This is a genomic window from Hydrogenophaga sp., assembly GCF_041913525.1.
GTDB lineage: Bacteria > Pseudomonadota > Gammaproteobacteria > Burkholderiales > Burkholderiaceae_C > Hydrogenophaga.
Genome location: NZ_JAYSFD010000008.1, coordinates 1 through 110,790 on the forward strand (window position 1 = coordinate 1; position 110,790 = coordinate 110,790).

Consider the following 110,790-nt stretch of genomic DNA (forward strand, 5'->3'; position numbering starts at 1 on the left):
ACTACTCGCGCAACGCCATCCGCATGGCCGCGCTGATGAAGCAGCGCGTGATCCATGTGTTCACGCACGACTCCATCGGCCTGGGCGAAGACGGCCCGACCCACCAGTCCATCGAGCACGGGGCCAGCCTGCGCCTGATCCCGGGTCTGGACGTGTGGCGCCCCGCCGACACGGCCGAGACCGCCGTGGCCTGGGCCGTGGCCCTGCAAAACGCCAACAAGCCCACGGCGCTGCTGCTGTCGCGCCAGAACCTGCCCTACGCGCCGAAGAAAGACCTCAGCGACATCAACAAGGGCGCCTATGTGCTGGCCGAGCCCGCCGAAGTGGGCCTGAAGAAGAAGGCGCAAGCCGTGATCATTGCCACCGGCTCCGAGGTGCAGCTGGCCATGAAGGCGCAAGAAATCCTGGCGCGTGAACACAAGATCGCGGTGCGCGTGGTCTCCATGCCCAGCACCACCACCTTTGACCGCCAGACCGTGGCCTACAAGAAAGCCGTGCTGCCCGCCGGCCTGCCGCGCATCGCCGTGGAAATGGGCTCCACCGATGGCTGGTGGAAGTACGGCGTGTCGGCCGTGGTCGGCATTGACACCTACGGCGAGTCCGCCCCCGCGCCGGTGCTGTTCAAGCACTTCGGCTTCACGCCCGAGAACGTGGTCGACACGGTGCGCGCCGTGCTGGCCAAGTAAGCCTTTCCCGATTCAACCAACCTTTGGAGTAGAGACATGACCATCAAGATCGGCATCAACGGCTTCGGTCGCATCGGCCGCAACGTGCTGCGCAGCGCCATCCAGAACTTCTCGGACATCGAAGTCGTTGCCATCAACGACCTGCTCGAGCCCGACTACCTGGCCTACATGCTGCAGTACGACAGCGTGCACGGCCGCTTCAAGGGCACTGTCAAGGTCGAGGGCAGCAACATCGTGGTGAACGGCAAGACCATTCGCCTGACCCAGGAGCGCGACCCCGCCAACCTGAAGTGGAACGAAGTGGGCGCCGACGTGGTCATCGAGTCCACCGGCCTGTTCCTGGACAAGGTCACCGCCGAGAAGCACCTGGCCGCTGGCGCCAAGAAGGTCATCATGTCCGCGCCCTCCAAGGACGACACCCCCATGTTCGTGTATGGCGTCAACCACGACACCTACGCCGGCCAGGCCATCATCTCCAACGCCTCGTGCACCACCAACTGCCTGGCCCCGGTGGCCAAGGTGCTGAACGACAAGTGGGGCATCAAGCGCGGCCTGATGACCACCGTGCACGCCGCCACCGCCACGCAAAAGACCGTGGACGGCCCGTCCAACAAAGACTGGCGCGGTGGCCGCGGCATTCTGGAAAACATCATCCCCAGCAGCACCGGTGCCGCCAAGGCCGTGGGCGTAGTGATTCCTGAGCTGAACAAGAAGCTCACCGGCATGTCCTTCCGCGTGCCCACCTCCGACGTGTCGGTGGTGGACCTGACGGTGGAACTGAACAAGGAAGCCAGCTACGACGAGATCTGCGCCGAAATGAAGGCCCAGAGCGAAGGCGCTCTCAAGGGCGTGCTGGGCTACACCACCGACAAGGTCGTGGCCACCGACTTCCGTGGCGAGACCTGCACCAGCGTGTTCGACGCCGATGCCGGCATCGCCCTGGACAAGACCTTCGTCAAGGTCGTGGCCTGGTACGACAACGAGTGGGGCTACTCCAACAAGTGCCTGGAAATGGTGCGCGTGGTGGCCAAGTAAGCGCATCGGCCTACCGTTTCGCCAAGAGCGCCTTCGGGCGCTCTTTTTTTGCCTGCCGCCGATGCATTGGCCGCGACCTTCCGCCGAAATGTCGCCAAAAGCCTCGTTTCTGTTGCCCTTGCGAGCGGACGCTGCGTGCTACAACATTGGCATGTTTGCGCGACCTGTCTCTCGTCTTCTGGCCGGCTTGCTGGCCGTGATTGCCCTGTCCGCCCAGGCCGGCCAGCCGGTAGGGCCGCCCGCTTATGGCCTCATCGTCGGCTATCGGGCAGAGGTGGACACCCTGCAGGCCGCCACCCGCGACAGAGGCCCCTGGAAAGCCAACTCAGCCCATGTACGAGATCGATGGCAGGAAGCCGTTGCCCAGGGGCGAGACCGCAGCCAGCGGGTGGCGAAAGAGGCTGGGGTTCGCGTCAAAGAGGTGGGCGAGGCAGGCAGTGCGGCTTTGCTGCGCTTTGAGGCACCGATGCGCGGGCAGGCCCTGGCCGACGCCATGCGCCGCCTTCGGCTACACCCCGACGTGGCCTGGGTGCAGCCCAACGTGATCGAGCGCCGTGCCCAGGCGCTGCCCACCACGCCCAACGACCCGCTCTTTGCCCAGCAGTGGCACCTGCAGGCCCCATCCTTCGGGTACGAGTCAGGCATCAACCTGCCGTCCGCCTGGGCCATCACGGCGGGGGCTGCGTCGGTGATAGCGGTGGTGGACACCGGCGTGCGCTTTGATCACCCCGACCTCGCCGGGCGATTGCTGGTCGGGTACGACTTCGTGAGTGAGATCCACATTGCCAACGATGGCAGCGGCCGAGACCCCGATCCCAGCGATCCGGGCGATTGGGTCACCCAGGCGGACCTGAGCGATCCGCTGTTCCAAGAGTGTGAGGTGGCCGACAGCTCCTGGCACGGCACCTTCATTGCCGGGCAGCTGGCGGCGCTTACCAACAACGGCCTGGGCGTGGCGGGTGTGAACCGCACCCCGGCCACGCGCGTGTTGCCGGTTCGCGTGGCGGGCAAGTGCGGTGCCTTAGTGTCCGACCTGCTGGACGGCGCCCGTTGGGCTGCTGGGCTGCCCGTTGCGGGTGTTCCGGCCAACCCCAACCCGGCGCGCGTGATCAACCTCAGTTTTGGCGGGGGCGCTGCCTGCTCGCCCGACTACCAGCGCATGGTGGACGACGTGACCAATGCAGGTGCCTTGTTGGTGGTGGCCGCCGGCAATAATGCTGGCCCGCTCACCCGCCCGGCCGATTGCCGTGGTGTCATGCCCGTGGCGGCGGTGGCGCCGAACGGCGCCAAGGCGTGGTATTCGAGCTTTGGTCCCCAGGTGGCGCTGTCGGCTCCGGGAGGGTCGGACGTCTTTGGCCAAACGGCCATGCTGCTGTCCACTGACAACAGCGGCCTTCAGGGCCCTGCTCCCTACGACGCCAACGGCTATTACGGCCGAAAGCAGGGCACCAGTTTCTCTGCTCCCTTGGCCGCCGGTGTGGCGACCTTGATGCTGGGCATCAACGCCAGCCTCACGCCCGCCGATCTCATTGACCGCATGAAACGGGCGTCGCGACCGCATGAGGTCACGCCCAATGCCGTTTGTAGCGTGTCCAACCCCGCCACCTGCACTTGCACCGCCGACACCTGTGGCACGGGGCTACTGGACGCCGCTGCCTCGGTCCAACTGGCCAGCGGTCCGGCGGCCATCATCCAGCGCATCGGCAGCGTCACGCCTGGCGCCACCGTCGCCTTGGACGGCAGTGCCAGCGTGGCGCTCTCTGGCGGCATCGCCAGTTACCAATGGACGCAGCTCAGCGGCCCGGCCGTGACCATCGTCAACGCCAACCAGGCGGTGGCCGGCGTGACGCTGCCCCAGGTCGAGGCCCGGTACGAGTTCCAGTTGCAGGTGACCGACAACACCACGCCCACCGCCCTGACGGGTGCGGACATTGTTTCCGTGACAGCGGCCTATCCGCCGGCAGCGCCCAGCGGTGGTGGCGGTGGCGGCATGGGCTGGGCCTGGGGCCTGGCCCTGTGGGCGTGGGTGTTGGCGCTGGGGTGGGCTCGGCGAGCGAGGAGCTGAACCGGTTCAGGTGTCAAGGGCAGCGCTGCAGCGCCTTGCCCGCCATGGCCTCACGCAGCCCCGTCAACTGCTCGCGTTGCGCCTCGGTGATGGCTGGCAGGCGCAGCTGATGGCTCAAGCTGTCGGGGCGCTCCTGCACCACGCGGGCGGTGCGAACACCCGCGCCTTCGACCTGACGCAAGGCGGTGCGTGCCGCCTCCTCGCTGGAGTAAGTGCCCAAGGCCAGGCCCGGTGTCAGGCCGGGGGTGTTCACGTCGCGGTACTCCACGCCCAGAGCCCTGAGCTCGGCCTTCTTGCGGGTGGCTTGTTCGGCGCTCTCGTATCGGCCCATGTAGACGATCCAGCGGCCCGCGCTGCGCTGCTCGGTCAGTTGCCAGGCCTCGGCACCCCAATTGAGCAGGCGCAGCTCGGCGCGCAGCAGCTCGGCCTGTGCTGGCGTGAAGCCGGTGGCCTCGTAGCAGGCAGTGGGTTCGGCGGCAGGGCTGAGGGCGGCAGCGGCCTGAGTATCAGCCGCGACAGGGGTCTGTTCCGGCGCAGGCGCCTCGGCCTTGGGCCCGTTGAGCAGGCGGATGGCCTCAGGCTTGACCTGCTGCGCCAGCCGCTGAGGCTCCCCAGTTTGTTGCGGTTGCAGGCCGAGGTTCCCAAGGTGGCCTTGCGTCCAGGCGAAATAGGCCAGGTTGGCCACCAGCAGCAGGGCGACCAGTGCCCTCAGCATGGGCGCACGCTCACTTCAGCACTGGTGACGGCGCGCAGGCCGCTGTCGGTCAGCACCTGCAGACCGCCATCGGCAGCGACGCCTTGCGCGGTGCCGCGCGTGCCGTCGGACAAGACCACGGGCAGGCCGCGCAGCGCGTCGCGCTGCGCGAAGCGCTGGGCGAAGGCGCGAAAACCCTGTGTCTCGAAGGCGAGCAGATCGCGCACCAGGGCGGGCACGACCCGCTCCAGGGTCTCGCCCGCCGTGATGCCCATGATGGCCTCCGCCAGGCCGGCCGGCGGCACCGGCGGCAGGGCCGTGCCGGCGGGGGCCACGGCCACCTGATCGGCCGGGCGAGCAATGTTGATGCCCACGCCCACCACCACCTGGCGTCGCGCCTGGCTGCCGTCGCCTGGGCTGGCGGTTTCCACCAGGATGCCGCCGAGCTTGCGGCCGTGCAGCCACAGGTCGTTGGGCCATTTCAGGCGAACGTCGGGGTGCAGGCTCTCGGCCAGGCTCACCCCCACCGCCAGCGACAGGCCCGACCAGTCCACTGGGGCCATGGGCAGGCCGATCGAGAAGGTGAGCGACTGGCCGGGCTGGCTGTGCCAACCCTTGCCCAGCCGGCCTCGGCCGGCCGTCTGTTCATCGGCCGCCAGCAGCACGGGCTCCAGTTGGCCAGCGCGGGCGCGGCGCATGAGTTCGGTGTTGGTGGAGTCGATGGTGGGCAGCACCTCGACACTGAAGCCCGGCAGGTGCGGCACCACGGCCTGCCAGACGTTTTCGGCGTGGGGCAGCAGCAGGCTCATGGCGCGGCTCAACCGAGGTGGGTGGCGCGGCCGCCGCGCTTGGGGGCCAGCAGCGTGCCGCGGCACTTGGGCGCGCCGCACCAGCAGGGGTATTGCTTCTTCAGGGCCGGGGTGAGCGGTTCGTCGATGACCAGGCCGTAGTCGTAGAACAGCTCTTCGCCCGCGGGGATGTTGCGCTTGGCGCGGATGAACACGCGCCCGTCTTCCACCTCGGCTTCGCAGTTCGGGTTGCAACTGTGGTTGATCCAGCGCGAGGAATTGCCACCGAACTTCGCGTCAATGACGTGCTCTTCGTCAATGTGGAAGTAGAAGGTGTGGTTGGGGTCGTTCGGGTCGTGCGGGTGGCGGCGCAGCGCTTCGTCCCAGGTGATGACCTCGCCCACGTACTCGATGAGCGTTTCGCCTTCGGCCAGATCGACCAGGGCGTAAACGCCACGGCCGTGAACGCCAGAGCGCCGCACCTGGATGCGCCGCACGGGAGCGGGGGCGCGGGTTTTGGCGGGCGCGGCAGGCTTTCCGGGGCTTTTCGTCACGGCCGAATTCTTTTGGTAAGGTTTGTTCATGCAGGTGCGCGCGTGTGTGCGCACCCACGGGAGCGCGCGTGCCTGCGCGCGAGGAAAAGCGATTGTAGAGATGAAAACCGAAGGTTCCGCCAAAACGCTGGTCATTGCCGAGAAGCCGTCCGTGGCCCAGGACATCGTGCGCGCGCTCACGCCAGTGGCGGGCAAGTTCGACAAGCACGACGACCACTTCGAGAACGAGCAGTACGTCGTCACCTCGGCCGTGGGTCACCTGGTCGAGATTGCCGCACCCGAGCAGTTCGATGTGAAGCGCGGCAAGTGGAGCTTCGCCCACCTGCCGGTGCTGCCGCCCTACTTCGAGCTCAAGCCCATCGACAAGACGAAATCGCGGCTCAACGCGGTGGTCAAGCTGGCCAAGCGCAAAGACGTGGCGCGGCTCGTCAACGCCTGTGACGCGGGCCGCGAGGGTGAGCTGATCTTTCGCTTGATCGAGCAGTACGCCGGCGGCCTCAAGGGCGGCCAGTACCAGGGCCTGGGCAAGCCGGTGCGGCGCCTGTGGCTGCAGTCCATGACGCCGGCGGCCATTCGCGAAGGTTTCGAGCGCCTGCGCAGCGACGAGCAGATGCGCGGCCTGGCCGACGCGGCGCGCAGCCGTTCCGAGGCCGACTGGCTGGTGGGCATCAACGGCACCCGCGCCATGACGGCGTTCAACTCTCGCGACGGCGGCTTCTTCCTCACCACCGTGGGCCGGGTGCAGACGCCCACGCTGTCCATTGTGGTGGAGCGCGAAGAAAAGATCCGCGCCCACAAGAGCCGCGACTATTGGGAAATCCACGCCAGCTTCCTGGCCGAGGCCGGCGAGTACCCGGGCAAGTGGTTCGATCCCAATTTCAAGAAGCCCACCGGCGACGACGCCGACGCCGACCAGCGCGCCGACCGGCTCTGGGACCACCGCCAGGCCTTGGCCATCGTGGAGGCGGTGCGCGGCAAGACCGGCAGCGTCAAGGAAGAGAGCAAGCCCACCACCCAGGCCAGCGGCTTGCTGTACGACCTCACCAGCCTACAGCGAGAGGCCAACGGCCGCTTCGGTTTTTCGGCCAAGACCACGCTTCAACTGGCGCAAAGCCTGTACGAGCGCCACAAGGCCCTCACCTACCCGCGTACCGATTCGCGCGCCCTGCCTGAAGACTATCTGGGCACGGTCAAGCAAACCTTCGAGATGCTGGCCGACAGCGGCATGAAGCACCTGGCACCGCACGCCCTGACGGCGCTGAACAACGGCTACATCCGGCCCACCAAGCGCGTCTTCGACAACAGCAAGGTGTCGGACCACTTCGCCATCATCCCCACGCTGCAGGCGCCCAGCGGCCTGAGCGACGCCGAGCAGAAGCTCTACGACCTGGTGGTGCGCCGCTTCCTGGCGGTGTTCTTCCCCAGCGCCGAGTTCATGGTGACCACGCGCATCACGTCGGTGCTGAACCACCACTTCAAGACCGAAGGCAAGGTGCTGGTCAAGCCGGGCTGGATGGCCGTGTACGGCAAAGAAGCCGCCGAAGACGTGGAAGGCGCGCAGGCCGGTGACAAGGGCCAGAACCTGGTGCCGGTGCGCGAAGGCGAGACGGTGCGCACCGAGGCGGTGGAGGCCAAGGGCCTGAAGACCAAGCCGCCGGCGCGCTACTCCGAAGCCACGCTGCTGGGCGCCATGGAAGGCGCGGGCAAGCTGGTGGATGACGAAGAGCTGCGCTCCGCCATGCAGGAAAAAGGCCTGGGCACCCCAGCCACGCGCGCGGCCATCATCGAAGGCCTGTTGACGGAAAAGTACATGCTGCGCGAGGGCCGCGAGCTCATCCCCACGGCCAAGGCCTTCCAGCTCATGACGCTGCTGCGCGGCCTGGAGGTGGAGGAACTCTCCAAGCCCGAGCTCACTGGCGAGTGGGAATACAAGCTCTCGCAGATGGAGCACGGCAAGCTCTCGCGCGATGCTTTCATGGCCGAGATCGCGGCCATGACCGAGCGCCTGGTGAAGAAGGCCAAGGAATACGACCGCGACACCGTGCCTGGCAACTACGCCACCCTGGGCACGCCCTGCCCCAACTGCGGCGGCGTGGTGAAGGAAAACTACCGTCGCTACGCCTGCACCGGTGCCGATGGCCACAGCGAAGGCTGCGGCTTCTCGTTCACCAAGTCGCCGGCGGGCCGCACCTTCGAGGTGGACGAGGCCGAGGCATTCCTGCGCGACCGCCACATCGGTCCGCTGGAGGGCTTCCGCTCCAAGGCTGGCTGGCCCTTTGTGGCAGAGATGGCGCTCAAGTACAGCGAAGACGACAAGAACTGGAAGCTCGAATTCGACTTCGGCGACGACAAAAACGCCGAGGAAACCGGCGAGCTGGTCGAGTTCGCCGCCGGTGAAACGCTGGGGGCTTGCCCCAAGTGCGGCAGCCCGGTGCACGAGCACGGTGCCAACTACGTGTGCGAGAAGTCGGTGCCCACCGCCGCCCAGCCCACGCCGAGTTGCGACTTCAAGAGCGGCAAGGTCATCTTGCAGCAGCCGGTGTCGCCCGAGCAGATGCGCAAGCTGCTGAGCACCGGCAAGACCGATCTGCTCGACAAGTTCGTGTCCATGCGCACGCGCCGCTCGTTCAAGGCCTTTCTCGCCTGGGACAAAGAGGCCGGCAAGGTGAACTTCGAGTTCGAGCCGCGCGAGAGCAAGTTCCCGCCGCGCAAGACGGCGGCGCGCGCCGCCGCCCCGGCCAAGAAGGCCGCACCCGCCAAGAAGGCGGCTGCCACCAAGGCCCCGCGCAAGACCACGGCCGCTTCCGGCAAGGCGCCCAGCGCCGCACTGGCCGCGGTGATTGGTGACGCGCCGGTCTCGCGCCCCGAGGCCACCAAGAAGCTGTGGGACTACATCAAGGCCAACGGCCTTCAAGACGCGGCCGACAAGCGCAAGATCAACGCCGACGCCAAGCTTGCGGCGGTGTTTGGCAAGCCGCAGGTCACCATGTTCGAGATCGCCGGTTTGCTGGGCCCGCACCTGGCCTGATGCTCGCGCGCGGCCGGGGCGCTACTCGGGCTGCGTTTCCGGTGTGGGCGGGAATTTGATCGACACGCGCAGCCCGCGCTGCGCGCGCTCGGGGTGGGCGTCTTCCATGTGGACCGTGGCCCCGTGTTGCTGGGCGATCTCCTGCACGATGGCCAGGCCAAGGCCCGAGCCGTCCACGTTGGTGCCCAGCGCGCGGTAGAAGGGCTGCATCACCAGTTCGCGTTCGTTTTCGGGCACGCCGGGGCCGTTGTCTTCCACCTGAATCACCTGCACGCCGCTGAAGCGGTCGAACAGCACGCGCGCCGTCACCACGCCGCCACGCCCGCTGTAGGCGATGGCGTTGTCCAGCAGGTTGCGCACCATCTCTTGCAACAAGATGGGATTGCCCACGTGGTGGGCCGCCTCGGGCAGCGCCTCGGGGCCCTCGTAGCCCAGGTCAACGCCGGCCTCCAGCGCACGTGGCACCGAGTCTTGCACCACGCCGGGCACCAGCCGCGCCAGGTCCACGCGCGCGCTGGGCAGTGCACGCCCGGTGGACTCGGCCCGGGCCAGCGCCAGCAACTGGTTCACTGTGTGCGTGGCGCGCGCGCTGGCGCGGGCGATCTGCTGCAGCGACTTGCGGGTTTCGTTGGGGTCGGTCTCGCGCTGCGCCAGCTCGGCCTGCATGCGCAGCCCGGCCAGCGGTGTCTTGAGCTGGTGCGCGGCGTCGGCCAGAAAGCGGCGCTGGGTGGAGAGCGAGGCCTTCAGCCGCGTGAGCAAGTCGTTGATGGACGACACCAGCGGCGCCACCTCCTGCGGAATGAACGATTCCTCAATCGGGCTCAGGTCGTCCGGGCGGCGCGCCCGGATGCGCTGCTCCAGATCAGACAGCGGCCGAATGCCCCGCACCAGCGCCAGCCACACCAGCAGCACCGCCACCGGCAGGATCACGAACTGCGGCACCATCACGCCCTTGATGATTTCGTTGGCCAAGGTGGAGCGTTTGCCCTTGGTTTCAGCCAGTTGCAGCAGCACTGGGGCCGAATCGCCCTTGGCCATGAGCCAGGTGTAGGCCACGCGCACTTCGTCACCGCGCACCACGTCATCGCGCAGGCGGATGCGGCCGGTCTCCACCAGCTCTTGCGCGCCCGGTGGCGGCAGGTCACTGTCGCCGCTGACCAGCTGGCCCCGGCTGTCGAGCACCTGGTGGTACACGATATCGCTGTCGTCGGCGCGCAGCAGGTCTCGGGCCTGCTTGCCCAGCTCGAAGCGCACCCGGCCGTTGTCTTGCTGCACGATCTGGGTGAGCGCCTGCAGGTTGAACTCCAGGGCGCGATCGAAGGGCTTGCTGGCAATGCCCTGGGCCACGTACCACGTGAGCGCCAGCGAGAGCGGCCACAGCAGCAGCAGTGGCGTGAGCATCCAGTCCAGGATCTCGCCGAACAGGCTTCGCTGTTCGCGCTGGAACAGGCCGAAGGCGGTGGCGCTGGCGCGTGCGTCGGCCGGCTTGGCCGAGGGCGGCGCGGGCTTGTCGTCAGCCGGGGATTTTTTCAAGGCAGTAGCCCAGGCCGCGCACGGTGGCGATGCGGATCGGTCCCTTCTCGATCTTCTTGCGCAGGCGGTGGATGTAGACCTCGATGGCGTTGTTGCTGACCTCTTCGCCCCATTCGCACAGGTGCTCCACCAACTGGTCTTTGCTCACCAGACGACCCGCGCGCTGCAGCAGCACCTCCAGCAGGCCCAGCTCGCGCGCTGAGAGTTCCACCATCTTGCCGTCGATGGTGGCCACGCGCCCAGCCTGGTCGTACACCAATGGCCCGTGCTTGATGGTGGCGCTGGTGCCGCCCATGCCCCGGCGCGTGAGTGCCCGCACGCGGGCTTCCAGCTCTTGCAGCGAAAAGGGCTTGGCCATGTAGTCGTCCGCGCCATAGTCCAAGCCCTTGACGCGCTCTTCCACGCTGTCGGCGGCGGTGAGGATGAGCACCGGCAGATTGGAGCCGCGCGAGCGCATGCGCTTGAGCACTTCCAGCCCGTGCAGCTTGGGCAGGCCCAGGTCAAGAATCAGCAGGTCGAACTCGTTGTTCGTCATGAGCGCGGCGTCGGCTTCGGTGCCGTTGCTCACGTGGTCCACCGCCGCACCGGCTGCCCGCAAACTGCGCAGCAAGCCGTCGGCGAGGACCTGGTCGTCTTCCGCTATCAGGATGCGCATGGCGGTGTCTCCTCGTTGTACGCAATTGATTTTAGGGGCTCAGTTTTGGACGTAGGCCTCCAGGCCCAGCGTCACCACGGTGGCCACGTCATGTCCCACCTGTGCGTGGAACTCGGCCTCGGCGGTGGCCACGGCTTGGCGGAAGGCCTCCAGCCAGAGCAGCCCGTCCGCTGTGAACACGATGCGCCTGGCGCGGGCGTCCAGTGGGTCGGCCTCGCGGCGCACCAGGCCCCAGGCCTCGCACTGCGTGACCAAGTCGCCCATGGCCTGCTTGCTCATCCCGGCGCTGGCCGCCAGCTCGGTCAGGCGTGCGCCTCGCAATGACAGGTGCCGCGTGATGTGCACGTGCGCTGCCCCAATTTGCGCGCGCGAGGCCAGGTTGGACAGCGCCAGTGGCACCTCGGGGTTGCTGGCCATGAGTTCCAGCACGCGCGCGTCGAAGCGTCGCATGGCCTCGCCGAGTAGGCGCCCCAAGTGGCCACCGCGCCAGCGGTCATCTGGTGAATGCATGCACCAGATGGTAAGGCAAACTGACCAAATTATCGAATTTTTGCAATGTATTGGCTGTTAAAGTGCTGGCCATGCATCCAGTGCTGGATGCAATTCCACCCTCAAACCGGAGCACCGCATGAACACCGCCGTCCAGACCTCTTCCGTCAACAGCGAAAAAGCCAAGGCCCTGCAAGCGGCGCTGGCCCAAATCGAAAAGCAATTCGGCAAGGGCACCATCATGCGGCTGGGCGAGGGCGAGCAGATCGAGGACATCCAGGTGGTGTCCACCGGCTCGCTGGGCCTGGACATCGCCCTGGGCGTTGGTGGCCTGCCGCGTGGCCGCGTCATCGAGATCTACGGCCCGGAATCCTCGGGCAAGACCACGCTCACCCTGCAGGTCATCGCCGAGATGCAGCGCCTGAACGGCACTTGCGCTTTCGTGGACGCCGAGCACGCGCTGGACGTGCAGTACGCCCAGAAGCTCGGCGTGAACCTGTCCGACCTGCTCATCAGCCAGCCCGACACCGGTGAGCAGGCACTGGAGATCGTGGACTCGCTGGTGCGCTCGGGTGCCGTGGACCTGGTGGTGGTGGACTCGGTGGCCGCGCTCACGCCCAAGGCCGAAATCGAAGGCGAGATGGGCGACCAGCTGCCCGGTCTGCAGGCCCGCCTGATGAGCCAGGCGCTGCGCAAGCTCACCGCCACCATCAAGAAGACCAACTGCACCGTCATCTTCATCAACCAGATCCGCATGAAGATCGGCGTGATGTTCGGCAGCCCCGAAACCACCACCGGCGGCAACGCGCTGAAGTTCTACGCCTCGGTGCGCCTGGACATTCGCCGTACCGGCACCATCAAGAAGGGCGAAGAAGCCATTGGCAACGAGACCAAGGTCAAGGTGGTGAAGAACAAGGTCTCGCCCCCGTTCAAGACGGCCGAGTTCGACATTTTGTTTGGCGAGGGCATCAGCCGCGAAGGCGAAATTCTCGACCTGGGCGTCGTGCACCGCATCATCGAAAAATCGGGTGCCTGGTACGCCTATGGCGGCGAGAAGATCGGCCAGGGCCGCGACAACGCCCGCGAGTTCCTGAAAGAGAACCCCGACCTGCGCGTGGAAATCGAGAACAAGGTGCGTGAGGCCCTGGGCGTGCCGCTGCTGCCGGTGGACGGTGCCGACGAAGCGGCGCCGGCGGCCAAGGGCAAAAAGGCCAAGGCCGACGTGGCCAGCGCCGAATAAGCGCAGTGGGTTTCCAGGCGCTTTCCCTCAAGGGCCGGGCCCTGCGCCTGCTGGCCGGTCGTGAACATTCACGGGCCGAACTGGAGCGCAAACTGGTCGCTCACGAGACCGAGCCCGGCGAGTTGGCCCGCGCGCTGGATGAGTTGCAGGCCAAGGGCTTCATCAACGAGCAGCGCGTGGTGGAGTCGGTGCTTTACCGGCGCGCCTCGCGCCTGGGCGCATCCCGGGTGAAGCAAGAGTTGCAGGCCAAGGGCCTGCCGGCCGAGGCCGTGGCCCAAGCGGTGGCCGGCTTGCAGGCCACCGAACTGGAGCGCGCGCGCGAGGTCTGGCGCAAGAAGTTTGCGGAACCCGCCAGCGACGCGGCTGGTCGGGCCAAGCAGATGCGGTTTCTGGCCTCCCGGGGCTTCAGCCCCGAGGCCATTCGCCGCGTGGTGCGCGGCGAAGACGACTGATCACAGCCCCAGCATCAGGCGCAGGTTCTGCACCGCAGCCCCGCTGGCGCCTTTGCCCAGGTTGTCCAGGCGGGCGATCAGCACCGCGTGGCGGTGCGCCTCGTTGGCGAACACACGCAGCTCCAGCTTGTTGGTGTCGTTCAGCGCGGTGGCGTCGAGCTTGCCGCTCTCGGTGGCCGGCTCCACGCTCACCCAGCCACCTGCGGCAGCGCTGCCGGCGTAGTGCCGCGCCAGCACGTCGTGCAGATCGGCCGCCTTCGGCTTCCCCGGCAGTTCGTCCAGGTGCAAGGGCAGTTGCACCAGCATGCCCTGGCGGAAGTTGCCCACCGCGGGAACGAAGATGGGGCGACGGGTCATGCCGGTGTAGCGCTGGATCTCCGGCAAGTGCTTGTGCGAGAGGCCAAGCGCATAGGCCTCGAACAGCGGCGCCGTGCCGGCCTCATAGGCCTCGATCATGGTGCGACCGCCGCCCGAGTAGCCGCTGACCGAAGGCAGGGCCACGGGGAATTCCGCCGGCAGCACACCGGCCTGCACCAAGGGGCGCAACAGCGCGATGGCGCCCGTGGCGTAGCAACCGGGGTTGGCCACCCGATCGGCCGCCATCACCGCCTCGCGCTGGCCGTCGCACAGCTCGGGGAAGCCGTACACCCAACCCGGTGCGCAGCGATGGGCGGTGGACGCATCGATGATGCGCGGCTTGCGCCCTTCCAGGCTGTCGACCAAGGCCACCGACTCAATGGCCGCGTCGTCGTGCAGGCACAAGATGACAAGGTCCACGCTGCCCACGATCTCGCGTTTGGCCTGCGGGTCTTTGCGGCGCTGTGGGTCGATGCTGACCAGCTCGATCTCGGGCATCAGCTGCAGGCGCTCGCGAATCTGCAGGCCGGTGGTGCCCGCTTCGCCGTCGATGAATACCTTGAATTGCTTGGCCATGGCGTGGTGGTTTCCTCAGGATCAGGGGAGAAGCACGAGGCGGCCGGTCATCGGCAGGCCTCTCGGGCGACAAAGGCGTCGCTTTTTGGTGCGTCGCACCATGATACATTCCCGCAGTTCTGCCCAAAGTGTGTTCAGGACGCCCGACCGTGGGCGTCGTGCGCGTCCGAAGCGAGCTCTCCCCCCGTTCCATTCCTGAGAGAACCCTCATGAAGATTCACGAATACCAAGGCAAGGAAATCTTGCGCCAGTTTGGTGTGCCGGTGCCCCGTGGCATCCCGGCGTTTACGGTGCAAGAAGCGGTTGAGGCCGCACAGAAGCTCGGCGGCCCGGTTTGGGTGGTCAAGGCCCAGATTCACGCGGGTGGCCGCGGCAAGGGCGGCGGCGTCAAGGTCGCCAAGAGCATTGACGAGCTCAAGGAGCTCGCCGGCAAGATCCTGGGCATGCAGCTCGTCACGCACCAGACCGGCCCGGAAGGCCAGAAGGTTCGCCGCCTCTACATCGAAGACGGCGCCGACATCAAGAACGAGCTGTACGTCTCGCTGGTCACTGACCGTGCAACGCAGAAGGTCGCCCTCATTGCCTCCAGCGAAGGCGGCATGGACATCGAGGAAGTGGCCCACTCCACGCCCGAGAAGATCATCACCGAGATGATCGACCCGCTGACCGGCATCACCGCCGACCAGTCCAAGAAAATCGCTGCGGCCATCGGCCTGACCGGCGGCTCGGTGGACCAGGCCGTGGATCTGTTCGCCAAGCTCTACAAGTGCTACATGGACACCGACGCGTCGCTGGTGGAAATCAACCCCCTGAACTGCGACAGCAAGGGCAACATCATCGCCCTGGACTCCAAGTTCAACTTTGACGCCAACGCCCTGTTCCGCCACCCCGAAATCGTGGCCCTGCGCGACCTGGACGAAGAAGACCCGGCCGAAGTCGAGGCTTCCAAGTTCGATCTGGCCTACATCTCCCTGGACGGCAACATCGGCTGTCTGGTCAACGGTGCCGGCCTGGCCATGGCCACCATGGACACCATCAAGCTGTTCGGCGGCGAGCCGGCCAACTTCCTGGACGTGGGCGGCGGCGCCACCCCCGAGAAGGTCACCGAAGCCTTCAAGATCATGCTCAAGAACCCCAAGGTCAAGGGCATCCTGGTCAACATCTTCGGCGGCATCATGAAGTGCGACACCATCGCCACCGGCGTGATCACCGCCTGCAAGGCCGTGAACCTGTCCGTGCCGCTGGTGGTGCGCATGAAGGGCACCAACGAAGAGCTGGGCAAGAAGATGCTGGCCGAATCCGGTCTGCCCATCATCTCCGCCGACACCATGGCCGAGGCCGCCACGAAGATCGTGGCCGCCGTCAAGTAATCGCCCAGCCAAGGAATCCGATCATGAGCATTTACATCAACAAGGACACCAAGGTCATTACCCAGGGCATCACGGGCAAGACCGGTCAATTCCACACCCTGGGCTGCCAGGCCTACGCGAACGGCAAGAATGCCTTCGTCGCCGGCGTGAACCCCAAGAAGGCAGGCGAGAAGTTCTCGGACATCCCCATTTACGCCTCCGTCAAGGAAGCCGCCGGCCAGACCGGCGCCACCGTGTCCGTGATCTACGTGCCGCCCGCCGGCGCCGCCGACGCCATCTGGGAAGCCGTTGAGGCCGATCTGGAACTGGTGATCTGCATCACCGAAGGCATCCCCGTGCGCGACATGCTGATGGTGCGCAACAAGATGAAGGCCAAGGAAGCCGCTGGCGGCAAGAAGACCCTGCTGCTGGGCCCCAACTGCCCCGGTCTGATCACCCCCGAGGAAATCAAGATCGGCATCATGCCCGGCCACATCCACAAGAAGGGTCGCGTTGGCGTGGTGTCCCGTTCTGGCACCCTGACCTACGAAGCCGTGGCGCAGTTGTCCGAACTGGGCATTGGCCAATCGTCGGCCGTGGGCATTGGTGGTGACCCCATCAACGGTCTGAAGCACATCGATGTGATGAAGGCCTTCAACGATGATCCCGACACCGACGCCGTGATCATGATCGGCGAGATCGGTGGCCCGGACGAAGCCGAAGCCGCTCGTTGGTGCAAGGACAACATGAAGAAGCCGGTGGTCGGCTTCATCGCTGGTGTCACCGCCCCTCCCGGCAAGCGCATGGGCCACGCCGGCGCGCTGATCTCGGGTGGTGCCGACACGGCCGACGCCAAGCTCGCCATCATGGAAGAGTGCGGCTTCACGGTGACCCGCAACCCCTCCGAAATGGGCCGCCTGCTCAAGGGCCTGCTCAAGGGCTGACGCTCACACGGGTTGACCCCAACCATGAAAAAGGCAACGCTTGCGTTGCCTTTTTTGTGCTCAATCACGCTTTGCGGCCGTTTGGCTTGCGCGGTCTGAGGCGGCTGAAACAAAATGCAGCCCTTCACATCGCGCCATTTGGCGACGCGCCAAGTCCCGTCCGGAGGCCGGAGTGTCGACGGTGCTCGGGCCGGTGGCGACGAGTGCTTCGCAAGGGAAATGGTCCAGATTCGTTCGGGCAACCTTCGATCTCCGTCGAGCAACCGGACAGGCAGCCTCCTCATTTGGTCGAGCGATTTGGTGGCACATTCTGGCGATACCTCAGCTGCTAAGAGCAGGGCAGGGTCACCTGTTTCCCTGCCTTGTGCCGCAGCCATGGCTTAGATGCGCCCAACATGAACTTTGAGTTTTTCAGCCTGTCGGACACGGGACTGGTCAGGGATAACAATGAAGATTCCGTGTCCATCGATGCCGACAACCGCCTCGTGGTGCTGGCCGATGGCATGGGTGGCTACAACGCAGGCGAAGTTGCCGCCGCTATGGCAACCACCTTTATCAAAGCTGAGCTCGGTCGGTGGATTGCCGATGGCGGACACGAGTCAAGTTCGCGAGAACTGAAGCGGGCCATGGAGGTGTGTATCGACAACGCCAACCGCTCCATCTTCAATGCGGCCAATTCCAATCCGCAGTATGCCGGTATGGGCACAACTCTGGTGATGGGGGTGTTTCTCGACGGCAAGGCCATGATTGGGCACGTGGGTGATTCCCGTTGCTATCGCCTTCGCCGTGGAGAGCTAGCCCAGATCACGCGTGACCATTCATTGCTTCAGGAGCAAATTGACGCAGGGCTCATCTCGCTGGAGCAAGCTCAGTTCGCCACGCACAAGAACCTAGTCACTCGCGCCCTGGGCGTAGAAGACACCGTACTTCTTGAGGTGTCCGAGTACCGGGCGGAAGATGGTGATCTCTACCTGTTCTGCTCGGATGGCCTTAGCGACATGGTGCCCGACAATCGCTTACGTGCTCTGTTGCAGGTCGAGACCAGTTTGAGGGAAAAAGCCCGGTCCTTGGTGGATGCCGCCAATGATGGCGGCGGACGCGACAATATTTCGGTAATACTGGCGCATGCACGTGCTAGGCCGATGCGCAAAGGCTTGCTGTCGCGAATGCTCGGAAAATAGTCCCAATCACTTAAGAACAGATCACCGGATCCAGAGGAGTCGGCCATGCCGAAAATGATCGTTTCCATTGATGGCGTCGTCATCAAAGAAGTGCAGCTCACCAAAGACCGCACCACACTCGGACGGCGGCCCTATAACGACATCGTCATCGACAACCTGGCGGTCAGCGGTGAGCACGCGGTGCTGCAGATGGAGGGCGATCGCTTCGTCATCGAAGACCTCAACAGCACCAACGGCACCTACGTCAACGGTCAGACCGTCAAGAAGCAGGCGCTGAGCAATGGCGACACCATCGAGATCGGCAAGTACAAGATCAAGTTCGTGCTGGACGGCGCCGCAGGCCAGCGCGAGAAGACCACGGTCATCAATGCCGGGACGGTGGTGGCGAGTGAAGATGGTTCCGCCAATGCGCTGGGGTCGGCCGTGATCAAGGTCTTGTCCGGCAACGCCACCGGGCGCGAGGTGCCCCTGGTCAAGGTGGTCACCACCATCGGCAAGCCAGGTGTCGCCGTGGCAGCCATCACCAAGCAGCCCAACGCTTACGTGGTGGCCGTCGTCGATGGCACGCATGCGCCCACCCTCAATGGGCAGCCGATCGGCAGCGAACCCATCGAGCTGCGCAATGGCGACATCTTGGAATTGGCTGGAACTCGCATGCAGTTCCTGTTCAAACCCTAACTCCTGCCTCGGGGGTATACAAGTGCCCCCAAAGTGCCAAAAAAGTCCTATACCACCTCATTGCTGCAGGGTAGGCTTCGCGAGTTCTGACTTGCTCGGTTAGCCCACATGAGGATTCGCGTCCTGGGGTGTTCTGGCGCCATCGCCCAAGGATGCCGCACCACCTCTTTCCTGATTGACGACGACGTCTTGATAGACGCTGGTACTGGCGTGGGCGATCTCACGCTGGATGAGATGGCGCGCGTGGGCGATGTGCTGCTCACCCATTCCCATCTTGACCACGTGGCGGCCCTGCCCCTCATGCTGGATGCAGTGGCCGCCCGCCGCATGGCACAGGGCCTGGGTCCGATTCGGGTACACGCCCTGCCGGAAACCATTGCTGCCTTGAAGGCTCACGTTTTCAATGGTGTTATCTGGCCCGACTTCTCTGCCATTCCCCGGGCAGATGCCCCCCTCATCGTCTTCGTGGCCTTGCAAGTTGGTCAGCGCCTGTTTTTGGCGGGCAAACAGATTGAGGCGCTGCCTGCGGTTCATACTGTGCCGGCAGTGGGCTATGCCGTGAGCGCGGGGGCCGGCCATTGGGTCTTCAGTGGGGATACCGAGCGCAACCCTGCGTTTTGGGCGCGCATCAACGAACTGGCGGTCAGCCACCTGGTGATCGAAACTGCCTTCAGCGATCGCGAACAGGCCATCGCTCAACGCAGCCTGCACCTCGCACCCGCCACCTTGGCCCAAGAACTGGCCCAGATCGCCATTGGCTGCCAATACCCCATCTACATCACCCATACCAAACCCGCCGAGACGGGTCTCATCGTCGATGAAATTCGACGCTTCGACGGCGAGCCACGCCATGACATCCGGTGGCTGACCACCGGTGATGTCTTTGAGGTGTGACGATTTTTGTCACCTTGGTTAGGGCTGACAAAAATCGTCTGCCCTTATGGGGCGAACTCCGCTACTTTTTGCCGAAAATAAATCCAAAAGTATGTGTTCCGGCCAGATTTCAGGAGGCGATAGCCCTGGCATGGTCCATGCTGACAAGCCTACGTCCCTGTCACAACCCTTTGAGGAGTTTTCATGAAGCGTACCCTGCAAAAAGGTTTCACCCTGATCGAACTGATGATCGTGGTGGCCATCATTGGTATTCTGGCCGCTGTGGCCCTGCCGGCCTATCAGGACTACACCACCCGCGCCAAGGTGTCGGAAGTGATCCTGGCCGCTTCGTCGGCTCGTACGGCTGTTGCGGAAGCTGCGCAGACCATTGGTGAGATGCCAGAACTCGCTAGCATTGCTTTCGATTCGCAGGCATCCAAGTTTGTCAGCAGCGTTAGCTATGCTCGCTCTTCTGCCTCCGTTGGGGTTGTCACTGCGCTGGCAACTGGTGACACTCGAATTTCCGGCGGGAGTATTGTTTTGTCCGGTACGGTTTCGAGCAACGGCCAGGTTGATTGGGTTTGCGGTGGTTCGATCCAAGCTAAATACCGTCCTGCTTCTTGCCGTTAAACCAAACGAAGCAAGCAAGGCCCTGAGGGGCCTTTTTTTATGCACATTGTCAACAAGCCTCTCTGGACCCCCCTGGCATCCATTGCCCTCGCGTTATCTTGGCTTCTGCCAAATGCGCAGCCGCCATGGGCAGCCTTTCATAAGGACGCCTTTTTGGCGTTGGTGTTGACCTTGGCATGCTTTCCAATGGTCCTGCGAGCCTGGAAGCTCCGTGCCGAATCTCATTTGGATTGGCTGTCCTGTTATCTGATGGGACTCGCCCTGCTGGCGTTGTCTCATTGGTGGATGGGGAAGGTGGACTTTCTTGGGCAAGCGTTTGTCGGCTGGCTGTACTTCTTTGCAGCAGGCTTTGCCATGTACGCAGGGCGCCTGTGGACGGCTAGCAGCCTTGGCCATGTGGAGCGTTTTCTGTTTTCGGCTTTCGTCGCTGCGGGAATCGCAACGGCTGGGATGATGTATGGCCAGTGGGCACAGATTGACATGCATCCGGTCTGGTTCAACTATCTGCCACCTGGCGAGCGGCCGTACGGCAATCTGAACCAAGCCAACAATGCGGGCTCCTTGTTGTTGTTGAGCTTGATTTCCCTTGCCTGGTTAATGCTGACGTCGAAGCTGCGCGCACGCGTGTTCCTGATGGCCGGGGTCTTCGTGATTGGCGCTCTTGTGTTGACCGCATCCCGAATCAGCTTCCTGTCCTTTGTGGGCTTACTGGTGGTGGCGCAGATGTTGACTTGGCGTCTGCCCAGGTTCAGAGGCTACCGTTGGTTTCCTCTCATTTTGTTTCTGGTGTTTGCTTCGATTTTCCTTGCACAGCAGTATGGCTGGGGAGAGGCGGCGGAGAACTCGAATCCATTGCGGCGAGACCTTGCAGGCATCCGCATGGCAGCGTACTCAGCATTCGGTGAGGCTATCGTTAGTGGACCTCTGACGGGCTTTGGATTTGATCAAGCTGTCAAAGCTCAGCTGTTCGCTGGCCAGCTTGGACACAAGCTACCAGGTCTCTTTGGGTGGACGCACAATTTCGTACTCGACATCGCTGTGTGGTTTGGCTGGCCGATTGCCTTGCTAGGAATTGCCGTGGGCGGCTGGTCCGTTTATCAATTGCGCCATCTCTCTGTCGATTCAACAGCCGCAGCCAGTATCGCGTGTGTGATCGTTCTTCTGATGCACGGCATGGTTGAGTTGCCACTTACATATGCCTACTATTTGTTGCCCCTTTGTTTGCTGATCGGGGCGTTGCTTGGTCGAGCGGCTATTCCCTCGATTCGTTTGCCTATTCCCTTGTCTGGTGCATTTTTGATTGGACTGTCAATCGCCTTGGCAACTATCTTTGTTGACTACATGCGCGTGGAGACGGCTTTCAACGCCTGGCGATTCAAGGTGGCTCGAATTGGTGCGATTCCCGACAAAATCGAAGCCAAGTTTATGGTCTTGGATCATTTTTCCGTGCTAATTGAAGGACTGGATGCAGATCCCTCACAAGCGCAGAGTTTTGACATGGCGCGTTTTCGCTCAGCCGTCTTGTCGTTTCCCTCGCCATATGCGCTTCAGCGTCTTGTGCTTCTGCAGGCGAAGAGTGGTGACGCTAGTGGCGCTAAAGAAAGTGTGGAAGTGGCGCGCCTGCTCACCTCCAAAGAAACCAACCGTGACATGGCTGCGCAATGGGCAGTGTGGCAGAGGATGGATCACGAGGTGGCCGCGGTCGATTGGCCGTCAGAGTAAGGTTGCGACCCCCATTGCATCTTCACTGGAAGATTGCTTGCATCACCCCGCCACAAACACCCCACTCTTCCCCCCTCGCTTCTCCATCAGCCTTACCCCCTCCACCACCATCCCCCTGTCCACGGCCTTGCACATGTCGTAGATGGTGAGCAGGGCCACGCTGCAGGCCGTCAGGGCTTCCATCTCGACGCCGGTCTGGCCGGTGCATTCGGCCCGAGTGGTGCAGCGGACGCTGTTGCTGTCGGGCTCGATGTCGAAATCGACGGTCACGCGGGTGAGCGCGATGGGGTGGCAGAGGGGGATGAGGTCGCTGGTTTTTTTGGAGGCCTGGATGCCGGCGATTCGGGCAATGCCGAGCACATCGCCCTTTTTGGCGGTGCCTGACTGGATGAGGGTCAGGGTGTCGGGCTGCATGGTGATGCGGCCTTCGGCCACGGCGATGCGCTGGGTGTGGGCCTTGTCGCCCACGTCGACCATGTGGGCCTGGCCTTGGGCGTCGAAATGGGTGAGGTGGGAGGTGGGGGTGCTGGTGTTTGCCATGGTGCGTTTACATCGGGTTCACTGAACCGTCGGGTGCTTGCGGGCATCATACGGGGATGCTGGAACACCAATTGGTCTCCCTGGCCTTGATGGCCGCGCTGGGTTTGTCTGCGGTGGCGGCGCCGGTTGGTGCCGCCGACACAAGCGCCCTCCCTGCTCACGCACTGCCGAGCTTGGGCGATGGCGATGGCATGTCCGTTTCGGCCGAGCGCCGACTGGGCGACCGCTTGGCGCGGGACATTTACCGAGACCCGATGTACCTGGACGACCCGGTCATTGGTGACTACTTGCAACAGCTTTGGCAACCGCTTTTGGCTGCCGCGCGGGAACGTGGCGAAGTGCCCCCCGATTTGGCCGAGCGCTTGGCTTGGGAGTTGATGGTCTCGCGTGACCGTGCCGTCAACGCCTTTGCCATGCCGGGGGGCTATCTGGGTGTGAACCTGGGCTTGCTGGCGGTGACAGAGCGCCCCGAAGAGGTGGCGTCGGTGCTGGCACACGAGCTCAGCCACGTGTCGCAGCGGCACATTGCCCGCTTGATCAGCCGCGAAGAAAAAATGGCGCCCTGGGTGATGGGGGCCATGGTGCTGGGGGCGCTGGCGGCAGGCTCCAACGCCAATGCGGCGGGCGCGGCCATCGTGGGCAGCTCGGCCGTGGCGGCGCAGCAGTCTTTGAATTTCTCGCGCGACATGGAGCGCGAAGCCGATCGCGTGGGCTTTGGGGTGCTCACGGGGGCCGGCTTTGATGGTCTGGGTTTCGTCACCATGTTCGATAAGCTGCAACAGGCTTCCAAGCTCAATGACGACGGGGCCTTTCCTTACCTGCGCAGCCACCCGCTGACCGGTGATCGCATCGCCGACATGAAGGCGCGTTTGCCGGTGGGGCCGCTGGCGGCGAGCAGCCCTCGCCCAGGTCTGCCCACCGCGGAGCAGCATGTCCTGATCTCGGCGCGCGCCCGGGTGATGGCGGAAAAAAGCCCGGACCGCTGGCGCACCTGGCTGTCGACGGGTTCCGCTGACAAGGCCACGGCGGGTGACCGGTATGCGGCGGCCTTGTCGGCGCAGCGCCTGGGTCAACGCGCGCAGGCCATTGCCTTGGCGCAAACCCTTCGAGGACAAGTGGGGTCTGCTTCGCGGCCCACGGTGGACGCCCTGCTGATGGAACTGCTGTTGTCGCCCGGTGCCTTGGCGACTGGGCAAGATGTTTTGCTGGCCTCGCTTCGCGACTCGGCTCTCGCGTCCTCATCGCGTGCGATGGTGTTGCTGGGGGCTCAGGCGGCCTTGGCCACCGGCCAGCCCGGGCGGGCGGTCAGCCGTTTGCAGGAGTGGGCAGTGCAACACCCGCGGGATGCTCAGGCGTGGCAACTGCTGTCACGTGCGCGTTCCCAGCAAGGGCAGACCTTGCACGCGGTGCGGGCCGATGCCGAGGCCCATGTGGCGCAGCGGGACTACGCAGGCGCTCTGGAGCGCCTGAAGGCCGCGCAGGCTTTGCCACCAGCCGTGCGCAACGCTGACCCGATCGAACTCGCGATCGTGGACAGCCGACGGCGCGACGTGGAACTGCTGCTGAAAGAGCAAATGCGCGAGGCGCGCGAGGAGTGAGCGGCGCGCTCAGCGCCTGAACACCGCCTGCATGGCGCTGTCCACCACCAGCAACAGCAGCGAGTACAGCACCGAGCCCAGCATGGCGGCCCAGAAGCCGGTGACCACAAAGCCGTCCAGCACGCTGGCGGCGGCCCAGAAGAGCAAGGCGTTGATCACGAAGAGGAACAAGCCCAGGGTGACCACCGTGACCGGCAGGGTGAGCAAGACCAGCAAGGGGCGAAGAAAGATGTTGAACAGGCCAATGACAGCCGCAGCGATGAGGGCGGCCGCGTAGCCCTCGATCTGCACGCCGGAGTAAAGAGCGGCCACCACCAGAAGGGCACAGGCCGCCAGCAGCCAACGGATGATCAGTTTCATGCGGCCAGCATAGCACCGGGCACAAAAAAGGCGGCACCCCTAAGGGTGCCGCCTTGCGGCTCAGGGCCGAGGCCCAGATCAGGCTTCTTGTTGCACCGGACGGCGCGAAGCAATGTACTTGCCCAGTGCCAGCACCAGCAGCGCACCAGCCACAGCAGCGCCGTACTTCACGACCGGGGTCTGGGGCAGCTTGAGCATCCAGGACCACTTCTCGGGGTCGGCCAGGGCCGGGTCGGTGACCAGCATGCCACCGGCGATCCAGCCCAGCAGCATGCCGCCGGCCACGATGATGATGGGGAAGCGGGCCATGAGCTTGATGACCAACTGGCTGCCCCAGACGATGATGGGGATGGAGATCAGCAGACCCAGCACCACCAGCAGCAGGGAGTGCTCGCCAGCGTGTTGAGCGGCACCAGCGATGGCGATCACATTGTCCACGCTCATCACCAGGTCGGCCACGATGATGGTCTTGATGGCGGCGAACAGCTTGTCGCTGCCCTGAATGTCGCCGTGGCCGTCTTCGTCGGGCGCGATCAGCTTCACGCCGATCCACACCAGCAGCAGGGCACCCACGAACTTCAGGAAAGGCACGTTGAGCAGCGTCATCGCGAAGGCGATGAGGATCACCCGCAGCACGATGGCGCCAGCGGTGCCCCAGATGATGCCCTTGGTGCGTTGGGCGGGCGGCAGTTTGCGGCAGGCCAGCGCGATCACCACCGCGTTGTCACCACCGAGCAGGATGTCGATGATGATGATTTGCCCGAGTGCCACCCAGAAGGCGGGTGAAGTCAGAAAGTCCATATGCTCCTCGTCGTCGATTGAATCGTGTTGGGTCGCGGGCAATGGCCATCGCGCAGGCACGCCCGGAGACGGCGCGATGGGGCGCAGGCTGAGGGAGGATGCGGTCTGACCGGCCCCGCTGGGGCCCATCAAAGGTCTTGCCCAACCTGTTGCACGCAACAGGCCCAACGTGCCGGAAGCCACATGGGCTTCGTGCTGACGACACATCAGACGCTCCGGATGGCCCCACATGAAAGGCCAGCGAGCGGAGGGCTACTCCCCTTCGAGCCGTGGATTGTATCGGCCCGCACCCGTGCTGTTGCATGGCGTGTGTACGCAATTCCCACAGCGCGCCTCGGCCACCTTGGGCTGGCTATGATGCGCACCCCATGCCCGGCATCCACATCACCGACATCGAATCGGCCATCAACCACTGGCGCCAGCGCTGTCCCTCGCCCGATGGCGTGCGGCTTTCGCCCGAGGTGCAGGCCCTGGCCGAGGTGTACGCGCAGATGGTCTACGCTGGCGAGAGCGAGGTGGACGAGGCGGCCATGTCGGCCGATGCCTTGGCGGCCTGGCTGACCTGGTACGACACCACGCCCGACACGCCGTGCATCGCCATCTGTTCCACCAGCCAGGGTGATGAGCGCTGCAAAGGCTGTGGTCGCAGCTTTGAAGAGGTGCAGCGCTGGACGGAGATGACGCCCGTGCAGAAGCGGGCCACATGGCGCCGCATCACCATCGAGGGCGATGCCTGGCGCTTCAACCGCTACGCAGAACGCGCGCGCTGACCACGCCGAGCGCGCTCAGGCGGGGATGGCGTAGTTGGCCTGGGTGAGCTGGTCAACGCCGCAGCTCAGGTCGCCCACCCACTCGATGAACTGGGGCACGGCCTCGCCGACCAGCGGTGCGCCGTGCTGCGGCACGATCATGCGAATAGGCAGCTGCCGAACCATGTTGGCCCACAGGCGCAACACCTTGCCCGACACCATGTAGCGCCGGTGGAAGGCCTCCATGCGCGGGATGTGCGGTGCCAGGTCGAACACCGGTTGGGTGGCTTGCTTCGACGTGCCGATGGACACGCCCAGGTCGCCCGAGAACAGGATGCGGCTGGCCGGGTCCCAGAACTGGAAGTTGCCTTCCGAGTGCATGAAGTGCCCGGGTAGGGCCAAGATCTCGCCCCGCCCCAGGGGGATGCGCATGCCTGGGTCGGGGATGCCGACGATGCGGCCCTGGGTCTTGCCGGGCTTGCAGAAGTGCGGGGCGAAACGCTCCCACAAGCGCGAGATGTAGAGCGTGGCCTGGGTGCTGGTCATCCAGCGGTCGAGCGAGGCGATGATGTCCGGGTCGGCGTGGGAAGCCAGGATCTTGGACAGCCGCTGCGGCGGAAAGTAGCGCCCCACCGTGAGCAGCAGCTCGTTGTAGGCCATGTTGCCGCCTGGGTCGATGATGGCGCCCGAGTCGCCGTCGATCACCAGGAACTGGTTGGCCTGCACCGCTTCGCCGCCCTCGTCGCTGAGGTGGGCAAACATCAGGCACACGTGCCCGCCTTCGTTGAAGAGTTCAATCGCCATGGTGGAAATGTATCGGGCAGGCTTGCCCGATACATGGCGTCCAATTCAATTGCGCGATGGTCGGTGGTGTGCCGCGCGCCAGCGGTCAGGAGCGGCGGGCCAGTTCCACGGCCTTGCCGATGTAGCTGGCCGGCGTGAGGGCCAGCAGGCGGTCTTTCTCGGCCTCGGGAATGTCCAGGCTGCGGATCAGCGTGTGCAGCGCCTCGGCCGTCACGGTCTTGCCGCGGGTCACCTCCTTGAGCTTCTCGTAAGCGCCTTGCACGCCAAAGCGGCGCATCACCGTCTGGATGGGCTCGGCCAGCACTTCCCACGAGGCGTCGAGGTCGGCGGCCAGGGCTTCTTCGTTCAGCTCCAGCTTGCCCAGGCCCACGCCGAGCGCGTGGTAGGCCAGCACGGCGTAGCCCAGGGCCACGCCCATGTTGCGCAGCACGGTGGAGTCGGTGAGGTCGCGCTGCCAGCGGCTGATGGGCAGCTTCTCGGAGAGGTGGCGCAACAGGGCGTTGGCCAGGCCCAGGTTGCCTTCGGCGTTTTCGAAGTCGATCGGGTTGACCTTGTGCGGCATGGTCGAGGAGCCGATTTCGCCGGCCTTGAGCTTCTGCTTGAAGTAGCCCAGGCTGACGTAGCCCCACACGTCGCGCGAGAGGTCGATCAGGATGGTGTTGGCGCGCGCCACGGCGTCGAACAGCTCGGCCATGTAGTCGTGCGGCTCGATCTGGATGCTGTAGGGCTGGAAGGTCAGGCCCAGGCCCAGCGGCTCGGGCGTCTCCACGACCTTGCGGCTGAAGGCTTCCCAGTCGAAGTCGGGCCAGGCGCTGAGGTGGGCGTTGTAGTTGCCCACGGCGCCGTTCATCTTGCCCATGAGCTTCACGCTGGCAATGCGCTCGCGCGCCGCCGCCAGGCGCACCACCACGTTGGCCAGCTCTTTGCCCACGGTGGTGGGGCTGGCGGTCTGGCCGTGGGTGCGGCTGAGCATGGGGATGCTGGCGTAGGCGTGGGCCATGTCGCGCAGCTTGGTGATGACTGCGTCTAGCGCGGGCAGCAGCACCTGGTCGCGCCCGCCCTTGAGTTGCAGGGCGTGGCTGGTGTTGTTGATGTCTTCGCTGGTGCAGGCGAAGTGCACGAACTCGGCGGCCTTCTCCAACTCGGGACGGGCCTCGAACTTGGACTTGATCCAGTACTCCACGGCCTTCACGTCGTGGTTAGTGGTTTTCTCGATTGCCTTGATGGCCTCGCCGTCTTCTTCGTTGAAGTTTTTCACCAGGCCCATGAGGTAGGTGCGGGCGCCGGGTGACAAGGGCTTGAACTCTTCAAAGCCGGCGTCAGACAGGGCGATGAACCAGGCGATCTCGACCTGCACGCGACGGTGCATGTAGCCCAGTTCGCTCATGAAGGGGCGCAAGGGCGCGAGGCGCGCGGCATAACGCCCGTCAAGCGGCGAGAGCGCGGTGATGGGGCTCAGGGCCAAGGGAGCCGGGCTGGCGGTGGGGGAGGAGGCTGTGGGACGCATCCCCTAATTGTAGGAGCCCACCCAAGTATCACCGTAGGTGTCAGCGTCGCGAGGGCTGGCTCGGTAAAATTGCGGTCCCCCGATTCCCCCACATCCATCCATGAAGCTCATTGGTGCCATCACTAGCCCTTACGTGCGAAAAGTGCGCATCGTCATGGCGGAAAAGAAGCTCGACTACAAGCTCCACCTGGAGGATGTGTGGTCGGACGAGACGCACATCATGGCGTCCAACCCGCTGGGCAAAGTGCCTTGCCTGGTGATGGAGGGGGGCGAGGCGGTGTTCGATTCGCGTGTCATCGTCGAGTACCTGGACACCCTCTCGCCCGTGGGCAAGCTCATTCCGCCCTCGGGCCGCGAGCGTGCCGAGGTCAAGACTTGGGAGGCGCTGGCCGATGGCCTGCTGGACGCGGCGGTGCTGGCGCGCCTGGAAGCCACCTGGGCAGGGCGTCGCGAGGGCGAGCGCAGCCAGGCTTGGATCGATCGGCAGACGGCCAAGATTCGCGCCAGCCTGAAGGCGCTCAGCCAGGGCCTGGGCGACAAGCCCTTCTGCTCGGGCATTCACTTCAGCCTGTCGGATGTGGCGACGGGCTGCGCCCTGGGCTACCTGGATTTCCGATTCCCCGAGGTCGATTGGCGCGCCGACTACGCCAACCTGGCTCGCCTGAGCGAGAAGCTCAACCAGCGCCAGAGCTTCATTGACACCCAGCCGGACCGCGTGCCCCCGGCACCAGCCGCGCCCCAGCCGGCCTGATCACTGGCTGGCGCGGCGCTTGAGCCAGCGCATCAGGGCGCCGAGCACGGGCAATTTTTCGTACAGCTCTTCGGCCGCGTCCCAGTAGTCGCGGTGGTCGAGCACCCGCCCGTCGGGTGCCAGGCGCAGGTGACTGCCGCCGCGAATGGTCTGCTCGGGCTGCGGGCCGGCGCCCTTGAAGCGAAAGCGGAAATCCCACACCAGAAAGGCCTGGTCACCGTCCACCAGGCGCTGCGTCACCACGAAGCGCGGCTCGTCCAGGCGCTCGTACATGTGCTCGAAGATGGCGCGAATGGCGGCCACGCCCACCACCTCGTTGAACGGGTCTTTGAAGCACGCCTGTTCGGTGTAGAGGCTGCCCAGTTCGCCCAGGCGCTCACGCGTGAGGTGTTCAAAGAAGTCGCACAGGCGGGCCACGGCCTCGCGGCTGTCTAGGTGCATGGTCACAGGCCGGTGAAGCGCCGCACCACCGGGAAATAGAGCCGGTAGGGCAGTTGGCGCAAGAGTTTCATCCAGCGCGTGAAGCGCTTGGGGTAGTGGATGTCAAAGGCCCCATCGGCCCAGGCGTCGAGCATGGCCTGGGCGGCTTGTTCGGGCGACACCAGCGCCGGCATGTTGAACTCGTTCTGCGCGGTGAGCGGCGTTTTCACAAAGCCGGGGTGCACCACGCTCACGCCCAGTCCCAGGGGCGAGAGGTCAAGGTACAGCGTCTCGGCCAAGTTGGTGAGCGCGGCCTTGGTGGGGCCATAGGCCAGGCTTTGCGGCAGGCCGCGAAAACCCGCCACGCTGCTGATGAGGCTGATGTGGCCGTGGCCCTGCGCCAGCAGAGAGGGCAGTACCGCGTCGAGCACGTGCAGCGCGCCGGTGTAGTTGATGTCCAGGTGGCGCTTCATCTCGGCCAGGTCGAAGGCGGTGGCGCGCAGTGCGCGGTAGTGGCCGGCGCAGTAAAGCACCATGTCCAGCGGGCCTTCGGCCAGGATGGCGCGGGCCACCTCGGCCACTTCGTCGGCATCGGTCACGTCCAGGGGCCAGGACTGGGCGGTGGCCTGGCCTGCGTTGGCGTGCCGCTGCACGAAGGCGTCCAGCGCGGAGGCACTGCGCGCCGACACGATGACGCGGGCGCCTTGGGCGATGAGGGCCTCGGCCGTGGCCAGGCCAATGCCACTGGAGGCTCCGATCAACCACACGCGTTTGCCACGCCAGTGGCGCAGCGGCGGGTTCAGTGGGGCGAGCCAGGGGCGGGGTGCGGCGAACGTGGCGGTGGTCATGATCCGCGTTTGACAAATGACAGCGTGACCTCGCCCAGGCGCACGCCGAACTTGCTCATGGTGGCTTTGTTGAGCATCACGCGCTCGTCCATCAGGTACATCCAGTCGTCGAACTGCACCTCGATCACCCGGCCGTCCACGGGCAGGGCCAGGGTGTAGCCCCAGCGGAAGGCGTTGCCGCTGGTGCGCCCACGGGCCTGGCCGACCACGTCGTCGGCCTCGCCGGTGTACTCGCCATTGCCCAGGTGCTTGAGTCGCCAGATGCGTTTTTGTTTTGTGCCGTCGGAGTAGACGAAGTCTTCGTCGAGCACGCCGTTGTCGCCATCCCACTGGCAGCGCATCACCACGGTGAAGCGCTTGACCACCTCGCCCGAGCGGTCGGTGAAGATGCCGTAGGCGTCGAGGGTGCCGTTGAAGTACTGGCGCAGGTCCAGCGCGGGCTTTTCGCTGGCGTAGCGCTCGACCTGGGGGCCAGCGCAACCGGCCAAGGCGGCGGAGGCGGCCAGGCCGGCGGTGAGCAGAAGGCGTCGTTGCATGGTGGGGTCTCCTGATCGGTCAGGTGTGAATCGGGGTGGGGGCGTGCGCGGCCGCTGGCCGGATCACGCCGAGGTAAAGCGCCGCCGCGGCCAGCCCCTTGAGCAGGCAGGGCAGCAGGCAGTAGGCGGCGGTGAGGGCTTGCAGTGCCTGTGGGTCGCGTGCACCAGGCGCGTAGCCGAACAGCGCGAGCAAGGGCAGCGCCACGCCGGCGGCCAGGGCCAGGTTGAGCTTGGCGGCCAGGTTCCACCAGCCGAAGAAGGCGCCTTCGCTGCGGCCGCGTTCGCCGAGCTGGCCGATCACGCCGGCCAGCATCGCGCCGGGCAAGGCCAGGTCGGCCCCCAGGGCCAGGCCGGACAGCGCGCACACCGCCACGAACCAGGGCCAGTCGCCGCTGCCCAGCGTGGCCGCCCAGGCAAAGGTGGCCACGGCCAGCGCCATGCCCAGCAGCCATGAGCGGGACAAGCCCCAGCGGGCCACGGCGCGAACCCACACGGGAATGGACAAAGCCCCGCAGGCGAAATAAGTGGCCAGCACCACGGGTTCGGCGTGCGCGGGGGCTTGCAGGCGGTCTTGCACGAAGAACAGCACCAGCGTGGCGGGCAGCGCGCTGGCGGTGCCGTTGAGCACGAACACCGCCATCAGCCGGCGGAAGGCGCTGTGCCGCCACGGCGATGCCGAGGGGGCCGTGGTTGCGCGGTCGTGGCCGGCCAGTGGAGGCACGCTCACCGACCACGCCCACCAGGCCAGGGCCAGGGCCGCGGCGAACACGATGACCACGCCTTGCAAGCCCGCCAGCGAGGGCAGCACCGAGGCCACCAGCACGCCCACCAGGGCAAAGCCTTCGCGCCAGGCCACCACGCGGCTGCGTTGCGCCTCGTTGCCGCCGAGCCGGGCACCCCAGGCCTGGTGCGCCACCGAGAGCACGCTGTAGGCGATGTAGGTCAGCACCAGCGCCCCGGCGGCCCAGGCCAGCAGGGCCTCGGTCGTGGTGCGCAGGGCGGCTGGCGGAAACAGCAGGCCCCATAGCCCCAGTGCCAACACCACGGCGGCCAAGGCACCCACGGCGAGCACGGCGCGCGCCGCGCGTGCGGCCAGGCGGTCGCACCAGCGGCCGATGGCCGGGTCCAGCAGGGCGTCCACCAGGCGGGTGGCCAGCAACACGGCACCGAGGGCGCCCAGCGGCGTGGCGAACTCGCGGGCGTAGTGGTTGGGCAGCAGCACGTACAGCGGCAGCGCCACGAAGGCCAGTGGCAGGCCCAGCAAGCCGTAGGCGGTGCCTTGGCGCCAGGCGCCCGTGCCCGTGAAGCGCGCGGCAGGGTCGACCGTGGTGAGCGGTGTCATGGCGTGCGCGGCGCGGCGCTGGCCACCGATTGCAGCAGGCTGGCGCGCATGCGCGGTTGCGAGGACTTGGGCGAGAGCCAGATGCCGAAGAAGCGGCGCGAGAAGGCGTCGTCAGGCAGTTCGCCCAGCGATTGACCGTTGAGGAAGAAGCGCGCGCCAACGCCCGGTTGGTGCAGGCCGGTGATGCGGTCACCGCGCTGCACGTTGGGGAAGAGGCGCGCCATGTCGGCCAGCCAGCGCTGGGCCTGGGCGTCGTCCAGCGGGCTTTGTTCGCGCATCTCATCAATCGAGCGCTGGGCGATGTCGGGGCCATCGAAGGCGCGCAGGTAGGCCAGCTCCAGCGCGAAACGGTGGTCGGCGTAACGCTCAGGCTCAAAGCCTGCGGCGGCAAAGAGCGTGGCGTCGTACACCTCGAAGCCCCACACCCGCAACCGGGTCTTGCCCACCGGGCGCAAGCCCTGCAGTGCCGAGGTCAGCGGCGAATCGGCCTGGGGGTTGTTGGCCCACACGGGTGCCGACAGGGCCAGGGCCGTGCTGATGAGAAGGGGGCGCCGTCGCATGGTGTGCTTCGCCTGGTGGCTGCTCACTCGGGCTTGCGCAGCGTGTACTGCACCACGTCGATGTTGCGCTGCGCGAAGCCGGCCTCGCAGTAGGCGAGGTAGAACTCCCAGGTGCGCAGGAAGCGCGCGTCGAAGCCCTGTGCCAGCACGCGCTCTTGTTCGTGCAGGAAACGCTCGCGCCATTGGCGCAGCGTCTCGGCGTAGTCGGGGCCGAAGGCGAACTCGTCCACCACCTCCAGGCCCGCGGCGCGCGCCTGCGCCTTGAACTCGCGCGGGCAGGGCAGGCAGCCGCCGGGGAAGATGTACTGCTGAATGAAGTCGGTGCCCTGGATGTAGCGCTCGAACAGGGCGTCGTCGATCACGATGCTCTGGATGCAGGCGCGGCCGCCCGGCTTGAGCAGCCGGCCCACCGCCTGAAAGTAGGTGGGCCAATACTCGCGGCCCACCGCTTCCACCATTTCGATGGAGCAGATGGCGTCGAAGGGCGCGTCGGCGATGTCGCGGTAGTCCTGCAGGCGCAGGTCGGCGCGCTCGGCGGCGCCCAGGGCCTGCAGGCGGTCGCGGGCGAAGGCGAGCTGCTCGGTGGACAGCGTCACGCCGGTGAGGTGGGCACCGAACTCGGTGGTGGCCTTCTCGGCCAGGGCGCCCCAGCCGCAGCCAATTTCCAGCACGCGATGGCCCGGCTGCACGCCGGCCATTCGCAGGGCGCGCGCCACCTTGGCGTGTTGGGCGGCCACCAGGTCTTGGCCGGGGTGCTCGAAGTGGGCCGACGAGTAGTTCATCGTCTCGTCCAGCCACAGGCGGTAGAAGGCGTTGCCCAGGTCGTAGTGTGCGTGGATGTTGCGCCGGCTGTTGGCCTTGCTGTTGCGGTTGAGCAGGTGGCGCACGCGGTAGGCCAGGCGGCCCAGCCACGAGCCGTAGATGGCGTCTTCCACCTCGCGGCGGTTGGCCACCAGCAGTTCCAGCAACTGCGTGAGGTTCGGGGTCGTCCAGTCGCCGGCGATGTAACCCTCGGCAAAGCCGATGTCGCCTGACTTCAGCACCGCGCCGAACACGTTCCAGCGGTGCAGCCGCAGGCTGGCGTGCGGGCCGTCTGCCTGGCCGAAGCGGTGGGTGGTGCCGTCGGGCAGCATCACGGTGAGGCTGCCCACCGAGAGGCGCTGCAGCAGGCCCAGCGTTCGGCGCGCGGCTGACGGGGCGTGCTTGGGCAGGGACAGGGTTCCAGAGCGGCGGGTGGCGGTGGTGCTGTTCATGGGTGGGGGCTTTTCGCGGCAGCGGCCGTGGGCGCGCCAGGGGTGACGAGCTGCGCCGGGGCCGGTGGTTGGCGGAAGAAGGGGGTGCGGCGCAGCCACAGGCGCAGGGCCTGCCAATGGATGCGCGCGATCACGCCCAGCGTCATGGCGGGGTGCGACCACAGCGCCCGGCGCAGCGTGGCGGGCGTGAGGGCTTGCAACTCGCCGCTGACGCTGGTGTTCAACAGGGCCGGGGTGCCGGGGGCTTCGTCGTCGAAGTAGTCGATGCGAACCACCGTGCGCGGGGCCTGCTCGGCGCGCTCGGTTCGCATGAAGACAAAGCGATAACGCCCGCGCACAGGGCAGAAGGGCGACACATGGAACACCTTGCTGGCCTCGCAGGGCACGCCGTAGCGCGGCTCGTCCAGCAGGTAGCAGTGGCGCTCGCCGAAGGTGTTGTTCACCTCCACCAGCACGGCGCGCAAGGAGCCGTCCGGGCGGTGGCAGTACCAGAAGCTCACGGGTTTGAAGGCATAGCCCAGCACACGCGGGTAGGTGTGCAGCCACACCTCGCCGGTGGCGTCCATCACGCCGTGGGCCCGCAGCACCTCGTCGAGCCAGGCCAGGCTGTCGGCGCGGCCGTCACCGTGGTCGCGGTCATGAAAGGCCAGCGCGGCGGGGCGGTTGCGGGCCAGGTGGCCAGGGCCCTGGGCGCGCAGCGCGCGCATGGGCAACATCAGGAAGTAGGTGGGGTAGGCGAAGGCGTTGCGCTGTGGGCGCAGCCGCGTGTGCCGCACCTGGCCGAAACCGATGAGGGCCTGGTGGGGTGCGGTCGGGGTGTTCACGCAAACACCCCTGGCAGTGCGGCGCGGCGCTGGGCGGCGGCCGAGGCGTGAGGCACCAGTTCAAAGGCGTCGATCAGGGCGCGCGCGGCGTGCAAGCCGGCTTTCAGCCCGTCCTCGTGGAAGCCATAGCCGCACCACGCACCGGCCAGGAAGGTGTGGTGTTGCCCTTGCAGCGCGGGCACCTTGGCCTGCGCGCGGATGGCCGCTAGGTCAAACACGGGGTGGTCGTACTCGTATTCGCCCACGATGCAGCCCGAGGCAATGGGCCGGCGCGGGTTGAGCGACACCACCACCGGCTGCTCCACCGGCAGCGGCTGCAGCTTGTTGATCAGGTAGTGCAGGCACACCTGGGTGGACTCGGCCGGCGCACTCGGCGCACGCTCGTAGTTCCAGGCGGCCCAGGCGCGGTGCTCGCGGGGCAGCACCGAGGTGTCGGTGTGCAGCACGGCGCGGTTGGGCTGGTAGCGGATGGCGCCCAGCACCTCGCGCTCATCCATCGTGGCCCCCTGCCCCAGCAGGCGCAGGGCCTGGTCGGAGTGGCAGGCCAGCACCACGGCATCGAAGCGCTCCACCTGGCCTTTGCTGACGATGCGCACGCCCTCGGCGTCGCGCAGGATCTGCTGCACCGGCGTGGCCACGCGGGCGTCGGGGATCTGGCGCACGATCTTCTGCACGTACTGGCGCGCGCCACCGGCCACGGTGTGCCACTGCGGGCGGTTGGTGATCTGGATCAGGCCGTGGTTGTGGCAGAAGCGCACCATGGTGGCCACGGGGAAGGCCAGCATCTGGTCGGTGGGGCAACTCCAGATGCAGCCCATCATGGGCAGGAAATACCAGTCGCGGAACTCGGCAGAAAAGCCGTGTTCGCGCAGGAAGTCGCCCAGCGGCTGCAGCAGCGGGCTGTTGGGGCGCAGGTCTTCTTGCTGCTCGGCCAGGCGGGTGCACAGGCGGTTGAAACGCACGATGTCGGCCAACATGCGCCAGAAGCGCGGGTTGCCCAGGTTGCGGCGCTGGGCGAACACCGTGCTCAGGTCAGAGCCGTTCCACTCCAGCGGGCCGCCCTTGGCGCCAGCGCCCGGCACCTGCACCGAAAACGACATGTCCGACGGTGCCGTGGGCACCTCCAACTGGGCCAGCAAGGCCAGCAGGTTGGGGTAGGTGCGTTCGTTGAGCACCAGAAAACCCGTGTCCACGCCGAAGGTGGTGGGAATGCCCTGCGGGTTGGGCAGCGTCATGTCCACCGTGTGGGTGTGGCCACCGAAGTAGTCGTTGGCCTCGAACAGGGTGATGTCGGCCAGGCCCTGCAGGGTGTGGGCGGCGGCCAGGCCGGAAATGCCGGCACCGACGATGGCCACCCGGGGCATGGGCCGGGCAGTGGGGGGGGTGAGGTCCATGTGCGCGCTCACCCGACCACCACGGCCGACGAATAAGAAAGCCCTGCGAAGCGCCCCGAAACGAAGGAGGGAGGGAGGGAGGAGGAGGAGAAGCGCTCCGGGATTTCAGTCGCTCCAGCGGGAGCAAACAGGCTTCGCAGGATCAAAAACGGGGAGGCCGGTGTCCACCCGGGCCTCACGGTGCGTGGGAGCAGGCGCTGGGTGCAGAAGTTCCGCAACAGGGTGAACATCATGGCGTTGGTGGGCGATGTGGTGACAGTTTGAACTGTTTGGTATGATTGTGACTGTTCGGTCATGATTTAGTCGATAGAAATCTGTCCAAATCCTTCAAAAACTTGGGGTTATTCGGTTGGGTGGCGCTGCCGTGGCTTTTCACCTCGCGGCCGTCGCGCGAAATCAAGTACTTGTGGAAGTTCCAGCGCGGGCGCTCGCCGGTGGCGCTGGCCAGTTGTTTGAACAGAGGATTGGCGTCTTCGCCCACCACATGGCTCTTCACAAACATCGGGAAACGCACCCCGAAGGTGTTCTCGCAAAAGTCGGCGATGGCCTGGTTGCTGCCCGGCTCTTGCTGACCAAAGTCGTTCGACGGAAAGCCCAGCACCACCAAGCCTTGGTCGCGGTAGCGGGCATGCAGCGCTTCCAAGTCTTTGTACTGACTGGTGAAGCCGCAGAAGCTGGCGGTGTTCACCACCAGCAGCACCCGGCCGGCGTACTGGCACAGGTCTTGGGGCTTTTCGTCTTGCAGCCGGTCAAAGCGGTGCTGCAAAAAGGCCGGGCAGGCCGTGTTGGCGGACTTGGTGGCGGTCTGGGCCCAGGAGGGCGAGCAGGCCAGCGCCAGTCCGGCCAGCAGCAGCTGGCGGCGCGGGCTTGGGGTGGGGTGATGCAAGGGGTTCGGGCTCATGGGGTCTCTCCTGCGGTGGTCGTTGATGATGACCGCTCCAGCCTTCCCGCGTGCGATGCCCGGGCGCGGCGCCAGGGTTCCGAATCCTTTGGGCCATGGGCTGCGTACTGGGGGCTCGGCCCGCGCGCCGCCGATGGCGTGTCGATCTGGCGAAAGGGTGTTCATGAAGCGTGAATCGGGTGGCTTTCGGGGCAACAAATCGGCCCTGCCGCAGAAGCCTTGCGTGGTGTGTGGCCTGCCCATGACCTGGCGTCGCCGCTGGGCGCGCACGTGGGACGAGGTGAAGTACTGCAGCGAGCGTTGCCGCCGCCAGGGCGACAAAGGGGCCACGCCATGAGCCCTGCCGCATCGTTCGATCGGCCGGTGCGCCACCTGGTGCTGGTGCTGGGCGATCAGCTCTGGTTCGACAACCCGGCGCTGGCCGGCTTTGACCCGGCCCAAGACCTGCTGCTCATGATCGAAGCGCCTGGCGAGGCCTCGCTGGTGTGGAGCCACAAGGCCCGCCTGGTGGTGTTCTTGTCGGCCATGCGCCACTTCGCCCAGCGGGTGCAGGCGCGAGGCTGGCCCCTGCAATACCTGCGCCTGGACGAGCCGGCTTGGGACGACGCGCCCGACCTCACCCAGCGCTTGGCCCGTTGCCTGGCCACCCACCGCCCGCAGTCGCTCTGGGTGTGTGAGCCCGGCGAGTGGCGCCTGCAACAAAGCCTGGCGGCCACCGCCGCCGACGCGGGCGTGCCGCTGCGCTCTTTTGAGGACACCCACTTCCTGTGCAGCCGCGCCCGCTTCGCGCGCTGGGCCAAAGGCCGGCGCGAGTGGCGCATGGAATATTTCTACCGGGAGATGCGGCGCGAGCACGGTGTGCTCATGGACGGCGGCGGCCCGCTGGGCGGCCAGTGGAACTTCGACGCCGACAACCGCAGCGCCTACCCGCGCAGCGGCCCGGGCGACATCCCGCCGCCCGCCGGCTTCGAGCCCGACGCCCTCACCCGCGAGGTCATGGCCCTGGTGGAGCGGCTCTACCCGCAGCACCCAGGTTCCCTGGCGCGTTTCGCCTGGCCTGTCACGCCCGAGCAAGCGCAAGAGGCCTTGGACCGATTCGTGGCCGAGCGCCTGCCGAACTTCGGTCGCTACCAAGACGCCATGTGGAACGACACGCCGTTTGGCTGGCATTCGCTGCTGTCGGTGGCCCTGAACCTGCACCTGATTCACCCGCGCACCGTGATCGCCGCGGCCGAGCGGGCCCACCACGAGCAGGGCCTGCCCCTGGCCAGCGTGGAGGGCTTCATTCGCCAGGTGCTGGGCTGGCGCGAGTTCATTCGCGGCGTGTACTGGGAAGACATGCCCGGCCTGCGCGAGGCCAACCACTTCAACCACACCCGCGCCCTGCCCGCCTGGTACTGGACGGGCCAGACCCACATGGCCTGCCTGCGCGACGCCATCGGCCAGACCCTGGCGCTGGGTTACGCGCACCACATCCAGCGCCTCATGCTCGTGGGCCAGTTCGCCCTGCTGGCCGAGATCGATCCTCGGCAGGTGGCCGACTGGTTCCTGGCCATCTACGTGGACGCGGTGGAATGGGTGGAACTGCCCAACGTGGCCGGCATGGCGCTGTACGCCAATGGCGGGCGTTTCACCAGCAAACCCTATGTGGCCAGCGGCCAGTACGTCTCCCGCATGAGCAACCACTGCCAGGGCTGCCGCTACCGCCCCGCGCAGCCGACCGGCACGCACGCCTGTCCCATCACCACGCTTTACTGGAACTTTCTGGACCGCTTTGAGGCCCAACTGGCGGGCAACCCCCGCACCGCGCTGATGGTGAAGAACCTGCAGCGCATGGACCCACAGGCCCGAGAGGCGGTGCGCGAACAGGCGCGGCAGACACTGTCGAACCTGGATGGCCTTTGAGCGGGCTTTGTCGGGGAAATGCCCGCCAAATCCCCGGCCCGCCTACAATGTCGCGCGTTTCGCAAGGATGACCATGCTGTACCCCGAACTCTTCAAGCAACTCGAATCCGTCCGTTGGGACATGGACAAGGACATTCCCTGGGCGCAATTCGATGGCTCGAAATTGAGTGACGAGCAGGCGCAGACCATCAAGATGAATGCCATCACCGAGTGGGCGGCGCTGCCGGCCACCGAGATGTTCCTGCGCGACAACCGCGACGATTCCGATTTCTCGGCCTTCATGTCGATCTGGTTCTTCGAAGAGCAGAAGCACTCGCTGGTGCTCATGGAATACCTGCGCCGCTTCCGGCCCGACCTGGTGCCCACCGAAGAAGAGCTGCACCAGATCCGCTTTGAGTTCGACCCTGCCCCCGCGCTGGAGACGCTCATGCTGCACTTCTGCGGCGAGATTCGCCTGAACCACTGGTACCGCCGTGCCAGCGAATGGCACACCGAGCCGGTGATCAAGCACATCTACCAGACCCTCAGCCAGGACGAAGCCCGCCACGGCGGCGCCTACCTGCGCTACATGAAGCGCGCCATCGCCAAGTTCGGCGACGAGGCTAAGTCGGCCTTTGCCAAGGTGGGCGTGCTCATGGCCAGCGCCCGCCGCACCGCGCAGGCCCTGCACCCCACCAACCTGCACGTCAACAAGGCGCTGTTCCCCAACGACACCATCCAGAGCCGCCTGCCCGACCCCGAGTGGCTGGAGCACTGGCTGGACAAGCAGATCGCCTTCGACGCCACCTGGGAGACCAAGGTGGTCGATCGTATCCTGCACAACCTGAGCCTGCTGATGGACAACAGCTTCAAGACCGTGCAAGAGCTCAACCGCTTTCGCAAGTCGCTCACGGTGGCCCAACCGGCGACGGCCTGAAGGCCATCGGCCCGCGCCAGCAGCCCGCCGCCTCGGCGGGCTTTTTTGCGCCCGGCCTCAGGCGCCTGGTGCGGCGCGATGGCGTGTCCAGGCGCAGACAGCCGCGCCAAACAACGCCCCCCAGACCACGCCCAGCAGGTGGGCGGCCTGGATCACCGACATGTCATTGCCCGGGTCCCACACCACGGGTTGGGACCAACCCCGTTCCAGGCCGATCTTGACCAGCAGCCCCAGGGCCAGCAGGCCGCCCCAGCGGCGGGCCTTGGGAATGGGGATGCATTGGCCCAGCAGTTGCACCGCCAGCACCATGGCGCCCGCGTGCAGCAGGCCCGAGAGCCCCACCGCATAGCCAATGTGCGGCCACCAGGTCAGCCCGGCCTGGATGAGTGGCCAGCACAGCAGCCAGGCCACCGTGGCCCCGCGCGAGGGCCGCACCATCCAGCCAAAGGCCGCCAGCGCACCCAAGGCCAGTTGGTTGCCCACCAGGTGCGCGGTGTTCAGGTGCACCCAGGCGCTGCTCCACAAGGTCCAGGGGTGATCGGTCCAGGTGTCGGCGCGCCAGATCAGCGCGTGCACGGCGGGCTCACGGGCCCACCAGAGCAGCATGCTGGCCACGCCGTGCACCGCGCACAGCACCAGCCAGGCGTTCGATCGCTTCATGCGCCCCCGAGCACGTGCTGCCACAAGGCCTGCACCGCGGCGGCCGATTCGGCCACCTGGGCCAGGTCCACCTGGGTGGGGGCTTCGTCGAGCCGGGCACGGTGCTGGATCTGGCGCAACTCGCGGTAGGCGTTGCCGGCGGCCAGGCCCATGCCCGGTGCCAGCAGACCGGCCGCCTCGGCACGCTGCAAGAGGTTGATGTTGCCGGTGTTGGCGCGCAGCTCGGGATGGGCCGCCGATTGCGACAGCACCAGGTACTGCACCACGAACTCCACGTCCACCATGCCACCGGCGCTGTGCTTCACGTCGAACTTTTCACCCCGCACCGGGTGGGCCTTGCGCACCTTCTCGCGCATGGCCACGATCTCTTGCGCCAGCAACGCGGCATCTCGTGGGGCGGTGATCACCGCTTCGCGCACGGCATCGAAACGCGCCCCGAAGGCCTCTGCGCCCAGCACGCAGCGGGCACGCGTCATGGCCTGGTGCTCCCAGGTCCAGGCGGTGTTGCTGCCGCGCTGTTGCTGGTACTTCTCAAAGGCCGCGAAGCTGGTGACCAGCAGGCCCGAGTTGCCGTTGGGCCGCAGGGCGGTGTCGATCTCGAACAGGTCGCCCTCGCCCGTCTTCACCGTGAGCCAGTTGATCATCTTGCGCACGAAGGCGGCGTACACCTCGGGTGCGTTGTCGTGCTCGTCTTCGTAAACAAACACGATGTCCAGGTCGCTGCCGTAGCCCAGCTCTTTGCCGCCGAGCTTGCCGTAGCCAATGATGGCGAAGGAGGGGGCGTCGCGGTGGCGGTTCTTCAACCGCGACCAGCACCAGCGGGCGGTGAGCAAGAGCACCGCGTCGGCCAGGGCCGAGAGGTCGTCGGCCACCTGTTCCACCGTGAGCACGCCTTCCACGTCGCGCGCCAGGGTGCGGAAGGTCTCGGCGTGGTGGGCGCGGCGCAGCAGGTTCAGCAGGGCCTCTTCGTCGTCTTCGCCGGTGGATTGCAGGGCGGCGCGCCGCGCCTCCAGTTCGGCCACGAACTGGGCGGGGTCGAAGCGGTCGTCCATGAGCTGGCGGCTGGCCAGCTCGTCGATCACGCCGGGGTGCTGCATCAGGTAACGCGCCGGCCACTTGGCCGCGCCCAGCAGGCGCAGCAGGCGCTCATGCACCGAGGGGCGCTCTTGCAGCAGCGCCAGGTAGCTTTCGCGGCGCAGCAGCGACTCGATCCAGTCGGTCATGCGCACCGCGGCCAGCTCGCTCACGCGGCCTTCGTCAATCCAGGACGCGGTGCGCTGCACCAGCCGCACCAGGCGGGCGCGGGTGTCTTCGCGCAGCGCCTGCACCCGGGGGTGCTCGCGCCAGGCCTCGACCTTGGCCGCCAGCTCGGGCGGCAGTTGCGGCAGCAGGGCCTGCAGGTCGGCCTGCGCGCCATTGCCCTGGCAGCCTTTGCCGTTGCACTGGCCCTGACCGGCGCCGCCCAGCAGGGTGTCGAACTCTTGGGCGACCGCCTCGCGGTGCGCGTCAAGTGCGTGCAGGAACTCGCACACATTGGCGCAGCCCATGGTGGCCGCCAGCCAGTTCAAGTCGTCGTCGCGCGTGGGCAGCACGTGGGTCTGCTGGTCGTCCAGGTACTGAATGCGGTGTTCCACCCGACGAAGGAAGTCATAGGCCTGGCTGAGCGCCTCGGCGGTGGCCGCCGGCATCAGGCCGGCCTTGCTCACGCGCTGCAGGGCATCGAGCGTGCGGCGCGTGCGCAGCTCGGGGAACTGGCCGCCGCGCACGACCTGCAACAACTGCACGGTGAACTCAATCTCGCGAATGCCGCCGCGCGAGAGCTTCACGTCGTTCGAGCGGCTCGGGTTGCCCGCGGCGCGCTTGGCGGCGTGGTCGCGGATTTGGCGGTGCAGGCTGCGCAGCGACTCGAACACGTTGTAGTCGAGGTAGCGGCGGAACACGAAGGGCAGCACCGTGGCGCGAAGCGCCAGCACACCGTCGCTGGCCAGCGAGGTGGCCGGCGCGATCACCCGGCTCTTGAGCCAGGCGAAACGCTCCCACTCGCGGCCCTGCACCAGGAAATACTCTTCCAGCGCACCCAGCGACACCACGCTGGGGCCAGAGTTGCCGTTGGGGCGCAGCGCCAGGTCAACCCGGAACACCTGCCCGTGCTCGGTGGTGTCGCCCACGGTGGCGTAGATGTGCTTGACCGCCTTGGCGAAGTACTCGTGGTTGCTGACGCGGTGGCGGCCTTCGCTGTTGCCGGCGGTTTCGCCGTCGCCGTCGTACACATAGATCAGGTCAATGTCGCTGGACACGTTCAGTTCGCGTGCGCCCAGCTTGCCCATGCCGATCACCCAGAACTCGGCACGCCGCCCCGTGCCCTCGACGATGGGCGCGCCGTGCAGCGCGTCCAGCTCGGCAAAGGCCAGGGTGCAGGCTTCATCAAGGGAGATTTCGGCCAGCTCGGTCACGGCCAGCGTCACCAGCGACAGCGGCGCGGCGTCTTCGCAGTCTTGCACCGCCAGTCGCTCCAGCACCAACTGGCGCAGCACCCGCAGCGCCGCTGGCATGGGCAGGCCGCGTTCGCGCAGCCGATCGAGCGCCTGGCGCATGCTGGCGCGCGAGGGCGGCCCAGGGGGCAGACAGGCCAACTCGGCCTCGTAACGCCGGCGAATGCGCTGCACGAAACGGGAATGGTCGGCGCGCCGGTCTTGCTCGCCCAGAGGGGGTGGCTGTGTAACAGACGATGACACACCGGCGCAGGGCAAGGCGGAACCGGAGGAGGGGCTGGCCGTCATAATTTGCGTGGACATGAATCAACAAAGCCAGGCGCCCGGTGCACAAACCCCCGCACGTGCACCGGCGGTGAAACCGCTGCTGCTCGGGGCACGCGCGTCGCGCGTGCTGTTGTGGCTGGTGGCGACGGCTTGGGTTCTGTTGCTGCTGACCTGGGGGGCACTGCACGCGGTGATTGTGCCGCGAATCAACGATTGGCGCCCCGAGCTGGAACGCTGGGCCAGCCAGCGGGTGGGGGTACCGGTCACGGTGGGCGACATCCGATCGGTCAGCGGTGCATCTGGCCCCCTGGGTCTGCCGCCCTTTATGCCCCAGATCGAGCTGCGCGACGTGCGCCTGCTGGACCGCCAAGGCCGGGCGGCCCTGCACCTGCCGCTGGTGCAGGCGGCGGTGTCGGTGCGATCGATCTGGCGGGCTGGCTTCGAGCAGTTGGTGATCAAGCGACCGGCGCTGGACATTCGCCGCACCGCCGATGGTCGGCTGGAGGTGGCCGGCATCGACGTGTCGGGCCCGGGCAGTGGCGACACGACGCTGCTGGACTGGCTGGTCGAGCAGCGCGAACTGGCCATTCTGGGGGGCACGGTGCGCTGGCTGGACGAGCGGCGCGCGCAGCCCCCACTGGCCCTGGGCGACGTGAATTTCGTCGCCCGCAACACCACGTTCACCCACCAGTTCCGCCTGGACGCCACGCCACCGCCCGAATGGGGCGAGCGCTTCAGCCTGCGCGCCAAGTTGCGCGAGCCCCTGCTGCCCCGGCCTCGCGCCACCGGCGACCTGCCCTGGGCCACCTGGGACGGCGAGGTCTATGCCGACTTGGGCCGTGCCGATGTGTCCCATTTGCGCGCCTATGTGGACCTGTCGCCCTGGGGCGTCACGGTGCAGTCGGGGCAAGGGCGCCTGCGCGCCTGGATGGACGTGGCGCGTGGCCGCGTGGGAGGGGGCACGCTGGACTTGGCGCTGCAGGATGTGATCGCCCGCTTGGGCCCCGAGTTGCCTGAGCTGGCCCTGGTCTCGGCCACTGGGCGGGTGTCGGGTGAATGGGCAGACGCGGGCTGGCAGCTGTCCACCCAAGACCTGCGGTTCGAGACGCGCGAGGGTGCGGTCTGGCCGGGCGGGCGGGTGTCGGTGGCCCATCAGGCTGCCCAGACGCGCCAGGCCGCGAGCACCGAGGTGCAGGCCGGCGGCATTGAATTGGGCGCCCTGGCCTCGCTGGCCGAACGGCTGCCGCTGCCGGCCACCGTGCACGACTGGCTGCATCGCCTGCAGCCCAAGGGGCGGGTGGACGAGCTGGAGGCCCGCTGGCCCGGCGAGGCGTTTGATGAGGTCAAGGCACGTGGTCGGGTGGTGGGCCTGGGCCTGGTGGCCGACGCCGAGGCCGCCGTGCCGCCAGGCGAGCACCGCCCGCCCTTGGGCCGGCCCGGCGTGGAGGCTGCCACGGTGGATTTCAAGGTGGAGCCCAACGGGGGCGAGGCCACCGTCGCCATCGACCAGGGCGCGGTGGTGCTGCCGGGCGTGTTCGAGGAGGCCCGGTTGCCGCTGGATACCTTCCGGGGCCGCCTGCGTTGGCGCCGCCAGGGCGAGCGCATCGACGCCACGCTGGACGACGCCCGCCTGGCCAACGCCGATGCCGCGGGCACTGTGCAGGCCAACTGGCACACCGGTGACCCGGCCACCAGCGCCTCGCGCAGCCGCTTTCCCGGCGTGCTCGACCTGACCGCCACTCTGGAGCGCGCCGACCTCACCCGGGTGCACCGCTACCTGCCGCTGAGCGTGCCGCCAGAGGCGCTGCATTACCTGCGCGACGCGGTGCGCGGCGGCCACAGCGATGCCGTGAGCTTTCGGGTGCAGGGTGACCTGTGGCAAGTGCCCTTCGATGTCCCGGGAGCGAAGGGCACTTTCCGCATCGCCGGCCCGCTCAAGGCGCTGGACTTCGACTACCTGCCCACCACGTTGCAGACCACAGGCGAGCCCGCCTGGCCGGGCCTCAGGGGCGCCAGCGGGCAATTCGTGCTGGACCGCGACACCATCACCATTGACGGTCTCAAGACCAGCATGGCGGGCCTGGCGGGCGTGAGCGTGACCCCCGCCAAGGTCAGCATCGAGCGCATGGGCCAAGGCACCACCGTGAAGGCCAGCCTGCGCGCCACCGGGCCCGGCGCCGAGCTGCTGAAGTTTGTGCAGGCCTCGCCCCTGAACGACATGACGTCCAAGGCCTTGGACAAGGCCCGCCTGGGCGGTGCTGCCCAGGTGGACGTGAACCTGACCCTGCCGGTCATGAACCTGCCCACCAGCACCGTGCGCGGCGCGGTGCAACTGGCGGGCAATGACGTGCAGATCACCCCCGATTCGCCTTTGCTGGTGCGGGCACGCGGCACCGTCAATTTCACCGAGACCGGCTTCACCGTGCCGCAGGCCCAGGCCCGCCTGTTTGGCGGTGACGCCAGCTTCAGCGGCGGCATGAAACCCAACGCCCAGGGCGTGCCGGTGGTGCAGTTCCGCGGCCAGGGCGTGGCCACGGCCGAAGGCCTGCGCAACGCGGGCCTGGGCGTGCTGTCGCGTGCCATGGCGCGCGCCACCGGCAGCGCCACTTACACCGCCCAACTCGGCTTCACCGGCGGCGTGCCCGAGTTGCAGGTGGCCACCCAGTTGCAGGGCATGGCCCTGGCCTTGCCCGCGCCCTTGGGCAAGAGCGCCGAAGCCCTGCTGCCGGTGCGCTACGACAGCGCCATCACCCGTTTGCAGGCTGGGCAGGCCCAGGAAGACCGCCTTTCGGTGCTGATCGGCCCGCCCTCGGCGCCTCTGGCCGATGTGCGCTACGAGCGCGACCTGCGCGGTGACACGCCCCGCGTGCTGCGCGGCAGCCTGGCCGTGGGCCTGGCCGCCAGCGGTGCCCTGCCCCTGCCCAGCCGGGGCGTGGTGGCCCACGCGCAACTGCCCGCGCTGGACGCCGACGCCTGGCAGGCCGCCCTGGGCGGTGCGGTTGGCATGAAAGACCTGGAAGACCCACAGGCGTTGGATTACCTGCCGCAGTCACTCTCGCTGCAGACCGAGCGGCTCACCGTGGCGGGGCGGCAGTTTCATCAGGTGCTGGCGGGCCTGTCGCGAGACGATCGCCTGTGGCGGGGCAACGTGGACGCGCAGGAACTCAATGGCTACATCGAGTTCCGTGACGCCACCGCCTCGCACGCGGGCAGCGTGTATGCGCGCCTGGCGCGCCTCAACTTGGCGCCCGGTGCGAGGCGCGAGGTGGAGCAACTGCTGCAACAGCCCACCAGCGTGCCCGCGCTTGACATCGCGGTGGAAGACCTGAACTACGCCGGCCGTTCCCTGGGGCGGGTGGAGGTGCAGGCGGTCAACCGGGCGGGCCCGGCGCGCGTGGCCGAGTGGCGGCTGACGCAGTTGCGCGCCGTGCTGCCCGAGGCTCGCCTCACCGGCAGCGGCAACTGGGCGCCGCTGGGCGCGCAGGACGGGCCATCGATGGCGGCCCCCGGCGCCCGCCGCACCGCCCTCACCTTCCGCCTGGACGTGGACGACGCCGGCAAGCTGCTGGAACGCTTCGGCCGTGCAGGCACGGTGCGCGGAGGCAATGGGCGGTTGGAGGGCACCATCGGCTGGATGGGCTCGCCCCTCTCGCTCGACTACGCCACCCTGGGTGGACAGTTGCAGCTCAACATCGAGCGCGGCCAGTTCCTCAAGGCCGACCCCGGGGCGGCGCGCCTGCTGGGCGTGCTCAGTCTGCAGGCCTTGCCACGCCGCCTGGCGCTCGATTTCCGCGACGTGTTCTCCGAAGGCTTTGCGTTCGACTTCGTGCGCGGCAACGCCCGCATCGAACAAGGCGTGCTCACCACCAACAACCTGCAGATGAAGGGTGTGAACGCCGCGGTGCTGATGGAGGGCTCGGCCGACCTGGCCCGCGAGCAGCAAGACCTCAAGGTGGTGGTGGTGCCCGAGATCAACGCCGGTACTGCCTCGTTGCTGGCCACGGCCATCAACCCCGCCGTTGGCCTGGGCAGCTTTCTGGCGCAGTGGCTGCTGCGCCAGCCCCTGCAGAGCGCCACCACGCAAGAGTTCCGCATCACCGGAGGCTGGGCCGACCCGCAGGTGGAAAAGGTGGTGCGGCCAGCGCCAAACCCCTCATCGTCGCCCTCACTGCAGTAAGCTCAACCGTCCTTACCCACGCCAGTACCGCCATGAAAGTCGCCGCCATTCAAATGGTCTCGGGCAGCAGCCTGGACACCAACCTCAGTGAAGCCTTGCGCCTGATGCGCCTGGCCGCCGCCGAAGGGGCCGAGCTCGTGGTTTTGCCCGAGTACTTCTGCTTCATGGGCGAAAAAGACACCGACAAGCTGGTGCTGGCCGAGACCCCCGGCCTTGGCAGGGTGCAAGACTTTCTCAGCGACACTGCGCGCGACCTGAAACTCTGGGTGGTGGGCGGCACCATGCCCATGGCCACCGACGATCCCGAGCACGTGGCCAACGCCTCGCTCGCCTACTCGCCCAAGGGCAAGCAGGTGAGCCGCTACGACAAGATCCACCTCTTCCGTTTCGACAACGGCCGCGAGCGCTACGACGAAGCCGCCGTGCTCAAGCCTGGCGACACACCCACCAGCTTCACCTGCGAAGACCGCAGCGGCGTGCAGTGGAAGGTGGGCCAGAGTGTTTGCTATGACCTGCGCTTCGGCGAGCTGTACCGCGCCCTCGGCGCCGATGTGCTGCTGGTGCCCTCGGCCTTCACCCACACCACGGGCATGGCCCACTGGGAGGTGTTGCTGCGCGCCCGTGCCATCGAGAACCAGGCCTACGTCATCGCCAGCGCGCAAGGTGGCCTGCACGAGAACGGCCGCCGCACCTGGGGCCACAGCATGGTGATCGACCCGTGGGGCGAGGTGCTGGCCATGCACGCCGAAGGCCCGGGCATTGCCCTGGCCGACATTGACCCGGCGCGCCTGCGGGCGGTTCGGCACCAACTGCCGGCGCTGCAGCACCGCCGCCTGTGAAATCCGGCCGCTGGCTGTTGTGGGGCGCCCTGCTGCTGCTCACGGCGGCGCTCCTGTCGGTGCTGGTGTTCCTGGCGGCCGAGTACGAGCTTTCTCGCGACCAGGCGCAACTGGAAGAAGACGTCGCCACGGTGGCGGGTGACATTCGCAGCGCCCTGCTGCGCAACGTGCAGACCTTGCAGTCGCTGCACTCGGTGGCGCCGTCGCCCAACGCCTGGAACGCACCCGCAGCCGAGCTGCTGCAAACCCACCGAGAAATGATGCGTCTTGAGTGGCGCGACGCTGCGCTGCAGCCCCTGTCGGTGCGGGTGTCGCCCTTCACGCCCGGCGTGTTCGATTTCCTGGGCCGCGAGCAGGCCCAGCCAGAGGTGGTGCAGGCCTGCGAAGCCGCCCGCCGCGCGTCCGGCCCCGCCTATTCCGCCAGCTACTTCTGGCCCATGCGCGATGGCAAAGGCCTGGAGTTGATCGAGATGTGCCTGCCGGTGGCTTTTGGGGGCAAACCGCAGGGCATGCTGGTGGTGACATACGCCCTCTCGGGCATCCTCACCGAACTGATCAACCGCGACCTCATGCGCGGGCGCGGCCTTTCTTTCAATGAGGCCGACGGCACGCGCCTGGCCATCTTCAGCGCCATTCCCGCCAACCGGCGCAACCTGCGCGCGCAGACCGTGCTGGATCTGCCCGGTCACACGCTGATCCTGCAACTGGAAAGCCCCCGGCGCGCCCGTGGCCTGTTCCCCAATGTGCTCACCGCCGTGGTGGGGCTGTTGTCCTTGGCCCTGCTGGTGGTGCTGTTCCTGCTGGGGCGTGACATCCGCCGCCGCCAGCGCGCCGAGCAAGACCTGGCCAACGCGCTGGCCTTTCGCAAGGCCATGGAAGACTCGCTGGTCACCGGTCTGCGCGCCCGCGACATGAGCGGGCGCATCACCTACGTGAACCCGGCCTTTTGCCAGATGGTGGGCCGCCGCGCCGATGAACTCATCGGCAGCGGCCCGCCCGCTCCCTGGTGGCCGCCCGAGTTGGCAGACGAGTACCAGCAGCGGCAAGAGGTGCGCCTGGCGGGGCGGTACTTTCCCCGCGAGGGTTTCGAGTCGGTGTTCCAGCGGCCCGACGGCACGCGCTTTCCGGTGCTCATCATCGAGGCGCCGCTGATCGACGCCCAGGGCGAGCAGACCGGCTACATGAGCGCCATTCTTGACCTCACCGAACAGCGCCGCATCGAAGACCTCAACCGTGCCACCTTCGAGCGATTGCAGGCCACGGCCCGACTGGCCACCGTGGGCGAGATGGCCTCGCTCATCAGCCACGAGCTCAACCAGCCGCTGGCCGCCATTGCCAGCTACGCCAGCGGCATGCTCAACGTCTTGCGCGACCCGGGCGTCGGCAGCCTGTCGCCAGAAGACCAGCGCCAGGCCATCGAGCGCATCGCCGAGCAGGCCGAGCGCGCTGGCCGCGTGATCAAGAGCGTGGCCGATTTCGTGCGGCGGCGTGACACCGAGCGCGAAGCGGTGCCCCCGGCAAGCCTGATCGACAGCATCTACCCGCTCGTGGCCCTGCAGGCCAAGAAGCAGGGCGTGCGCCTGCAGATCGACATCGACCCCAATTGCCCGCCCGTGCTGTGCGACCGCACCATGATCGAGCAGGTCTTGCTCAACCTCACGCGCAACGGCATTCAGGCCATGCCCATGGGCGATCCGCCGGCGGGATCCGGGCTGCGTGTCCTGGGCATCCGGGTGGCGCGAGCCTCTCCCGAGCCCGCGCTGTCGCCAGGCCGCGCGGGGCCGGCCTGGGTGTCGTTTGCCGTCACCGATCACGGCCAGGGTCTTTCGCCAGAAGTGGCGCAGCGCCTGTTCACCCCCTACTTCACCACCAAAGCCGACGGCATGGGCCTTGGCCTGAGCCTGTGTCGCACCGTGGTCGAGCAGCACGGCGGCGCTCTCACCCACCAGCCCGCCGAACCGCGCGGCACCACCTTTCGCTTCAGCTTGCCGGTCACGCCGATCTGAGTCCCTCCTCTATCATCGCGGCCATGAACCCCTTCCCCGACGCCAAGGTCTACCTCGTCGACGACGACGTCGGTGTTCGGGAAGCCCTGAGCTGGCTGTTGCGAACCCGGCGCCTGCTGAGCGACAGCTATGGCAGCGCAGAGGCTTTTCTCGCCGACGAAGCGGTCTGGAACCAGGAGCCCGAAGCACCCTGCTGCCTCCTGCTGGATGTGCGCATGCCCGGCATGAGCGGGCTGGCCCTGTTCGAGCGCCTGAAAACCCTGCCCTGGCAAGCGGCCATGCCGGTCATCTTCCTCTCGGGCCACGCCGATGTGCCCACCGCCGTCGATGCCGTCAAGCGCGGTGCCTTCGACTTCTGCGAAAAGCCCTTCTCAGACAACGCGCTCGTGGACCGCATCGAGCAGGCGCTGACCCAGTCGGCGCAAGTCATTCATCAGCGGCGAGTGCAGCGCGAGTGGCGCCAGCGCATGGACAGCCTGACCGACCGCGAGCGCGACGTGATGGATCTGGTGGTGGCGGGTCTGCCCAACAAGCTGGTGGCCGATCAACTCGGCATCAGCGTGCGCACCGTCGAAGTGCACCGCTCGCGCGTGTTCGACAAGATGGGCGTCAAATCGGCGGTGGAACTGGCCAATGCCCTGCGTGCGGCGCCCTGAGGCGATCAGTCGCGTGGAGGCGTCGGGTTTTTGGCGTCGCCCTGCTTTTCCTGCTCGACATCGGCAGGCAGCTCGCCCTTCTTGCGGCCCGAGAACATCGTCCACCAGACAATGAAAATCAACAGCACCAGCGCGCCCAGCGCTTCAAGCAACAGCAAGGTCATGGCGTTTCAATCGAGTTCGGCAAACATGGCGTGGATAGACCCGCTGACCCGCTGGGGGTTCCGAGTGGCGGCGGCCGCGATTGTAGGCAGCCTGGTTTCCTGTGCGGTGGGCCCGGTGGTGGACGTGCCCGAACCCGCCGAGCCGGTGGTCACGTCGGACGACAGCGCGCCGCTGCCCGCCGCCCTGCAACGCGGCAAAAGCCGCTGGGTGCCTGTGCGCTACAGCGAGCTGCCCGGTTGGGGCCAAGACCGCCTGCACGAGGCCTGGAACGCCTGGGTGCGCGGTTGTGAACGCCCTGCACCGGGACACGCTGCCCTGTGCACGGAGGTGCGCCAGCTCTCCATCGCCACCGCGGCCGAGCAGCAGGCCTGGGTGATGCGCCGCTTTCAGCCCTATCGCGTCACCGAACCAGACGGCAGCGTGCCGGGGGGCCTGCTCACCGGTTACTACGAGCCCATCATGAGCGCCAGCCGCCAGCCCAGCGCCACCCACCGAGTGCCACTCTTCGCGCCACCTGCCGGGCTGCGCAGCGGCCAGACCTGGTACACCCGGCAAGAGATCGACACCCTGCCGGCGGCCCAGGCCGCGCTGTCGGGCCGCGCCATCGCCTGGCTGGCCGACCCCATCGACGCGCTCATTCTGCAAATCCAGGGCTCGGGCCGCCTGAAGATCACCGAACCCGACGGGCGCGAGCGCCAGGTGCGCCTGGCCTTTGCCGGCCACAACGGTCACCCTTACCAGAGCGTGGGCCGCTGGCTGCTGGACCAGCGCGCCATTCGCGAGGCCTCATGGGAATCCATCAAGGCCTGGGCGGTGCAGAACCCGGGCCGCCTGAACGAAATGCTGTGGAGCAACCCGCGCACCGTGTTCTTCCGGGAAGAAGCCTTGTCCGATTTCGACGCCCGTTTCGGCCCGCGCGGCGCGCAGGGTGTGCCGCTCACGCCGGGCCGCTCCATCGCGGTCGACCCGCAAAGCATTCCCTACGGCACGCCGGTGTGGCTGGCCACCCAAGGCCCCACCACCAACCTCAACCAACTGGTGCTGGCACAGGACACCGGGGGCGCCATCACCGGCGCGGTCCGCGCTGATCTGTTCACCGGCTGGGGCAGCTGGAGCGATGCGCCCTACACCGTGGCGGCTGCGCTGAAGCAGCCGCTGCAGATGTGGGTGCTGTGGCCGAGGTGACCAGTTTTCAAATCGAGGCAATCTCCATGCGCACTGGCCAGGCACGAGGGGTATCGCCTGGTGCTGCACTGGTGTCGAACCGGTGCTCCAGGTACACGGTGTGCTGTCCTGGCCCATTGCTGCAAAGGCGGTAGCCTTCGCCAGTTGGTTGCAGCCACACGTCATTGCCTGACGCCACTCGCAGTTCCCAGCCAATGGGATCTGTGGCGGCGAGCCGCAAAGCGGCGCAAAAACCTTGTCTGAGGGTGGTCTGAATGACCAGCTTCTGTTTGGCCACGCCGGTGGCCAACTCCAGGGGGTGGATGTCCTCTTGTAGCTTCACCATCGGAGGGATGGTCACCCGCAGGGCCAGGCGGGCGCTGGCGGCCTGACCGCTTGTGGCGGAGATCGATTCGGCCGCTACGGGGCATAGCGTCGCCGCTCCGGCTGCCAACGCCAGTAGGGGGCTTGTCATGCTGATCCACCGCTTCATGCCTGTTGTTTCGGCGTGCCGCCACCAGCATGAAGTAAGGCAATTTCTAATCGACTTGTCGGTGCCAGCCGTTTATTCTGTCCGTTGAACTGGGAAGTCCACGATGAGACCATCGCGCAGTCCCACGCTCACTCTCATCTGACCATCGCCCACGATGCTCCAAGGCAAGGGTAGCGAGTCGTTGCGGACCGAGACAGTGTGTTGGCCTACGGCGACCAGGGCGAACTCATAGCGCCCATGCGCGTCCGTTCGCGCCACATAGCGGTTGTCTAGGTACACCTGAACCCCGGACGCACCCGCTTCGTCTGCGTCCTGGCGGCCGTTGCGGTTAGCGTCGAGGTAGACCGTGCCTTCAATCCGGCCTCCGCCCTCGCGCGGCCGCCCACCCATAGGTGCCATGGCGCTGCCAGCTTGCCACTCGAAGCGAAGTACCACGAAGAGCGACCAGTTGTCGAGCTTCAGTGCTGGCGGCGGCGGCGGTGCGAGCGGGTCCAGCGATGGCAGAGATATTTTCCCGCTGTATCGCGTGTATTGCGCCTCCAGATGCCAGTCCCGCATCAATCGCCAAGTCAGTCCGAGCGCCAAGTTCAGGTGTCTGCCATTGGTGCCGTTTATGCCACTGTTCAGATTTGCCCTGGCGCTGGCGTAGGTCGACAGAGGCGCTGCCAGGGTGAGGCCGGCGCTCAGATGCGATTGCTGATCGGCACGCATCAGCGAAAAGCTGCTCGTCAGCCCCCAACCCCGGACCACAGTCCAGTCCTGGTCGATCATGAGTTGTTGTTCCCTCGCCTGAGCCCCGAAGCTGCTTTGATCCCAGCGAACGCCACCCAGACCCCAGGGGTTTTTCCAGCGCCAGTCAAGAAAGCTGGACCAGCCAGCGCCTGCATAACGCCGAACGGACAGACCGGCGCCGATCTGGTGCAGTTTGTGGAGACGCCAACGGGCTGCGCTGGTGACGTAGTAGCCCTGGCGTTGCGGCTGGTCGATCGAACGAAGCCAGTCAACCGAGCCTTCCGCTGACCACTGACGCTCCTGCCAAGTCCGTCGCGCGTATACCCCCGCCAAGTCATGGGCCATGGGCAGCCCTGCCCAGTTCAGGCCAGGCGCAAGCCAGTACAGGCCGGCGCTTCGCTGGCGCCGGTCACTCCCCCAGCTCGAATCCATCCACCAGCCGTGGACGCGGGCGTGTCCGCCGTTGTCCTGGCTGCGCAAGACATTGACTTGCAGTCGACTGTCTGGGGTCTCATGACGTGCGGCCAGTAAAACCGAGTCGGCGTTCAGACGCTGTTTGGTCTGTTGGTCAAGGTCCAGCCCCGTCGACGTCATCGACAGCGCTCGTCCCGACTCCACCTGTACCGCTGCCGTCCAGCTCTCTTCGTCTGGATCGGACGCGAGTGGGGATCCCCACTGAAGTCCGGCGTTCAACCGTCTGCCACCGTTCTTTCGGAGCCCGTTGCTCTGGGTGCTGTCGATCCAGGCAGGTTCGCCGATGCTGGCTTGCGCGTGGAACCCCTCGCTTCGCTGCATCCACTCGCCTTTGATCCCGCGCACCAGCGCACTCGGCACATACACCCGCGACGGTTTGCGGGACAGTGGCAAGGTGGAGGTGTAGACGAGCCCGAGCTCATGGTTCGCCCACCAACCATCTGCCATTGGCAGGTCGCTTTGTCGCAGGGTCATTGATCCGAGCCCTAGGTCCGCACCGATCTCTCCGTCGATGGAAAGGATGCCGAGGTTGGGTGTTTCCACTAGGCCGTACAGGTACGGGTTCTGTCGGGCTCGCAATTGCTCAACGGTTGAATCCTTCGCCCAGCGAGATTCCACGCGCACAAATCTTGGCCATCCGTTGAGGTTGCGGGCCATGTCCGGTTCGACCAGAGGCTTGTTCGGTGGCAGGTCTTCCAGTACACGGTCTTGGTAAGGCACCGCGGGCGCTGCAGGCGCTTCGGCTTTGGCGCCACCACACCACGCCATCACAAAGGTGAGACACCAGCAGAACGCTGGATGCCAGCCGCCAGTGGTCATGGGGGCAGGGTTACGTCTAGGGGGAGCTGCTCGTCACCCCACTCCAGTGCGCCTTTCAGTTTCAGGGGGGGACGCAGTGGCTGTGGCAACCTTGGTGAGGTGTTGGCGTCGAAAATCGGGCGTAATGGAATTTTTCGGGTCTCCCCCGGCAGGATCGGGGTGTCGATTGGCGTCCACTCTGACGCAACTCCATTCTGGTCTGTTCCCTTCAGCACACCATCGAGTCGGGTGTGCGCATGGCCTGTGTTGCGCAGTTCAAGCACCGGTTGCGGGCCTTTGGGCGTGTCCTCCCAGTGCGCGGCCACGAGCTCGAGCCTGGGGGCGGCGGAGCCAACCGCTACATAAACGATTACGCCAATCCGACCCCCTACGGGAAAGTTGACGTCGTTTTGCATTCGCATGGGGTCCTGACCTTCCACCATCAGGGCGAATCGACATTCGCCTGATGGCGAGTCGGGCGGTGCGTTCACTTCGATTCGATATCGGTAACGCGCCCCGGGAGCCAAGGTCAGTTGTCGCCGTTCGATGGCCACCCAGGGCCGGCAGCTTCCCGGAGCCAACTCAGTGCTGAAGGAGGCGCCCCCATTGCTGTCCATCTTCCAATCGGCGGTGTACAGGCGGTAGTTGCCCTCGGTCTGGCCGGCGTGTTGGATCTCAATGACCTCCCGTTTGCGTTCGCCTGCCTGCAAGCGAAGTTCCAAACGCGGCGGTGACACATAGGCGGCAAACCCTTGGGCTTGCACCGGTGCCTGTGCCAGACCTGCCAGGTTGCACCACAGCCAGAGTCGAAACGGCAAGCGTGTGTTCATGTGGTCAGTTGGGCTCGCATTCAAAGTGGACGGACAGGCGTCGCGAGTTGCCCATCCAGTTGGCCCGAGCCAGTACCCGCACGTTCAGCCTGTCTTGCAGCGCGGGAGAGTCGATCAGTCCGACGTAAACCAGGGCTCGCTCACCTGACACCAAGCGCCCGGGTAGTAGGCGCCCCTGGGTGGTCCAGTTCAATTCCAACGGGGGATACTCGTCTGGCGGCAGCACCATGTACACACGCGCCGGCCGCCCCACCCATTGCCGCACATCAATGCGAACGTTCACCCAGAACTGGGTGGTGAGGGTGTCTGCCGGAGCGCCGACAAGTGGCGGCAACCACTCCATGCGCGGGCGCGGCTGTTCGACGGTGCTAGAGCTGTCGTCAAGTCGGTGAGCCCCCGCTGCGTGGGCGGCCATACCCCAGGCAAGTGATCCCCAGATCAGAAGGTGCCGCGATCGAACGCTCATGGTGTGAACGCTGTGAAGGTGATGGTTCCCTGATAGGTGCCGGCGGGGTAGAGATTGGGGCTGCCGTAGGTGAACTCGAAGCAAACCTCAGAAACAGTATTGCGCGGCACGGTAGCCAGGGTCTGGGTGGTGCCCAGGGTGCCCCGACCAATCCACTGACTGTCTTTTTGCAAGGTGTCGGGCGAGTAGGACTCCCACGTGATCGTTGAAAACGGGATGCCGTCGCCCTCCAGGTTGGTCAGCTGGGCGGGTGAACTGAGTGTCACTGAGGCATTGGCTGGCGAACTGCTGCTGTTCTGGTACCCGGCGCCGACGATCATGGAATAACCCATCGGACATTTTGTTGATCGGTTCCACTCGCTGCCGTAGGCCCGGTTGCGGGGCTCTGTATTGAAAATTTGTCTTAGGTAGGCGCGGGTAAGGATGTCGAACAGGCTGAGCGTCAGGTCGACGGTCATGGAGTCGGTGGTTGCGTTGTTGCTGACGCCGATGGCGCGCCCTTGCGCGTTGTAGGTGTACGTGGCGGTGCCGACATACATGAACACCCTTTGGGATGCCGACTGAAGGGTGAAGCTCCAGGCAAAGACCTCCGGTGATTGCATCAGCAGGGCCTGCGCGACCAGCCAACTGCGAGCCAGGCGGTGCATCAATGGGCTGCGGGGCATGATGGCTCCAGGCCTGTTGCGACGTGATGGCACCGATCAACGCTGTTGCTGTCGAAAGGCGCGTCAGTGCCCGCCGCACGAGTCCATTACGGCTTCGCCACGGTGTAGGTGATCTGGGTGGTGAAGGTGCCGGCTCCTACAGGTGCGGTGCTTCCCTGGTGGTGGTAATTGAAGATCCAGTTGGTACTGGCATTGATGACTTTGGTGCCGGCACTGGGCGCCAAAGGAGTGGCCGTGGCGCCGAAGCCAGGATGTGGCAGGGCTGAGTTGGATGAGTTCACCGATATCCGGCTCAGCGCAATGGTCTCAGTGTCGCTGGTCAGCGCGTCGCCAGAGGAACTGAAGCTGACGCTGCCCACGTTGGACACCAATTGAACTGCCACCGGCGAGCTGGCTATCGTGGTGTCGTTGGAGGCGTCCGCCTCGGGGACAGCCAGCGTGATCTCATCAACGGCGGTGTTGTTGGTGAGGATGGCGCCGGAGCCCACTTTCAGGGCAATGAACTCGGGAATGACGATTTTGAGGTTGAGCTTGGCCGCAGCTCCCGAGGTAGTGGCGGTTCCCGTGACGATCTTCGATTCGGCAAGCGCTGACGGGGTGGTGATGCACGCGATCAAGGCCCATGCAAAGGCCTTCCAAGTTGGACGATTCATGTGTGGATCCCATTTGGTGTGGTGGTGTAAGACACAGGTGCGGGATGCTAGCGACGAATCGGCAATAAAACAAATAAAAAGTACACAAAAAATAACTTGTATTTGATCCTTGTGTGCACTTTCCGATGGGTGGTGATGGTGTGGACTTGGGGGCTTTGAGCACCCATTCGGCGGTAGCGGGGTCTGACTGGCTACCCAGCGCGGGGCCTCGGTCAGTAGCTGATCGTCAGCGTGTGGCGGTTGGGTGTGGATTGCTGGCATTGGCTGCTGGGGCATACCCCCGCCAAGCCTCGTGGGATGGTGGCGGTAATGGCGATGCCCTGCTGGTAACCCATGCCTGCGCCGTGGCTGGCGCTGAGCGAAAGTTGGTAGGGCAAGCCAAGTGGCGTGGCCATGCCGCTGGCGGAGTCCAGCGAGGCAGACCAAGGGAGTTCGGGGTTGCACGTGAGGCCTAGCGTGGTGCTGGCGCTGTTGGCGGTGCCGCCGAATGCCGGGTAGACCAGCGTCAGGTCATTCGGGGTCTGAGAGATGCGGCATCCACCCGAGACGTTGACTCGGTAGAGCATGCTGACGGATGTCGTCACGTGTGGCATGACGAGCCACTCCTGGTAAGCCAGCGTGAAGTGCACGCTGTCTTGGTAGGCGCCCGTGCGGTAGGAGACGTTGTTGCTGTGTCCCACGGTCAGGCAGACAGGTACGTTCAGGGATGCGTTGCTGCCGTTGAACGTGACCGTTGCCTTGTAGGTGTAGGGTGGGCCCATGCCGTAGTCAAACCAGTTGCTGGCCGCCGTGTTGCTGGCGCACTCACCCCCGTGGGCCAATGCGTAGCCGATGCCCCAGTCAGGATTGGTGGTGAGGATGGCCTTGCGGGGTGACGTGCCGCCTTTGGTGTTTGATGCGCCAATTTCAATGTCAACGGAGGAGCGGTTGTCGTCTCGCTGACAAGTAACGCTCAGCGTGGTGCGCGTATGGACGGTGCTACCGAAGGGTTCCACGTTGGACGTGATCGTGAACGGGTTGGTTGGGGTCGTGGTGTTTTGCACCTGGCAGGTCACGCGCGCCTGTGCGCAGCCCGCGCACAGCAGACCTGCCGCGAACACGAAGGCAAAACGCCTGTGCCCGGTCGTGGCACTTAAGCGATGGAGCACCTTCATGGCGTATTGGGTAGGCAAGTCAGCGGACCGATGCGTTCCACTTCCTGAATGGATCCTGCTGGCATGACGAGATGGGTTTGGCAATTGACGCCTTCGCTTTGCACGCTTAGCCGATGCAGTCCGGTCAGGCCGGTGATGAAAGCCTCGCCATGTGGGCCCACCAGGAACTTTTGAAGCGTCTCATCCACCTTGATCTCAGCTCCTGAGCGCAAAGGAAAACCATCAGGTGTGCGCAGCTGCACCAGGGCAGATCGCCCGGCTCGAACGGGAAAGCGCAGGCGAACACCACTGCGCCAGCGGGGCACGGCAATGCGCTCGAGGGTGGGAATGTCGGCGCCCAGTGGCAAGGATTCGGGGTCTAGCCGAATGGGGGTGGGCACCATCGGGGCAAGATCGGTCACCAGCGCGAATCCATCGCGGTCGGTGGTGGCCTGCCGGTCTCCATAGGGGCCGACTTGGGTACCCTCGACGCCGGGTACCTCGACCAGTGCAAAGCTCCCATTGACCTTGCGGGTCGCGTGCACACGCCCGCCCATGACCACCAGGCCGCCTTGCCACCCCAGTCGCAGCGCCTGTGACCTTGTGTTGGCAAAAAGGTCGGCGGACCAAATGCTCGTGTCGGTGACTTGTCGAAGACCCGCCTCTGCGTGATCTTGGTTGTCTTGTCTGCCTGCCTGAACCCGCCAACTGGTCTGCGCTTCAGCGCCACTGGCGCTGACGTAGGCGTCCAGGGCTTGGTTGCGGCGCGCCAGGTGGAGCGTATGGGCTGTCTGACCCGGCAAAGGCATCTGGAACGCGAACGTGAGCTGGCTTGCCGATACCTGGCCGTGCGTGCGCGCCACGATCACATTGAACGATGCGCCGCCGGCCAGGCGTGTGGCGACGGAGGCGCTGTAGGTGGCCAGTTGGCGTTGGTTCAACGGGTGCACGCGTGCCATGCCCAGACCGAGCGTGGTTCCCTGGCCAATGGTCAGTGCGTAATGCGCGATGGCCGTGGTCATGGCTTGTCCGGATGTGTCACCGAGCGCCAGGTGTGCTCCATCGCGTCGGGTGATGCGAGCGCTCGCAGCATGGGGGCCTCGGCGCATCTCGGCGCCCATCAGCCATTCGCCGCCTGTGGTGCCGTTGCGATCGCGACTGATCGTCAGGCCCGACAAGAGCGCCACGCCATGGCTCGGCAGGGCCCAGTTGATGCCCATGCCCAGGCTTTGTGAACGCGCGCTCCAGTGTCCCTGCCATTCGGCCGTGAGAGTCTTGTTCAACCCCATGCGCAACAGCCCGGCGGCGAATCGCTCACCATAGTCGTTGCTTTTGAGCCCCAGCCGTTGTCGAACGGCACCGATGGCCACGCTCCAGTCTCTTGAGCCTTCTTCTAGCTGATTGGCCACCTGAAAGATGGGCCGCGCGATCACGGTCTCGCGCCCCATCAGGTCTCGCACCACCACCCGCACTTGCCCGTCGGTGCCCAGCAAGGGCGGCACGTCAATCGAGAACGGGCCGCTGGGAACCCGGGCAGTCTGGCGCAGCACATCGTTAACGAACAGCTCCACGGTGCTAGGGCTCGAGGTGCTGCCGTCGATCACAGCGCGGGGTCGCTGATCGCTGCCCTGCGCGGAGTAGGCGTTTGTGCCCCATTGAACACCGCCAAAGTAAACGGACCGCCCGGTAAGGCCTGTGCGGGTCACGCTGTCGCCCACGCGTAAGGTTGGCCCACCGTCTTGGCTTTGGCGGGTGAAGGTCGTTTCCAGACGAACCCAGTCTGGCACGGAGGAATGGCGCGCGTTTCCATTCAGCGTCTGGCGCCCCGTCATGGTGGAGGTCAACACGCCCGCGGCGCTTGACCATCCGATCTCAGAAAAGGCCGTCAGTTCGGGTGCATTGCCCGTGTGCCGTGCCTGGATGCGCGTGTAATTCACATCCAGGTTCAGATACAGAGCGGGCTCGACGGGACTGGTGTCGGGCGCTGGTGGAGCGAGGTCGCCCAGGTGGGTGGACTCGAATGCCATGGGGTCGAGCCATACCGCCAATGACTGGTTGGCGGTGTTCTCCTGCGTTCGACACCCTGGCAGAGCGTTCAGCGCCAGCCAACGCTGGCCGTGGCGCGTGAGGCGGGGTGCATCGTCGCGCACGAGGACTCGCCAGTTGCTTAACGCCTCCTCTGAGGCGAACCAGGTGTCCTGCCGAGTGATGAGTAGCCAACTGCCGACGGATTCGCCATTCAGGGTCACGGCGTTCACCACCATGCGCTCACCTTCGGAGGAGTGTCCAGCCACCTCGTGTTGGGCAGAGGTGGGCTGCGCCATGCACACACTGCCCGGTAACAGCACCATGGCCACTGCCATCAGCGCCCACCGTGGGGCGATAGCCAGCCAGCGGGGTGGGCTGTTTGGCCCAGCACGGCCCATGGCGCTCAGGGCATGGCAATCGCCATGGTCGTCGAGCTTCCATCGTCGAACCACAGTGTCAGCGTCTGCGCTGTGGCGGGACCGTCGGGCTCGGCTCGCAGCACAAAGCGTTGTCGTGCCCCTGGTAGCACATAGGTGGCGCCCGAGAACCTTGCTGAGGGCCGAGCGGGGTCGCCCAAGTCCACGCGCAAGACCCTGGCGAAGACGTTGCCTTCGTTGGTGCAGTCCACCATCAGCTCGGTGGTGGAGGAGGTGGGCATGCAGTGCCATCGGCGCACAGGCTGTGCCGGTGAGATGAAGACGGGCAGCGACATGGCCAGGAGATAGGGCACTTGACCCGCAGCGGTGGCGGGCGCGTCGGTGGCTGAAGCCACTTCTCGCAGGATCAGTCGGTAACTGGGCGGTGATTGCGGGTCGGGTGGCGTGAGGCGGGCGAGGCGCACCACCTGTTGCACACCGGGCGCCAGGGTGACCACGGGCGGTGACAGGACCAGGTCGTTTGACGGCTCCAGCACGTCCTTCCCTTGCATGTCCTGGGTCCAGCGCATCACCTCGGCGTGAAGCACCAGCGTCTCTTGGCCTGTGTTGGCCAATTGCAATGACGTGGCGCGCTCGCGCAGGGTCATTTGCAGTCGCGTGGGTGAGGCCTGGAAAGACCCGGCCAGGGAGGCCGAGGTCATGAACCACAGCACTGTCCCGGCCAGTTGGCGCCAGTCCAGAGCAGGCTTCAAACGCGATGAAGGGCGGTTGGCGATCATGGGGGATTGGGGGGACGCAACGCATTGGTGGAAGGCAACGGTCGCCGGCGCGGGATCAATACACGACGTAGATCGTGTGGGCTTGGCTGGCTTGGCAGCTTGCGCTGGCACATGAGCCGCTCTGCCCGGCGGGGATGGATACGTCAATCGTGTGGCCGACGGATGCCCCTGTGCCCTTGTGGCCGCCCGTGGGTGGTGCTGGCGTGCTGATGGTGTAGCTCAGGCCGTTGAGGTTGCCTGACGCGGTGCGCTGGTTCGCATCGGTGCTACTGAACGAGACTTGGTAGGGCAGTCCGCTGGTGCACTGCACTTGCATCGTGGTCGATACCGATGCGGCCGTGGATTGGAAGGCCGTGTAATCCACGGTCACATTGCCGGCCCCTGTGTTGAAGATGCAACTCGAGTACAGCGTGACCTGTACCGAGAAAGTCGCGCTGACGGAGGCGGTTTGCGCTGGCGGCGTGAATGCGGCGGCGCAGGTCGCCACCACTGCGAGGAGACGGTGCGAATTCATGGTGATTCTCAAAACACACGCCGAAGACAAGGCAGGCGTGTCCAACCCTGAAAGCGGGTTGTAACACGTACGTGTTATTTCGTGCGTGACAGAGAATCAGGGTTTACCCGACATCCTTCTGGCCGCCGATCAGCGGTTGTTTGGCAGCAGGTGCGTGAGCGGCAGCGTGGCGCTGGCTTTCACCTCACCCAGCGAGAAGCTGGTGTGCAGGTCTTTTACGTTGGGCAGGTTGATGAGCACCTCGCGCGTGAACTGGCTGAAGTGGTTCAGGTCTCGGCTGACCACTTGCAACTCGAACGTGCCCGAGCCGCTGATGTAGTGACACGACACCACCTCTGGGATGGCGCGAATGGCCTTTTCGAGCTGGCGCGTCACGTCGCCGTGGTTGCGTTCGGCGTCCAGTCGAACGAATGCCAGCACACCCAGTCCAACTTTTTCGCGGTCAATGTCGGCGCGGTAACCGCGGATGTAGCCGGCCTCTTCCAGCGCTCGCACCCGACGCCAACAGGGCGCAGCCGATAGGCCAACGCGCGAGGCCAGTTCGGCGTTGGTGAGGCGGCCGTCGGCCTGCAGTTCCTGCAGGATGTGGATATCGAACTTGTCGAGGGGATTCATGAGAAAGATTATTGCTTTGAAGCGTCAAAACAAGAAATGAAAAGCAAGAACTTCTCGGTGGCGAAGACATACACTGTGCCGAAATTCCCTCTTCGCCCCACACGGGCGAAGGGCTTCCTCAACCCTGCCCACAAGGCGGCCCGGACCCTAGCCCACGGAGACAAAACCCATGAACGCCCCATTGCCAGAACACCTGAGAAAAGCGCTGGAAACGGTCACTCTTGACGACAAATACGCGCTGGAGCACGGCCGGGCGTTCATGAGCGGGGTGCAGGCCCTGGTGAAGCTGCCGATGCTGCAGCGCCAGCGCGATGCGCTGCAGGGCAAGAACACCGCAGGTTTCATCAGTGGCTACCGGGGCTCGCCGCTGGGTGGATACGACCAGGCGCTGCAGAAGGCCGAGAAATGGCTGAAGGCGCAGAACATCGTGTTCCAGCCGGGCGTGAACGAAGAGTTGGCGGCCACGGCGGTCTGGGGCACGCAGCAGCTGGGTTTCGCCCCTCCTGGCACCAACAAGTTCGACGGCGTCTTTGGCATCTGGTACGGCAAAGGCCCAGGCGTGGACCGCTGCTCCGACGTCTTCAAGCACGCCAACATGGCCGGCACCACGCCCTGGGGTGGCGTGATCGCGGTGGCCGGTGACGACCACGTGGCCAAGAGCTCCACCGCCGCCCACCAGAGCGACCACATCTTCAAGGCCTGTGGCTTTCCGGTGTTTTTCCCCGCCACCGTGCAAGAGATCCTGGACCTCGGCATCCACGCGTTTGCCTTGAGCCGCTTCTCGGGTGTCTGGGCTGGCATGAAGACGATCCAGGAGATCGTGGAGTCCAGCGCCACGGCGGAGATCGACCCCGAGCGCGTGAACATCGTCATTCCCGAATTCGACATGCCGCCGGGGGGCGTGCACATCCGCTGGCCAGACCACGCGCTCGACCAAGAGGCCCGTCTGTTCGATTACAAGTGGTACGCCGCTCTGGCCTATGTGCGGGCCAACCGCCTCAACCACAACGTGGTGGCCGGCCCCAATGACCGCCTGGGTGTGATCGCCAGCGGCAAGGCCTACAACGATACCCGCCAGGCCCTGCTCGACCTGGGCCTTGACGACGACACCTGCCGCCGCATCGGCCTGCGCCTGCACAAGGTGGCGGTGGTCTGGCCGCTTGAGGCGCAGACCACCCGCGAGTTCGCCACCGGCCTGCGCGAGATTCTGGTGGTGGAGGAAAAGCGCCAGGTCATCGAGTACCAGCTCAAGGAAGAGCTATACAACTGGCGCCCTGACGTGCGGCCCAATGTGCTGGGCAAGTTCGACGAAGTCGAAGGCGACTACAGCGGTGGCGAGTGGAGCATGCCCAACCCCAGCACCCACACCTTGCTGCGCGCCAACGCCGACCTGACGCCGGCCATCATCGCCCGCGCCATCGCCAAGCGCCTGAAGAAACTGGGCGTGCCCGAGGACGTGATGGCCCGCATCGACACCCAACTTGCCATCCTCGACGCCCAAGAGCGCTCGATGCAGACCCTGCTGACCCAGGGCGTGGCGGGTGCCGATCGCCAACCCTGGTTCTGTTCGGGGTGCCCGCACAACACCAGCACCCGGGTGCCCGAGGGCTCGCGCGCCATGGCCGGCATCGGCTGCCACTTCATGGCCACCTGGATCGACCGCGACACCGTGGGCTTCACCCAGATGGGCGGCGAGGGCGTGCCATGGGTGGGCCAGCAGCCTTTCAGCAAAGACCAGCACATCTTCGCCAACGTCGGCGACGGCACGTACTTCCACAGCGGCTTGCTGGCCATTCGCCAGAGCATCGCCGCGGGCGTGAACATCACCTATAAGGTCCTCTACAACGACGCCGTCGCCATGACCGGTGGTCAACAGGTGGGTGAGCGCCCCGAAGGCCACAGCGTGGTGCAGATTGCGCAGAGCATGCGGGCCGAAGGGGCGAAGAAGATCACCATCGTCACCGACGAGCCCGAGAAGTACGAGGGCGTCACCGGCATTCCCGAGGGCATTGCCATTCAGCATCGCGACACGCTGGACGCGGTGCAGCGCGAGTTCCGCGAGATTCCTGGCACCACGGTCATCATTTACGACCAGACCTGCGCCACCGAGAAGCGCCGCCGCCGCAAGCGCGGCACGCTGGCCGAGCCGACCCGCCGCGTGGTCATCAACGAGGCGGTGTGCGAGGGCTGCGGTGACTGCAGCGTGCAGTCGAACTGTCTTTCCGTCGAGCCGCTGGAGACCGAATTCGGTCGCAAGCGCCAGATCAACCAGAGCACCTGCAACAAAGACTATTCCTGCCTCAAGGGCTTCTGCCCCAGCTTCGTCACGGTAGAAGGTGGGCAGTTGCGCAAGAAAGACAAGGCATCTGGCGCGCCGCAATGGGCTGGCGCCGAGCCGCCCCTGCCCAAGCTGCCTTCGCTGGCCCAGGAGGCCTGGGGCATCGTGGTGGCCGGCGTTGGTGGCACGGGCGTGATCACCATCGGCCAACTGCTGGGCGTGGCCGCTCATCTGGAAGGCAAGGGCATCGTCACGCAAGACGCCGCCGGCCTGGCCCAGAAAGGTGGCGCCACCTGGAGCCACGTGCTGATCGGTGCCACGCAAGACGCCATTCGCACCACCCGAGTGTCGGCCGCCTCGGCCGACCTGGTGCTGGGCTGTGACCCGTTGGTCACCGCGCACAAGGAAACCCTGCAGCGCCTGCGCCAGGGGCGCAGCCACGTGGCTCTGAACGCCAACGCCACGCCCACGGCGGCGTTCGTGCGCAATCCCAACTGGCAAAACCCCGCGCAGGCCTGCGTGGACGCACTGGTGCAGGCCCTGGGCACCGAGGCTGTGGGCACGGTGGACGCCGAGGCCGCGGCCACCCGCCTCATGGGCGACAGCCTCTACGCCAACCCCCTGATGCTGGGCTTTGCTTGGCAAAAGGGCTGGATTCCCCTGAGCCAGGTGTCCCTGATGCGGGCCATCGAACTCAACGCCGTGGCCGTGAACCAGAACAAGGCCGCTTTTGAATGGGGGCGTCGCGCCGCGCACGACCCGGCCGCATTCGCCGCGCTGCTGGGCCCGGCGGCCCAGGTGGTGCAGTTGCACGTGAAGCCGAGCCTGACCCAGCTCATCCAGCGTCGCGTGGAGTTCCTGACCGCTTACCAGGACAGTGCCTACGCGCAGCAATACCAAGCCTTCGTCGAGCGCGTGCGCGAGGCTGAGGCGCCCCTGGGCAAGACGGCGCTGACAGAGGCAGTGGCGCGCTATCTCTTCAAGCTCATGGCCTACAAGGACGAATACGAAGTGGCGCGCCTGCACAGCGACCCCGCCTTCCACGCCCGTCTGGCCCAGCAGTTTGAAGGCGATTATTCGCTCAAGGTGCACCTGGCGCCCCCGCTGTGGGCCAAGAGGAACGAGCGAGGCGAACTCATCAAGCGGCCCTTCGGCCCGTTCATGTTCACCGCTTTCAAGTGGTTGGCGCGCTTCAAGGGCCTGCGCGGCACGGCGTTCGACCCCTTCGGCCGCACCGAAGAGCGCCGCACCGAGCGCGCGCTGATCGCCGAGTACCGCCAGGACATCGAGCGCCTGCTGCCGGGTCTCGACGCCGACCGGCACGCCCTGGTGCTGGAGATCGCCCGCCTACCCGAGCAGATCCGGGGCTTTGGCCATGTGAAGGAGCGTCACCTGAAAGCGGCCAGCGAACGCCGCGCCGAGCTGCTGGCCCAGGTGCAGGGCCCTGGCCAAGACCCGGTGCGACGCGCCGCCTGAGGCGGGCGGCGGGCAAAGCCCTGTGGCGGGCGGGGTGAGGCCATTCGTCATACCCGCGGCATACAATGACCGGCTGTTCGCGGCCAGGCCCTACCCAATAGGTGGGCGCCTGGCCATTCCTGCCCCCGATACCGTTGGAGACCGCCTGTGTTCATTTCCCCCGCCTACGCCCAAGCCGCCGCTGGCAGCACCGAGTCCACCCTGATGGGCCTGCTGCCCCTGGTGCTGATGTTCGTGGTGCTGTATTTCGTCATGATCCGCCCGCAGCTCAAGCGCCAGAAAGAGCACAAGGCCATGGTCGAGGCCCTGGCCAAGGGCGATGAGGTCGTGACCGCCGGTGGCTTCCTGGGCAAGGTCACCAAGATTGGTGAGACCTACGTCGGTGTGGAACTTGCCGACGGCGTTGAAGTCCAGATGCAGCGTTCGGCTGTCGTTCAGGTGCTGCCCAAGGGCACCATCAAGAACAGCTAAGCGGCTGCCTCCCGGGGTGGTCAATTGCCACCCCATTGACTTTCTTGCGGCCCACTTGCCCGCCTCACCATGAACCGATACCCCCTGTGGAAATACGCGATCATCGTGGTCGCCTTGCTTGTGGGCGCCATCTATTCGCTGCCCAACCTGTTCGGCGAGGCGCCCGCCGTGCAGGTGTCGCCTGCCCGCGCAACGGTCAAGGTGGACTCGGGCACCATGGCCCGCGTGGAAGAGGTGCTGAAGTCCCAAGGCATTGAAGTCGCCCAGGTGCAGCTTGACGCCACCTCGGTCAAGGCCCGCTTCAACGACACCGACACCCAGATCAAGGCGCGCGACGCGCTGGACAAGGCCTTCAACGCCAACCCGGCCGAGCCCAGCCACGTGGTGGCGCTGAACCTGCTGCCCCGCACCCCGGCCTGGCTGAGCGCCTTTGGGGCGTCGCCCATGTACCTGGGCCTGGACCTGCGCGGTGGCGTGCACTTCATGCTGCAGGTGGACATGGCCGCGGCGCTGCAGCGACGGGCCGACGTGCTGGCCACCGACCTGCGAACGGCTTTGCGCGAAAAAGGCATTCGCCATGGCGGCATCAGCCGCAACGGCCAACTCATTGACTTGCGGGTGCGCGACCAAGCCTCGCGCAACGCGGCGGTGGATCTGTTGCGTGCCCAGTTCCCCGATCTGGTGGTCACCGAGACCGCCGAGGGCACCGACACCCGCCTCAGCCTGGCCGTTCGCCCCGAAGCGGCGCGCACGGTGCAGGACCAGGCCCTGAAGCAGAACATCACCACCCTGCACAACCGCATCAACGAGCTGGGCGTGGCCGAGCCTGTGATCCAGCAGCAGGGCGCCGATCGCATCGTGGTGCAACTGCCGGGTGTGCAAGACACCGCCAAGGCCAAAGACATTTTGGGTCGCACCGCCACGCTGGAGCTGCGACTGGTGGACGAAAGCACCGAGGGCCTGGCCGCCGAGCGTGGCACCGGCCCCGTGCCCTTTGGTTCTGAGAGCTACCCCGAGCGTGGTGGCCGCACGGTGATCGTCAAGCGCGAAGTGCTGCTCACGGGTGAAAACCTCACCGATGCCCAGGCGGGCTTCGACGACACCCAGCAGCCTGCCGTGCACCTCACGCTGGACGCCAAGGGTTCTCGCATCTTCCGCGACATCACGCGAGAGAACATCGGCAAGCGCATGGCCATCATCCTGTTCGAGAAGGGTAAGGGCGAGGTGGTCACGGCGCCGGTGATCCGCTCCGAGATCGGTGGCGGCCGGGTGCAGATTTCTGGTGCCATGTCGTCGGTGGAGGCCAATGACACCGCGCTGCTGCTGCGCGCTGGCTCGCTGGCCGCGCCGATGGAGATCATCGAAGAGCGCACCATCGGCCCCAGCCTGGGCGCCGAGAACATCCAGAAGGGCTTCCACAGCGTGATGTGGGGCTTCCTGGTGATCGTCGCCTTCATGTGCGTGTACTACATGATGTTCGGCGTCTTCTCCAGCATCGCGCTGGCCTTCAACCTGGTCTTGCTGGTGTCGGTGTTGTCGATGCTGCAGGCCACGCTTACGTTGCCGGGTATTGCTGCCATGGCCCTGGCGCTGGGCATGGCCATCGACTCGAACGTGCTGATCAATGAGCGCGTGCGCGAAGAGCTGCGCCGGGGGGCTTCGCCGCAGACGGCCATCAATGCCGGCTATGAGCACGCCTGGGGCACCATCCTGGACTCCAACATCACCTCCCTGATCGCGGGCATTGCCCTGCTGATCTTCGGTTCTGGCCCGGTGCGCGGTTTTGCCGTGGTTCACTGCCTGGGCATCGTGACCAGCATGTTCTCGTCGGTGTTCTTCTCGCGCGCCCTGGTCAACCTCTGGTACGGGCGTCAAAAGAAGCTCAAGACCGTGTCCATTGGCACCGTGTGGCGCGCGGACGCGCCTTCCACCAAGGCCGACTGAGCCCGCCACCGCAAGGAATTCGCCATGGAGTTTTTCCGCATCCGCCGCGACATCCCGTTCATGAAGCACGCCCTGGTGCTGAACGCGGTGTCCTTCATCACCTTCATCCTGGCCGTCTTTTTCCTGGTCACCCGCGGTCTCAACCTGTCGGTCGAGTTCACCGGTGGCACGGTGGTGGAAGTGGCCTACGAGCAACCGGCCGACCTGGAGTCGGTGCGCAAAGTGGTCGAGTCGCTGGGCTACGCCGAGGTGCCGGTGCAGAACTTTGGTTCTTCGCGTGACGTGCTGCTGCGCCTGCCGGTTCAGCAAGGCAAGACCTCGGGCGAACAAAGCGAACAGTTGTTCGCCGCGCTGAAGGCCCAGAACCCGACCGTCACGCTGAGCCGCACCGAGTTCGTCGGACCGCAGGTGGGGCAAGAGCTGTTCGAGCACGGCCTGAAGGCCCTGGGCTTGGTGATCCTGGGCATCGTCATCTACCTGGCCATTCGATTCGAATGGAAGTACGCGGTCTCGGCCATCATCGCGAACCTCCACGACGTGGTCATCATCCTGGGCTTCTTTGCCTTCTTCCAGTGGGAGTTCTCGCTGGCGGTGCTGGCGGCTGTGCTGGCCGTGCTGGGCTATTCGGTGAACGAATCGGTGGTGATCTTTGACCGGATTCGCGAGAGCTTCCGGCGCTACCGGAAGAAGACCACGGTGGAGATCATCGACAACGCCATCACCTCCACCATCAGCCGTACCATCATCACCCACGGGTCTACCCAGATCATGGTGCTGTCGATGCTGCTGTTCGGTGGCCCCACGCTGCACTATTTCGCCATGGCGCTGACCATCGGCATCTGCTTCGGCATCTACTCGTCGGTGTTCGTGGCGGCCGCCATGGCCATGTGGCTGGGCATCAAGCGGGAAGACCTGATCAAATCGGGTCCCAAGGCGGGCGATCCTGACGACCCCAACGCAGGCGCGGTTGTCTGACAGAACTGTCCCTCAAATGGGCGTCGACAGGCGCCCCCTAGGGCTAGAAGATTGGGCCTTCGTGTCATACTGAGTTCACTGTGTCCAACCCCATCGCGAACCCCAATTCCCTGGCTCGACAGGCTCGTGAACTCTTTGTGGTTCACGTGGGGCGAGCCTTGCCGGACGTGGTGAAGGTGTGTGACGCTCTCATGAACGAGCTGCGCGACCGGCATGGCCCCAATGCAGAGGTGCTCGCGCGACGCGACGCCTGGCTGTCGTTCCAGCAGCACCACAACACCTGGCTGGGCCTGGCCAAGCGTGGCCTGCAGCGCCTCTTGTTGCCGCCTGCCGCGATCAACAGCGGCATGGGCAGCATGCCGTCCAAGCTGGAACTGGTGGACGATGGTGTCGTGAAGGACCAGATTCTGGCCTCCCGACTGGCGATGAAGGTGCTCGACAAGGCCTCGTCCGAACTCAATGAATTGCGCCTGCGCATTCAGCACCTGGAGCGCCGCCAGGAACTGTCCCGCGACGACCCTCTGCTGCCCGACGTGATCGCCCGCGTGCTCATCGAGCAATGGGTGGCCGCGGGCATGACGCGCGACGCTCTGGCCCTGATTCAGGACGGGCTTGGCAACGCCGTGGGGGACAAGCTGCTGGGCGCCTACCAGGCCGCTAACCGCCTGCTGGTCGACGGTGGCGTGATGAAGGAAATCGACCTTCAGGCGCTGGTCAAGCGCACCCCTGGCACAGCGTCCAGTGTGAGAGGCGGTGCTGGTGATACCGGTCCCTCTGGCTTGGGCAGCAGCACATCCAGTGGGGCAGTGGGCGATGAAACCCGCATGTTGACCGGCACCACGCCTTTGGCGCGCGCGCGCATGCGCGCCCAGGGGGTGGTGGGTCGCTTGCGGCGCCTGTTGATGGACCGCCTGGGGGGCGAATTCGAGGCGACGCAGATGTTGCCGCCCTCGCCTCAATTGCAGCAGGCCATTCAGCGCTCGGCGGGCCGCGTCAGCATGGGCGCCAGCCTTGACATTGACCTGAGCGGGCCGGTGGGACATGCCCACGTGGAGCGCGCCGCGGCCGTGGTGCGCCAGCGCACCGCCGAACTGAAGCAGGCCGCGAGCACGCCCACGGAAAAAGCCACGGTGGAGATCGTGGCGCTGATGTTTCAGAGCATCTTGGCTGAAGAGCGAATCCCTGCCAGCGTGCGCGTGTGGTTCGCCCGTTTGCAGATCCCGGTGCTGCGCGTGGCCCTGGCTGAGCCCGACTTCTTTGGATCACTGCAGCACCCCGCGCGCCAGCTGATTGACCGCATGGGCTCGTGTGTCATGGGCTTCGAGTCAGGCGTGAGTTCGTCTGCGCTGGAGGCGGAAATCCGCCGCGTGGTGCAGGTGATCGAGCAATACCCTGAGACCGGGCGTCGTGTGTTCCAGCTGGTGCTGGATGAGTTCCAGAAATTCCTGGCCACCCACCTGCATGAGCAGGGCGACACCAAGCGCGTGGTGAGCGTGGCACAGCAGATTGAGCAGAAGGAAACGCTGTCGGTCCAGTACACCATCGAGCTGCGCAAGCTGCTGGAAGACGTGCCGGTGCGCGACGAAGTGCGCGAGTTTCTCTTCAAGGTGTGGGTGGACGTGCTGGCCGTGGCCAGCGTGAAACATGGCCAGAAATCCGATATCACCCGCGACCTCAAGCAGGTGGCCAGCGAACTGCTGTGGGCGGCCAGCGCCAAACCCAATCGCAGCGACCGAGCGCGTGTGATCCAGCAGCTGCCTGGCATCTTGCAGCGCTTGCGCAAGGGCATGGGTTTGTTGGGTTATCCCCCCGGCATGCAGGACGAGCACATCAAGGCGGTGAGCGACACCTTGGCCGATGCCTTCATGTCGCGCACCGAGCCGATCGCCGAGGATCACCTTGCCCGCTTGGCGCAGCGCCTGGCCAACCTGGAGGACTACCTGCCTCAAGATGGCGTGGGCGATCTGGACCTGGACGCCAACAGCATCGAGCTCATCACCGGGGTGGACGCCAGCAACATTGAGGTGGTCAACACCGGCGGCAGTCAGCCCACCGAGGCGATGCGCGCCTGGGCCAGCGAATTGCAGATCGGCGCCTGGTTTGGCCTGGAGCACGGTGCGAAGCTCAACAACGCCCAGTTGGTGTGGCGCAGCGAGCGTGGGCAGCTGTATTTGTTTGTGGCACCCGCAGGGCGCTGTTTCCTGATGCAGGCCGCGCGCGTGGCGGCCTACCTGCAGGCCGGGTTGTTGCTGCCGTCTGAGGAAGAGGCCCTCACGGTGCGGGCCACGCGCGATGCGCTGGCCAAGCTCGACGCCCAGCCGGAACGCCTGCTGGCCTGATCCACCCCCGGTGGCTGGCGCCTCAGGTGTGCACCAGTCGCTGCACCATGCCGCCAGGCTGCCGGGCGAGGTGGCCCGCCAATTCCAGTTCCAGTAGCCTTGCCTGAAGCAGCGCCGTGGGCAAGCCGGTGCGGGCCTGCAGGGCATCAAAGCCCATGGGGGCGTGTCCCAAGGCGTCGAGCAGTTGCCGTTCTTCTTCCGACACCTCAGTGGGCGCTGCACTCGCGCCGCCGCCCAATGGCGTGGCCTGACCCACTGGCCGGGCGTGCAGTTCTTCCAAGATGTCTTGCGCAGATTCCACCAGCTTGGCGCCCTGCCGAATCAGGGCGTGACAGCCCCGTGCCTGAGGCGAATGAATGGAGCCGGGGATGGCAAACACCTCGCGCCCTTGCTCGGCGGCCAGTCGGGCCGTGATCAGTGAGCCCGATTGCAGCGCAGCCTCGACCACCAGCGTGCCTTGGCACAGGCCGGAGAGGATTCGGTTGCGCTGGGGGAAATGCGGGGCCAGGGGCGGCGTGCCCAAGGGGTATTCGCTCAGCAGCAGGCCTTCCTGCGCGATGCGGTGAGCCAAGTCGCGGTGACGGCTTGGGTAAACGCGATCAAGGCCGGTGCCCACCACGGCGATCGTCTTGCCGTGCGCCGCCAGTGCGCCTTCGTGGGCGGCGCCATCGACGCCCAGTGCCAGGCCCGACACCACGCATGCTCCAGAGGCCGCCAGTGCCTGCGAAAACTGCCTGGCATTCAGTTCGCCCTGAGCCGTTGGGTTGCGGCTGCCCACCACCGCTACCCGCAGGGGGTGCTTGAGCAGTTCGGCGTCGCCCAGCGCGAACAGCAGCAGTGGCGGGTCTTCGGTGTGGAGCAGTTCGGCGGGGTATCGCTCGTCACCCAGCGGGATGGCGTGGTGGTGAGAAGACGCTTGTAGCCAGGCGACGTGTTCGGCAACGATTTTGTCCAGACCGGGCACATCGTCCATGCGGTGGCGCTCAAACACCGCTTGTGGCGAACCGCAGGCGCTCAGCAGCCGGCGCGCGCCGACTCGGCCCAGCCCAGGTGTGAGCAGCAGCCGCAGCCAGGCGGCCAGTTCGGCGGGCTCCATGCGCGGTCAGGGATTGCCGAAGCGATCGCCGACTTGCACACCGTCCTCGATTTGCAGCACCAGGGCGTAGGACACACGATCGAAGATGCGGAAAACCATCATCAGGCCGTTGCGTTCACCGGGCAGGCGCATGTTGGGCCGGCCACTGTCGGTGCCGTCCACCACCAGGTCGCTGCCGCGTTGCAGGGCCAGCACATGGCCGCGCTCCAAGCCGTGCTGACGACCGCGGTTGATGGCCACCACCTGGTTCTGGGCCGCATAGCGAACGGCGTTGCCGTACACCGAGACCACCTGGCCCTGCAGCTGGGTTTTGGGGGCGTGCGGTACGTAGTTGGTGAATTCGCGCTCGGGCTCTGGCAGCAGGCGGTCGCCCACGCGAAGTTCTTGCTTGGCCCTGGTGATGTCCAGGCTGGCCGGCACGATTTCCTTGGCGGCTTTGCCGTCGGCATCCACGCCGTCGCGTTGGGTTTCGTTGCTCAGCAGGTCGGCCGCGCCAACGTATTGGGCTTCAAAGCCCAGGATTTCCTGGGTCGTGGGATCCTTCAGAGGCACGGCCTCGCGGAACACGCGATAGGCCTTGGAGCGGCCGTTTTCGAGGGCCAGGGGGGTGGCCTGCGGGGCGTCGGCTGAGAGCGAGCGGGCGTAAGCGCGGTCGCCGCGGCTGAGCAGAACGCGATTTTCCTGTGTGGCCACGATGCGCGGTGCCAGCGCAAAGGTGGCTTCGTCCACGATGAGGGGCTCTTGCAGGAAAGGCGCGATGTGGGCCATCGACACGGTGGGGATGGCCGAATCGGCCAGGCTTTCGCCGCGAACGCGCGGCGATACCTTGACCGTGTCAAGGTCGGCGCCGGGCGCGCGGGTGGTGAGGCGTGCGCGGCCACCGGTCTTGTCCAGGTAGAGCACCTGGCCGGGGAAGATGCGGTGCGGGTTCTGGATGTCGTTGAGGTTCATGCCCCAGAGCTCGGGCCAGCGCCAGGGGCTCTTGAGGAACAGGCCCGAGATGGCCCACAGGGTGTCGCCCGAGCGGATGGTGTACTGGTCGGGTGCGTTGGGCGCCAACTCTGACAGGGCCACGCCCGCTTGGGCCACCTGCTGCGCGGTGGTGCGCTGTCCGCTCGTGATGGGGTAGTTCTGGGCCGCCGCACCGGTGCTGAGGCAGGCGAAGGTCGCAGCAACGGCGAGGGTGGACAGCAGATGGGTCTTGGATGGCATGTGTTGGCCCCTGGGCGACGTCCACCGAATCACGGTGGGCGCTTCACGCACAACCGCTCGCCAGTGGCGCTCTGGTCTTGACAAATCGCATTTGATTTTGCGATCAAGCCCTTGATTAGGCAATGTTTGTGGGCGGCTGTCTCGCACCGCTTGGCAAAAGTCGCGAAAATAACGACAACCCGTCCCGCCCGTCACCGCCTCGCCGCCAGTTGTCGCGCCAGCGCCAGCCATGTCGGCCCAGCCTCGTTTCTGCTGACCATGCCCGATTTCGCCCCCCTTCCGATTCTTCGATACCCCGATCCCCGCTTGCACACCGTGGCCGCGCCAGTGCGCGAGGTGGACGCCCGGGTGCGAGAGCTGATCGAGCGCATGTTTGCCACCATGTATGCGGCCAATGGCATTGGCCTGGCTGCCACTCAAGTGGACGTGCACGAACGCCTGATCGTGATCGACGTGAGCGAGGAGCGCAACCAGCGCCTGGTGCTCATCAACCCGGTGATCGAGTGGGCCAGCCCCGAAACCCGCAAGGGCGAGGAAGGCTGCCTGTCCGTGCCAGGCATTTACGACGGCGTCGAGCGTTCCGTGGCCGTGCGGGTGCGCGCGCAGGACGGCGAGGGCGCCGAGCGCGTCATTGAGGCCGAGGGCATGCTGGCGGTTTGCATCCAGCACGAGATGGACCACCTCATGGGCAAGGTGTTCGTGGAGTACCTGTCGCCACTCAAGCGCAACCGCATCAAGACCAAGCTGGTCAAGGCCCAGCGAGACCTGGAGCGCGCATGAAAACCGCCGCCCTGCTGCTGGCCGTGTTGCTGGGACTGGGCGGTTGCTCGCTCATGCCCTCGCGCCTGGAGATGGGCACGCCGCGCGATGAGGTCGTGCGTCGCCTGGGCCAACCCACCAGTGTGGTGCCCCTGGCCACCGGCACGCGGCTGCAGTACTCGGGCCAGCCCGCCGGGCAATGGGTTCACAACGTCGACCTGGGGCCCGACGGTGGCGTCGTGAAGGTGGAGCAGGTGCTCGACATCGATTGGATGCTGCGCCACCTGGTGGTGGACGTGACCACCTGGCACGACGCCCTGCGCGACATGGGCCGTCCGGCCCTGGTGGAGCACGTGGCCAGTTTCAAGGGCGATGTGTGGACCTACCGCTACCTGGAAATTTCGGCGCCCCGACAGGCCCACCTGCACTTCGATCCCCAGGGTGTGTTGCGTCGCCTGCAGTTCACCGACGAGCTTCGGCATGAGGACATCTCGCCCTCACATCCCTGACCATTCCTCAGCACCGCAGCCTTCGGCGCGGTGCCAACCCTCATGAAGATCATTTTTGCCGGCACGCCGGTGTTTGCCCGCGTGGCACTGGAGCGCTTGTTGGCCGCCGGGTTCCAGGTGCCTCTGGTGTTGACGCAGCCCGACCGGCCTGCGGGCCGCGGCATGAAGTTGCAGGCGTCGCCGGTGAAGCAACTCGCGCAAGAGCATGGCATCGCCGTGGCGCAGCCGCGCAGCCTGCGGCTGGACGGCAAGTTTCCTGAGGACGCCGCTCAGGCCCAGGCGGCGATCGCCGCCGCGCAGGCCGATGCCATGGTGGTGGCGGCTTATGGCCTCATCTTGCCGCAGTGGACCTTGCAGGCACCGCGCCTGGGTTGCCTGAACATCCACGCGTCCTTGCTGCCGCGCTGGCGCGGCGCCGCGCCGATCCATCGGGCCATCGAGGCCGGTGATGCGCAAACCGGCGTGACCATCATGCAGATGGACGAGGGCCTGGACACGGGCGACATGCTGCTGATCGAACGTGAGCCGATTCGCCCCGACGACACCACCGCCAGCCTGCACGACCGGCTGGCCGACCTGGGTGGGCGCCTGATCGTGGAGGCCTTGGAGGCCGCGGCCTGTGGCGGCCTGCACGCCACGCCGCAACCGGCCGAGGGCATCACCTACGCACACAAGATCGAGAAGGCCGAGGCCACCATCGACTGGACCCTGCCGGCCGCCGTGCTCGAGCGGCGCGTGCGGGCCTTTGATCCCTTCCCCGGCGCGGTGACGGCCTGTGGTGGTGAGGCGATCAAGGTGTGGGCATCAAGCCTGGTCGCGCCGACGCGCCAAGCCTCGCCCGGCGAGGTGCTGGCCGTGGACGACAGCGGCATCGTGGTGGCCACGGGCGATGGCGCGTTGAGCCTCACGGCGCTGCAGCGCGCGGGCGGCAAGCGCCTGCCGGTGGCCGACTTTCTGCGTGGCTTCCCGCTGGCCTCGGGCCAGCGCCTGGGCTGATGTTTTTTCTGCCCCAGCACCGCCGCTACGCGGAGTTCTGGGAGGGCGTGCGCGACCAGGGCTCGGTGGCCATGGGCATTTCCGCCTGGGGGCTGATGACGGGCGTGGCCATGGTGAAGTCGGGTTTGTCGGTGGCCGAGGCGTTGTTGATGACGCTCATCGTCTACGCCGGCAGCGCGCAGTTGGCGGCGGTGCCCATGATGGTGTCGGGCGCCCCGCTGTGGGTGATTTTGGCGGCGGCCTTCTGCGTGAACCTGCGCTTCGTGGTGTTCTCGGCCCATTTGCGTCCGTACCTCATGCACCTGCCGCGCTGGCAGCGCCTGGTCAGGGGTTACGTAACGGGCGACCTGAGCTACGTGTTCTTCGCGCGGCGCTACCCCAAGCCGGGCCAGACGCCCGACGAACTGGCGCGCCAGCAGGCCTACCTGATGGGCAATTGCGCGGTGAACTATGTGGGCTGGATGACGGCCAGCGTGGTGGGCGTGGTGCTGGCCAACGCCATTCCCACCGAGTGGGGCCTGGGGTTTGCCGGCATCCTGGCGCTGCTGGGGGTGCTGTGCTCGCTGGCCACCTCGCGCCTGCGGGTCTTGTCGGCGGGCGTGGCGGGCGCAGCGGCCGTGGCGGCCTGGGCGCTGCCCTTGAAGCTGAACATTCTCGTGGCCATTGCCAGCGCGGTGGCGGTGTGCCTGGTGATCGAGCACCTGGACCCCAAGCGTTCAGGAGGGCATCGCGGTGCTTGATGTGGACCTCTGGACGCTGCTGACCATCGTGGCCCTGGGCCTGATCACCGTGGTCACGCGCGGCTTCTTTTTCATCAGCGACAAGCCCTGGTCGCTGCCGGGTTGGGCGCAGCGTGGCCTGCAATACGCGCCCATTGCCGCCCTGGCGGCGGTGGTCATTCCCGAAATCGTGATGGCGCGCGGCCAGTTGGTGGACACTTGGCAGGACGCACGCCTGTTCGCTGCCCTGGCCGGCATGGCCTGGTTTTCATGGAAGCGCGGCGTGCTGGGCACCATCGTCGCCGGCATGGCCGTTTATTTGCCTTTGCACGTCGGCCTGGGCTGGTGAGGCCAGCCAGCGGCGCGCCAGGGCCCAGCCGGCCAGGCTGACGCCGCCGCAGATGAGCAGCGTCCAGGCGGTGTGGCTGGGCGGGTGGGCGCCGCGCAGGGTCTGCACGAAACCGGCCAGCAGGCCCACCGCCAGGGCGGCAGCCAGCCACCACCAGCCGGTGCTCGGTGCACGGCCTTCGCGGGCCACGGGCCACAGCCACGGCAGGGCCAGGGTCACGAAGGCCATGCCGCTGGAGGCGTGACCGCCGGGGAAGCAGCGGCCCGGGCCACCGTCGAACACGCCCCAGGCCCAGTGCGAAATGGCGGGCACCTGGCCGCCGAAGATCGTCCAGTCCCAAGGGCAACTGGTGGCGCTGGCGTTTTTCACCAGGTTCACCGCCAGCAGGCCCAGCACCGACAACACCGCCACGGTCAGGCGCTCGCTGCGCGGCAGGCCCAGGCGCTTGGCGGGCCACAGCGCCCAGGCCCACACCGCCACCATCACGCCCGTGGCGGCCTGGCGCAAGCCGTCGTGCAGCACGCGTTCCAGCCACCACTCATGTTGCAGGGCAAAGCCCGTGGGGGAGCCGATCCAGCGCATGACGGTGACGTCGGCGCCAGTGGCGTCCCACATCAGAGTCAGCAGCAGCAAGGCCAGCCAGCCCCGCACCAGGTATTGACGATGCCTATTCATGGGGTGGCAGGATGTGACCGGCGCGTTAACCGTGCCTTAATCGCCGCCCGGATAATCGCGCCGAATCAATGGGGGTGCGGTCATGCGTGCACTGGTGGTGGAAGACGATGCCGGCATTGCCGGTGGCCTGCAGGCCTCGCTCAAGCAGGCCGGCTACGCCGTGGACGTGTGCGGCACCTTGGCCTCTGCGTGGTCGGCGTTGTCGGTCGAGCCGTTTGACGTGGTGTTGCTTGACCTGGGCCTGCCGGACGGCGATGGGCTGGATTTGCTGGCTCGCGTGCGCCGCCAGCCCCCGCCCGAGGCCGGGCGCGCCCGCTGGCCCCGCCCTGACCTGCCGGTGCTCATCATGACGGCGCGTGACGGCGTGAGCGACCGCATCACGGGCCTGGACGAAGGGGCCGACGACTACATCGTCAAACCCTTTGACGCCAACGAGTTGCTGGCTCGCCTGCGCGCCATGCTGCGCCGGGCGCATGGGCGCAGCAACCCGGTGATTCAGCATGGCGATCTGGTGGTCGACCCGGCCGCGCACACTGTCTTGCGCGCAGGCCAGCCGGTGGTGCTGGGCGGCAAAGAGTTCGCCCTGCTGCTCACGCTCTTGCAGGCCAGCCCGCAGGTGCTGTCGAAGTCGCGCCTGGAGTCTGCCCTGTACGGCTTTGGCGAGGCGCTGGAGAGCAACGCCATCGAAGTGCACATTCACCACCTGCGCCGCAAGCTGGGTGAGTCGCTCATCAAAACGGTGCGCGGCGTGGGCTATTTCGTGCCGCCCGCGCCATGACGGTCGATCGCCCCCAACCCAGGCTTTGGGTCACCTTGTGGCTGTGGGTGATCGGTGCCTTGCTGGCCATCTGGGCCTCGCTGCTCTGGTCGGCCTGGTACACCGGTCACCACGAGGCCAATGAAGTCACCGACGGCCAGTTGGTGGCCATTGCCCGCATGTGGCGTGCCGCCGCGCCCGGTGCCAACCAGGCGACCGCGCCCCCGATCGAGGGCGACCGCCCCCGGGCCTATGTGCAAGAGGTGGCGGTGCTGCGCTGGGTCAACGGTCAGCTCCACACCGACACCCACGGGCTGGCCGATGCCCTGAACCTGCGCCAACCCCCGCCGCCAGGCTTTGGCGAGCGCCGGGTGGTGGCCAGCCCGGGGGCCGGGCCTGAGCGCTGGCGCCTGTACGCCGAGGGCGACCAGGACCGCGTGGCGGTGCTCATGGACAACGACCACCGCGTGGACCTGGGCCGTGACATGGCCCTGCACCTGGCCCGTCCTGCCCTGCTGGTGCTGCCGGTGGTGGCGCTGCTGCTGGGCTGGGCCATTCGCCGTGGCCTGCGTCCGCTGGACCACCTCTCGCACGACGTGGCCGCGCTGGACGTGGTGGCCGGCGACCGGCTTGGCCGAGAGCACGCCTACCGCGAGTTTTCCACCACGGTGCAAGCCATCAATTCGCTGGTCGATCGCCTGCAGCAGCAGGCCCGGCGCGAGCGCGAATTCGCCAATGACGTGGCGCACGAGTTGCGCACGCCGCTGGCGGCCCTGGCGCTGCAGGCCTCGGCCGCGCAGCGCGACCCCTCGCCCGAGCGCCTGGCCGAGCTGGAACACGAGGCCTTGCGCGCGGGCGGCATCCTGTCGCAACTGCTCGATCTCGCCCGTGCCCAGCGGGTGGAAGGCCCGCCCGAGACCGATCTGGTGCAGGTGGCCAGCGCCCTGGTGGCCGAGCAGGCACCCGCCGCCTATGCCGGCGGTCATGAGTTGTCCCTGCAGGCGCCAGAGGCCGAGGTGCGTGTGCACGCCCCGCCCATGCTGGTGGAATTGGCCCTTCGCAACCTGATCGCCAACGCGCTGCGGCACACCCCCGCCGACACCCAGGTGGTGGTGGAGGTGTGGCAGCGCGGGCGCGAGGTGGGGGTGTCGGTCAGCGACGACGGGCAGCGCCCCGGCGCGCCAGCGGTGGCCAGCAATGGCGGCGGGCTGGGCCTGGGGCTGCGCCTGGTGCAGCGCATGGCCGAGCAGTGGGGCGGCGGCCTGCACCGCGACACTGGCGAGCCGCCCATGACCACCCGATTCACGCTGCACTGGCCCCTCGTCGGGTCGGGGCAGCCCCTAAGGTTGGATTAACGCCGTTTCGGCACCCTTCGCACCCATGAAAATTTCTGTTCCCTCTTCCTGGCGGCTGGTGTTGCCGGTGGCGCTGTGGTTGGCCACGGTCGGCAACCTGCCCCTGTGGCAGCGCCTGGTCTCGCTGGGCGAGTCGGGCACGCAGGCCGCCGGCCTGGTGCTGGCCCTGGGCCTGCCGGTGCTGGGCGCCGTGGCCGCGCTGCTGTTCTTGCTGAACTGGCCGCGGGTGTTCCGCCCCCTGGCGTCGGTGCTGGTGGTGGTGTCGGCGTTCAACAGCCACTTCATGTGGCAGTACAGCGCGGTGATCGACCCCACCATGATGGCCAACGTGGTCAACACCGATGTGCGCGAGGTGCGCGACCTGCTCTCGTGGGCGCTGCCGCTGACGGTGCTGGGCATTGCCGGACCGCCCTTGTGGTGGCTGTGGCGCCGGCCCCAGCCGGTGCAAGGCTGGTGGCCTCGCCTGGGCGGCAACGCCCTGGGCCTGGTGTTGGGCCTGGTGCTGGCCCTGGTGTCGGTGCTGGGGGGCTACCAGCAACTGGCATCGCTGGCGCGCAACCACAAGCCGGTGCGCTACATGATCAACCCGCTCAACTCGGTGTACGCCATGGCCCGCCTGGGCGCCGAGCAGTTGCCGCGGCAGGCCATGGCGCTGGAGTCGATCGGTGAAGACGCCGCCCTGCTGGCCAAAGGCGAGGGGCCGGCTCCCTTGTTCGTGGTGGTGGTGGGCGAGACCGCCCGCGCCCAGAACTGGGGCCTCAACGGCTATGCGCGCAACACCACGCCCGCGATGGCGCGCTGGCAGGCGCAGGGCGACCTGGTGAACTTCCCGCACGTCAGCTCATGCGGCACCAACACGCAGGTGTCGGTGCCCTGCATGTTCTCGCCCCTGACCCGCGAGCAAGGCGGAGACAAGGCCCCCACCCAAGAGAACCTGCTGGACGTGCTGCAGCGCGTCGGCCTGGCCGTGCTCTGGCTGGACAACCAGTCGGGCTGCAAGGGCGTGTGTGCCCGCGTGCCCAACGACCGCCCCACGCCCGACCCCGCCCTGTGCGAGGGCGACGAGTGCTTCGACGAGGCCCTGCTCAAGGGCCTGGACGAGCGCCTGGCCGCGCTTGACCCCGAGCGCCGCGCCCGCGGCACCGTGCTGGTGCTGCACCTCATGGGCAGCCACGGCCCGGCCTACTACAAGCGCACGCCGGCCGATCGCAAGCATTTCCTGCCCGAGTGCACCAGCAACACCCTGTCGCAATGCGCGCCGGACGCGCTGGTCAACACCTACGACAACACCATCGCCTACACCGACCACGTGCTCGACAGCACCCTGCAATGGCTGCAGAAGCGCGCTGCCAGCGGCCAGGCCAGCACCGGCTTGATTTTCATGTCCGACCATGGTGAGTCGCTGGGCGAAAACGGCCTGTACCTGCACGGCGTGCCCTATGCCTTCGCGCCCGAGCAGCAGACCCGCGTGCCCATGGTGGCCTGGTTCTCGCCGGCCCTGCAGCAGCGCAACAAGCTGCACATGGACTGCCTGCGCCAGCGCGCCAGCCAGCCTTACTCGCACGACAACCTGTTCCACACCTTGCTGGGCGTGATGGGGGTACAGACGCGGGCTTACGAGGCAGGCCTGGACGCCCTGGCGCCCTGCGTGCGCTGAGGCAGGGCGCGGTCGGCCGGTTTCCTACAATGCCGGGTTGCATTCCCGCCATCCAACCGAGTCGACCATGTCCGCCTTCATCCGCTTCTCCGACCTTTGTGCCAACGGCCAGGCCAAGGGCCGCCGTGTGTTCATCCGCGCCGACCTGAACGTGCCGCAGGACGACGACGGCCGCATCACCGAAGACACCCGCATTCGCGCCAGCGTGCCCGCCATCCGCATGGCCCTGGACGCCGGCGCCGCGGTGATGGTCACCTCCCACCTGGGCCGCCCCACCGAAGGCCAGTTCAAGCCCGAGGACAGCCTGGCCCCCGTGGCCCAGCGCCTGGGCGAGCTGCTCGGCCGCGAGGTGCGCCTGGTGTCCAACTGGGTGGACGGTGGTTTTGCCGTGGCCCCGGGCGAGGTGGTGCTGCTGGAGAACTGCCGCCTGAACGTGGGCGAGAAGAAGAACAACCCCGAGCTCGCCAAGAAGCTGGGCGCCCTGTGCGACATCTTCGTGCACGACGCCTTTGGCACCGCCCACCGCGCCGAAGGCACCACCTACGGCATCGCCGAGACCGCGCCCATCGCCAGCGCCGGCCCGCTGCTGGCCGCCGAGATGGACGCCATCGCCAAGGCGCTGGCCCAGCCAAAGCGCCCGCTGGTGGCCATCGTGGCCGGCAGCAAGGTGAGCACCAAGCTCACCATCCTGCAAAGCCTGGCCAAGAACGTGGACCAGCTCATCGTGGGCGGTGGCATCGCCAACACCTTCATGCTGGCCGCCGGCCTGAAGATCGGCAAGAGCCTGGCCGAGCCCGATCTGGTGGGCGAAGCCCGCGCCGTGATCGAGGCCATGAAGGCGCGCGGCGCCGAGGTGCCGATTCCCACCGACGTGGTCACCGCCAAGACCTTCGCCGCCGATGCGCCGGCCACCGTGAAGAAGGCCACCGAGGTGGCCGACGATGACCTGATCCTGGACATCGGCCCCGAGACTGCCGCCAAGCTGGCCGACCAGCTCAAGCGCGCTGGCACCATCGTGTGGAACGGCCCGGTGGGCGTGTTCGAGTTCGCCGCCTTCGAGGGCGGCACCAAGGCTATCGCCCAGGCCATTGCCGAGAGCAGCGCCTTCAGCATTGCCGGTGGTGGCGACACCCTGGCCGCCATCGCCAAGTACGGCATCGAGAAGGACGTGGGCTACATCTCCACCGGTGGCGGCGCCTTCCTGGAGGTGCTGGAAGGCAAGACCCTGCCGGCCTTCGAGGTGCTGGCGCGCCGCGCGGCCTGAGTTCTGCCGGTTCCATGACACAAAGGCCCCGTTGGGGCCTTTGGCGTTTTCAGGCTTGGTCGCTGCGCCGGGTGGGAATGCGCCACCCCACCACCCAAACGCCCACGGCGCCGGCCGCCAGCACGGCGGCCATCACCCAGGGGCGATCGCGCAGCGTCCAGGACGAGAGGCTCACCATCAGCACCATGGAGCCGATGGCCCAGGTCTTGGCCCGGCGCGTCATGTCGTGGTGGGCTTCCCAGTCTTGCACCATGGGGCCGAACCAGCGGTGGTTCAGCAGCCACCGGTGCAGGCGTGGCGAGGCGCGGGCGAAGCAGGCGGCGGCGATCAGCACGAAGACGGTGGTGGGCAGGCCCGGCAGCACCATGCCCACGATGCCCAACCCCAGCGACAACATCCCGGCCAGCCAAAGCAGGCCGCGCACGGCGCGAGACGGGTTGGTACGAGGGGTCACGCGGGCATGATAGCCAGCCGCTCGGGTGCCCACCGCCGTCGCGGCCATGGCGGGCAGCGCGAGCCCACCCGGCGCCGCGTGCCGTGGCTATGATGCGTTCTTCCTACCCCCACCTGTATGTTCGATGGCCACCTCCGCGCCCCTTGCCTTGGCTGGCGAGCACCTTGCGCTGATTGAGCGCGGGGTGTCCACCATCGTGGGCAGTGCCTCGCTGGACCTGGTGCCCAGCCTGATGCGGGCGGTGGGCAGCGCGGTGCACGAAGGGGGTGCATCGCTCACGGTTTACCTAGCCCGCAGCCAGGCCAGCCAGTTGTTGCGCGACATCGCCGCCACCGGCCGCATGGCGGTGGTGTTCAGCCAGCCGTCCACGCACCGCACGCTGCAGGTCAAGACCCGGCAGGTGCGCTTGCGCGAGGCCACCGAGGCCGACGTGCCCCTCATCGAGCGCTACCTGGTCGCCATGCAGGCCGAGCTGGCGATCATCGGCTTTGCCCCCGCCTTCGTGCAGGCCATGCTGGCTTACCGGCTCGATGACCTGGTGGCGTTGGACTTCGCGCCCGACGAGGCCTTTGACCAGACCCCCGGCTCGCACGCCGGCCAACCCATCGGGCGAGCACCATGAGCGATCGCCCCATCTCCCTGGTCGAGGTGCGGCCCTGCCTGGAGGGGGTGATCCCCGCCACCATGGCCACGGTGGCGGCCGACGGCACGCCCAACGTGGCCTACATCTCGCAGGCGCACTACGTGGACGACGGTCACCTGGCCCTGTCGTTCCAGTTCTTCAACAAGACGCGCCAGAACCTGCTGGCCAACCCGCGCTCCACCCTGCTGGTGTTGCACCCGGCCACAGCCCGCTTCTATCGCTTGCACCTGCGCTACCTGCGCACCGAAACCGAAGGGCCCATCTTCGAGAGCATGAAGGCACAGCTCGCGGGCATTGCCTCGCACACTGGCATGGCCGATGTGTTCCGCCTGCGCGGCTCTGACATTCACGAAGTGCAGCGGGTGGAGCTGCTGCCACAGGGCGAGCTGCCCATGCCCCTGCCTTTGCCCGAGCCTGGGCCCGTGTACCTGAGCGTGCTGCGCCGCGCCAGTGCCCGCCTGGCCCGCGCCTGCAACCTGGGGCAGGTGCTCGACACCGCGCTGGAGGTGCTGGGCACCGAGCTGGGCATTGACCACGCCATGGTGCTCATCCTCGACCCTGCCACCCAGCGCCTGTACACCGTGGCCAGCCGGGGCTACGAACAATCGGGCGTGGGCTCGGAAATTGCGCTGGGCCAGGGCGTGATCGGCACCGCCGCGCGCGAGCAGACGCCGGTGCGCATCACGCACATGACGGCCGCCTACCGCTACAGCCAGGCCATGCGCAGCAGCCTGGACGGCGAAGCCGCGGGCCCGCCCGGCACCGACATTCCTTACCCCGGCCTGGCCGAGCCGCGCAGCCAACTGGCCGTGCCCCTTGTGTCCATGGGGCGCCTGATCGGGGTGCTGTTTGTGGAGAGCCCGCAGGACATGCGCTTTGGCTTCGAGGACGAAGACGCCTTGGTGGCCCTGGCCGGGCCACTGGCCGCGGCCATTGACCTCATGCAGGAGGCCGAGACGGCCTGCGTCGACGACGCGGAACGCCCCGCCAGCGCCACGCCGCCCGACCCTGGTCCGCCCCTGCGCGTGCGCCGCTACCGGGCCAACGACAGCATCTTTGTGAACGACAGCTACCTCATCAAAGGTGTCGCGGGTGCCATTCTCTGGAAGCTGCTGTGCGATTGGCGCCAGCGCGGGCGGTGCGAGTTCACCAACCGCGAACTGCGCCTGGACGCCTCGCTGCGCCTGCCCGAGGTGGCCGACAACCTGGAGGCGCGGCTGCTGCTGCTGCACCGCCGACTGGGCGAGCAGTGCCCGCGGCTGCGCATCGAGAAAACCGGGCGCGGCAGTTTCCGGTTTCTCGCGCCCACCACCGTGGAGCTGGAAGACGTGGCGGGCTGAGCGCCCGCCGCGCCCGATCAGGCCGGCGTCAAACCGCCACCAGCCCGGGCACCGGCGCCTGGCCCAGCCCGCGCAGCAACTGCGCCCACTCGCGTTCGTTCAGGTGGGGGCGCGCAGCCTCCAGCACGGCCTGAATCGCCTCGGCCGGCGCACCACCCGCCTTCATGCCTTGCAGCACGGCCAGCCGCTCGCCCGCGTGCAGGTGCGGCAGCATCCAGCGCATGGTCCACAGCGTTTCCTCGAAGGGAATGGTGGCCACCAGGGCATCGTGAATCGCCAGGATTTCCGCGTCGGTGTGGCTGGCCCACAGGGCGTTGTTCAGCGCGGTTTCTTCCACGTGCATGTGGGCCAGGTTGTCGGCCACGAACAAGGCAAACAGCAGGTAGAGCGACTGCAGCGAGGCCGCGCGTTGCTGCGTGCTGGCCTCGGCCAGCGACGCGGCCAGGCGGCCCAGCTCGGCGATGTGGTGCAGGTGGCCGGTGTGGTCGTGTGCCACGGTCTGGGTGACGCCGGCGCAGCGGCTTTCCAGCGCCGTGTGCACAAAGGTGTTTTCGTGCTGCACATGGCTGTGGCAGAAGGCCAGCATCTGCGCCACGGCCTGGGCGGTGTCGGCCACTTCTTCGGGGTTGTCGGGGTCGGTGCGGCCGATGCGGTGCAGCGTGTCGGCCAGCATGGCGCGCATGGCCTTGTGGATGCCGGCGTACAGGTTGAAGCGGGTCTGGCCGTTGCGGGCGGCCTCGGCCAGGGCGGCCATTTCTTGCGTGTGCGATTGCATGGTGCGGTTCCTTGCCGTGGCGGCCCCACGGCTGGCGTCGGTGGAGGCGGCGCCCCATGCGCCGCGTCCATGGGTAGGCAGTGTCGGCAGCACAAGGTTTGCGCGCCGCTAAATTGCCCTTAAAGAAACCGTAAAAAATGCTTAAGTGCGCTATTCGCCAGCGTGCCGCACATTGCCCCGCTGCCGCTTGGTGGCCGATCGCTCGGCCTTGCCCTGCAGGCGGCGCTGCTGCGAGGCGCGGGTGGGCTTGGTGGCGCGGCGCACGCGCGGCGGGGTGGCCACGGCGTCCACCATGGCCTGCAGGCGGGCCAGGGCCTCGGCCTTGTTCTGCTCCAGGCTGCGGCTGCCCTGGGCCTTGATCACGATCACGCCGTCCTGGCTGATGCGGGTGTCGCTGGTGGCCAGCAGGCGTTGCTGCACCGCCTCGGGCAGCGAGGAGCCGTGCACCGCAAAGCGCAGGTGCACGGCGTTGGAGACCTTGTTCACGTTCTGACCACCCGCGCCCTGGGCGCGGATGGCGGTGAAGGTCACCTCTGAGGGGTCGATGCGCACAGCCATGGCGGCAGTTTGCACCAGCCCGGGTTCAGTAGCGTTCCTTGGTGCCGGTGACCATGGCCTTGATCAGCCGCGTGCGCTCGATGCGCCCCATCACCAGGGCCGAGGCGGCGTGCAGGCCCGCCAGCCACAGCAGGCCTTCGGCCAGTGCTTCGTGCAGCTCTTGCACCCACTCCACGCCCCAGTAGGCGTCGGTGGTTTGCAGCCAGCCCGTGAGGCCGAGCGCGATCACGGTGGTCAGCAGCGCGAACACCATCAGCGCGCCCAGCGGGTTGTGGCCCCAGTGGTGTTCGGGCTGGCCGTCAAAGAGTGCCGTGACGTGGCGCAGCACCCGCTGCGGCGTGGGCAGGAAGTCGGCGAAGCGCGCGTGCCGCGTGCCCACGAAACCCCAGACGATGCGAAGCCCCACCAGGGCCAGGGCGGTGTAGCCCAGCCACTGGTGCAAGGTTTTGCCGTCGTCCACGGCTAACTCGTTGAGCAACACGCAGGCCAGCAGCGACCAGTGGAACACCCGCACAAAAGGGTCCCACACCCGGCGGGCCTTCAGTTCATCGCTCACTTGCTTTCAAGGGTCTTGCCGGTGGCGGGGTCAAAGTAGATCTCCACCTTCTTGCCGGCTTTGTCCTTGCCGTAGATCTCGTAGCAGTTGCCCTTGGTGACCTTGAAGGTCTTGATCTCATAGCCCTGCTGCTTCAGTTCGGCCTGGAAGTCGGCTTCCTTCTTCCAGGTCTCTTTCGGCGCGGTGCAGGTGGGGCCGGCCATGGCGGCGCCAGTGGCGGCAACGAGGAGGGCGGCGACGAGGGTCGATTTCATGGGGATCATCCTTTTCGATTGCCCCGCACATGCGGGTGAGGGCATTGCAAGGCCGCCAGATAAAACGGGCCTTAAACCCACCCGTGTCCGGTGTAACGGCGGGTATCTGCCGCGTTCAGCAGCGGTTCAGGCGCGATGCACCCGCGCCCGGCAGGGCCAGCGGCGGGCGGGGATAATTCGGCCCCATGTCCAGCAAACAGCGCGTCGTGGTGGGGCTCAGCGGAGGTGTCGATTCCGCGGTGAGCGCGTACCTGCTCAAACAGCAGGGGTACGAAGTCGTCGGCATCTTCATGAAGAACTGGGAGGACGACGACGACAGCGAGTACTGCTCCAGCCGGCAAGACTGGCTGGACGCCGCCAGCGTGGCCGATGTGATCGGCATCGACATCGAGCACGTGAACTTCGCCGCCGAGTACAAGGACCGCGTGTTCGCCGAGTTCCTGCGCGAGTACCAGGCCGGGCGCACGCCCAACCCCGATATCCTGTGCAACGCCGAGATCAAGTTCAAGGCCTTCCTGGACCACGCCATGCGCCTGGGGGCCGAGAAGATCGCCACCGGCCACTACGCCCGGGTGCGCGAGCGCCACGGCCGCTTCGAGCTGCTCAAGGGCCTGGACCCGCTGAAAGACCAGAGCTATTTCCTGCACCGCCTGAACCAGGCGCAGCTCAGCAAGACGCTGTTCCCGGTGGGTGAGCTGCCCAAGACCGAGGTGCGCCGCATCGCGGCCGAGATAGGCCTGCCCAACGCCAAGAAGAAAGACAGCACGGGCATCTGCTTCATTGGCGAGCGCCCTTTCCGCGACTTTCTGAACCGCTACATCTCGAAAGAGCCCGGCCCCATCAAGGAGCCGAGTGGTCGCACCATCGGCCAGCACGTGGGCCTGAGCTTCTACACCCTGGGCCAACGCCAGGGCCTGGGCATCGGCGGCGTGAAGGCCAAGGGGGCGCAAAAAGGCGGCAGCGAGCACGAGCCCTGGTTCGTGGCGCGCAAGGAGATTGCGAGCAACACCTTGTGGGTGGTGCAGGGCCACGAGCACCCTTGGCTCATGTCGCCAGCGCTCAGCGCGCAAGACGTGAGCTGGGTGGCGGGCGAACCGCCCGCACCCGGCGCCTATGGCGCCAAGACCCGCTACCGCCAGGCCGACGCGGCCTGCACCTGCGAGCCCGAGGGCCTGGCTGGCTTCACCCTGCGCTTCGAGCAGGCGCAATGGGCGGTGACGCCCGGCCAAAGCGCCGTGCTCTACGACGGCGAGGTGTGCCTGGGCGGAGGTGTCATCACCACCGACGCCACCACCCGCTGGTGAACCCGCCGTGGGCGGGCTTCAGTGCCCGCCCAGCTTGGCGTGGATGCGCCGCGTGGTGCGCCACACGCTCCACAACACCACCGGAATGAGCGCGCCTGTGGCGATCTCGGGGTGAATGGGTAGGCCCGCGGCCTTGGCGCCCTTGGCCACGTAGAGCAGCAGGCTGATCACGTAGTACGAAATGGCCGCGATCGACAGGCCTTCCACCGTGGTTTGCAGCTGCAGTTGCAGGGCTTGGCCGCGCGTGAGTTTTTCCAGCAGCTGCTGGTTCTGGGCTTCGGTGGCGATGTCCACCCGCGTGCGCAGCAGCGCGCTGGTGCGGGCCACCCGCTCTGACAGTGAGGTGAGGCGCGTGGCGCTGGCCTCCACCGTGGCCATGGCGGGCGTGAGCCGGCGGCGAAGGAAGTCACCAATGGTCTGCGTGCCCTGGATGGGTTTCTCGCGCAGCTCGCCCATGCGCTGGCCCACGATGGCGTCGTAGGCGCGGGTGGCGGCAAAGCGGTAGCTGTGCTCGGCGGTGGCGCGCTCCACCCGCGCGGCCAGCGACACCAGGCGGTCCAGCAGCTCTTGCTCGGAACTGGCCTTGTTCTCCAGTTGCGCGGTGATGGTGGCCAGTTCGGACTCGGCCTGGGCCAGCACGGGCGACAGCGCCTTGGCCACCGGCAGGCCGCGCAGGGCCATGAGGCGGTAGATCTCCAGCTCCAGCAGGCGCTGCGAAATGCGGCCCGCGCGGCCCTCGCTGGTGCCCGGTGGCGCCACCACCAGGATGCGCTCGAAGCCCGAGGGGTGCAGGCGGAAATCGGTCACTGCCCACGAGTGCCCACCGCCCAGTTGCGAGGCCAGCACCGTGCGCCCGCCAAACCACTGCACAGCCTGGTTCATCAGCACCGCCTGGGCCGAGGGCGTGTCTTCCGGCAGCGGCGCGGTGAGCATCACCAGCTTGATGGCGGCCACCGTCTGGCCGGGGATGGTGCGCAGCCATTCCAGCGGCGTGATCAGTTTGTCCAGCAGCACCGGATCGGCTTCGCCCAGGCCCACGCCCTCGGGCAGGGGCTGCACGAAGGAGTAGCGGGTGAACTCGGTGTGGCGCTCCCACTTGATGGTGTGGTCGGTGAAGCGCAGGCGCAGGAAGTTGCCGCTCAGGCGCTCCAGCGGCAAGTCTTGCTGCCCGGGCAGGCGGCGCAGGTGCTCGCATTCCTGTTCGCGGCTCACGCCCTCGTTGAGCACGGCCACCAGCACCACCAGGGCCGGCAGACGAATGCGCGCGGGCGGGCGGGCGTGCACCTCGTTGTGCAGCTCGTGCCGCCACGCGTCGTCGGGCGGCAGCGCGTTGCCCAACTGGGTGGGCGGGGCCGGGGGCATGGGGAGCGGGGTGTCGATCATGGGGCGCGAAGGCAGTGGGTCGATCAGGGCCGCCAGATGGAGGCGTCGGTCTGGATCAGCGACAGCGGGTGGCGCAGGCCGGCCAGGTGGTCTTCGATGCAGCGCAGCACCAGCGGGCTGCGGTGGCGCTCGGCGCTCTGGCGCACTTCATCGGGCGTGAGCCACAGGGCGCGCACGATGCCGTGGTCCAGCGGGCGATGGGGGTCGAACGAGGTGACCGTGCCGCAGAAGGCCATGCGCAGGTAGGTGATGTCTTCCTCGGCGCGCTGAAAGCGCGAGAGGTAAATGCCCACCAGCGCCTCGGGTGCGAAGCCGTGCGCGGTTTCTTCCAGCGTCTCGCGCACCACGGCCTGCTCGGGGCTTTCGCCCGGGTCAAGGTGGCCAGCCGGGTTGTTCAGGCGCAAGCCCTCGGGGGTGTGCTCTTCGACCAGCAGGTATCGTCCATCGCGCTCAACGATCGCGGCCACGGTCACGCTCGGCTTCCAACGGGTAGTCATCGCGGCATTATCTGTCTCGTGGGCGTCGCGGCGGGGCGGCAAACCAAAAGCTGACAGCAGGCTTTCACGGTATGCTTGCCCGCTTTTTCATCACCCCGAGTGAGGAGACTTTCATGCTGATAGGCGTACCCGCCGAAACCATGGTGGGCGAGACCCGCGTGGCCGTCACGCCCGAGACGGCCAAGAAGCTCGTGGCGCAAGGCCACGTGGTGCGCGTGCAGTCGGGTGCCGGCGTGCCCGCCAGCGCCACCGACGCGGCCTACACCGCCGTGGGCGCCGAGGTCACCGATGCCGCTGGCGCCCTGGGCGCCGACCTGGTGCTGAAGGTGCGCGCGCCGTCCGACGCCGAGCTGGCGCAGATGAAGGCAGGCGCCACCCTGGTGGGCATGCTCAACCCCTTTGACGCCGACGGGCTGCAGAAGCTGGCTGGCGCGGGCCTCACCGCCTTTGCGCTGGAGGCCGCGCCGCGCACCACGCGTGCGCAAAGCATGGACGTGCTCTCTTCGCAGGCCAACATCGCCGGCTACAAGGCCGTGATGCTGGCGGCCAACCACTACCAGCGCTTCTTCCCCATGCTCATGACGGCCGCCGGCACGGTGAAGGCCGCGCGCGTGGTGATCCTGGGCGTGGGCGTGGCTGGCCTGCAAGCCATTGCCACCGCCAAGCGCCTGGGCGCGGTGATCGAGGCGTCTGACGTGCGCCCGAGCGTGAAGGAACAGGTGGAATCGCTGGGCGCCAAGTTCATTGACGTGCCCTACGAGACCGCCGAAGAGAAAGAGGCGGCCGAGGGCGTGGGCGGTTACGCCCGCCCCATGCCGCCGAGCTGGCTGGAGCGCCAGAAGGTGGAAGTGGCCAAGCGCGTGGCGCAGGCCGATGTGGTGATCTCCACCGCCCTCATCCCGGGCCGCGCCGCGCCGGTGCTGGTGACGGAAGACATGGTGAAAAGCATGAAGCCGGGCTCGGTCATCGTGGACCTGGCCGCCGGCAAGGGCGCCACCAACCCCGACGGCAGCGTGGGCGGCAACTGCCCGCTCACCGTGGCCGACCAGACCGTGACCCGCCATGGCGTGGTGATCGTGGGCGAGACCAACCTGCCCGCCATGGTGGCGGCCGACGCCTCGGCGCTCTATGCGCGCAACGTGCTCGACTTCCTCAAGCTCGTGCTGCCCAAAGACGCCACCGCCGTTCAGGTGCCGATGGACGACGACATCGTCGTGGCCTGCCTGATGGCGCAGGGCGGCGAAGTGAAGCGCAAATAACGGAGAACCCCATGGACGCCGTATCCCCCACCCTCATCAACCTCATCATCTTCGTGCTGGCCATCTACGTGGGCTACCACGTGGTGTGGAACGTCACGCCCGCGCTGCACACGCCGCTCATGGCCGTGACCAACGCCATCTCGGCCATCGTCATCGTCGGCGCCATGCTGGCCGCCGCCCTCACCGAAACCCCGCTGGGCAAGACCATGGGCGTGCTGGCCGTGGCGCTGGCCGCGGTGAACGTGTTTGGCGGCTTCCTGGTCACCCGCCGCATGCTGGAAATGTTCAAGAAGAAAGAGAAGAAGGCCCCGGCGGCCAAGGAGAGCGCGCAATGAGCATGAACCTCGTCGTTCTTCTGTACCTGGTCGCTTCGGTCTGCTTCATTCAGGCGCTCAAGGGCCTGTCGCACCCGACCACCTCGATTCGCGGCAACCTGTTCGGCATGACCGGCATGGCCATTGCCGTGCTCACCACGGCGGCGCTCATCGTCGAGCTCTCTGGTGGGCAAGGCCGGGGCATGGTCTATGTGCTGGGCGGCCTGCTGGTGGGTGGCGCGGCCGGCGCCATCATGGCCAAGCGCGTGGAGATGACCAAGATGCCCGAGCTGGTGGCCTTCATGCACAGCATGATCGGCCTGGCCGCGGTGTTCATCGCGGTGGCCGCGGTGGCCGAGCCCTGGGCTTTCGGCATCGCCGCCAAGGGCGTGGCCATTCCGTTTGGCAACAAGATCGAGTTGTTCCTGGGGGCGGCCATCGGTGCCATCACCTTCTCGGGTTCGGTCATTGCCTTTGGCAAGCTCTCGGGCAAGTACAAGTTCCGTCTGTTTCAGGGCGCGCCCGTGGTGTTCAAGGGCCAGCATTTGCTCAACGCAGTGCTGGGCCTGCTGACCATTGGCCTGGGGTTGTACTTCGCATTCACCGAGAACTGGACCGCCTTCTTCGTGATGGTGGCCCTGAGCTTCGTGCTGGGCGTGCTGATCATCATCCCCATCGGCGGCGCCGACATGCCGGTGGTGGTGTCCATGCTCAACAGCTACTCGGGCTGGGCGGCGGCGGGCATTGGCTTCTCGCTGAACAACGCCATGCTGATCATTGCCGGCTCACTGGTGGGCAGCTCGGGCGCGATCCTGAGTTACATCATGTGCAAGGCCATGAACCGCTCGTTCATCAACGTGATCCTGGGCGGCTTCGGTGGTGACGCCACGGCGGCTGCGGCCGGTGGTGGCGTGCAGCGCACCGCCAAGAGCGGCAGCGCGGACGACGCGGCCTTCATCCTGGGCAACGCCGAGACGGTGGTGATCGTGCCGGGCTACGGCCTGGCCGTGGCCCGCGCGCAGCACGCGGTGAAGGAACTGGCGCACAAGCTCACCGAAAAGGGCATCACGGTGAAGTACGCCATCCACCCCGTGGCCGGTCGCATGCCGGGCCACATGAACGTGCTGCTGGCCGAGGCCGAGGTGCCCTACGACCAGGTGTTCGAGATGGAAGACATCAACGGTGAATTCGGGCAGGCCGACGTGGCCATCATCCTGGGCGCCAACGACGTGGTGAACCCGGCCGCGCTGCAGAAGGGCTCGCCCATCTATGGCATGCCGATTCTGGAGGCCTACAAGGCCAAGACCGTGATCGTGAACAAGCGCTCCATGGCCGCCGGTTACGCCGGTCTGGACAACGAACTGTTCTACATGGACAAGACCATGATGGTGTTCGGCGACGCCAAGAAGGTGGTCGAGGACATGACCAAGGCCATCGAATAGAGCCTGCGACGTGTCAGAAGACAAAGCCGGCCTGCGTGCCGGCTTTGTTTTTTGTAGCAAAAGGGTTGCTTTTCCATTGGCCTGGCGGTGGTGGGTCAGATTCGTGTCAGGGAAAAACACGAGGCCCAAAGGCCGCACCCGTCGGGACAATGGAAGCCATTGACCGTTTCGGAGCCCTGCATGTCTTCTCCCTCGTCTGCCCGCCCCTGGTTGTCTGCCTATCCGCCCGGGGTGCCGACCGACATTGACCCCGGCCAGTACCGCTCGCTCGTGCACCTCATGGAAGAGGCCTTCGGCCGCTACGCGGACCGCCCCGCCTACAGCTTCATGGGCAAAGAGATCAGCTTCGGCCAGACCGATGCCCTGTCCAAGACCTTCGCCGCCTACCTGCAAAGCCTGGGCCTGGCCAAGGGCGACCGGGTGGCGGTGATGATGCCCAACACCCCGCAATACCCCATCGTGGTGGCGGCCATCCTGCGCGCGGGCCTGGTGGTGGTGAACGTGAACCCGCTGTACACGCCGCGCGAGCTGGAGCACCAGCTCAAGGACTCGGGGGCCAAGGCCATCGTCATCATTGAGAACTTTGCCGCCACGCTGCAGCAGTGCATCGGCCACACGCCGGTGAAGCACGTGGTGCTCACCGCCATGGGTGACCTGCTGGGCTGGGCCAAGGGCGCGCTGGTGAACTACGTGGTGCGCAACGTCAAGAAGATGGTGCCGCCATTTGACTTGCCTGGCGCCGTGCGCTTCAACGACGCCCTGGCCCGCGGCGCACGCGCCACCTTGCGTCAGCCCGAGATCGGGCCCGACGACATGGCCGTGTTGCAGTACACCGGCGGCACCACGGGCGTGAGCAAGGGCGCGGTGCTGCTGCACCGCAACATCATTGCCAACGTGCTGCAGTCCGAGGCCTGGAACGACCCGGTCATGAAGAAGGTGCCCGAGGGCGAGCAGTCCACCAGCGTGTGCGCGCTGCCGCTATACCACATCTTCGCCTTCACGGTGAACATGATGTTGTCGCTGCGCGTGGGCGGCAAAACCATCCTCATTCCCAACCCACGCGACCTGCCCGCCGTGCTGAAAGAGCTGAGCAAGCACCGCTTCCACAGCTTCCCGGCCGTGAACACCTTGTTCAATGGCCTGGTGAACCACCCCGATTTCGCCACGGTGGACTGGAGCCACCTCAAGGTGTCGGTGGGGGGCGGCATGGCCGTGCAAAGCGCCACCGCCCGGCAGTGGCTGGAGAAGACCGGCTGCCCCATCTGCGAAGGCTACGGCCTGAGCGAGACCAGCCCCTCGGCCAGTTGCAACCCCACCACCAGCACCGCCTTCACCGGCACCATCGGTGTGCCGCTGCCCAGCACCTCGATGAAGTGCGTGGACGACGACGGCAACGAGGTGCCCGTGGGCCAGCCCGGCGAGATCGCCATCCGTGGCCCGCAAGTGATGGCGGGCTATTGGCAGCGCCCCGACGAGACCGCCAAGGTCATGACCGCCGACGGATTCTTCAAGACCGGTGACGTGGGCATCATGGACGAGCGCGGTTACTTCAAGATCGTGGACCGCAAGAAGGACATGATCCTGTGCGCGGGCTTCAACGTGTACCCCAACGAGGTGGAAGACGTGGTGGCCCAGTTGCCCGGCGTGCTGGAGTGCGCCGTGGTGGGCATTCCCGACGAGAAGGCCGGTGAGGCCATCAAGCTGGTCATCGTCAAGAAAGACCCGGCGCTCACCGAAGAGCAAGTGCGCGCCCACTGCCGCGCCAACCTCACCGGTTACAAGCAACCCAAGGTGGTTGAGTTCCGCACCGACCTGCCCAAGACCCCGGTGGGCAAGATCCTGCGGCGCGAACTGCGGGATAGCAAGTAACCCCCCCGGGTGCAACGCGAGTGGCCCGGCAGAGCCGGTTCCACAGCGTTCTGGAATGGGGCACGCGCTCCAGCGCCTCGCCCTGCTTCTGGTCCAATGCGGGCATGAAAGACACCGCCCCCATCGCCCTCGTGGCCGCTCTGCACGATGAGCTGGCTTCTGTTCTTGAGCTGATGCCCGACGAGCACAAGCAGACCGTGGGCGGGCGTGAGTTCTGGGTGGGGCACTTGCACGGGCAGGCGGTGGTGGCGGTGCTCAGCGGCATTGGCAAGGTGGCGGCGGCCACCACGGCCACCTTGCTCATCGAGCGCTTTGGCGTGGGCGGCATCGTCTTCACCGGCGTGGCCGGTGGTCTGGGTGAGGGCGTGCGGGTGGGCGATGTGGTGGTGGCCCGGTCTTTCCTGCAGCACGACATGGACGCCTCGCCACTGTTCCCGCGCCACGAGGTGCCAGGCTATGGCCGCTCGCGATTCGACGCCGATGCGGCCCTGACCGACCGCCTGCTGGCGGCCTGTCATCACACCCTGACCTACCTGCCCAGCACGCTGACCGCGAGCACCGTGCACACCTTCGGCCTGCACGGCCCGCGCGTGCACCAGGGCCTGCTGGTCAGCGGCGACCGCTTCGTCGCCACCACCACCGAGAGCCAGGCCCTGCAGGCCGCCCTGCCCGACGCCTTGGCGGTGGAAATGGAAGGCGCCGCCTTCGCCCAGGTCTGCCACGACTTCGGCGTGCCCCTGGCCGTGGTGCGCACCATCTCCGACCGCGCCGACGACGCCGCGCACGTCGACTTCCCGAAATTCCTGCGCGAAGTCGCCAGCCGCTACAGCGGCGCCATCGTGGAGTCGCTGTTCAGCCGGTGAGCGCGTGGGTGATTCGGCGCCTGTCCATCACGTGGTCGGCGCGAAGTGTCTGATCGAGAACGCGGCGGAACTGGCTCTGCCAGGCCGCTCGCGTTGCCCCTTGAGGGGCGGAGCCCGCTACACGCAGTGAGCGGGCGACGGGGGTGGTCCTACTTCAACCAGCCGCGCTTGCGGAAGTACAGCATCGGCACCAGGGCCGACAGCACCATCAGCCCCAGCGCGTAGGGGTAGCCCCATTTCTGGCTCAGCTCGGGCATGTACTGGAAGTTCATGCCGTACAGGCTGGCGATCAGCGTAGGGGGCAGCAGCGCGACGCTGGCCACCGAGAAGATCTTGATGATCTTGTTCTGGTTGATGTTGATGAAACCCACCGTGGCGTCCATCAAGAAGTTGATCTTGTCGAACAGGAAGGCGGTGTGGCCGTCGAGCGAGTCCAGGTCGCGAAGAATCTGGCGGGCGTCTTCAAACTGCTCGGCGCTCAGCAGGCGACTGCGCATCATGAAGCTCACCGCGCGGCGGGTGTCCATCACGTTGCGGCGGATGCGCCCGCTCATGTCCTCGTGGCGGGCAATGGCGGCCAGCACCTCGCCGGCTTTGTTGTCCGTCACGTCACCGGCCAGCACCTGGCGGCTCACTTTTTCGAGGTCGTCGTAAATGTCTTCCAGCGTGTCGGCGCAGTACTCCGCGTCGGCGTCGAAGAGCATCAGCAGCACGTCTTTGGCGTTGTCGATCAGGCCGGGCATGCGGCGCGCGCGCATGCGCAGCAAGCGAAAGACGGGCACGTCCTCGTCGTGGATGGAGAACAGCACGCCGCGGCTGCGCAGTTCGTCGTTGTGCTCGTTCAGGATGAAGGCCACGCGAACCGCGCGCGGGTTCTCGTCGTCGTCGATCAAGAAGTCGCTGCGAACGTGCAGCTCACCGTTGTCTTCTTCGAAGAAACGGGCCGATTCCTCGATGTCCTCGTCCATTGCGTCTTCGGGGATGGACAGGCCGAAATGCTGCTTGACCCAGCGGCGTTCTTCGGGGGTGGGGTTCTCGAGGTCAACCCAGATGGGCTTGAATCGGGCCAGCTCTTCGAGCGACTCGATTTCTTCCTGGAACAGGCGGCCGTTGGCCAGGGTGAATACGTTGAGCATGCGGTGCTCCCGGCGGGGAAATTCGGTCTGAGGGGGGCGGCGGGGAGGGCGGCGCTTTCAGCCGGCCGGCCGCCTGATCCAACGGCCGCGGTGGCGGCGCTCAGACGGACGCGGGAGCGACTGAAAGCACGCAACTGGGGGGCGTGCTTTCCATGCAGATTCTCCAGGGGGATGACGGCGCGATTATGTCACCGGGGGCTGGCCTGTTCGGCCGCCGTTGAAGCGAAAAAGGCCTGCAATTCGTCGCGCCGCCGCCAGGCGTCGTGTTCGCCCAGGGTGATCAGCGCCTGCACGAAGCCCGGTTCGAACAGCAGGTAGCTGGCCAGGGCGGCCGCGCTGCCGGCCGCGCCGCGCTCGGTGTCCAGCGCGCCCAGCCCCACCAAGGTGTTGCGGGTGGCGGCCGGCAGTTCGTTGATGTGCTTTTGCGCCAGCTCGTCCAGCGACTGACTGGGCTGGATGGCCATCACCCGCACCGGTCGGTACGGCAGGGCCGCGGCCAAGTCGGGAGGCAATTTCGCCAGGGTCTCGCTGACGCGGGTGGTCTGCTCCACGTCGGCTTGCAGGGTGTCGTGGAACACACTGGCCATGGCGTGGCCGGCAATGGTGCCGGCCGTGGGCTCGCCGCCGGCTCGCACCCCCAGGCCTGAGCGCTGCGGTTGCCCCACACCAATCACCAGGATGCGCCGCGCACCGAAATGGATGGCGGGTGACAGGGGCGAGAGTTGGCGCATGGAGCCATCGCCAAAGTGCTCGCGGTGGCCGTCCACCCACAGGGGCACGGCGGGGAACAGAAAGGGAATGGCGGCCGAGGCCATCAGGTGCTCGATGGTGACGGGTTGGAAATCGGCGCGCCGGCCCGGTCGGTGCCAGGGATGCCCTTGATGTGAGGGGCTGACTTGACAAAACGTCCAATGCTCACCCGTGCTGTAGCTCGAGGCTGTCACCCCTAGGGCCTGCACATGGCCGTGCTCCAATATGGCCTCGAGGCGGCGCAGGTCGATCGCTCGGTGCAAGGTGTCCACCAGGGGAAGCGAGTCAAGCAAGGCTCGGTGGCGTCGCACTTGCCGAGCCAGCACAAAGCCCGCCACCAGCCTGTTGGCGCGTACCCAGCCGGGCGCTTCAAGCCGGTACACCTGATGCGAGCGTAATGTGCGCCAGAAGCTTGAGACGCTGCCCAGTGCGTCGGCGCCCTGATCCGCTCGCGCGGCCAGAAAGGCAGCGTTCAGCGCGCCCGCTGATGTGCCGAACAGCCATCGGAATGGGAATACTGCAGCCGTCGATTGACGACTCAACATCGTTCCAATGGCCATGAGCACGCCGGCTTGATAAGCCGTTCGCGCTCCGCCCCCCATGAGCACGAGGGCGCATGCATCGCCCGGTCCGCTAGGGAGAGTGGGGGCCAAGGTGTTGTGAGAGATCAACGTGTCTAGCGACATGGCATCAAGGGCTTTCCGGCTGCCTCGATAATGCCCTCCAGCGCGGTAGGGCTGACGGGCTTGTGGAACACACAAATGCCAGCTTGTTGCGCCTTTTGGGTGACGTCGCCTGGTGTATCCCCCATCATCACGACCAGAGGTAGGTCTTGCCGGATCAGTTCGCGCATGATCAGCGCGGCCTCCAGGCCCGTGGTCTGGTCGTTCAGGTGGAAATCGATTAGCGCCATATCGATCTGTGCGGCGTGATCCGAGGCCTGCTTCCGTGCCTCTTCCATGTTGCGCGCTACCAGTACGCGATGCCCCCATCTGGTCATCAGCTCCCGCATTGCCCCCAGGATGTGCACGTCGTTGTCAACGACCAGCAGCGTGCGCGAACGCGATCGTGTTGCGTCGCCGTTGATCATCGTTGGTCGTGCGCAGACGGGGGCACGTGCTGGCAAGGCAATCGAGAAACGTGAACCGCGCCCCAGCCGCGAGCGAATTGTGAGTTCACCGCCGGTGAGGGCAGCCATGCGCCTAACAATGGCCAGCCCGAGGCCGAAGCCGCGGGTAGGGCTGCGTTCCAGATAGGCATTGCTCGCCTGGAAGAATTCCTCGCAGAGTCTGGGCAGTTCTTCGGCGGGAATGCCGCGGCCGGTATCCCATACCTCGATCGCTATCCGATCACCCCTTCGGCGCGTGCCAACGAGCACCCCACCTTGATCGGTGTAGCGGACCGCGTTGTGCACCAGGTTGGACACCATGCTGTGCAACATGACCTCATCGCACAAGACCCATTCGCCTTGGTCTGCCACACGGATGTCTATCCCTTTCGCCTCTGCCTGGGCGCGCACCTGATCGACAACCGTATTCATGACCGAACTTACCGAGCAGGGCTGCAGTTGCGGCACGAGATACCCTGCTTCCAATCGCGACACGTCAAGCAGCGAGTGCAGCAGCTTGCCCATGGTGTCCAGCGCGACCTGCATACGTCCGGTCACTTCCTGAATTGCTCTTGGTGCGTGTGGCGAGCCAAGATCCAACTTGCGCAGAACCGGCAAAGACAAGTTCATGGCATGTATCGGTTGACGAAGGTCGTGACTGGCGGCTGCCAGAAAGCGTGTTTTGGCCTGATTGGCAGCCTCGGCCAATTCCTTGGCCCTCTGCAGGCTTTCCACCAGTGCGGCGTTTTCATAGCGAAGCAACAGCGATTCGCGGATCGAACGCGCGATGCCCCTGGCGTAACTGGTCGTGAACCCGAAATACAGCAGACTCAGGCCACCAAGAACCTGGATGGTCAGTGTTGGCGCGAGCAGGCACTGCATGGTGAATGGCAGGCTGCAAGGCAGCGAAAAGGCCAAGTGTGCGGGCCAGTAGGCGCCCACTGAATTGGTGGCGCTGGCCATCATGGCGCTGAGCACAATGGCCAGAATGGCCAACGTCAATGGATTGTCGGCGTCAAAGAACAGCACGCCCAATGCACCCCAGGACAGCCCGGCCAGCCCCGAGGCGGTGGTGGCCCCGAACGCCCAGCGCTTGGCGTTGGCAGGCGTGATGGCGACGTGCTTGAACCGATAGAAAGCCCCCAGCCTGATCATCTGATACGCGCTGCTGACCAGCAGCCACCCCAGGATGCGCTGAATCGGCATGCCCGACAACACCAACATGATGGCAGATCCTGACGCCAGCAACAGGCTGCCCAGTGTGACGCCCACCATGTTATGCGCCAGGATTTCCAGCTGGTGCGTCAGCAAATCCTTCTCATGTGCGATGTGGGGTTGGACGTCCATGTCAATCTCCGCAGCCGCTGTCGTGTCCGACGGCTGGATGAGCCAGTCAACCCCCTGTGTGCATCTTGTGCTGTCGAATGCTTTAGAAAGCACGCGACATAATTTTTTTGTGTTTTTGAATTTTTTTCAATTCTTTCATGGATACCAAATAAGTTTCTTTTCATACAAAAGTTTTTGCCTTGCGCCAGCTCAAGAAGTCACGCCTTGTTGCCCTGGCCGGCTTGCACAAGCCTGGAATCACCGGCATAGTGGGTCTCAAGGCATTCCCTTGGTTGCCGCCCTCAAGGCGGTAATCTGTGTCAACCCGAGCGAGAACAGGAGGCTCTTCCATGAATTTGACGATCAGCGGCCATCACCTCGAGGTCACGCCTGCCCTTCACGACTACGTCACCAGCAAGCTTGGGCGAATTTCCCGGCACTTCGACCAAGTGGTCGATATCAAGGTGCTGCTCACCGTGGACAACCTCAAGGAGAAAGACCAGCGTCAGCGCGCCGAGTGCAACATCCACGTCAAAGGGCGCGATTTGTTCGCCGAAAGCTCCCACGCTGACTTGTATGCCGCCGTTGACGAACTGGCCGACAAGCTCGACCGTCAGGTCTTGCGCCACAAGGATCGGACGCAAGACCATCACCACGATTCCGCCAAGCGGCTGATGTGAGCCGCGCGCCGGGGCTGCCTTGGCAGCCTGGCCGTCGCCAAGCCGACCTCATGGTCGGCTTTTTTTTGCCCGCGCGACTGAGGTCAACCGTGGAGTGCGCCCAATTTCCCACCTGAAGGTAGGGGAATGCGTTTGTAAGGCGTGGGTTCTCGTTCTGATGTCGCTGCCCCAGAACCTGTTCGTGAGTTTGTTGCAATGCAGCATGTTCGCCCAACCGCAGGGGCCCTTTTTTGACTCGCTGGACTAGTCAGCAAGGGGTAAGTGGGCATAATTTGCGGTCCGAAAGGGCCCCCATGAACCGACTTTCTGCCATCTTGCCCCTGACGCACGTGCTGGTTGGCGTTGACGCCACCAGCAAAAAGCGTGCATTCGAAGAAGCGGGTTTGCTGTTCGAGAGCCAGAACACCCTGAACCGCTCCCTCATCACCGACAGTCTGTTCACCCGCGAGCGACTGGGCTCTACCGGCCTGGGCCACGGCGTGGCCATTCCGCACGGCCGCATCAAGGGCCTGAAGCAGCCCCTGGCCGCGGTGCTGCAACTGGCCAATCCGATCGGGTTCGATGCCCCCGATGAGCAGCCGGTGCGCCTCATGATCTTTCTGCTGGTTCCCGAGATCGCCACGCAGCGGCACTTGGAGATCCTCTCCGAGATCGCCGAGTTGCTCAGCGACAGCGCCCTGCGCGAGCAGATGAAAAACGCCGATTCGGCCACCACCCTGCACGGCCTCATCTCGGCCTGGCAATCCGCCCACGCGGCGGCCTGATTCCCCTCCTGCGCCCCCGGTGCGCCGGGGCGCTGAGGCTGAGGGGGAGTTCGTCCCCTTGGCTGCCGTCAACCCGATTCGCGCAAGCCCATGAAGCCAACCGTTGTCAGTGCCGACGTCCTGTTTGAGGACCATCGCAACTCTCTGAAATGGCAATGGGTGGCCGGGCTGGGCGCCTCCGAGCGGCGATTTGACGAGGTGGCGGTGCGCGCCGCCCGCTCAGGCGCCGACCTGGTGGGTTACCTGAACTACATCCACCCCTATCGCCTGCAGGTGATCGGCGAGCGCGAGGTGGCGTACCTCACCAGCCCTAGCGTGGAGGACAACCGTCGCCGGGTGGCCCGCATCCTGACGCTGGAGCCGCCAGTGCTGGTGGTGGCCGATGACCAGCCGGTGCCCGACGATCTGCTGGCGATGTGCGAGCGGGCGCAGATTCCGATGTTCGCCACCCACGAGTCGGCGGCTTTCGTCATCGACGTGCTGCGCGCGTATTTGTCGCGCCACTTCGCCGACCGCTCCACCATGCACGGCGTGTTCATGGACATCCTGGGCATGGGGGTCATGATCACCGGCGAATCCGGTCTGGGCAAAAGCGAGCTGGGGCTGGAGCTGATCTCGCGCGGCCACGGCCTGGTGGCGGACGATGCGGTTGACCTGTACCGCATCAACCAGACCAGCATCGAAGGCCGCTGCCCCGAGTTGCTGCAAAACCTGCTGGAGGTGCGCGGCATCGGCCTGCTGGACATCAAGGCCATCTTTGGCGAGACGGCCGTGCGCCGCAAGATGCGCCTGCAACTGATCGTGCACCTGGTGCGCCGCGAAACCATGGAGCGCGACTACGAGCGCATGCCTTACGAGCCGCTCTACCAGGACGTGCTGGGTGTACCGGTGCGCAAGGCCGTGATTCAGGTGGTGGCCGGTCGCAACATCGCCGTGCTGGTGGAGGCGGCGGTGCGCAACACCATCTTGCAGCTGCGCGGCATTGACACCTACCAGGAATTCGTGGCGCGCCACCGCGCGGCCATGGGCAGCGGCGACTGACCCGCTGCGATATCGGGCTTAGCGCCCCGTTTGCGCGGCCTTGTGCGGGCAGTCGGTCTTGGTGCAGTTGGCGTAGAGCGAGAGGGCGTGCTCCTGCAGTGCGAAGCCGCGCGCCTGGGCCACCATCTGCTGCCGCTTTTCGATCTCGGGGTCAAAGAATTCCTCGACCCGGCCGCAGTCCAGGCACACCAGGTGGTCGTGGTGCTGGCCTTCGTTGAGTTCGTACACCGCCTTGCCCGACTCGAAATTGCTGCGGGTGAGCAGGCCGGCCTGCTCGAACTGCGTGAGCACGCGGTAGACCGTGGCCAGGCCGATGTCGGAGCGGTCGTTCAGCAGCACGCGGAACACGTCTTCGGCCGTCATGTGCCGCTGGCGCGCGTTCTGGAACACCTCGAGAATCTTCAGGCGCGGCAGCGTGGCCTTCAGGCCCGTGCTCTTGAGTTCTTCGATATTGGTCATGGCGTGCGCTCTCGGGGTGTGGGCGTCCGGGCCAGTCAGCATGACCCCCGGGGCTACAATGGCCGGATGATATCGCCAGCATGCCGCTGGCGTTGGCCATCGCGCCCTGTGCCCCTGCGCCGTGCGGGTGGATGCGGCGGTGCTTTCTGCGGGCTTGATTCATGTTTCACCCCCCTCTTCGCCTTCGGGCGCTTGGCCGTCTGGCCCTTGTTCTTGGTGTCGGTGCGCTGCTGAGCGCCTGTTCCGGCCTCAGCCAGCGCATGCCGTCGGTGACCAGTCTGGTCACACCCTACAAAGTTGACATCGTTCAGGGCAACGTGGTCACCCGCGAGCAGGTGCAGGCCCTCAAGCCGGGCATGGCACGCGACCAGGTGCGTAACGTGCTGGGCTCACCCTTGCTCACCAGCGTGTTTCACGCCGACCGCTGGGACTACGTGTTCACCTTCCGTCGCCAGGGCCAAGAGCCGCAGCAGCGCCGCGTGGCGGTGTTTTTCAAGGGCGACGTGATGGAGCGCTTTGAAGCCGACGAGCTGCCCAGCGAAAACGAGTTCGTGGCGTCGCTGGACGTGAAGCGTCGCTTCGCCGAGGTACCACCCCTGCAGGCCACCGAAGAGCAGCTCAAGGCCTTCGAGGCCCGCAACAAACCGGCCGCGCCGCTGCCCACGCCGCCGTCTGCCCCCGCCACCACCCAGTTCCCGCCCTTGGAGTCTTCTCGATGAGCAACCCGATGTTCCGCGTGTGTGTGGCCGGCGCGAGTGGCCGCATGGGGCAGATGCTGGTCGATGCCGTGCGCCACAGCGGCGACTGCGTGCTGTCGGGCGCGCTGGACATCGCGGCCAGCCCCGCCATCGGCCAGGACGCTGGCGCCTCGTCGGGCCAGCCCACCGGGGTCGCCATCACGGCCGACCTGGCCACTGGCCTGGCTGGCAGCCAGTTCCTGATCGACTTCACCCGCCCCGAGGGCACGCTGGCCCACCTGCAAGAGTGCGTGAAGCACGGCGTGAACGTGGTGATCGGCACCACCGGTTTCACCGAGGCGCAGAAGGCCGAGATTGCCGAGGCGGCCAAGCGCATCGCCATCGTGATGGCGCCCAACATGAGCGTGGGCGTGAACGTCACGCTCAAGCTGCTGGAGATGGCGGCCAAGGCGCTGTCCACCGGCTATGACATCGAGATCATCGAGGCGCACCACCGCCACAAGGTGGACGCGCCCAGCGGCACCGCGCTCAAGATGGGCGAGGTGATCGCCGACGCCCTGGGCCGTGACCTCAAGGACTGCGCGGTGTACGCCCGCGAAGGCGTCACGGGCGAGCGCGACCCGTCCACCATCGGTTTTGCCACCATCCGTGGCGGCGACATCGTGGGCGACCACACCGTGCTGTTCGCCGGCACCGGCGAGCGCATCGAGATCACCCACAAGTCGAGCAGCCGCGCCACCTACGCCCAAGGCAGCCTGCGCGCGGTGCGCTTCCTGGCCGGCAAGACCAGCGGCCTGTACGACATGTTTGACGTGCTCGGCCTGCGCTGAGCACCGGGTCTCCACCCCATGTGGCAGGCGCTCGCACAGGCCGATACCCTGGGGCGGGGCGTGGCCGGCCTGCTGCTGGCCATGTCGGTGGCGAGCTGGGTGGTGATTCTCTGGAAGGTGTGGTGGTTGCGCCGCGTGCGCCGCGGCCTGCCCCAGGCGGTGGCCGCTTTCTGGCAAGCCGCTGACCTGGACGACGCCCAGCGCCGCCTGGAAGGCTTTGACGCCACTCGCGTGGCCTTGCCCCTGCTGCTGGCCGCCCGCGCGCTGGACGATGCGCCCGCCCACACCCTGGCCGTGGCCGGTGACCGAGCGCAACAACTCACCCGGGTGCTGCGCGACGCCCTGCACGCTGTGCTGGCGCGCCTGCAATACGGCCAGGTGCTGCTGGCCACCGTGGGCGCCACGGCGCCCTTCGTGGGCCTGCTGGGCACGGTCTGGGGCGTGTACCACGCGCTCACCGCCATCGGCATGGACGAGGGTTTTCGCATCGAGCAGGTGGCCGGCCCCGTGGGCGAGGCCCTGGCCATGACCGCCGCTGGCCTGGCGGTGGCAATACCCGCCGTGCTGGCCTACAACGTGATGGGCCGCTGGATCGCCACGCTGGAGGCCGATCTGGAAGGTTTTGCGCGCGACCTGCGTGAGTTGCTGGCGAGCCAGCGGTGGAGCGTGGGGGCATGAACGGCCGATTCGCCGCCGGGCCGCCCCAAGGCGAATCCGCCCCCTTGGGGGGCAGCGACCCGCGCCAGCGGTGGAGCGTGGGGGCATGAGTTTCGGCAGGCTGGAGCGCCGCCAGGGCGACGCGCCCATGAGCGAGATCAACGTCACGCCGCTGGTGGACGTGATGCTGGTGTTGCTGGTGATCTTCATCGTGGCCGCACCCATCATGGCCGGGCGCCTGGCGCTGGATTTGCCGCGCGCTCAGACGCCCAGGGCCGAGGCCCCGGCTGCTGCCGCGCTGGCCGTGGCCATCGACGCCCAGGGGCAGTGGTTTCTGGACGATCGGCCGGTGAGCGTCGACGCCTTGCGCGAGCACCTGGCCGAGACCGGGCGCCAGCGCCCCGACACCGAGGTTCAGTTGCGTGCCGACAGCCGTGTGCCTTACGGGCAGGTGGCCGAGTTCATTGGCTGGGCTCAGGCCGCGGGCCTGTCGCGCATGGGTTTCGTGGCCCAGCCGGCCGCCGCGCGCTGAGGCGCGGGCGCGGCCTAAAATCCCCGGTTGCTTTGCGCGCGCGCCGCGCGCTCCTTTTTGCGCCCCCAACCGCCGGCCTGCCCGGCTTCGCTTCATGCAAGACAAATACGCCCACCAAGAAGTCGAACGCGCCGCCCACGCCCACTGGGTCGCCACCGACGCCTACCGCGTGACCGAAGACGCGAGCAAGAAGAAGTTCTATGCCTGCTCGATGCTGCCCTACCCCAGCGGCAAGCTGCACATGGGGCACGTGCGCAACTACACCATCAACGACATGCTCACGCGCTACCTGCGCATGAACGGCTACAACGTGTTGATGCCCATGGGCTGGGACGCTTTTGGCCTGCCAGCGGAGAACGCGGCGCTGAAGAACAAGGTGCCGCCGGCGAAGTGGACCTACGACAACATCGCCTACATGAAGCAGCAGATGCAGGCCATGGGCCTGGCCATCGACTGGAGCCGTGAGGTCGCCACCTGCTCGCCCGAGTACTACAAGTGGAACCAGTGGCTGTTCCTGAAGATGCTGGAGAAGGGCATCGCCTACCGCAAGACCCAGGTCGTCAACTGGGACCCGGTGGACCAGACCGTGCTGGCCAACGAGCAGGTGATCGACGGGCGCGGCTGGCGCACCGGCGCGCTGGTGGAAAAGCGCGAGATCCCGGGCTATTACCTGAACATCACCGCCTACGCCGACGAGTTGCTCAACCACGTGCAGATCGGCAACGAGAAGGCCACCCTCAACGGCTGGCCCGACAAGGTACGGCTGATGCAGGAGAACTGGATCGGCAAGAGCGAGGGCGTGCGCTTCGCCTTCCCGCACGACATCAAAGGCGCCGATGGCGCGCTGATCGGCGAGGGCAAGCTCTACGTGTTCACCACGCGCGCCGACACCATCATGGGCGTGACCTTCTGCGCCGTGGCGCCCGAGCACCCGCTGGCCCAACACGCCGCTGCCGGCAACGCCGACCTGGCGGCCTTCATTGACGAGTGCAAGAAGGGTGGCACCACCGAAGCCGAACTGGCCACGCAAGAGAAGCTGGGCAAGCCCACCGGCCTGTTCGTCACGCACCCCCTCACTGGCGCGCAGGTGCAGGTGTGGGTGGGCAACTACGTGCTCATGAGCTACGGCGACGGTGCCGTGATGGGCGTGCCAGCCCACGACGAGCGCGACTTCGCCTTCGCCAAGAAATATGGCATTGCCATCCAGCAAGTGGTGGCGGTGGAGGGCGAGACCTTCAGCACCGACGCCTGGGCCGAGTGGTACGGCGACAAGCAAAAGGGCGTGTGCGTGAACTCGGGCGCGCTCGACGGTCTGGGCCACAAGGCGGCCGTGGACAAGGTGGCCTCGCTGCTGGCCGACAAAGGCCTGGGCGAGAAGAAGACCACCTTCCGCCTGCGCGACTGGGGCATCAGCCGCCAGCGCTACTGGGGCACGCCGATCCCCATCATCCACTGCGAAAGCTGCGGCCCGGTGCCCGTGCCCGAGAAAGACCTGCCGGTGCGCCTGCCGGAAGACCTGGTGCCGGACGGCAGCGGCAACCCGCTGAACAAGTGCGAGGCGTTCCTGAAGGTGGACTGCCCCTGCTGCGGCAAGCCCGCGCGGCGCGAGACCGACACCATGGACACCTTCGTGGACTCGTCGTGGTACTTCATGCGCTACTGCGACCCCACCAACGCCGAACAGATGGTGGCCGGCGGCACGGACTACTGGATGAGAGACCAGAATGCCGCTACCGGCGGTAGCGGCATGGACCAGTACATCGGTGGCATCGAGCACGCCATCCTGCACCTGCTGTACGCGCGCTTCTGGACCAAGGTCATGCGCGACCTGGGGCTGGTCAAGGTCGATGAGCCCTTCACCAAGCTGCTCACGCAGGGCATGGTGCTCAACCACATCTACTCGCGCCGCACCGAGAAGGGCGGCAAGGAGTATTTCTGGCCGCACGACGTGGAGCACGTGCTCGATGAAGGCGGCAAGATCGTGGGCGCCAAGCTCAAGAACGCCGTGGGCGATTTGCCCGTGGGCACGCCCATCGACTACGAGGGCGTGGGCACCATGTCCAAGTCGAAGAACAACGGCGTGGACCCGCAAGACCTGATCGAGAAGTACGGTGCCGACACCGCGCGCCTGTACACCATGTTCACCGCGCCGCCCGAGGCCACGCTGGAGTGGAACGACGCGGCGGTGGAGGGCAGCTACCGCTTCCTGCGCCGTGTGTGGAACTTCGGCGTTAAACTGTCTGCTATCGATAAGATAGCTGCTGACGCAAGTGTGGTGGGCGCTACGGCCATTAATGATGTGAAATTTGGCAAAGAAGCCAAGGCCCTGCGCCTGGAGATCCACACCGTGCTCAAGCAGGTGGACTACGACTACCAGCGCATGCAATACAACACGGTGGTGTCGGGCGCGATGAAGATGCTCAACGCCCTGGAAGACTTCAAGCCCGCCGATGCGGGCGACCAGGCCGCCGCGGCCGAGGGCTTCGGCATCCTGCTGCGCTCGCTGTACCCGGCCACGCCGCACATCGCCCACGCGCTGTGGCGCGAGCTGGGCTACGCCGCCCAGTTCGGTGAGCTGCTGGACGCGCCCTGGCCCCGGCCCGATGAGTCGGCACTGCAGCGCGACGAGATCGAACTCGTGCTGCAGGTCAACGGCAAGCTGCGCGGCAGCGTGACCGTGCCGGCCAGCGCCGACAAGGCCGCCATCGAGGCCGCCGCCCTGGCCAGCGAGGACTTCCAGAAAATCGCCAACGGCGCCGCGCCCAAGAAGGTGATCGTGGTGCCGGGCCGCCTCGTCAACGTGGTGGTCTGACATGGCCAGCGCCGCTCGCCGCCACTGGCTGCTCACCCTGGGGGCTGGCGCGTTGCTGGCCGGTTGCGGCTTTCAGCTTCGCCAGGCGCCGCGCTTCGCCTTTGAAGCCATTCGCGTCGACGGCGGCAACGGCACGCCGGTGACCAGCGAGCTGCGCCGCCTGCTGGCCATCAACGGCCTCAAGGTGTTCACCCCCGCCACGCCCACCAACGCCGAGGGCGATCTCGCGCCGCAGGTGGTGCTCACCGTGCTCACCGACCAGCGCGAGCGCGTGGCCGTGGGCCAGACGGCGGCCGGGCAGGTGCGCGAACTGCAGTTGCGCACCCGCTTCGCCTTTCGCCTGCGCAGCGCCTCGGGACGCGACCTCATTGGCGACACCGAGCTGCTGCTGGAGCGCGACCTGAGCTTCAACGAAACCATCGTGCTGTCCAAGGCGGCCGAAGAAGAGCGCCTGTACCGCGACATGATTTCCGACATCGCCGACCAGGTGCTGCGCCGCCTGGCGGCCCTCCCGGCCATCTGAGCATGCAGGTGGCGGCCCCCCAACTCGCCGCGCAGTTGCAGCGCGGCCTTCGCAGCCTCTACACCGTGCACGGCGACGACCCGCTGCTGGTGCAGGAGGCGGGCGACGCCATCCGGGCCGCCGCGCGCGCGCAAGGCTTCACCGAGCGCACGGTGCACACCGTGGCCGGCGCGCACTTTGACTGGAGCGCGGTGCTGGCCAGTGGCGCCGAGATGAGCCTGTTTGCCGACAAGCAGCTCATCGAGGTGCGCATTCCCTCGGGCAAGCCCGGCAAGGACGGCTCGCAGGCCCTGCAGCAACTGGCCGAGGGCGCGGCCGGCAACGACGCCGCGCTCACCCTGGTGGTGCTGCCGCGCCTGGACATGGCCACGCAGAAGAGCGCCTGGTTCGCCGCGCTGGACGCCCACGGCGTGACCGTGCGCGTGGAGCCGGTGGACCGCAAGGCCCTGCCCAACTGGATCGCGCAGCGCTTGCAGTTGCAAGGCCAGCGCGTGGCCGCGGGCGACGAAGGCCAGCGCACGCTGCAGTTCTTCGCCGACCGCGTGGAAGGCAACCTGCTGGCGGCGCACCAGGAAATTCAGAAGCTCGCGCTGCTGCACCCACCGGGCGAG

The 110,790-nt window shown here is 66.4% G+C and carries 105 protein-coding genes (1 of these 105 only partly in view); 56 read left to right on the forward strand and 49 right to left on the reverse strand.

From position 1 onward, the window contains the following. From ACE3RQ_RS11205 to ACE3RQ_RS11215, 3 genes are all read left to right on the forward strand, one after another. A partial coding sequence (locus tag ACE3RQ_RS11205) for a transketolase C-terminal domain-containing protein (protein WP_374522077.1) occupies nt 1-686 on the forward strand: 686 nt, incomplete at its 5' end. Nucleotides 687-722: 36 nt separating this feature from the next. Next, entirely contained in the window at nt 723-1,721 is a 999-nt protein-coding gene (gene gap / locus ACE3RQ_RS11210) for a type I glyceraldehyde-3-phosphate dehydrogenase (protein ID WP_374522078.1), read from the forward strand. A gap of 151 nt (nt 1,722-1,872) precedes the next feature. Beyond that, a complete protein-coding gene (locus ACE3RQ_RS11215; RefSeq protein ID WP_374522079.1) occupies nt 1,873-3,786 on the forward strand; it encodes a S8 family serine peptidase in 1,914 nt (637 codons plus the stop codon). A gap of 13 nt (nt 3,787-3,799) precedes the next feature. Here the strand turns inward: ACE3RQ_RS11215 and ACE3RQ_RS11220 are convergent, their stop codons facing one another. The 3 genes from ACE3RQ_RS11220 to ACE3RQ_RS11230 are packed head-to-tail and all read right to left on the reverse strand — an operon-like array spanning nt 3,800 to nt 5,822. Then, entirely contained in the window at nt 3,800-4,501 is a 702-nt protein-coding gene (locus ACE3RQ_RS11220) for an SPOR domain-containing protein (RefSeq protein WP_374522080.1), read from the reverse strand. After that, complete coding sequence (locus ACE3RQ_RS11225; protein ID WP_374522081.1) at nt 4,495-5,289, reverse strand: biotin--[acetyl-CoA-carboxylase] ligase; 795 nt, start codon at nt 5,287-5,289, stop codon at nt 4,495-4,497. The genes ACE3RQ_RS11220 and ACE3RQ_RS11225 overlap by 7 nt, the downstream gene beginning before the upstream one ends. An 8-nt stretch (nt 5,290-5,297) precedes the next feature. Then, a complete protein-coding gene (locus ACE3RQ_RS11230) occupies nt 5,298-5,822 on the reverse strand; it encodes an SET domain-containing protein (protein WP_374522082.1) in 525 nt (174 codons plus the stop codon). A gap of 100 nt (nt 5,823-5,922) precedes the next feature. On the opposite strand from ACE3RQ_RS11230, the gene ACE3RQ_RS11235 reads away from it, so the two are divergent. Next, entirely contained in the window at nt 5,923-8,850 is a 2,928-nt protein-coding gene (locus ACE3RQ_RS11235) for a DNA topoisomerase III (RefSeq protein WP_374522083.1), read from the forward strand. Between the two features lie 21 nt (nt 8,851-8,871). Here the strand turns inward: ACE3RQ_RS11235 and ACE3RQ_RS11240 are convergent, their stop codons facing one another. From ACE3RQ_RS11240 to ACE3RQ_RS11250, 3 genes are all read right to left on the reverse strand, one after another. Beyond that, nucleotides 8,872-10,251 carry a sensor histidine kinase N-terminal domain-containing protein gene (locus ACE3RQ_RS11240; RefSeq protein WP_374522250.1) on the reverse strand — a complete coding sequence of 460 codons (1,380 nt, stop codon included), beginning with the start codon at nt 10,249-10,251 and terminating at the stop codon, nt 8,872-8,874. A gap of 112 nt (nt 10,252-10,363) precedes the next feature. Then, nucleotides 10,364-11,038 (reverse strand): response regulator, encoded by a 675-nt coding sequence (locus ACE3RQ_RS11245; protein ID WP_374522084.1) that lies wholly within the window; start codon nt 11,036-11,038, stop codon nt 10,364-10,366. A gap of 39 nt (nt 11,039-11,077) precedes the next feature. After that, nucleotides 11,078-11,488: a MarR family winged helix-turn-helix transcriptional regulator gene (locus ACE3RQ_RS11250; protein ID WP_374522085.1), complete on the reverse strand. Its 411-nt coding sequence runs from the start codon at nt 11,486-11,488 to the stop codon at nt 11,078-11,080. A gap of 178 nt (nt 11,489-11,666) precedes the next feature. Between ACE3RQ_RS11250 and recA the strand changes: the two genes are divergently transcribed. Beyond that, entirely contained in the window at nt 11,667-12,767 is a 1,101-nt protein-coding gene (gene recA / locus ACE3RQ_RS11255) for a recombinase RecA (RefSeq protein WP_374522086.1), read from the forward strand. 5 nt (nt 12,768-12,772) lie between these two features. Further along, a complete protein-coding gene (recX, locus tag ACE3RQ_RS11260) occupies nt 12,773-13,219 on the forward strand; it encodes a recombination regulator RecX (protein WP_374522088.1) in 447 nt (148 codons plus the stop codon). Here the strand turns inward: recX and argC are convergent, their stop codons facing one another. Then, nucleotides 13,220-14,152, reverse strand: coding sequence for an N-acetyl-gamma-glutamyl-phosphate reductase (gene argC, locus ACE3RQ_RS11265; protein ID WP_374522089.1), 933 nt, complete (start codon nt 14,150-14,152; stop codon nt 13,220-13,222). A gap of 209 nt (nt 14,153-14,361) precedes the next feature. Here argC and sucC point away from each other — a divergent pair, with 209 nt between their 5' ends. The 7 genes from sucC to ACE3RQ_RS11300 all read left to right on the forward strand — a co-directional run bounded on the left by sucC (nt 14,362) and on the right by ACE3RQ_RS11300 (nt 21,529). Continuing rightward, entirely contained in the window at nt 14,362-15,522 is a 1,161-nt protein-coding gene (gene sucC, locus ACE3RQ_RS11270; RefSeq protein ID WP_374522090.1) for an ADP-forming succinate--CoA ligase subunit beta, read from the forward strand. Between the two features lie 23 nt (nt 15,523-15,545). Further along, entirely contained in the window at nt 15,546-16,445 is a 900-nt protein-coding gene (sucD, locus tag ACE3RQ_RS11275; protein ID WP_374522091.1) for a succinate--CoA ligase subunit alpha, read from the forward strand. Nucleotides 16,446-16,840: 395 nt separating this feature from the next. Further along, the gene (locus ACE3RQ_RS11280; protein ID WP_374522092.1) at nt 16,841-17,626 is read left to right on the forward strand and encodes a Stp1/IreP family PP2C-type Ser/Thr phosphatase; all 786 of its coding nucleotides are present in this window, start codon (nt 16,841-16,843) and stop codon (nt 17,624-17,626) included. 45 nt (nt 17,627-17,671) lie between these two features. Further along, nucleotides 17,672-18,304 (forward strand): FHA domain-containing protein, encoded by a 633-nt coding sequence (locus ACE3RQ_RS11285; RefSeq protein ID WP_374522093.1) that lies wholly within the window; start codon nt 17,672-17,674, stop codon nt 18,302-18,304. Nucleotides 18,305-18,412: 108 nt separating this feature from the next. Continuing rightward, entirely contained in the window at nt 18,413-19,198 is a 786-nt protein-coding gene (locus tag ACE3RQ_RS11290) for a 3',5'-cyclic-nucleotide phosphodiesterase (RefSeq protein WP_374522094.1), read from the forward strand. A gap of 183 nt (nt 19,199-19,381) precedes the next feature. Continuing rightward, nucleotides 19,382-19,807, forward strand: coding sequence for a pilin (locus tag ACE3RQ_RS11295; protein WP_374522095.1), 426 nt, complete (start codon nt 19,382-19,384; stop codon nt 19,805-19,807). Nucleotides 19,808-19,846: 39 nt separating this feature from the next. Next, nucleotides 19,847-21,529: a Wzy polymerase domain-containing protein gene (locus ACE3RQ_RS11300; RefSeq protein WP_374522096.1), complete on the forward strand. Its 1,683-nt coding sequence runs from the start codon at nt 19,847-19,849 to the stop codon at nt 21,527-21,529. 42 nt (nt 21,530-21,571) lie between these two features. On the opposite strand, the gene moaC is transcribed toward ACE3RQ_RS11300, so the two are convergent. Next, complete coding sequence (gene moaC, locus ACE3RQ_RS11305; RefSeq protein WP_374522097.1) at nt 21,572-22,069, reverse strand: cyclic pyranopterin monophosphate synthase MoaC; 498 nt, start codon at nt 22,067-22,069, stop codon at nt 21,572-21,574. A 191-nt stretch (nt 22,070-22,260) separates the two neighbouring features. Between moaC and ACE3RQ_RS11310 the strand changes: the two genes are divergently transcribed. After that, nucleotides 22,261-23,667 carry a M48 family metalloprotease gene (locus ACE3RQ_RS11310; protein WP_374522098.1) on the forward strand — a complete coding sequence of 469 codons (1,407 nt, stop codon included), beginning with the start codon at nt 22,261-22,263 and terminating at the stop codon, nt 23,665-23,667. Nucleotides 23,668-23,676: 9 nt separating this feature from the next. On the opposite strand, the gene ACE3RQ_RS11315 is transcribed toward ACE3RQ_RS11310, so the two are convergent. Then, entirely contained in the window at nt 23,677-24,027 is a 351-nt protein-coding gene (locus ACE3RQ_RS11315) for a phage holin family protein (protein WP_374522099.1), read from the reverse strand. Between the two features lie 78 nt (nt 24,028-24,105). Further along, entirely contained in the window at nt 24,106-24,828 is a 723-nt protein-coding gene (locus ACE3RQ_RS11320) for a TerC family protein (protein ID WP_374522100.1), read from the reverse strand. 368 nt (nt 24,829-25,196) lie between these two features. Here ACE3RQ_RS11320 and ACE3RQ_RS11325 point away from each other — a divergent pair, with 368 nt between their 5' ends. Continuing rightward, the gene (locus ACE3RQ_RS11325) at nt 25,197-25,598 is read left to right on the forward strand and encodes a DUF3717 domain-containing protein (RefSeq protein ID WP_374522101.1); all 402 of its coding nucleotides are present in this window, start codon (nt 25,197-25,199) and stop codon (nt 25,596-25,598) included. A 15-nt stretch (nt 25,599-25,613) separates the two neighbouring features. On the opposite strand, the gene ACE3RQ_RS11330 is transcribed toward ACE3RQ_RS11325, so the two are convergent. Continuing rightward, the gene (locus ACE3RQ_RS11330) at nt 25,614-26,381 is read right to left on the reverse strand and encodes an MBL fold metallo-hydrolase (protein WP_374522102.1); all 768 of its coding nucleotides are present in this window, start codon (nt 26,379-26,381) and stop codon (nt 25,614-25,616) included. An 85-nt stretch (nt 26,382-26,466) separates the two neighbouring features. After that, nucleotides 26,467-27,846, reverse strand: coding sequence for an adenylosuccinate lyase (purB, locus tag ACE3RQ_RS11335; protein WP_374522251.1), 1,380 nt, complete (start codon nt 27,844-27,846; stop codon nt 26,467-26,469). A gap of 142 nt (nt 27,847-27,988) precedes the next feature. Here purB and ACE3RQ_RS11340 point away from each other — a divergent pair, with 142 nt between their 5' ends. Continuing rightward, complete coding sequence (locus ACE3RQ_RS11340; RefSeq protein WP_374522103.1) at nt 27,989-28,639, forward strand: glutathione S-transferase family protein; 651 nt, start codon at nt 27,989-27,991, stop codon at nt 28,637-28,639. Here ACE3RQ_RS11340 and ACE3RQ_RS11345 read toward each other — a convergent pair whose 3' ends face one another. The 9 genes from ACE3RQ_RS11345 to ACE3RQ_RS11385 all read right to left on the reverse strand — a co-directional run bounded on the left by ACE3RQ_RS11345 (nt 28,640) and on the right by ACE3RQ_RS11385 (nt 36,717). Beyond that, nucleotides 28,640-29,080: a nuclear transport factor 2 family protein gene (locus ACE3RQ_RS11345; RefSeq protein ID WP_374522104.1), complete on the reverse strand. Its 441-nt coding sequence runs from the start codon at nt 29,078-29,080 to the stop codon at nt 28,640-28,642. Nucleotides 29,081-29,082: 2 nt separating this feature from the next. Beyond that, nucleotides 29,083-29,907: an SDR family NAD(P)-dependent oxidoreductase gene (locus ACE3RQ_RS11350; RefSeq protein WP_374522105.1), complete on the reverse strand. Its 825-nt coding sequence runs from the start codon at nt 29,905-29,907 to the stop codon at nt 29,083-29,085. After that, nucleotides 29,904-30,443 carry a DUF3833 domain-containing protein gene (locus tag ACE3RQ_RS11355; protein ID WP_374522107.1) on the reverse strand — a complete coding sequence of 180 codons (540 nt, stop codon included), beginning with the start codon at nt 30,441-30,443 and terminating at the stop codon, nt 29,904-29,906. The genes ACE3RQ_RS11350 and ACE3RQ_RS11355 overlap by 4 nt, the downstream gene beginning before the upstream one ends. 19 nt (nt 30,444-30,462) lie before the next feature. Next, nucleotides 30,463-31,785 carry an MFS transporter gene (locus ACE3RQ_RS11360; protein WP_374522108.1) on the reverse strand — a complete coding sequence of 441 codons (1,323 nt, stop codon included), beginning with the start codon at nt 31,783-31,785 and terminating at the stop codon, nt 30,463-30,465. Further along, complete coding sequence (locus ACE3RQ_RS11365; RefSeq protein WP_374522109.1) at nt 31,782-32,345, reverse strand: chalcone isomerase family protein; 564 nt, start codon at nt 32,343-32,345, stop codon at nt 31,782-31,784. The genes ACE3RQ_RS11360 and ACE3RQ_RS11365 overlap by 4 nt, the downstream gene beginning before the upstream one ends. A gap of 23 nt (nt 32,346-32,368) precedes the next feature. Beyond that, the gene (locus ACE3RQ_RS11370; protein WP_374522110.1) at nt 32,369-33,598 is read right to left on the reverse strand and encodes a class I SAM-dependent methyltransferase; all 1,230 of its coding nucleotides are present in this window, start codon (nt 33,596-33,598) and stop codon (nt 32,369-32,371) included. Further along, complete coding sequence (locus ACE3RQ_RS11375; protein ID WP_374522111.1) at nt 33,595-34,422, reverse strand: DUF1365 domain-containing protein; 828 nt, start codon at nt 34,420-34,422, stop codon at nt 33,595-33,597. Before ACE3RQ_RS11375 ends, ACE3RQ_RS11370 begins: the two co-directional genes overlap by 4 nt. Next, nucleotides 34,419-35,816, reverse strand: a complete 1,398-nt coding sequence (locus ACE3RQ_RS11380; protein WP_374522112.1) for an NAD(P)/FAD-dependent oxidoreductase — start codon at nt 35,814-35,816, stop codon at nt 34,419-34,421. The genes ACE3RQ_RS11375 and ACE3RQ_RS11380 overlap by 4 nt, the downstream gene beginning before the upstream one ends. Nucleotides 35,817-36,108: 292 nt before the next feature. Further along, nucleotides 36,109-36,717, reverse strand: a complete 609-nt coding sequence (locus ACE3RQ_RS11385) for a glutathione peroxidase (protein ID WP_374522113.1) — start codon at nt 36,715-36,717, stop codon at nt 36,109-36,111. Between the two features lie 163 nt (nt 36,718-36,880). On the opposite strand from ACE3RQ_RS11385, the gene ACE3RQ_RS11390 reads away from it, so the two are divergent. The 3 genes from ACE3RQ_RS11390 (at nt 36,881) to ACE3RQ_RS11400 (ending at nt 39,538) form a co-directional block, all read left to right on the forward strand. Further along, a complete protein-coding gene (locus tag ACE3RQ_RS11390; protein ID WP_374522114.1) occupies nt 36,881-37,054 on the forward strand; it encodes a DUF2256 domain-containing protein in 174 nt (57 codons plus the stop codon). Then, nucleotides 37,051-38,622, forward strand: a complete 1,572-nt coding sequence (locus ACE3RQ_RS11395; RefSeq protein WP_374522115.1) for a cryptochrome/photolyase family protein — start codon at nt 37,051-37,053, stop codon at nt 38,620-38,622. Before ACE3RQ_RS11390 ends, ACE3RQ_RS11395 begins: the two co-directional genes overlap by 4 nt. Nucleotides 38,623-38,695: 73 nt before the next feature. Then, the gene (locus ACE3RQ_RS11400; RefSeq protein ID WP_374522116.1) at nt 38,696-39,538 is read left to right on the forward strand and encodes a ferritin-like domain-containing protein; all 843 of its coding nucleotides are present in this window, start codon (nt 38,696-38,698) and stop codon (nt 39,536-39,538) included. 57 nt (nt 39,539-39,595) lie between these two features. On the opposite strand, the gene ACE3RQ_RS11405 is transcribed toward ACE3RQ_RS11400, so the two are convergent. Further along, nucleotides 39,596-40,198, reverse strand: a complete 603-nt coding sequence (locus ACE3RQ_RS11405) for a rhomboid family intramembrane serine protease (protein WP_374522117.1) — start codon at nt 40,196-40,198, stop codon at nt 39,596-39,598. Next, complete coding sequence (gene glnE, locus ACE3RQ_RS11410; protein WP_374522252.1) at nt 40,195-42,978, reverse strand: bifunctional [glutamate--ammonia ligase]-adenylyl-L-tyrosine phosphorylase/[glutamate--ammonia-ligase] adenylyltransferase; 2,784 nt, start codon at nt 42,976-42,978, stop codon at nt 40,195-40,197. The genes ACE3RQ_RS11405 and glnE overlap by 4 nt, the downstream gene beginning before the upstream one ends. A gap of 13 nt (nt 42,979-42,991) precedes the next feature. Here glnE and ACE3RQ_RS11415 point away from each other — a divergent pair, with 13 nt between their 5' ends. From ACE3RQ_RS11415 to ACE3RQ_RS11430, 4 genes are read left to right on the forward strand one after another with little or no spacing between them, the layout of a single operon-like run. Continuing rightward, complete coding sequence (locus tag ACE3RQ_RS11415) at nt 42,992-47,134, forward strand: YhdP family protein (RefSeq protein WP_374522118.1); 4,143 nt, start codon at nt 42,992-42,994, stop codon at nt 47,132-47,134. Nucleotides 47,135-47,166: 32 nt separating this feature from the next. Further along, nucleotides 47,167-47,973: a carbon-nitrogen hydrolase family protein gene (locus ACE3RQ_RS11420; RefSeq protein WP_374522119.1), complete on the forward strand. Its 807-nt coding sequence runs from the start codon at nt 47,167-47,169 to the stop codon at nt 47,971-47,973. Continuing rightward, nucleotides 47,970-49,979, forward strand: a complete 2,010-nt coding sequence (locus tag ACE3RQ_RS11425; RefSeq protein ID WP_374522120.1) for a PAS domain S-box protein — start codon at nt 47,970-47,972, stop codon at nt 49,977-49,979. The genes ACE3RQ_RS11420 and ACE3RQ_RS11425 overlap by 4 nt, the downstream gene beginning before the upstream one ends. A gap of 23 nt (nt 49,980-50,002) precedes the next feature. After that, on the forward strand, nt 50,003-50,635 hold the full coding sequence (locus ACE3RQ_RS11430) for a response regulator transcription factor (protein ID WP_374522121.1): 633 nt from the start codon (nt 50,003-50,005) through the stop codon (nt 50,633-50,635). A 5-nt stretch (nt 50,636-50,640) separates the two neighbouring features. On the opposite strand, the gene ACE3RQ_RS11435 is transcribed toward ACE3RQ_RS11430, so the two are convergent. Next, nucleotides 50,641-50,799, reverse strand: a complete 159-nt coding sequence (locus ACE3RQ_RS11435; RefSeq protein WP_374522122.1) for a hypothetical protein — start codon at nt 50,797-50,799, stop codon at nt 50,641-50,643. Between ACE3RQ_RS11435 and ACE3RQ_RS11440 the strand changes: the two genes are divergently transcribed. Then, nucleotides 50,732-51,985 (forward strand): murein transglycosylase A, encoded by a 1,254-nt coding sequence (locus ACE3RQ_RS11440; protein WP_374522253.1) that lies wholly within the window; start codon nt 50,732-50,734, stop codon nt 51,983-51,985. The genes ACE3RQ_RS11435 and ACE3RQ_RS11440 overlap by 68 nt on opposite strands. A gap of 7 nt (nt 51,986-51,992) precedes the next feature. On the opposite strand, the gene ACE3RQ_RS11445 is transcribed toward ACE3RQ_RS11440, so the two are convergent. The 11 genes from ACE3RQ_RS11445 to ACE3RQ_RS11495 all read right to left on the reverse strand — a co-directional run bounded on the left by ACE3RQ_RS11445 (nt 51,993) and on the right by ACE3RQ_RS11495 (nt 62,521). After that, on the reverse strand, nt 51,993-52,457 hold the full coding sequence (locus ACE3RQ_RS11445) for a hypothetical protein (protein WP_374522123.1): 465 nt from the start codon (nt 52,455-52,457) through the stop codon (nt 51,993-51,995). Between the two features lie 72 nt (nt 52,458-52,529). Continuing rightward, a complete protein-coding gene (locus ACE3RQ_RS11450) occupies nt 52,530-54,482 on the reverse strand; it encodes an SdrD B-like domain-containing protein (RefSeq protein WP_374522125.1) in 1,953 nt (650 codons plus the stop codon). Beyond that, nucleotides 54,479-55,291: a hypothetical protein gene (locus ACE3RQ_RS11455; RefSeq protein ID WP_374522126.1), complete on the reverse strand. Its 813-nt coding sequence runs from the start codon at nt 55,289-55,291 to the stop codon at nt 54,479-54,481. Before ACE3RQ_RS11455 ends, ACE3RQ_RS11450 begins: the two co-directional genes overlap by 4 nt. A 4-nt stretch (nt 55,292-55,295) precedes the next feature. Next, the gene (locus tag ACE3RQ_RS11460) at nt 55,296-55,634 is read right to left on the reverse strand and encodes a hypothetical protein (protein WP_374522127.1); all 339 of its coding nucleotides are present in this window, start codon (nt 55,632-55,634) and stop codon (nt 55,296-55,298) included. A gap of 119 nt (nt 55,635-55,753) precedes the next feature. Beyond that, complete coding sequence (locus ACE3RQ_RS11465) at nt 55,754-56,422, reverse strand: hypothetical protein (RefSeq protein WP_374522128.1); 669 nt, start codon at nt 56,420-56,422, stop codon at nt 55,754-55,756. A gap of 86 nt (nt 56,423-56,508) precedes the next feature. Then, nucleotides 56,509-57,075: a hypothetical protein gene (locus ACE3RQ_RS11470; RefSeq protein ID WP_374522129.1), complete on the reverse strand. Its 567-nt coding sequence runs from the start codon at nt 57,073-57,075 to the stop codon at nt 56,509-56,511. A gap of 212 nt (nt 57,076-57,287) precedes the next feature. Continuing rightward, nucleotides 57,288-58,229, reverse strand: coding sequence for a hypothetical protein (locus ACE3RQ_RS11475; protein WP_374522130.1), 942 nt, complete (start codon nt 58,227-58,229; stop codon nt 57,288-57,290). Continuing rightward, nucleotides 58,226-60,472 carry a fimbria/pilus outer membrane usher protein gene (locus tag ACE3RQ_RS11480; RefSeq protein ID WP_374522131.1) on the reverse strand — a complete coding sequence of 749 codons (2,247 nt, stop codon included), beginning with the start codon at nt 60,470-60,472 and terminating at the stop codon, nt 58,226-58,228. Before ACE3RQ_RS11480 ends, ACE3RQ_RS11475 begins: the two co-directional genes overlap by 4 nt. Before the next feature lie 167 nt (nt 60,473-60,639). Continuing rightward, the gene (locus ACE3RQ_RS11485) at nt 60,640-61,392 is read right to left on the reverse strand and encodes a molecular chaperone (protein ID WP_374522132.1); all 753 of its coding nucleotides are present in this window, start codon (nt 61,390-61,392) and stop codon (nt 60,640-60,642) included. Nucleotides 61,393-61,447: 55 nt separating this feature from the next. Beyond that, nucleotides 61,448-61,906: a spore coat protein U domain-containing protein gene (locus tag ACE3RQ_RS11490; RefSeq protein WP_374522133.1), complete on the reverse strand. Its 459-nt coding sequence runs from the start codon at nt 61,904-61,906 to the stop codon at nt 61,448-61,450. A 129-nt stretch (nt 61,907-62,035) separates the two neighbouring features. Further along, on the reverse strand, nt 62,036-62,521 hold the full coding sequence (locus ACE3RQ_RS11495) for an Lrp/AsnC family transcriptional regulator (protein ID WP_374522134.1): 486 nt from the start codon (nt 62,519-62,521) through the stop codon (nt 62,036-62,038). A gap of 169 nt (nt 62,522-62,690) precedes the next feature. Here ACE3RQ_RS11495 and ACE3RQ_RS11500 point away from each other — a divergent pair, with 169 nt between their 5' ends. From ACE3RQ_RS11500 to ACE3RQ_RS11520, 5 genes are all read left to right on the forward strand, one after another. Next, on the forward strand, nt 62,691-66,275 hold the full coding sequence (locus ACE3RQ_RS11500; protein ID WP_374522135.1) for an indolepyruvate ferredoxin oxidoreductase family protein: 3,585 nt from the start codon (nt 62,691-62,693) through the stop codon (nt 66,273-66,275). Nucleotides 66,276-66,422: 147 nt separating this feature from the next. Continuing rightward, nucleotides 66,423-66,746, forward strand: a complete 324-nt coding sequence (yajC, locus tag ACE3RQ_RS11505; RefSeq protein WP_374522136.1) for a preprotein translocase subunit YajC — start codon at nt 66,423-66,425, stop codon at nt 66,744-66,746. A 69-nt stretch (nt 66,747-66,815) separates the two neighbouring features. Continuing rightward, entirely contained in the window at nt 66,816-68,690 is a 1,875-nt protein-coding gene (secD, locus tag ACE3RQ_RS11510) for a protein translocase subunit SecD (RefSeq protein ID WP_374522137.1), read from the forward strand. Between the two features lie 24 nt (nt 68,691-68,714). Further along, complete coding sequence (gene secF / locus ACE3RQ_RS11515) at nt 68,715-69,665, forward strand: protein translocase subunit SecF (RefSeq protein WP_374522138.1); 951 nt, start codon at nt 68,715-68,717, stop codon at nt 69,663-69,665. A gap of 80 nt (nt 69,666-69,745) precedes the next feature. After that, nucleotides 69,746-72,004 (forward strand): DUF1631 family protein, encoded by a 2,259-nt coding sequence (locus ACE3RQ_RS11520; RefSeq protein WP_374522139.1) that lies wholly within the window; start codon nt 69,746-69,748, stop codon nt 72,002-72,004. A 22-nt stretch (nt 72,005-72,026) separates the two neighbouring features. Here ACE3RQ_RS11520 and dprA read toward each other — a convergent pair whose 3' ends face one another. Together dprA and ACE3RQ_RS11530 are read right to left on the reverse strand one after the other, a co-directional pair. Further along, on the reverse strand, nt 72,027-73,100 hold the full coding sequence (dprA, locus tag ACE3RQ_RS11525) for a DNA-processing protein DprA (RefSeq protein WP_374522140.1): 1,074 nt from the start codon (nt 73,098-73,100) through the stop codon (nt 72,027-72,029). A 6-nt stretch (nt 73,101-73,106) separates the two neighbouring features. Next, nucleotides 73,107-74,312: a LysM peptidoglycan-binding domain-containing protein gene (locus ACE3RQ_RS11530; protein ID WP_374522141.1), complete on the reverse strand. Its 1,206-nt coding sequence runs from the start codon at nt 74,310-74,312 to the stop codon at nt 73,107-73,109. A 258-nt stretch (nt 74,313-74,570) separates the two neighbouring features. On the opposite strand from ACE3RQ_RS11530, the gene def reads away from it, so the two are divergent. Genes def through ACE3RQ_RS11555 form a run of 5 tightly spaced genes read left to right on the forward strand, consistent with a single transcriptional unit; the run spans nt 74,571 to nt 77,644 of the window. Beyond that, nucleotides 74,571-75,092: a peptide deformylase gene (gene def / locus ACE3RQ_RS11535; protein WP_374522142.1), complete on the forward strand. Its 522-nt coding sequence runs from the start codon at nt 74,571-74,573 to the stop codon at nt 75,090-75,092. After that, nucleotides 75,089-75,580, forward strand: coding sequence for a hypothetical protein (locus tag ACE3RQ_RS11540; protein ID WP_374522143.1), 492 nt, complete (start codon nt 75,089-75,091; stop codon nt 75,578-75,580). Before def ends, ACE3RQ_RS11540 begins: the two co-directional genes overlap by 4 nt. 42 nt (nt 75,581-75,622) lie before the next feature. Then, a complete protein-coding gene (fmt, locus tag ACE3RQ_RS11545; protein ID WP_374522144.1) occupies nt 75,623-76,576 on the forward strand; it encodes a methionyl-tRNA formyltransferase in 954 nt (317 codons plus the stop codon). Further along, on the forward strand, nt 76,576-77,316 hold the full coding sequence (locus tag ACE3RQ_RS11550; protein ID WP_374522145.1) for an AzlC family ABC transporter permease: 741 nt from the start codon (nt 76,576-76,578) through the stop codon (nt 77,314-77,316). Before fmt ends, ACE3RQ_RS11550 begins: the two co-directional genes overlap by 1 nt. Next, complete coding sequence (locus ACE3RQ_RS11555) at nt 77,309-77,644, forward strand: AzlD domain-containing protein (RefSeq protein ID WP_374522146.1); 336 nt, start codon at nt 77,309-77,311, stop codon at nt 77,642-77,644. Before ACE3RQ_RS11550 ends, ACE3RQ_RS11555 begins: the two co-directional genes overlap by 8 nt. On the opposite strand, the gene ACE3RQ_RS11560 is transcribed toward ACE3RQ_RS11555, so the two are convergent. Continuing rightward, a complete protein-coding gene (locus tag ACE3RQ_RS11560) occupies nt 77,564-78,319 on the reverse strand; it encodes a phosphatase PAP2 family protein (RefSeq protein WP_374522147.1) in 756 nt (251 codons plus the stop codon). The two genes, ACE3RQ_RS11555 and ACE3RQ_RS11560, sit on opposite strands and share 81 nt — an antisense overlap. An 82-nt stretch (nt 78,320-78,401) precedes the next feature. Here ACE3RQ_RS11560 and ACE3RQ_RS11565 point away from each other — a divergent pair, with 82 nt between their 5' ends. From ACE3RQ_RS11565 to ACE3RQ_RS11580, 4 genes are all read left to right on the forward strand, one after another. Then, nucleotides 78,402-79,097 (forward strand): response regulator, encoded by a 696-nt coding sequence (locus ACE3RQ_RS11565; protein ID WP_374522148.1) that lies wholly within the window; start codon nt 78,402-78,404, stop codon nt 79,095-79,097. Beyond that, entirely contained in the window at nt 79,094-80,431 is a 1,338-nt protein-coding gene (locus tag ACE3RQ_RS11570) for a sensor histidine kinase (protein WP_374522149.1), read from the forward strand. The genes ACE3RQ_RS11565 and ACE3RQ_RS11570 overlap by 4 nt, the downstream gene beginning before the upstream one ends. 25 nt (nt 80,432-80,456) lie before the next feature. Next, on the forward strand, nt 80,457-82,088 hold the full coding sequence (locus ACE3RQ_RS11575) for a phosphoethanolamine transferase (RefSeq protein WP_374522151.1): 1,632 nt from the start codon (nt 80,457-80,459) through the stop codon (nt 82,086-82,088). A 67-nt stretch (nt 82,089-82,155) separates the two neighbouring features. Next, a complete protein-coding gene (locus ACE3RQ_RS11580; protein ID WP_374522152.1) occupies nt 82,156-83,352 on the forward strand; it encodes a phosphoglycerate kinase in 1,197 nt (398 codons plus the stop codon). A 49-nt stretch (nt 83,353-83,401) separates the two neighbouring features. Here the strand turns inward: ACE3RQ_RS11580 and ACE3RQ_RS11585 are convergent, their stop codons facing one another. Further along, entirely contained in the window at nt 83,402-83,806 is a 405-nt protein-coding gene (locus ACE3RQ_RS11585; RefSeq protein WP_374522153.1) for a YbaN family protein, read from the reverse strand. 124 nt (nt 83,807-83,930) lie between these two features. Between ACE3RQ_RS11585 and ACE3RQ_RS11590 the strand changes: the two genes are divergently transcribed. Both ACE3RQ_RS11590 and ACE3RQ_RS11595 read left to right on the forward strand, forming a co-directional pair. After that, the gene (locus ACE3RQ_RS11590; RefSeq protein ID WP_374522154.1) at nt 83,931-84,428 is read left to right on the forward strand and encodes a hypothetical protein; all 498 of its coding nucleotides are present in this window, start codon (nt 83,931-83,933) and stop codon (nt 84,426-84,428) included. Further along, entirely contained in the window at nt 84,425-85,789 is a 1,365-nt protein-coding gene (locus tag ACE3RQ_RS11595) for a GAF domain-containing protein (RefSeq protein WP_374522155.1), read from the forward strand. Before ACE3RQ_RS11590 ends, ACE3RQ_RS11595 begins: the two co-directional genes overlap by 4 nt. 28 nt (nt 85,790-85,817) lie before the next feature. Here ACE3RQ_RS11595 and ACE3RQ_RS11600 read toward each other — a convergent pair whose 3' ends face one another. The 4 genes from ACE3RQ_RS11600 to ACE3RQ_RS11615 form a co-directional block, all read right to left on the reverse strand. Continuing rightward, nucleotides 85,818-86,564 (reverse strand): hemerythrin domain-containing protein, encoded by a 747-nt coding sequence (locus ACE3RQ_RS11600; RefSeq protein WP_374522156.1) that lies wholly within the window; start codon nt 86,562-86,564, stop codon nt 85,818-85,820. 150 nt (nt 86,565-86,714) lie between these two features. Beyond that, complete coding sequence (gene arfB / locus ACE3RQ_RS11605; RefSeq protein WP_374522157.1) at nt 86,715-87,122, reverse strand: alternative ribosome rescue aminoacyl-tRNA hydrolase ArfB; 408 nt, start codon at nt 87,120-87,122, stop codon at nt 86,715-86,717. Nucleotides 87,123-87,147: 25 nt separating this feature from the next. Then, nucleotides 87,148-87,678 carry a cytochrome b/b6 domain-containing protein gene (locus tag ACE3RQ_RS11610; protein ID WP_374522158.1) on the reverse strand — a complete coding sequence of 177 codons (531 nt, stop codon included), beginning with the start codon at nt 87,676-87,678 and terminating at the stop codon, nt 87,148-87,150. Beyond that, nucleotides 87,675-87,932: a PepSY domain-containing protein gene (locus ACE3RQ_RS11615; RefSeq protein WP_374522159.1), complete on the reverse strand. Its 258-nt coding sequence runs from the start codon at nt 87,930-87,932 to the stop codon at nt 87,675-87,677. Before ACE3RQ_RS11615 ends, ACE3RQ_RS11610 begins: the two co-directional genes overlap by 4 nt. A 185-nt stretch (nt 87,933-88,117) precedes the next feature. Here ACE3RQ_RS11615 and mnmA point away from each other — a divergent pair, with 185 nt between their 5' ends. Next, nucleotides 88,118-89,236 carry a tRNA 2-thiouridine(34) synthase MnmA gene (gene mnmA, locus ACE3RQ_RS11620; RefSeq protein WP_374522160.1) on the forward strand — a complete coding sequence of 373 codons (1,119 nt, stop codon included), beginning with the start codon at nt 88,118-88,120 and terminating at the stop codon, nt 89,234-89,236. 18 nt (nt 89,237-89,254) lie between these two features. On the opposite strand, the gene ACE3RQ_RS11625 is transcribed toward mnmA, so the two are convergent. Further along, nucleotides 89,255-90,619, reverse strand: coding sequence for a DUF3422 family protein (locus ACE3RQ_RS11625; RefSeq protein WP_374522161.1), 1,365 nt, complete (start codon nt 90,617-90,619; stop codon nt 89,255-89,257). Nucleotides 90,620-90,642: 23 nt separating this feature from the next. Continuing rightward, complete coding sequence (locus tag ACE3RQ_RS11630) at nt 90,643-91,116, reverse strand: NUDIX hydrolase (protein ID WP_374522162.1); 474 nt, start codon at nt 91,114-91,116, stop codon at nt 90,643-90,645. 113 nt (nt 91,117-91,229) lie between these two features. Between ACE3RQ_RS11630 and ACE3RQ_RS11635 the strand changes: the two genes are divergently transcribed. From ACE3RQ_RS11635 to ACE3RQ_RS11655, 5 genes are all read left to right on the forward strand, one after another. After that, entirely contained in the window at nt 91,230-92,375 is a 1,146-nt protein-coding gene (locus ACE3RQ_RS11635) for a Re/Si-specific NAD(P)(+) transhydrogenase subunit alpha (protein WP_374522163.1), read from the forward strand. 11 nt (nt 92,376-92,386) lie between these two features. Further along, nucleotides 92,387-92,710 carry an NAD(P) transhydrogenase subunit alpha gene (locus ACE3RQ_RS11640; RefSeq protein ID WP_374522164.1) on the forward strand — a complete coding sequence of 108 codons (324 nt, stop codon included), beginning with the start codon at nt 92,387-92,389 and terminating at the stop codon, nt 92,708-92,710. Further along, nucleotides 92,707-94,131: an NAD(P)(+) transhydrogenase (Re/Si-specific) subunit beta gene (locus ACE3RQ_RS11645; RefSeq protein WP_374522165.1), complete on the forward strand. Its 1,425-nt coding sequence runs from the start codon at nt 92,707-92,709 to the stop codon at nt 94,129-94,131. The genes ACE3RQ_RS11640 and ACE3RQ_RS11645 overlap by 4 nt, the downstream gene beginning before the upstream one ends. Nucleotides 94,132-94,311: 180 nt before the next feature. Next, on the forward strand, nt 94,312-96,000 hold the full coding sequence (locus ACE3RQ_RS11650) for a long-chain-fatty-acid--CoA ligase (protein WP_374522166.1): 1,689 nt from the start codon (nt 94,312-94,314) through the stop codon (nt 95,998-96,000). A gap of 104 nt (nt 96,001-96,104) precedes the next feature. After that, nucleotides 96,105-96,863, forward strand: a complete 759-nt coding sequence (locus tag ACE3RQ_RS11655) for a 5'-methylthioadenosine/adenosylhomocysteine nucleosidase (RefSeq protein ID WP_374522167.1) — start codon at nt 96,105-96,107, stop codon at nt 96,861-96,863. Nucleotides 96,864-97,012: 149 nt separating this feature from the next. Here the strand turns inward: ACE3RQ_RS11655 and corA are convergent, their stop codons facing one another. The 3 genes from corA to ACE3RQ_RS11670 form a co-directional block, all read right to left on the reverse strand. Beyond that, entirely contained in the window at nt 97,013-97,999 is a 987-nt protein-coding gene (gene corA, locus ACE3RQ_RS11660) for a magnesium/cobalt transporter CorA (protein WP_374522168.1), read from the reverse strand. A 188-nt stretch (nt 98,000-98,187) separates the two neighbouring features. Beyond that, the gene (locus ACE3RQ_RS11665; protein WP_374522169.1) at nt 98,188-99,435 is read right to left on the reverse strand and encodes a patatin-like phospholipase family protein; all 1,248 of its coding nucleotides are present in this window, start codon (nt 99,433-99,435) and stop codon (nt 98,188-98,190) included. After that, a complete protein-coding gene (locus tag ACE3RQ_RS11670) occupies nt 99,426-101,204 on the reverse strand; it encodes an ATP-binding protein (protein WP_374522170.1) in 1,779 nt (592 codons plus the stop codon). Before ACE3RQ_RS11670 ends, ACE3RQ_RS11665 begins: the two co-directional genes overlap by 10 nt. Nucleotides 101,205-101,533: 329 nt before the next feature. Here ACE3RQ_RS11670 and hpf point away from each other — a divergent pair, with 329 nt between their 5' ends. The 3 genes from hpf to hprK all read left to right on the forward strand — a co-directional run bounded on the left by hpf (nt 101,534) and on the right by hprK (nt 103,668). Then, on the forward strand, nt 101,534-101,863 hold the full coding sequence (gene hpf / locus ACE3RQ_RS11675; protein ID WP_374522171.1) for a ribosome hibernation-promoting factor, HPF/YfiA family: 330 nt from the start codon (nt 101,534-101,536) through the stop codon (nt 101,861-101,863). A 293-nt stretch (nt 101,864-102,156) separates the two neighbouring features. Then, nucleotides 102,157-102,627: a PTS sugar transporter subunit IIA gene (locus tag ACE3RQ_RS11680; RefSeq protein WP_374522172.1), complete on the forward strand. Its 471-nt coding sequence runs from the start codon at nt 102,157-102,159 to the stop codon at nt 102,625-102,627. Between the two features lie 90 nt (nt 102,628-102,717). Further along, nucleotides 102,718-103,668, forward strand: a complete 951-nt coding sequence (gene hprK / locus ACE3RQ_RS11685) for an HPr(Ser) kinase/phosphatase (protein ID WP_374522173.1) — start codon at nt 102,718-102,720, stop codon at nt 103,666-103,668. An 18-nt stretch (nt 103,669-103,686) separates the two neighbouring features. Here the strand turns inward: hprK and fur are convergent, their stop codons facing one another. Continuing rightward, nucleotides 103,687-104,127: a ferric iron uptake transcriptional regulator gene (gene fur, locus ACE3RQ_RS11690; protein ID WP_374522174.1), complete on the reverse strand. Its 441-nt coding sequence runs from the start codon at nt 104,125-104,127 to the stop codon at nt 103,687-103,689. Nucleotides 104,128-104,387: 260 nt separating this feature from the next. Between fur and ACE3RQ_RS11695 the strand changes: the two genes are divergently transcribed. The 7 genes from ACE3RQ_RS11695 to holA all read left to right on the forward strand — a co-directional run. After that, nucleotides 104,388-104,846, forward strand: coding sequence for an outer membrane protein assembly factor BamE (locus ACE3RQ_RS11695; protein ID WP_374522175.1), 459 nt, complete (start codon nt 104,388-104,390; stop codon nt 104,844-104,846). Then, entirely contained in the window at nt 104,843-105,655 is an 813-nt protein-coding gene (gene dapB / locus ACE3RQ_RS11700) for a 4-hydroxy-tetrahydrodipicolinate reductase (protein WP_374522176.1), read from the forward strand. The genes ACE3RQ_RS11695 and dapB overlap by 4 nt, the downstream gene beginning before the upstream one ends. Nucleotides 105,656-105,673: 18 nt before the next feature. Then, nucleotides 105,674-106,333: a MotA/TolQ/ExbB proton channel family protein gene (locus ACE3RQ_RS11705; RefSeq protein ID WP_374522177.1), complete on the forward strand. Its 660-nt coding sequence runs from the start codon at nt 105,674-105,676 to the stop codon at nt 106,331-106,333. 85 nt (nt 106,334-106,418) lie between these two features. After that, complete coding sequence (locus ACE3RQ_RS11710) at nt 106,419-106,844, forward strand: ExbD/TolR family protein (RefSeq protein ID WP_374522179.1); 426 nt, start codon at nt 106,419-106,421, stop codon at nt 106,842-106,844. 94 nt (nt 106,845-106,938) lie between these two features. After that, nucleotides 106,939-109,656 carry a leucine--tRNA ligase gene (gene leuS, locus ACE3RQ_RS11715; RefSeq protein ID WP_374522180.1) on the forward strand — a complete coding sequence of 906 codons (2,718 nt, stop codon included), beginning with the start codon at nt 106,939-106,941 and terminating at the stop codon, nt 109,654-109,656. A 1-nt stretch (nt 109,657) separates the two neighbouring features. Beyond that, nucleotides 109,658-110,179: an LPS assembly lipoprotein LptE gene (gene lptE, locus ACE3RQ_RS11720; RefSeq protein WP_374522181.1), complete on the forward strand. Its 522-nt coding sequence runs from the start codon at nt 109,658-109,660 to the stop codon at nt 110,177-110,179. A 2-nt stretch (nt 110,180-110,181) separates the two neighbouring features. Beyond that, nucleotides 110,182-110,790: the 5' portion of a DNA polymerase III subunit delta gene (gene holA / locus ACE3RQ_RS11725; protein ID WP_374522182.1), read on the forward strand. 444 nt of this gene lie beyond the right edge of the window; the window shows 609 of its 1,053 coding nt (coding positions 1-609); the start codon lies at nt 110,182-110,184; its stop codon lies off the right edge, out of view.

Coding starts and splice junctions, on each gene's coding strand:
- gap (WP_374522078.1), top strand. CDS start 723: ATGACCATCAAGATCGGCATCAACGGCTTCGGTCGCATCGGCCGCAAC.
- ACE3RQ_RS11215 (WP_374522079.1), top strand. CDS start 1,873: ATGTTTGCGCGACCTGTCTCTCGTCTTCTGGCCGGCTTGCTGGCCGTG.
- ACE3RQ_RS11220 (WP_374522080.1), bottom strand. CDS start 4,501: ATGCTGAGGGCACTGGTCGCCCTGCTGCTGGTGGCCAACCTGGCCTAT.
- ACE3RQ_RS11225 (WP_374522081.1), bottom strand. CDS start 5,289: ATGAGCCTGCTGCTGCCCCACGCCGAAAACGTCTGGCAGGCCGTGGTG.
- ACE3RQ_RS11235 (WP_374522083.1), top strand. CDS start 5,923: ATGAAAACCGAAGGTTCCGCCAAAACGCTGGTCATTGCCGAGAAGCCG.
- ACE3RQ_RS11240 (WP_374522250.1), bottom strand. CDS start 10,251: ATGCTCACGCCACTGCTGCTGCTGTGGCCGCTCTCGCTGGCGCTCACG.
- ACE3RQ_RS11245 (WP_374522084.1), bottom strand. CDS start 11,038: ATGCGCATCCTGATAGCGGAAGACGACCAGGTCCTCGCCGACGGCTTG.
- ACE3RQ_RS11250 (WP_374522085.1), bottom strand. CDS start 11,488: ATGCGACGCTTCGACGCGCGCGTGCTGGAACTCATGGCCAGCAACCCC.
- recA (WP_374522086.1), top strand. CDS start 11,667: ATGAACACCGCCGTCCAGACCTCTTCCGTCAACAGCGAAAAAGCCAAG.
- argC (WP_374522089.1), bottom strand. CDS start 14,152: ATGGCCAAGCAATTCAAGGTATTCATCGACGGCGAAGCGGGCACCACC.
- sucC (WP_374522090.1), top strand. CDS start 14,362: ATGAAGATTCACGAATACCAAGGCAAGGAAATCTTGCGCCAGTTTGGT.
- sucD (WP_374522091.1), top strand. CDS start 15,546: ATGAGCATTTACATCAACAAGGACACCAAGGTCATTACCCAGGGCATC.
- ACE3RQ_RS11280 (WP_374522092.1), top strand. CDS start 16,841: ATGAACTTTGAGTTTTTCAGCCTGTCGGACACGGGACTGGTCAGGGAT.
- ACE3RQ_RS11285 (WP_374522093.1), top strand. CDS start 17,672: ATGCCGAAAATGATCGTTTCCATTGATGGCGTCGTCATCAAAGAAGTG.
- ACE3RQ_RS11290 (WP_374522094.1), top strand. CDS start 18,413: ATGAGGATTCGCGTCCTGGGGTGTTCTGGCGCCATCGCCCAAGGATGC.
- ACE3RQ_RS11295 (WP_374522095.1), top strand. CDS start 19,382: ATGAAGCGTACCCTGCAAAAAGGTTTCACCCTGATCGAACTGATGATC.
- ACE3RQ_RS11300 (WP_374522096.1), top strand. CDS start 19,847: ATGCACATTGTCAACAAGCCTCTCTGGACCCCCCTGGCATCCATTGCC.
- moaC (WP_374522097.1), bottom strand. CDS start 22,069: ATGGCAAACACCAGCACCCCCACCTCCCACCTCACCCATTTCGACGCC.
- ACE3RQ_RS11310 (WP_374522098.1), top strand. CDS start 22,261: ATGTCCGTTTCGGCCGAGCGCCGACTGGGCGACCGCTTGGCGCGGGAC.
- ACE3RQ_RS11315 (WP_374522099.1), bottom strand. CDS start 24,027: ATGAAACTGATCATCCGTTGGCTGCTGGCGGCCTGTGCCCTTCTGGTG.
- ACE3RQ_RS11320 (WP_374522100.1), bottom strand. CDS start 24,828: ATGGACTTTCTGACTTCACCCGCCTTCTGGGTGGCACTCGGGCAAATC.
- ACE3RQ_RS11325 (WP_374522101.1), top strand. CDS start 25,197: ATGCCCGGCATCCACATCACCGACATCGAATCGGCCATCAACCACTGG.
- ACE3RQ_RS11330 (WP_374522102.1), bottom strand. CDS start 26,381: ATGGCGATTGAACTCTTCAACGAAGGCGGGCACGTGTGCCTGATGTTT.
- ACE3RQ_RS11340 (WP_374522103.1), top strand. CDS start 27,989: ATGAAGCTCATTGGTGCCATCACTAGCCCTTACGTGCGAAAAGTGCGC.
- ACE3RQ_RS11345 (WP_374522104.1), bottom strand. CDS start 29,080: ATGCACCTAGACAGCCGCGAGGCCGTGGCCCGCCTGTGCGACTTCTTT.
- ACE3RQ_RS11350 (WP_374522105.1), bottom strand. CDS start 29,907: ATGACCACCGCCACGTTCGCCGCACCCCGCCCCTGGCTCGCCCCACTG.
- ACE3RQ_RS11355 (WP_374522107.1), bottom strand. CDS start 30,443: ATGCAACGACGCCTTCTGCTCACCGCCGGCCTGGCCGCCTCCGCCGCC.
- ACE3RQ_RS11360 (WP_374522108.1), bottom strand. CDS start 31,785: ATGACACCGCTCACCACGGTCGACCCTGCCGCGCGCTTCACGGGCACG.
- ACE3RQ_RS11365 (WP_374522109.1), bottom strand. CDS start 32,345: ATGCGACGGCGCCCCCTTCTCATCAGCACGGCCCTGGCCCTGTCGGCA.
- ACE3RQ_RS11370 (WP_374522110.1), bottom strand. CDS start 33,598: ATGAACAGCACCACCGCCACCCGCCGCTCTGGAACCCTGTCCCTGCCC.
- ACE3RQ_RS11380 (WP_374522112.1), bottom strand. CDS start 35,816: ATGGACCTCACCCCCCCCACTGCCCGGCCCATGCCCCGGGTGGCCATC.
- ACE3RQ_RS11385 (WP_374522113.1), bottom strand. CDS start 36,717: ATGAGCCCGAACCCCTTGCATCACCCCACCCCAAGCCCGCGCCGCCAG.
- ACE3RQ_RS11390 (WP_374522114.1), top strand. CDS start 36,881: ATGAAGCGTGAATCGGGTGGCTTTCGGGGCAACAAATCGGCCCTGCCG.
- ACE3RQ_RS11395 (WP_374522115.1), top strand. CDS start 37,051: ATGAGCCCTGCCGCATCGTTCGATCGGCCGGTGCGCCACCTGGTGCTG.
- ACE3RQ_RS11400 (WP_374522116.1), top strand. CDS start 38,696: ATGCTGTACCCCGAACTCTTCAAGCAACTCGAATCCGTCCGTTGGGAC.
- ACE3RQ_RS11405 (WP_374522117.1), bottom strand. CDS start 40,198: ATGAAGCGATCGAACGCCTGGCTGGTGCTGTGCGCGGTGCACGGCGTG.
- glnE (WP_374522252.1), bottom strand. CDS start 42,978: ATGACGGCCAGCCCCTCCTCCGGTTCCGCCTTGCCCTGCGCCGGTGTG.
- ACE3RQ_RS11415 (WP_374522118.1), top strand. CDS start 42,992: ATGAATCAACAAAGCCAGGCGCCCGGTGCACAAACCCCCGCACGTGCA.
- ACE3RQ_RS11420 (WP_374522119.1), top strand. CDS start 47,167: ATGAAAGTCGCCGCCATTCAAATGGTCTCGGGCAGCAGCCTGGACACC.
- ACE3RQ_RS11430 (WP_374522121.1), top strand. CDS start 50,003: ATGAACCCCTTCCCCGACGCCAAGGTCTACCTCGTCGACGACGACGTC.
- ACE3RQ_RS11435 (WP_374522122.1), bottom strand. CDS start 50,799: ATGACCTTGCTGTTGCTTGAAGCGCTGGGCGCGCTGGTGCTGTTGATT.
- ACE3RQ_RS11445 (WP_374522123.1), bottom strand. CDS start 52,457: ATGAAGCGGTGGATCAGCATGACAAGCCCCCTACTGGCGTTGGCAGCC.
- ACE3RQ_RS11450 (WP_374522125.1), bottom strand. CDS start 54,482: ATGACCACTGGCGGCTGGCATCCAGCGTTCTGCTGGTGTCTCACCTTT.
- ACE3RQ_RS11455 (WP_374522126.1), bottom strand. CDS start 55,291: ATGAACACACGCTTGCCGTTTCGACTCTGGCTGTGGTGCAACCTGGCA.
- ACE3RQ_RS11460 (WP_374522127.1), bottom strand. CDS start 55,634: ATGGAGTGGTTGCCGCCACTTGTCGGCGCTCCGGCAGACACCCTCACC.
- ACE3RQ_RS11465 (WP_374522128.1), bottom strand. CDS start 56,422: ATGCCCCGCAGCCCATTGATGCACCGCCTGGCTCGCAGTTGGCTGGTC.
- ACE3RQ_RS11470 (WP_374522129.1), bottom strand. CDS start 57,075: ATGAATCGTCCAACTTGGAAGGCCTTTGCATGGGCCTTGATCGCGTGC.
- ACE3RQ_RS11475 (WP_374522130.1), bottom strand. CDS start 58,229: ATGAAGGTGCTCCATCGCTTAAGTGCCACGACCGGGCACAGGCGTTTT.
- ACE3RQ_RS11480 (WP_374522131.1), bottom strand. CDS start 60,472: ATGGTGGTGAACGCCGTGACCCTGAATGGCGAATCCGTCGGCAGTTGG.
- ACE3RQ_RS11485 (WP_374522132.1), bottom strand. CDS start 61,392: ATGATCGCCAACCGCCCTTCATCGCGTTTGAAGCCTGCTCTGGACTGG.
- ACE3RQ_RS11490 (WP_374522133.1), bottom strand. CDS start 61,906: ATGAATTCGCACCGTCTCCTCGCAGTGGTGGCGACCTGCGCCGCCGCA.
- ACE3RQ_RS11495 (WP_374522134.1), bottom strand. CDS start 62,521: ATGAATCCCCTCGACAAGTTCGATATCCACATCCTGCAGGAACTGCAG.
- ACE3RQ_RS11500 (WP_374522135.1), top strand. CDS start 62,691: ATGAACGCCCCATTGCCAGAACACCTGAGAAAAGCGCTGGAAACGGTC.
- secD (WP_374522137.1), top strand. CDS start 66,816: ATGAACCGATACCCCCTGTGGAAATACGCGATCATCGTGGTCGCCTTG.
- secF (WP_374522138.1), top strand. CDS start 68,715: ATGGAGTTTTTCCGCATCCGCCGCGACATCCCGTTCATGAAGCACGCC.
- dprA (WP_374522140.1), bottom strand. CDS start 73,100: ATGGAGCCCGCCGAACTGGCCGCCTGGCTGCGGCTGCTGCTCACACCT.
- ACE3RQ_RS11530 (WP_374522141.1), bottom strand. CDS start 74,312: ATGCCATCCAAGACCCATCTGCTGTCCACCCTCGCCGTTGCTGCGACC.
- def (WP_374522142.1), top strand. CDS start 74,571: ATGCCCGATTTCGCCCCCCTTCCGATTCTTCGATACCCCGATCCCCGC.
- ACE3RQ_RS11540 (WP_374522143.1), top strand. CDS start 75,089: ATGAAAACCGCCGCCCTGCTGCTGGCCGTGTTGCTGGGACTGGGCGGT.
- fmt (WP_374522144.1), top strand. CDS start 75,623: ATGAAGATCATTTTTGCCGGCACGCCGGTGTTTGCCCGCGTGGCACTG.
- ACE3RQ_RS11550 (WP_374522145.1), top strand. CDS start 76,576: ATGTTTTTTCTGCCCCAGCACCGCCGCTACGCGGAGTTCTGGGAGGGC.
- ACE3RQ_RS11560 (WP_374522147.1), bottom strand. CDS start 78,319: ATGAATAGGCATCGTCAATACCTGGTGCGGGGCTGGCTGGCCTTGCTG.
- ACE3RQ_RS11565 (WP_374522148.1), top strand. CDS start 78,402: ATGCGTGCACTGGTGGTGGAAGACGATGCCGGCATTGCCGGTGGCCTG.
- ACE3RQ_RS11570 (WP_374522149.1), top strand. CDS start 79,094: ATGACGGTCGATCGCCCCCAACCCAGGCTTTGGGTCACCTTGTGGCTG.
- ACE3RQ_RS11575 (WP_374522151.1), top strand. CDS start 80,457: ATGAAAATTTCTGTTCCCTCTTCCTGGCGGCTGGTGTTGCCGGTGGCG.
- ACE3RQ_RS11580 (WP_374522152.1), top strand. CDS start 82,156: ATGTCCGCCTTCATCCGCTTCTCCGACCTTTGTGCCAACGGCCAGGCC.
- ACE3RQ_RS11590 (WP_374522154.1), top strand. CDS start 83,931: ATGGCCACCTCCGCGCCCCTTGCCTTGGCTGGCGAGCACCTTGCGCTG.
- ACE3RQ_RS11595 (WP_374522155.1), top strand. CDS start 84,425: ATGAGCGATCGCCCCATCTCCCTGGTCGAGGTGCGGCCCTGCCTGGAG.
- ACE3RQ_RS11600 (WP_374522156.1), bottom strand. CDS start 86,564: ATGCAATCGCACACGCAAGAAATGGCCGCCCTGGCCGAGGCCGCCCGC.
- arfB (WP_374522157.1), bottom strand. CDS start 87,122: ATGGCTGTGCGCATCGACCCCTCAGAGGTGACCTTCACCGCCATCCGC.
- ACE3RQ_RS11615 (WP_374522159.1), bottom strand. CDS start 87,932: ATGAAATCGACCCTCGTCGCCGCCCTCCTCGTTGCCGCCACTGGCGCC.
- mnmA (WP_374522160.1), top strand. CDS start 88,118: ATGTCCAGCAAACAGCGCGTCGTGGTGGGGCTCAGCGGAGGTGTCGAT.
- ACE3RQ_RS11625 (WP_374522161.1), bottom strand. CDS start 90,619: ATGATCGACACCCCGCTCCCCATGCCCCCGGCCCCGCCCACCCAGTTG.
- ACE3RQ_RS11630 (WP_374522162.1), bottom strand. CDS start 91,116: ATGACTACCCGTTGGAAGCCGAGCGTGACCGTGGCCGCGATCGTTGAG.
- ACE3RQ_RS11635 (WP_374522163.1), top strand. CDS start 91,230: ATGCTGATAGGCGTACCCGCCGAAACCATGGTGGGCGAGACCCGCGTG.
- ACE3RQ_RS11640 (WP_374522164.1), top strand. CDS start 92,387: ATGGACGCCGTATCCCCCACCCTCATCAACCTCATCATCTTCGTGCTG.
- ACE3RQ_RS11645 (WP_374522165.1), top strand. CDS start 92,707: ATGAGCATGAACCTCGTCGTTCTTCTGTACCTGGTCGCTTCGGTCTGC.
- ACE3RQ_RS11650 (WP_374522166.1), top strand. CDS start 94,312: ATGTCTTCTCCCTCGTCTGCCCGCCCCTGGTTGTCTGCCTATCCGCCC.
- ACE3RQ_RS11655 (WP_374522167.1), top strand. CDS start 96,105: ATGAAAGACACCGCCCCCATCGCCCTCGTGGCCGCTCTGCACGATGAG.
- corA (WP_374522168.1), bottom strand. CDS start 97,999: ATGCTCAACGTATTCACCCTGGCCAACGGCCGCCTGTTCCAGGAAGAA.
- ACE3RQ_RS11665 (WP_374522169.1), bottom strand. CDS start 99,435: ATGTCGCTAGACACGTTGATCTCTCACAACACCTTGGCCCCCACTCTC.
- ACE3RQ_RS11670 (WP_374522170.1), bottom strand. CDS start 101,204: ATGGACGTCCAACCCCACATCGCACATGAGAAGGATTTGCTGACGCAC.
- hpf (WP_374522171.1), top strand. CDS start 101,534: ATGAATTTGACGATCAGCGGCCATCACCTCGAGGTCACGCCTGCCCTT.
- ACE3RQ_RS11680 (WP_374522172.1), top strand. CDS start 102,157: ATGAACCGACTTTCTGCCATCTTGCCCCTGACGCACGTGCTGGTTGGC.
- hprK (WP_374522173.1), top strand. CDS start 102,718: ATGAAGCCAACCGTTGTCAGTGCCGACGTCCTGTTTGAGGACCATCGC.
- fur (WP_374522174.1), bottom strand. CDS start 104,127: ATGACCAATATCGAAGAACTCAAGAGCACGGGCCTGAAGGCCACGCTG.
- ACE3RQ_RS11695 (WP_374522175.1), top strand. CDS start 104,388: ATGCCGTCGGTGACCAGTCTGGTCACACCCTACAAAGTTGACATCGTT.
- dapB (WP_374522176.1), top strand. CDS start 104,843: ATGAGCAACCCGATGTTCCGCGTGTGTGTGGCCGGCGCGAGTGGCCGC.
- ACE3RQ_RS11705 (WP_374522177.1), top strand. CDS start 105,674: ATGTGGCAGGCGCTCGCACAGGCCGATACCCTGGGGCGGGGCGTGGCC.
- ACE3RQ_RS11710 (WP_374522179.1), top strand. CDS start 106,419: ATGAGTTTCGGCAGGCTGGAGCGCCGCCAGGGCGACGCGCCCATGAGC.
- leuS (WP_374522180.1), top strand. CDS start 106,939: ATGCAAGACAAATACGCCCACCAAGAAGTCGAACGCGCCGCCCACGCC.
- lptE (WP_374522181.1), top strand. CDS start 109,658: ATGGCCAGCGCCGCTCGCCGCCACTGGCTGCTCACCCTGGGGGCTGGC.